Source organism: Stenotrophomonas sp. YJH_SMC_10, from assembly GCF_059371555.1.
In genome coordinates, this window is sequence record NZ_JCAFUS010000009.1 from 55,773 (window position 1) to 167,673 (window position 111,901).

A 111,901-nucleotide genomic window follows, 5' to 3' on the forward strand; every position below is an offset into this window, starting at 1 on the left:
GATCGAGATCGGCAGCATCCTGTCGGTGCCCGGGTAGGACGGCTGGCCCGGCGCCCACCAGTGGCCCTGGCCACGGTTGTCGTGGTGGTAGGCCAGCAGCTTCAGGCGACCCTGCTCGCCCAGGCGCAGGTCGGCATCGATCGAGTACAGGTTGTCGTCACGCAGCGCACGGCTCTGGTAGTACGCATCGTCGATGCTGTTGACGCCGCCGCTGAACTTGCAGCGCGCCTTGTTGTAGGTGCCCGGCGCGCAGTACGCGGCGGCGACGGCGCGATCCCAGTCCGGTGCGTAGATGTTCCAGTCATAGCCCAGTCCGCGGGCCAGCATGTCCTTGGACAGGTAGGCGTAGTTGGCCTGGCTGGCGCGCGAGGTCGCCACGAACGCACCGAAACGGTGGTCGCCGACATTCCACACTGCCTTGGCATTGAACTGGCGGGTGGTCTGGTTCTGGTACGGCGCGGCCCACATGTCCTGGTCCTGGTGCACGCCGGACACGTAGGCCGAGAAGCCGTTGAGGTCGCCGGTGTCCACGCGCAGGTAGCCACGGCGCTGGTTGTTGTCGCCGACGGTGACGCTGGCGCGGCCACCGAACTCGGTGGACGGGTCCATCGAGAAATACTGGATGGTGCCGCCGAGGTTACTGGTCGAGGCCACGCCCAGCGAACCGATGCCCTGCGACAGTTCGGCGCCGGCCAGGTTCTCGGCGATGACCGCGCGGGCGATGCTCAGCCCGTTGTAGTTGCCGTAGCTGTTGTCGCCCAGCGGGATGCCGTCCAGCGTGTAGCCGAGGCGGCTCTTGTCGAAGCCACGCAGGCTGATGGTCTGCGATTCCTCGTTGGCACCGAAGGCATCGTTGGACTGCACCGACACGCCCGGCAGGCGGTCGAGGATCTTCTGGCCACTGGTGCCCGGCGGCAGCACCTGCTTGTCCACGGCAGTGATGCGCTGCACCTGGCGGGTCTCGCCCTGGCCGATCACAGAGACGGTATCCAGCGTCTGCGCGCTCAGCGCGGCATCGGTGCTGGCGCCGGTATCGGCGGTGGTGGCGGCATGGGCGCTGGCAGCGGCGGAGAGCGCGATCGCTACGGCGATCGTCAGGTGTCGGGTCTGCATGGTTGTCCGTTGCATGGGGAGTGATCACCGGCACGCGTGCGCGGTGCAGGGCCACTATGCGAACGGAACATGAAACCTTCTTTACGGAAAACCAACGAACGGTGCAGGGCCCCCGCGCAGGTCCGGCAGCCGGATGAAAAAGGGGCCGGATTCCCTTCGCAAGCGAAGGTTCACCGGCCCCGCGCACTCCGTGGGGGAGGCGGTCCACGCGCTGCCTGGAGGAGGGCTCACCCCATGTACAGGCCACCGTTGACCGGATAGTCGGCGCCGGTCACGTACGAGGCTTCATCCGAGGCCAGCCACGCGCACAGGCCGGCCACTTCTTCGGGGCGACCCAGGCGGCGTACCGGCACCGAGGCTGCCAGCCGGTCCAGTACATCCGGCGGGAAGCTGCTGATCGCCTGGCTGGCGATGTAGCCAGGCGACAGCGTGTTGACGGTGACGCCGCGCGAAGCCACTTCGGCGGCCAGCGCACGGCTGAAGCCATGCATCGCGGCCTTGGCGGTGGCGTAGTTCACCTGGCCGATCTGGCCCTTGTGGGCGCTGACCGAGCCGATGTTGATGATGCGGCCCCAGCCGCGCGTGGCCATGCCGTCGACTACCTGCTTGGTCAGGTTGAACAGCGCATTGAGGTTGGAGGCGATCACCGCGTTCCAGTCCTCCACCGTCATCTGCCGGAACAGCAGGTCGCGGCTGCCGCCGGAGTTGTTGACCAGTACATCGACCTCACCGACTTCGGCGCGGACCTTGGCGAACGCCGCGCTGGTCGAGGCCCAGTCGGTCGCGTTGCCTTCGGAGGCGATGAAGTCGAAGCCCTGTTCGCGCTGCTCGCGCAGCCAGTTGGCCTTGCGCGGCGAGTTCGGCGCGCAGCCGGCAACCACGGTGTGGCCGCTGCGGGCCAGGCTCTGGCAGATGGCAGTGCCGACACTGCCCATTCCACTGGTGACGTAAGCGATTCGAAGCGTCATTGCAGAAGGCTCCTTGGCAAAGGGTCAGGCGGCGAGGGGATACAGGCCGAACAGCAGGCTGCCGATCATCAGCAGCATCGAGATGGCGATGGCCCACTTCAGGGTGAACTTCTGGTGGTCGGCGAATTCGACCTTGGCCAGGCCCACCAGCAGGTAGGTGGACGGCACCAGCGGGCTGAGCAGGTGCACCGGCTGGCCGGCCAGCGAGGCGCGCGCCATTTCCACCGGGGTGATGCCGTAGTTGCCGGCGGCCTCGGACAGGATCGGCAGCACGCCGAAGTAGAACGCGTCGTTGGACATGAAGAAGGTGAACGGCATCGACGCCACCGCGGTGATCACCGCCAGGTACGGGCCCCACGATTCCGGAATCACCGCCAGGAAGCTGTGCGACATCGCTTCGACCATGCCGGTGTTGTTGAGGATGCCGGTGAAGATGCCTGCGGCGAAGATCAGCGACACCACCGACAGCACGTTGCCGGCATGGTTGACCACGCGGCGACGCTGCTCGGCCAGGTTCGGGTAGTTGATCACCAGTGCGATGGCAAAGCCGACCATGAACAGCACCGGCATCGGCAGCACGCCGATGATCAGCGCGGTCATCAGCGCCACGGTCAGCGCCAGGTTGACCCACAGCAGCTTCGGGCGCTTGATGTCTTCGGCGTCTTCCACGGTCGGCAGCGGATTGCTGTCATCGGACACGCTGTTGTCCATCCAGCTGCCGCCCTTGGGCAGGGTCACCACGCCGAGGCGACGACGTTCCTTCAGACCCAGGTACCAGGCCAGCAGCAGTACGCCGGCACAGGCGATCACCATCGACGGGATCAGCGGCACGAACACATCGGCCGGGTCCACGTGCAGCGCGGTGGCCGCGCGTGCGGTCGGGCCGCCCCACGGGGTCAGGTTCATCACGCCGCCGGCGAGGATGGTCACGCAGGTCATGTTCAGTGCGTTCATGCCCAGCCGCTGGTACAGCGGCAGCATCGCCGAGACGGTGATCATGTAGGTGGTCGAACCGTCGCCATCGAGCGAGATCAGCATCGCCAGCACCGCGGTGCCAAGCACGATCTTCATCGGGTCGCCCTTGACGAAGCGCAGGATCACCCGCACCAGGGGATCGAACAGGCCAGCGTCGATCATCACCCCGAAGTAGAGGATGGCGAACATCAGCATCACGCCGGTCGGCGCGATCTTCTTGATGCCCTCCAGCATCATCTCGTCGATGCCGGCACCGAAGCCACCGATCAGCGCGAACAGGATGGGAATGGTGATCAGGGCGACGAGCGGCGACAGGCGCTTGCTCATGATCAAGTACATGAACGTAATGACCATGCCAAAGCCGAGGATGCTCAGCATCATCTGCGGACTCCTTGCGAAAACAGGACGTGGGGAGTGGAAGGGGCCGGGCGCCGCGCGCCCGGAATGTCAGGCCTAGAAGTCGTACTGCAGGCGGCCGGTGACCGCGCGCGTGCGGTCCACCGTGACCCCGGCCAGGCGGTCGCGGTTGCGGCTTTCGATCACGTTGAGCATGAAGCGCAGGTTGTCGCGCAGGTACCAGTTGCCACCCAGCGTCCACGCCTCAGTGCTGCCACGGCGCAGGTCCGGCGCGCCGTCGAGGTGCTGTGCGCCCCACATCTGGTCGTAGCGCAGCGCCACTTCGAAGGCCCCGGCCTTGTGGCGGATGTCCTTCACCCGCGCGAAGCGGCCGGTCTTGCGGTCATAGGCGCGGCTTTCGCCGGTGACGAACCAGCTGAGCATGCCGTAGGCGGCCATCACGTCGCCGCGCTGGGCGCCGTCATCGAAGGTGGCGCCGCTGAACTCGCCCTGCCACGACAGCGGGCCGCGCACCTGCGCGTATTCCAGCGACCACTTGTTGACGTCGGTATCGCGGCCGGCGGAGAAGTCGACCAGGGTCAGGCGGCTCTCGTCGGACAGGTGCCCGGCCGGGCGCGGACGGATGCGCAGGCCGGGCACGCCGTTGGCGCCGGGGTTGTCATACGCCTCGCGGGCCAGCGACAGGCCCAGGTGCAGTACGTCCCCGTCGCTGGGCGAGGGCGACCAGGTGACGCGGCCACCGGCCGCACGGCCCTTCACCTGCCAGGCGTCGATGCTCTCCAGGCTGTAGACGCTGGCTGCCCAGGTGAAGTCGCCGGGGTTGGCCTGCCACGAGGCACCCAGGCGGTACAGCGGTGCCAGCGTGGTGCCGGCGTTGCCGCGCTCCAGGAAGGTGCCGTAGTTGGAACTGGTACGGTCATCCAGCGAGAAGTACTGCTTGAACTGGCCCACGGTCAGCTTGCCAGCCTTGCCGAAGCTGCGGGCCAGGTACACGTCCTTGGCCTCGACGCGGTCGCCGGAGAAGTCGGCTTCCAGCTTGTAGTCGACCACGAAGAACTTGCCCGACACATCGACCCAGGCACGGCGGATCTCGGTGTCGTCCTTGTTCGGGGTACCGCGGTTGTCGTTGTCGAAGCTGGCAAAGTCCAGGTGCAGGCGGCCACCGAGGGTGGCGGTGACCGGACGGTCGTCTTCGGCAGCGAAGGCCGGCGCCGACAGGGCAGCCAGCGCCATCATGGCGACAGGACGCCGCCAGGCAAACGTGAATTCCACAAACCCTCCCAGGTGCGCGCCAGGCGCGCGGCAATCGTGGGCACCGGACGGTGCGCGGCCGCAGTCTGGGTCGGGCAAGCTGTCATCGTCCTGTCAACGGTTTGTGCGGTGCAGCGTAAAACCGGCCGCTGCGCTCACTGGGCCACGCCCGGCAAGCGCGATGCCGGCATGCGGTAGCATTCGTTTCCCCTCCCACACCTGTGCCCATGCGCCTGCTGCTGGTCGAAGACAATCCGGACCTGGCCGATGCGATCATCCGCCGGATGCGCCGCAGTGGGCACGCGGTGGACTGGCAGGCCGACGGACTGGCCGCGGCCAGCGTGCTGCGCTACCAGAACTTCGACCTGGTGGTGCTGGATATCGGCCTGCCCAAGCTCGACGGCCTGCGCGTGCTGGCCGGCATGCGCGAGCGTGGCGACAGCACGCCGGTGCTGATGCTGACCGCGCGTGACGGCATCGAGGATCGCGTGCAGGCGCTGGATGTCGGCGCCGACGACTACCTGGGAAAGCCCTTCGATTTCCGCGAGTTCGAAGCGCGCTGCCGCGTGCTGCTGCGGCGCGCGCGTGGCCAGGCCAGCGAAGTGGTGCAGATCGGCGGCTTCCAGTTCGACAATGCGGCGCACCGGGTCAGCCTCGACGGTGAGCCGATCGAACTGCCCAACCGCGAGTACCGCCTGCTGGAGATCCTGGTGGGGCGCCTCGGCCAGGTGGTGGGCAAGGACGAGATCGGCAACGGCCTGTTCGGCTTCGACGACGAGGCCGGACCGAATGCGATCGAGCTGTATGTGGGGCGGCTGCGCAGGAAGCTGGCAGGCGCGCCGCTGCGCATTACCACCGTGCGCGGCGTGGGGTATCTGCTGGAAGCCAGTGATGGCGTTGCCGATGCAGACGGCTGACACGCGCGCCGCCAACGTTGCGCCGGGGTCGTTGCGGCGTACCCTGCTGCTCTACCTCGGCGCGCTGCTGGCCGTGTTCGCGGTGGCGCTGCTGTTTGCCGCACGCGATTATGGCCAGCGTGCCGCCAACCGATCCTACGATCACCTGCTGGTGTCCTCGGCACTGTCCATCGCCGATTCGGTGGCCCTGGTCGATGGCCACTGGCAGGTCGACCTGCCGTACGCAGCGTTGGACCTGCTGGCAATGGCCCCGGAAGACCGCGTGTTCTATCGGGTCGCCGACAGCCGCGGCACGCTGATCACCGGCTACGGCGACCTGCCGGCGCCGCCGCGCCGGCCCGGTACGCAGCCGCAGCTGTTCGATGCAGCTTACAGCGGTGAAACCGTGCGCTTCGTGGTGGTCGGCCGCAGCTTCGCCGCAGCCTCGGCGCAGGGCGAGGTACAGGTGCAGGTCGGCCAGACCCGGCGCGCGCGTGAAGCCGTCGCGCAGGACATGGTCAACCGCGCGTTGCTGGCGATCGGCGTGCTGTCCGGGCTGCTGCTGGCACTGGTGGCGTTCGGCGTGCATCGCGCATTCCGGCCGCTGGTGCGGGTGGAGCGCGAGCTATCGCGCCGCGAGCCCTCCGACCTGAAGCCGCTGGACGCCCGCGTGCCGCGCGAGATGGACCAGATGGTGGCCGCGTTGAACCGCTTCATGGAACGCCTGTCCAGCAGCAACGAGACACTGCGCGCCTTCATGGCCGAGGCCGCACACCAGATGCGCACGCCGCTGGCCGCGCTGCGCGCGCAGGCGCAGCTGGCGCTGGATGACGATGATCCAGAGGACATGCGGCGCAGCCTGCAGGCGATCGAGCGCAACGCCACGCACATGAGCCGCCTGCTCAACCAGCTGCTCAGCGATGCCAGCGTGATCCATCGTTCGCACCTGCAGCGCTTTGCGGCGGTGGACCTGGCCGAGACAGTGCACCAGGCGTTGCATGAAGCACTGCCGCAGGCTGGCCCGGCACCGCGCGTGCAGTTGGCGATGACCGCCGAGCCGGTGCAGGTGCACGGTGATGCGCTGCTGCTGCGCGAGGCGATCAAGAACCTGGTGGACAACGCACTGAAGTATGGCGGTGACGGCCCGTTGCAGATCGCGTTGACCGTCGAGGGCGGGCAGGCCGTGCTGACCATCGCCGACCATGGCGCTGGCATCGCCGCGGCTGATGCCGAGCGCGTGTTCGAGCGCTTCGCGCGTGGCGAGGGCGCGCCGTCCGGCGGTGCCGGGCTTGGCCTGGCCATCGTCAAGCGCGTGGTCGACAGCCATGGCGGCCGCATCGACCTCAGCAACCGCCCGCAGGGTGGACTGATCGCCACCATCCGCCTGCCCCGGAGCCGCGCATGATCCGCCTGTTCGCCATCGCCGTTGCCCTGCTGCTGGCCCTGCCGGTGCTGGCCGCGCCGGGTGAGGTGCGCCGCTTCCCGGCACAGGCAAGGACCACCGCGCAGCTGCGCATCCACGGTACGACCGATATCGAAGTGTTCGCAGTGGTCATCGCCGACTACCAGCGCCTGCACCCCGGGACCGAGGTGGTGTACGAGGACATCATCACCCAGGACCTGTACGCGCGGTACCTGCACGACCGTACGGGACCGGCCTCGCCGGACCTGCTGATCTCCAGCGGCATGGACCTGCAGACCAAGCTGGTCAACGATGGCCACGCGCTGCCGCACCGCTCGGCGCAGACCGCCGCGTTGCCGGCCTGGGCGCAGTGGCGCAGCGAGGCGTTCGGGATCAGCTATGAGCCGGTGGTGATGGTGTACAACACCCGCGCGCTGCCTGCGGCGCAGGTACCGCACACGCGCCGCCAGCTGCTCGACCGGCTGCGCGCCGAGGGCGCACCGCTGCGCGGCAAGGTCGGCACCTATGACATCGAGCGCAGCAGTGTCGGCTACCTGCTGGCGACACAGGATGCGCAGCGCGGCAGCATTGCCGGTGCGCTGCTGGGCGCACTCGGCGACAACGATGTGGTGCGCGAGGAGCGCACCGGCGTGCTGCTGGACAGGGTGGCCAGCGGCCAGCTGTCGCTGGCCTACAACGTGCTTGGCTCCTACGCACAGGCCCGCATCGACGCAGGCGCGCCCCTGGGCATCATCGAACCCGAGGACTACACGCTGGTGGTGCTGCGCACCGCGGTGATTCCGCGTACCGGCCCGCATCCGGAGGAGGCGCGGCGTTTCCTCGACTACCTGCTGTCGCCGCGTGGCCAGCAGGTGCTGTCGCGGGAAGCGCGCCTGATGCCGATCGTGACCGGTAATGCGCGTGGCGACCATGCGCCTGGGCGCAGCCGCCGCCCGATCCAGCTGGGCCCAGGCCTGCTGGTGTACCTGGATGCGCTCAAGCGCCGCCAGTTCCTCGATGCCTGGCGCAGCAGCGTCGAGCCGGCCGGGCGCTGACGCGGCGACCTGCCCGTACAATGGCGGCATGAGCGAATACACCATCCTGATCGCCGATGACCACCCGCTGCTGCGTTCGGCGGTGGTGCAGTCACTGCGGCAGAGCCTGCCGCTGGCGCAGGTGCGCGAGGTGGCCAGTGCCGATGCGTTGGCCGAGGCGCTCGACGCACAGCCGGACGTGGACCTGGTGCTGCTCGACCTGACCATGCCTGGCGCCCATGGCTTTTCCGCGCTGCTGCACGTGCGTGGCTCGCATCCGGATATCCCGGTGGTGATCCTCTCGTCCAACGACCACCCGCGGGTGATCCGCCGCGCCCAGCAGTTCGGCGCGGCCGGTTTCATCCCGAAGTCGGCCCCGGCCGAAACCATCGGCGAGGCCGTGCAGGCAGTGCTCGACGGCGGCCTGTGGTTCCCGGCGATGGCCGCCGAGCGATCGGAGGCCGACGCGTTGCTGGCCAGCCGCCTGGCCCAGCTGACCCCGCAGCAGTTCCGCGTGCTGCTGTGCCTGGCCGATGGCCTGCTCAACAAGCAGATCGCCTACGAGCTGGGCCTGGCCGAGAACACGGTGAAGGTGCACGTCACTGCCATCCTGAAGAAACTCGAATGCCATAGCCGCACGCAGGCGGCGGTGCTGGTGAAGGCGCTGGAACCGGAAGGCGACGCGCGGGCAGGGATGGACGGCTGACCCAGGTGGGCCGCACGGCCCCGCAGTGGTGTCCGGAACCTTCGGAGTGGTTGAATGAACGGCGCCGGGGCGAAAACGGAATGCGGCGTGTCAGTTGCCGCTGATCGCGCGCAGTGCCGGATCGGTCGAAAAGATGAATCTGTTCTCGTATCCCATCCTGGAATCCTCAGACGCGTCAGCGTAGCTGTAGGTGGGGGCGGCCGCATCCAACGCAAACCTGCGGCTCCAAGTTTCATGACCGGCGAGGCTTCCGCTCCGGACGAGACCGATGCAGATGCTCAGGCCGCATGAAAAACCTTCAAGTACACCTTCCTGAGCCATCGCACGTTCAAGTGCTGACCGATAGTGGCGGGTCAGGTCCTGCACCTCGGAGCTGGATGCCGCCTCCTCTGACAGGCGTTTGATGTCGGGCGCTGAAGGTCTGTCAGCGATGCATCCCGCGCAGCACAGGCAGAAGAGCAGCGCTGTGATCTGATGGCGGCCTCGGAGGAGCGCGATGGATGGGTAAGGGCAGGGCATGCGGAATCCTCGGCCGTAGGCTGTGGCTCTCGCCAGTACGGTCTGTCGATCAGCCGAATGCGGGAATCTTCCGTTCCTCGGTGGCGCTGGTCAGTCAGGAGACTGCCCTTTCTCTGCTCGGAATCTCCCCTTGCCTGCCTATCGACGCGGGGCATTCCGTTCCTTCCCACCCAGAGATGGTGTGCGAAGACGTCTGGGGTTCGGTAGGGAATCTGCGAAGGGCACCGCCTCTCGCGCCGTGGCACGGCGGCGCGCGCGGCGGAGTCGTCCTATCCCCGATGCCGCAACAGCAACTGCGTCATCAGGGCCCGCAACGCGGGCGGTCGCACGGGCTTGTGCAGGAAGCCCCAGCCGTGTTCGGCGGCATGCGCCTTCAGGGCCTCATCACGCTCGGCGGTCACCAGGATCACCGGCGGCCGTGCCTTCCACAGCGTGCACAGCGCTTCATACAGGTCCGGCCCGTGCCATTGCCCCATGCGCACGTCCAGCAGCAGCAACTGCGGCACGTTCAAGGCGCTGGCGATTTCCAGGGCGCCCTGCGGGCCGTCGGCGAGCTCCACCTGGCAACCCCAGCGTTCCAGCAACGCGCGGGTCGCTGCACAGACGTGGGGATCGTCGTCGATGCTCCACACCCGGCATTGGCGCAGCGGGCTGTCGTCGGCGGGTTCGCTCGCCACGACCGGCGCTGCGGTGGTTGCCACCAGATCGTCGGCGCGCCCGAGTGCCACGCTCACGGCGAACACGCTGCCCCTACCCAGGGTCGAGCGCAGGCTGATGCGGTGGCCGAGCAGGCGGCCGATGCGTTCGACGATGGCCAGGCCCAGGCCGGCGCCACGTTCCTGTTCCACGCCATCATTCAGGCGACGGAACTCTTCGAAGATCTCTCCCTGCAGGCTTTCCGGAATGCCGGGCCCTTGGTCGTGCACTTCGATGCGCAGCTGGTCGCCTGCGCGACGGCAGCCGATCAGCACGCGCCCACGTGGCGTGTAGCGCAGCGCGTTGGAGAGGAAGTTCTGCAGGATGCGGCGCAGCAGCGCTTCATCGCTGACCACCACCGCGCGGGTGTCCACCCAGTCCAGTTGCAGGCCGCGGCTCTGAGCAGCGATACCGAACTCGCGTGCCAGGGTTTCCAGCAGCGGTGAAATCGCGAACGCGCGCACGCGGACCTGCAGCGATCCTGATTCCAGGCGCGAGATATCCAGCAGGCTGTTGAGGATCGCATCCTGCGCGGCCAACGCAGCGTCGATATGGTCGGCGGTCTGCTGCTGCGCCGGGTCGCCCAGCTTGCCGCGCAGTACCGAGACGAACATGCGCGCTGCATTGAGCGGCTGCAGCAGGTCGTGCACGGCCGAGGCGACGAATCGCGTCTTGTAGCGGTTGGCCTGCTCGGCCTCGCGGCGAGCTTCGTCCAGGTCGCGGGTGCGCTCGGCGATGCGGTGTTCCAGCGCATCGGCCAGCGAGCGCAGTTCACGCGCGGCGTTCTTGTAGCTGGTGATGTCGGCATAGCTGGTGACGAAGCCGCCGTCGGGCAGCGGGTTGCCACGGATTTCCAGCACCGTGCCGTCGTCTTTTTCGCTCTCGCGCATGTGTGGGCGGCCGCTGCGCAGGTGATTCAGGCGGCGCTCGATGGCTTCGTCCACCGGGCCGGGGCCGAGCAGGCCGCGACGGGCGTTGAAGCGGAACAGTTCCTCGATCGGGCGGCCGACCCGCACCAGCTCCGGCGGGAACCGGAACAGTTCCAGATAGCGCGAGTTCCACGCGACCAGGCGCAGTTCCCGGTCGATCACCACCACGCCCTGCGGCAGGTGTTCGAGGCTGCGGCTGAGGCCGCTGTCGGCCTCGGTGGCCGCCTGCAGCAGGCCGTCCTGCGCGGTGCGCAGTTCCTGTGCATGTTGCTTGAGCAGGGTTTCCAGCTCGCGGCGGCTGCGCAGGCGATGCTTGGCCAGGCGCCGTCGCTGCTGCACGAACAGCGTCAGGAAGCCCAGCGCAAGCCAGGCTGCGCCGCCGGCCAGCGCGGCATCGCGTCCTGCACCGCTGGCCGCCCCTGCATCGTGCAGCAGGTGCAGGTTCCAGCCTTCGACGGGCAGCGGCAGGGTCTGCCACAGCATGGGCTGCGCCAGCGCCGGGTCCAGCAGCCGCACCATGCGTCCGCCGTCGGCCAGCAGGTCTTCGGTGCGCGCGCGCAGCGGTTGCAGTGATCGATCGGCGTACTGGCGGCTGTCGAGCATTTCGCGGCGCTCGATGTCCCCGAGCGGGCGCAGCAGCCGGTAGCGCCAGTTGTCACGGTTGGCGAGGAAGACCACGTCGTGGTCGTCGCTGGCCAGCACCACGTCCGGACTGCTCAACCATTCCTGCTCCAGTGCGGACAGTTCGACCTTGATCACCACCACCCCGAGCCGCTTGCCGCCTTCCTCGATCGCCTGGGACAGGTAGTAGCCGGGCACGCCGGTGGTCATGCCGATGCCGTAGAAGCGTCCACGGCCCTGGGCCAGGGCCTGGCGGTAATAGGGCCGGTAGCTGTAGTTCTCGCCAACGTTGCTGGTCGGCTGGTCCCAGTTGCTGGCGGCCACCGCCACGCCGTCGTGGCCGACCAGGGTCAGTGTGGACGTGCGGGTGACTTCGTTGGCGCGCTGCAGCTTGAGGTTCAGCCGCTGCCGTTCGGCGGGGGAAGGGGGCACGCGCAGCGCCTGCAGCAGGTCCGGATCCAGCGCGAGCACCTGCGGCAGGGTGCCGAAACGGTCGATGCGCTGTTGCAGGCCCTGGCCATACAGCTGCAGCTGGCGCTGCACCTGGGCGCTTTCACTGGCCAGCGCCTGGCGCCACGCATAGTGGCCGGCTGCAATCGCGCACAGCAGGGTGCCACCGACCATCACCAGCAGGGTCAGCAGCAGCATCCGGTGGCGTCTGAGCCAGTACATGGCGGCAGTCTACGCAGGGCCGGCGGGCGTGGCGTGCACGCCCGCCGGGGTCTGACGTGGAAGGGGTCAGAAGTGCATCTGCGCGCGCAGTTCGAAGATCTCCGGCGTGCTGTGCACGCCACGACGGCTGGCGTCGACCTTCACGTAGTTGGCCTGGAACTTGAAGTGGCTGGTCAGGTACCAGTTCGCGCCCAGCGTCAGGTCGTGCTGGCGGCCGCCGAGGATGCTGCCATCGTCCAGGTCGAGACGGCTGTATCGGGCCAGCAGTTCGACCGCGCCGTAGTTGTGCGCCGGCTTGATGTTGGCCACCGCGCCAGCGTTGTACGGGCGCGACTCGCCGGTCAGCACCCAGCTGGCCATCGCGTACTGGCCGCTGCCGGTGTAGTCCGGCTTGCCGTCATGGCGGGTGACCGTGGCGCGCAGCGCTTCGGCCTGCAGCGAGAACGGGCCACGGATCCAGATGCCTTCCAGGCCGGTGCGGCGGATCTGGTCGGCGGTGACCAGCGCGCCGGAGTCGACGTAGCGGATGTCGGTCAGGCCGGCTTCCGGGCGCGCACGCAGGCGCGCGCTGGCCTCATGGTGCACGTCGCGGCCATCGCTGTAGCCACGCGGGTTTTCCTGCGAGTAGGCCAGGCCCAGGTGGATCACATCACCCGGTGCCTTGACCGGCGTCCACACCGCACGCACGGCCTGGGTCGTGCCGGGATTGTCGCCCTGCAGGTCCTTGCCACCATAGGCGCCGGCCTGCAGCAGGTACTGCGGCCGTTCCAGCACCCACTCCACACCGGTACGGCGGCCTTCATAGAAGGCCTGCACCGGCAGCGAGGTCTCCAGGAAGCTGCCGGCACGCGAGGAGGTGTTCGCATCCAGGCCAACCGGGGTCTTCATGTAGCCGAAGCGGAAGCGGCCGACGTCACGGCCGAACAAGGCCTTGCTTTCGAAGCGCACGAACACGTCCAGCCAGGTGTCGGCCTGGAAGTCGTAGTACACCATCGCGTCGTAGACGCCCTTCTTTTTCAGCGTCGCGCCGAATTCCTTGCGGCGCACGGCATCGTCGTCTTCCAGGCCACTGGCCGAGGAGAAGTCGTTGTAGTCGTAGGCGATGTTGGCGGTGGCCGCCAGCTCGGTGCCATCGCCGAAGGTGTACTTGGTCGGCCAGTTGTCGAAGTCGGCAGCGGAGGCGAAGGCGGGAAGGGCGGCCAGCGACAGGGCCAGCAGGGTGGGATTCGGGCGCATGTTGGGTGCGGCTCTCTCGGATTGCAGGTGGACAGGACATCAACGGCCGCGAGGGCCGGAACTTTCGCAAAGACATGCCCAGCGGTTCAGCCCGGGCCACCAGGCTCCCCGGGATCGGGCGGTGCGGCGCCAGTGTAGGCACCCGTGCCACCTGAACCGGGGGGCTAGTACCAATAGGTTATCTGCGCTGGCGTGCCCGGCGCGTACAAAGGCGTCCATTGGTCTCAGCGTTGCGCGTGCCGTGCAGGCGCTGCGATCAGTTTCCACGGTAACGGTTCCCGTGCAGTCCCGGGGCCGTACGTGCCTGAAAACGCCCCTTCCGGAGTCCGCCATGCACATCCCGACCGCAGCCCCGGCGCCTGCAAAGCCGTTGCCGATCTATCGCCAGCTGTACTTCCAGGTGATCGTGGCGATCGTCCTGGGCGCCATCCTCGGCCATTACGAACCGCTGATCGGCGAAAAGATGAAGCCGCTGGGTGATGCCTTCATCAACCTGGTGAAGATGATCATCGCGCCGGTGATCTTCCTCACCATCGTCACCGGCATCGCCAGCATGACCCACCTGCGCACGGTGGGCCGGGTGTTCGCCAAGGCGATGGCGTACTTCCTGTTCTTCTCCACGCTGGCGCTGATCGTCGGCATGATCGTGGCGCACGTGGTGCAGCCCGGCGCCGGCATGAACATCAACCCGGCCGAGCTGGACCAGACCGCGGTGCACAGCTACGTCGAGAAGTCGCACGACCTGACCCTGGTCGGGTTCCTGATGGACATCATCCCGAAGACGCTGCTCAGCGCCTTCGTCGACGGCAACATCCTGCAGGTGCTGTTCGTGGCCGTGCTGTTCGGCATCGCGCTGGCGATGGTGGGCGAGAAGGGCAAGCCGGTGCTCAACTTCCTGGAGGCGCTGGTCGCCCCGGTGTTCAAGCTGGTGCACATCCTGATGAAGGCGGCCCCGATCGGCGCCTTTGGTGCGATCGCCTTCACCATCGGCAAGTACGGCGTCGGTTCGCTGATCAACCTGGCCTGGCTGGTGGGCTCGTTCTACCTCACCGCGTTCCTGTTCGTGGCGGTGATCCTGGGCCTGGTCTGCCGCCTGTGCGGATTCTCGGTGTTCAAGCTGGCCCGTTACCTGAAGGCCGAACTGCTGCTTGTGCTGGGCACCTCCTCCTCGGAGTCGGCGCTGCCGTCGCTGATGGAGAAGATGGAACGCGCCGGCTGCAGCAAGTCGGTGGTGGGCCTGGTGGTGCCGACCGGTTACTCGTTCAACCTGGACGGTACCAACATCTACATGACCCTGGCGGCGCTGTTCATCGCCCAGGCCACCAATACCGAACTGACCCTGGGCCACCAGATCGCCCTGCTGCTGGTCGCCATGCTCAGCTCCAAGGGCGCGGCCGGCGTCACCGGTGCCGGCTTCATCACCCTGGCCGCCACCCTGGCGGTGGTGCCGGAAGTGCCGGTGGCCGGCATGGCGCTGATCCTGGGCGTGGACCGCTTCATGAGCGAATGCCGCTCGCTCACCAACTTCATCGGCAATGCCGTGGCCACCGTGGTGGTCTCGCGCTGGGAAGGCGCGCTGGACCGCAACCGCCTGCAGCTGGCGCTGGATGGCCGCGAAAGCGAGCTGCCGCCGCCGGTCGATGCACTGCCCGAGGCGCTGCCGGCCAAGGGCTGATCCAGGTGTGTGGTACCGCGGGGCCGGCCACGACAGTGGGGCGGCCCCGCGGCGTTTCAGGGCGTCCCATGGCTGTCATGGGCAGCGCCGATGCTGGTCTGGGCTCCGGTCGCATACGGCACGGAATTGTGCGGTCGCAGCATGGTTGCGACAGGATAGCGACAGGTCCAGACGCTCCAACGGGGGTATGATCCCCTGTCCCTTCTGCCCATTCATGTAACCCACATCGATGTCCAACGAAGATTTCAAACAGGCCGCCCTCGATTACCACCGGATGTCCCCGCCGGGAAAGATCAAGGTTTCCGCTACCAAGCCCATGCTGACCCAGCGCGACCTGTCGCTGGCGTATTCGCCGGGCGTGGCGTATGCCTGTGAAGCGATCAAGGCCGACCCGCAGCAGGCCAGCGAGCTGACCGCCCGCGGCAACCTGGTGGCGGTGATCTCCAACGGCACCGCGGTGCTGGGCCTGGGCAACATCGGCGCGCTGGCCGGCAAGCCGGTGATGGAAGGCAAGGGCGTGCTGTTCCAGAAGTTCGCCGGCATCGATGTGTTCGACATCGAAGTGGATGAAACCGACCCGGACAAGCTGGTCGACATCATCGCCTCGCTGGAGCCGACCTTCGGCGGCATCAACCTGGAAGACATCAAGGCGCCGGAGTGCTTCGTGGTCGAGCGCAAGCTGCGCGAGCGCATGAAGATCCCGGTGTTCCATGACGACCAGCACGGCACGGCGATCATCGTCGGCGCGGCGGTGCTCAACGCGATGGCGATCACCGGCAAGAAGATCGAGGAAGTGAAGCTGGCGACCACGGGCATGGGCGCGGCCGGCATTTCCTGCGTGAACATGCTGGTGCAGCTGGGCCTGAAGCCGGAGAACATCCTGGCCTTCGACCGCGAGGGCGTGATCCACACCGGCCGTACCGACCTGGACCCGGAAAAGCAGCGCTATGCGCGCGACACCGACAAGCGCACCCTGGCCGAGATCGTCGACGGCGCGGACATCTTCCTGGGCCTGTCGGCGCCGGGCATCCTGACCGCCGACATGGTCAAGACCATGGCGCCGGACCCGGTGATCTTCGCCCTGGCCAACCCGACCCCGGAAATCATGCCGGAGGTGGCGCGCGCCGCGCGTCCGGACGCGATCATCGGCACTGGCCGTTCGGATTACCCGAACCAGGTCAACAACGTGCTGTGCTTCCCGTACCTGTTCCGTGGCGCGCTGGACGTGGGCGCCACCGCGATCAACGAGGAAATGAAGATCGCCTGCGTGCGTGCGATCGCCGCGCTGGCCCGCCGTGCCGCCACCGACATGGGCTCGGCCTACGGTGGCGAGACGCCGAGCTTCGGCCGTGAATACCTGATCCCGCGCCCGTTCGACCGCCGCCTGCTGGTGGAACTGTCGGCCGCCGTGGCCCAGGCCGCGATGGACTCGGGCGTGGCCTCGCGCCCGATCGACGACATGGGCGCCTACCGCGACAAGCTGGCCCAGTTCGTCTACCGCACCAGCCTGATGATGAAGCCGGTCTACGACCGCGCGCGCAGCGACAAGCAGCGCGTGGTGTACGCCGAAGGCGAAGAGGAAGTGGTGCTGCAGGCGGTGCAGAACGTGGTCGATGACGGCCTGGCGCACCCGATCCTGATCGGCCGCCCGGAAGTGATCGAGTCGCGCATCGAGCGCCTCGGCCTGCGCCTGAAGATCGGCGAGAACGTTGAAGTCACCAACATCAACGATGACCCGCGTTTCAACGAATACTGGCAGTACTACCACGGCCTGACCGGCCGCCGCGGCGTGACCGTGGCCGCGGCGAAGAACCTGATGCGTTCGCGCCCGACCCTGATCGCCGCAGTGATGGTCGCCCGTGGCGAAGCCGATGCGATGCTGACCGGCATCGTCGGCCGCTTCCACAAGAAGCTGGGCTACGTGCGCAGCGTGTTGCCGCTGGAGCCGAAGGTCACCTCGACCTCGGCGATGACCGGCGTGATCAACCAGCAGGGCGTGTTCTTCTTCGTCGATACCCACGTGCAGGAAGACCCCACCGCCGAGCAGCTGTGCGAAGCGACCCTGCAGGCGGCCTACCGCATGAAGCTGTTCGGCATCGAGCCGAAGGTGGCGCTGCTGTCGCACTCCAACTTCGGCAGCCATGATTCGAAGGATGCGCTGAAGATGCGCCAGGTGCGTGAACTGCTGCTCAAGCGCAACCCGCGTCTGAACGTGGATGGCGAAATGCAGGGTGACACCGCGTGGGATGAAGCGCTGCGCCAGAAGCTGCTGCCGGGCTCGACCCTGCAGGGCCGCGCCAACCTGTTCGTGCTGCCGAACCTGGAAGCGGCCAACATCGCCTACAACCTGGTGCGCGTGTTCACCGATGGCGTGGCGATCGGCCCGATCCTGATGGGCGTGAACAAGCCGGTGCACATCCTGACCACCAGCGCGACCTCGCGCCGGATCCTGAACATGACTGCGATTGCCGCAGTCGATGCGCAGATCAGGAAGCAGCTGGAAGCGGAAAAGAAGGCATAAGCCTTCTTTCCGGTTTGATCGCAGAAACGCGCCCTACGGGGCGCGTTTCTGTTTGCACAAAGCGGAAACGGGTAGTGCCGGCCGCTGGCGGGCAACCGCAATGATGTCCAGGCACGCGACGGCAGCCGGCCAGCGGCCGGCTCTACCCCGATCTGTGCCACACGCGCTACGCCGCCCGGTCATTTCCCTGCAACGCCGTTGCGGCCCAATACGCCCACGCGGCCCGGCCGTGGGAAGGGACCGGACCGGCCTTCCCACCCTGGGCCCGACCAACTTCTCATGGGCGAGGGTGTCATGCGCAATCGACTGACGCGGCGGTACTTCCAGCAGCTGTTCGCGCTGTACGCCGGTTTCGTGCAGTCGCGCTGAGGCGTAGACGACGGCGCCGGGCAATGCCCGGCGAACCGGTGGTACGTGGGCGTCAGCGCCGCTTGCCGCGGCGTGCAGGCGCCGGCGGCGGTGCATCCGAACGCGGCTTGGCGTACTGCGCCCACAGCGCCGGCAGCGCCTTGCCGGTGTGCTTCTGCCACAGTGCCGGTGCATAGCGACCGTCGCGCAGGGCCGTGTCCAGTGCCAGCACCAGGCCCGGGTGTTCGGCGTCGGCCCACTTCAGGAACGCGCCGGTGACCCGGTAGCCGCTGTCGAAGTTCTGCCCTTTCTCGACCTTGCCCGGCAGTGCCCATCCGGCAGCGGCGTTGTCCATGCCGTAGCGGTCGCGCGCGTAGTCGGCGATGCCTTCCACCAGCCAGCCCGGCACCCGCGCATCGCCATAGCCCGGGTAGCCCTGCACGATGTGCATGGCTTCATGGGTGACCAGGTCGATGTCGTTGGGATGCTGCGCCAACCAGCCGGGGTTGATGGTGATCGTCGCCGCCTGGTCCTTGTCACCGACGAAGGCGATGCCGGTGTAGGCCGGATCGATCACGATGCGCACCATCGCCGGCGCGGCCGGGTGGAAGTCCGCACGTTCGCGCAGGTAGGCGAAGTAGAACGTATCGATGATCCGCTTGCGCTGCGGCGCGGCCAGGGCACCCCGGGCGTCCTGGTAGTTCAGCGTGACACCGTCGCGGGTCAGCTGCGCGTCGAAGGCCTGGGTCTGGCCGAAGCTGGGGAAGGAAAAGGCAACAAGGGCCAGGGGCAACAGACGGTAGCGCATGGGGTTCATTGTACGGCGCTGGGCGCCAACAGTTCGATCTCCGCCAGCGGCAGCCGGCCGGGTGCGTCCAGGCGCAGCCGGTACGCGTCGTAGCGGCCTGGCCGGGCGATGCGGAACGGACGGGTCTGGCGGGCAGACTCGAAGGCTTCGCCGCTGCGCTGGTCGAGCACGGTCCAGCGGCCGTTGCCGTTGCGCGCTTCCAGCGTCCATTCACCGCCCTGGATGCGGCCGTCACCGCTGGTGAGGGTGTACATCGTCGGCGTGCCGTCGCCCAGGCCGGTCAGCGTGATCGTTGCGCCGCCACCCAGGCCCACGCTGGTGGCCGCATCGTCATCGACCAGCGCCGGCAGCGCGCGGCCATCGGCCAACGCCGCCTTCGCGCCGCTGCCGAGCAGGTCGTGCAGCAGTTGCGGGCGCTGGCCGCGCGCGGTCAACGAGCGCGGCACGTCATCGGCGCCGCTGCCCCAGCGCGACGGTTGCGGGCCCATCTCGAAGTCCAGCGTCGCGCCCTTGGCGATCAGCTCGTGCGGCACCCAGGTCTTCGTCCACGGCCTGCCGTTGATCTTCAGTGACTGCACGTAGACGTTCTCGCGCGAGTTGTTGGCCGCGTTCACGGTCAGCACCGCGCCGCCCTGCAGCTCCACCCGCGCGTGGCGGAAGACCGGCGATCCGATCACGTACTCCGGGGCGCCCATGCGCAGCGGGTACAGGCCCAGCGACGCCAGCACGTACCACGCCGAGGTCTCGCCGTTGTCCTCGTCGCCCGGGTAGCCCTGGCCGATCTCGCTGCCGACGTACAGCCGCGACAGGATCTCGCGCACGTGCTGCTGGGTCTTCCATGGCTGCCCGGCGTACAGGTACATCCACGGAATGTGGTGCGCCGGCTGGTTGCTGTGCGCGTACATGCCCATGCGCACATCGCGCGCTTCGGTCATTTCGTGGATGGTGCCGCCGTAGGACCCGGCGAACGCGGGGTCGGCGGTTTCCGGCGTGGCAAAGAAGGTATCCAGCTTCGCCGCCAGCTTGTCGCGGCCACCGTACAGCGCGGCCAGGCCTTCGCCATCGTGGGCGGCGGTGAAGGCGAAGGTCCAGCCGTTGGATTCGGTGTAGTCATGGCCCCACACGCGCGGGTCGTAGTCCTTGGCGTCCACGCGCCACTGGCCATCGGCGTTGCGGCCCTGGAAGAAGCCGGCGGCCGGATCGAACATCGTCGCGTAGCTGGCGGCGCGATAGCGGAAGTACTCAGCCTCGGTGCGGTAGCGCTCGCGTGCGGCCGGCGTGGCCGCGCGCCTGGCCAGCGCATCGGCCATGTTGGCGATACCGAAGTCATTGAGCGCGCCTTCCATCGTCCACGACATGCCTTCGTGCACGTCCGCGCTGGCGTAGCCACGGAAGGTCGAACGGTCCATGCCCTTGCGGCCGACATGGCGATCGGGCGGGACCACGGTCGCGTTCTTCAGCGCGGCGGCGTAGGCTTCGGCCGGATCGAAGCCACCGATGCCCTTCAGCCAGGCATCGGCGAAGGCCACGTCCGAGCTGGTGCCGACCATCAGGTCGGCGTAGCCCGGCGACGACCAGCGCGCGATCCAGCCGCCGGCGCGGTACTGCTCGATGAAGCCCTGCACCATCTGCCCGGCATCGTCGGGCGTGAACAGGGCATACGCCGGCCAGGTGGTGCGGAAGGTGTCCCAGAAGCCGTTGTTGACGAACACCTTGCCATCGCGCACGCCGGTGAAGCTGCGGTTCGCGCTGCCCTCGGTGTTGTCGTCGCTGGCGCTGGCCTGGTTGGCGTAACGCCAGTCCGGCGCGGCCGCGCTGCCGGCGTTCTCATGCCCGGAATTGGGATACAGGTACAGCCGGTACAGGCTGGAGTACAGCGTGGTCTTCTGGTCGTCGCTGGCATCGCCGATGTCGAAGCGGGCCAGGCGTGCGTCCCACGCATCCTGCGCGCGTCCGGCCACGCTCTCCAGCGTGTCGGTTGAAGCGATTTCCAGCGCCAGGTTGTGCCGCGCCTGCTCCACCGAGATCAGCGAGGTGGCGATGCGCATCGTCACCCGCCGGTCGCTGCCGGCATCGAACTTGATGTAGCCGGTCGGGCGCCCGGTGTCGATGCGACCGCTGCTGCGCCAGGGCCTGTCGAAGCTGGCCACCACGTACATGCGGCTGGCGCCGTTGGACAGGCCGCTGCGCGTATCGGTGTAGCCGCTGAGGGTCTGCGTCGCCGGGTCCAGGCTCAGGCCACCGCGCGCATCGACATTGTCGAACAGCAGGTTGGCATCGCCACCCTCGGGAAACTCGAAACGGAACAGCGCGGCATGATCGGTCGGCGCGATGGCAGCAGCGATGCCATTGTCGAAGCGCACGTCATAGCGATACGGGCGCGCGCTTTCATGGCGGCGGTCGAACGACAGCGCACGCTTGCGGCGGTCGGCGTCCGGCACGCCACGGCTGGCCGAAGGCATCACCTGGAAGGTCTGGCGGTCACCCATCCACGGGCTGGGCTGGTGGCTCAGTGCAAGCGCCTGCAGCTGCGGGCGGTTCTGTGCATCGTTCTGCTCGTTCCAGCGGTACAGCCAGTTCAGCGCGCCGGCGTCGGTCACCGGGGTCCAGAAGTTGAACCCGTGCGGCACCGCCGTGGCCGGGAAATTGTTGCCGCGCGAGAAGGTGCCATTGGCCTGGGTGCCGCGGGTGGTCAGCACCCAGTCGGAGACGCGCTGTGGCTGCTGCCTCGGCACTGCGTCCAGGCGTACGTCGTCGATCCAGCCGGAGACCGGTGCACCTTCGGCACTGGCCACCTCCAGCTCGATCGCCACCACGCGGCGGCCTTTCAGTGCGGGCACCTCGCCCAGCCGCACCGCCTTGCGTGCCCACTGCTGCGGGTACAGCGTCTTCGACTCGCCCTGCGCACGCGCGCCGATCGCCACGCCATGCTGGTCGCGCGCTGCACCGGCCGATACGCGGCTGCCGTCGTCCAGCAGCAGGTCCAGCGAGACATACGTCGAGGCCACGCTGTCGCCGCCGACGATTTCCGGCAGCACCAGCCACGACAGCGTGGTATCGGCCTCGATCGGCAGGTCGGTCCTGAACAGTTCGCGCCGCGCGCTGCCGCCCTCGCTGCTGTAGTGCAGCGCATGCAGGCCGCTGTAGCCGGCGTTGCGCTTGGCGGTGTAGGGCGCGGCCGGGCCATTGCCGATCGTGACCTGCAGTGCGCCGGCGGCCTGCGTCGGGGCCGGTTCGCCCGGTTCGAACGAGGTCTGCAGCCCCTGTGCCAGCACCGGCATCGCAGTGGTCGCACAGGCCAGGGCCAGGGCGAGCGGAAGCAGGGCGCGGCGTGGATCGGACAGGGTCATGCAAGGGTCTCCCGGAAGGGCTGGCGGCGGGTAGCACCCGCATCGGCGGACACCACGGGCAGCATCGCTCCGCCCGCCAGGATGGCAGTGGAAGAGGCGATGCCGGTCCGGTGGGGGCGGGCCATGCGATCGGGTCGGAGTGAGCAGGTCGGTGGTGACCTGGGCCGATCCTGCAACAGCCGCCGCGCGCTGACAAGTGCCATTTAGTTCGATCCAAATGCGGGAAATATCGTCGGGACCGATTCTGGCCGGCGAACCTGCCGCAACCCCCGCGTGAATCGAGCGGGTACAGCGGCCCGGCGCGCGGGGAGCGCTGCGAAGGACCGCCCACCGCGCGCAATGGCCCGTTGCGGCGCAATGTCGGCGCGGCCCAGATGCTAGAATCACAGGCCTCGCAACCCGTTCATCGACATCCGCCATGAGCCATACCGCCACCGCGCCCGCCAACGCCGAGAAGCGCTACACCGTGCACCGCAGCGATCTGCCGCTGAGCTGCCCGACCCCGGAAATGGCGCTGTGGAACTCGCATCCGCGGGTGTACCTGCCGATCGAAGACGAACCCAACGGCGAAGCGCAGTGCCCCTACTGCGGTTCCGTGTTCGTGCTGGCCGACTAAACGGCGGCCCTTTCGATGCGCCGATTGACCGTGGTGCAGTTGCTGCCGGCGCTGCACTCCGGCGGTGTCGAGCGCTCGACCCTGGAAATCGCTGCGGCCCTGGTCGCCGCAGGCCATCGCGCGCTGGTGGTGTCTGCCGGCGGCCGCTTGGTGCAGCCGCTGCTGGACAGCGGTGCCGAGCACCTCACCCTGGACATTGGCCGCAAGTCGCTCCTGACCCTGCGCCATCTGCCGACCCTGCGTCGGCTGTTTGCCGAGGTGGGCGCGGATATCGTGCATGCCCGATCGCGGCTGCCGGCGTGGCTGGGCCTTTATGCGATCCGTGCCCTGCCTGCCGCGCAGCGCCCGCATTGGGTGACCACCGTGCACGGGTTGAATTCGCCCAGCCGCTACAGCGCGGTGATGACCAGCGGCGAACGCGTGATCTGCGTGTCCAATACCGTGCGCGCCTACGTGCAGCGCCACTACCCGACGGTGCCGGAAGACAACCTGCAGGTCATACCGCGGGGTGTGGATGTCGGCCAGTTCCCACGCGTGGCGCGCGCCGACCGCCGCCCGCGGCTGGCCCTGGCGGCCGATTACCCCTGGCTGGCGCAGGTGCACGGCCCGCTGCTGCTGCTGCCGGGGCGCGGCACCCGGCTGAAGGGCCACGCCCACGCGTTGCAGCTGCTGGCCGATGTGCGTGCCGCCGGCGTGCCTGCCCAGCTGTGGATGCTGGGCACCGACGAACCCGGGCGCGAGGCCTACGTGGCCGACCTGCGCCGCCAGGCTGCGGCCCTGGGCGTAACCGAGGCGCTGCACATCAGCACGCCAACCGCACGTATCGCCCAGGCCTACGCCGCCAGCGATCTGGTGCTGCAGCTGTCGGACAAACCGGAAGCGTTTGGCCGCACCGTGGTCGAGGCGCTGTCGGTCGGCCGCCCGGTGCTGGGCTGGAACCACGGCGGCGTCGGCGAACTGCTGCATCAGCTGCAGCCCAGCGGTGCGGTACCGCTCGGCGACGCGCGCGCACTGGGTGAACGTGCGCTGGCCCTGCTGGCGCAGCCGCCGTCCTTGCCGACCCGTATCCCGTTTACCCTGCAGGCCATGCAGCGCGATACGCTCCGCCTCTATGCCGACCTCGCCGGCTGACCCTTCCGTCCTGGTGCGCGACGACCGCGCCGGGCGCTGGGCACCCTGGTGGGTGCTCGCGTACGTGGCGATGTGGCCGTTGCCGGGCATCGCCGAAACCGTGCTCGGACTGGGCGCGCTGTACGCTGCCGCGCGCATGGTCATGCGCCGGCTGCAGCGCCGCCCGCACCTGTTGAGCACGGCAGCCTGGGCGCTGACCTCGATCCTGTTCCTCGGCTACTGGCTGCCGCAGGCGTTCTCGGCCTTCGACGCCATCGATCCTTCCGCTTCGTGGACCAAGGCCGCCGCTGGCCTGCGCTACCTGCCCTTCATGTGGCTGGTGGCGATCGCAGTGGCCACACCGGAGCGGCGGCGGCTGACCTTTGGCGGGCTGGCGCTGATCACCGGCGCGTGGACGCTGGACGCGCTGGTGCAGGCGCTGGCCGGCACCAGCCCCTGGTTCTGGTCGCTGGAACACCTGAAGCTGGCCGTGAGTGGCCACGCGCTGTGCCCGGCTGACGAAGCCGCGCTGGCCGACCGCCTCAGTGGCGCGCTCGGGCCGTGCAACCTGAAGTTCGGCCAGGTGCTGGCCAGCCTGTCACCGTTCCTGCTGCTGCCGATGGCACGGCGGTTTGGCAATGCGGGTTGGCTGCTGGCTGCCGCCGCACTGGGGTGCGTGCTGCTGCTGGCCGGTTCGCGTGCCTCGTGGATCACCTTTGTGCTGGTGCTGGCCTACAGCGGCGTGCGCCAGTTCGGCGGGAAGCGGCTGCTGCTGCTGGCCCTGCTGGCGGCGCTGGGCGCTGCGGCGCTGACCGCGGGCGCGCCGCAGCTGCGCGAACGGGTTGCGCGTACGGCGCAGGCCTGGAACGAAGATGGGCAGGGCGTCGACCAGGCACTCTCGGGGCGTGCCCGCATCTGGAAGGCGGCCGTGTGCATGATCGAGGAACATCCGGTCAACGGCGTCGGTGCGCGTGGCTTCCGCGATGCATATCCGGCGTGCGTCGCCGAGGATGGCCCGGCAGTGTGGGGCCATCAACCGGCATTGCACGCCCACCAGATCGTGCTGGAAATCCTTGCCGAGACCGGCGTGCTGGGCCTGCTGCTGTGGTTGGCGGCGGTGGCGCAGGCCTGGCGGGCCTGGCGGTACGCTCCGGCAGCCGCGCGCGACCGCGCTCGGCCGGCGATGCTGGCGCTGGCGGTGACGGTGTTCCCGCTCAATACGCACCTGGCGTTCTACTCCGCGTTCTGGGGGGGGCTGACCGTGCTGCTGGCTGCGTTGTTTGCCGGCAGCCTGCTGGCGCGGGACGCGGACGACACGCCGACGGTGGTGTGATCGTCTATCCACGCATGGCGTGGCGCGACTGCCCGTACCGAACGGAGCATGCTTGGGTAGATCCACGCCCTGCGTGGATGGTGCTTTCCCGACGCAACTACCGGTCAACCACCACTACCGGCGTTTCCCTGCGTATCGCACGCTGGAGGTATGGCCAGCCCCAGACTTCGCTACGGTCGGTATTCCCGATCCGGCAACGTGTACTCATTGACCACAGCAACCCTCGGCCGCGAACCGTTGTTCGCCGATGCGGCAAACGTGGCGATCCTGATCGACACACTGCGCTTCGTAGAGCGCAAGGGCTTCAGCCACAGCCTGGCCTGGGTGGTCATGCCCGACCATCTGCACTGGCTGATGGAGCTGCACGGAGGAACCCTGGCCGAGTGCATGGCCCTGCTCAAATCACGCAGCAGCCGTCTGTTGAACCGGCGATTGGAGCGACAAGGGCCGCTGTGGCAGCACGGTTACCACGATCACGCCGTACGCAGCGATGAATCCCTTCATGAGAAGGCGATGTACATCCTGGCCAATCCGGTCCGTGCGGGCCTGGCCAGCACGTTGGGTGAGTACCCGCACGCATGGTGCCGTTGGCCGTTGTAGGTGCCGGCACCCGGATGTAGAGCATCCACGCATGGCGTGGATCAAGCTGCACATGAAACCATCCCGCCCCACCGTTATTTGTAGAAATCACTCCGGCCGCCGGGCTGGCGCTTGAAGCGGCGGTGGATCCACAGGTACTGGTCGGGAGCCTCGCGCACCATCGCTTCGATGGCCTGGTTGACCCGGGTGGTATCGGCCTCCACATCCTCGCTGGGGAAGTTCTCCAGCGGTGCGCCGATCTTCAGGAAGTACTTCCCGCCTTCGCGACGGTGGAAGTACGGAATCACCGCACAGCCGGTCATGCGTGCCAGCTGATGGGTGGCGGTGATGGTTGAAGCGGTGTGGCCAAAGAACGGCACGAACACGGTGTCCTTGCCCCGCATGTCCTGGTCTGGCGCGTACCACAGGAAGCCGCCTTTCTTCAGGTGGCGCACGGTCGCGCGGATGTCCTCGTTGGCGAACATCGCCTTGGCATAGCGCAGGCGGCCGAACTTCACCGCCCACTCGTACACCGGGTTCTTGTGCTTGCGGTACATGCCGGAAAGATCGACGTAGTCGCACAGCAGGCGTCCGCACATCTCCAGGGTCATGAAGTGGCCGGACACCAGCAGCACGCCGCGGCCCTCGGCCTGCATCTGCCGCAGGTGTTCCAGGCCTTCGATCCGCACCTGCGGGCGGATGCGGTCGATGCTGCCCCACCAGGCACGAATGCACTCGAACACGCCCACGCCCAGCGCGTCGAAACTGTCGCGCACCAGGCGCTGGCGCCACGCTTCGTCCTTCTCGGGGAAGCACAGCTGCAGGTTGACCTCGGCGGCGCGGCGGCGGCTGCCGAGCAGGCGCCAGGTGATCCAGCCGACGCCCCGGCCCAGCGCGCGCTGCAGCAGCCACGGCAGGCGGGCGATGGCGAAGGCGCCGAACATGGCGGCGAACATCGGCCAGTTGCGCGGATCGCGCAGCGACGGGCGGACGGCGGTGGTGGCATCGGACATTGCGGCATTCTACCAAGGCCGCCGCGTGTCTTTCCCGGGGGGCTCCCGTATCCTTGCCGCATGCGCAAAGACCCTGTCGAGTGGATCCTGCGCGGCCTGTACTCGGTCGTGCTCTACATCCTGCTGCCGATCACCGTGTACCACCTGGTCTGGCGCGGCTTCCGGGTCCGTGAGTACTTCCGGCGCTGGGACGAACGCTATGCCTCCTATCCGCAGCCGACCGGCCAGCCGCGGGTGTGGCTGCACGCGGTCTCGGTGGGCGAGGTCAATGCCGCCGCGCCGCTGGTCAACGCACTGCGCCAGCAGCGCCCGGACATCCGCTGGGTCATCACCACCATCACCCCGACCGGCTCCGAGCGCGTGCGCGCGCTGTGGGGCGACGCGCTGGACCACGTCTACCTGCCATACGACGTGCCGGGCAGCGTCAACCGCTTCCTCGGCCATTTCCAGCCCAGCCTGGCGCTGATCCTGGAAACCGAACTGTGGCCGAACATGCTGTTCGGCTGCCGCGACCGCGGCATTCCGGTCTACATCCTCAATGCCCGCCTGTCCGCCCGCTCGCTGCGTGGCTACCGGCTGCTGGCGGCATTGATCCGCCGTGCGCTGCGCACCGTCACCTGCGTGGCGGCGCAGTCGCAGGACGATGCCGAGCGCTTCGTGCAGCTGGGGGCCGAGCCCCGCCAGGTGCAGGCCCTGGGCAACCTGAAGTTCGACATCGCCACGCCGGACGTGCAGGGCTTCGTCGAACAGTTCCATGCGCGGGTACCGGCCGCACGCCCGGTGTGGATCGCCGCCAGTACCCACGATGGCGAGGAGCAGGCGGTGATCGACCTGCACCGCCGCCTGCGCGCGCAGCATCCGGACCTGCTGCTGCTGTGGGCGCCGCGCCATCCCGAGCGGTTCCCCAAGGTGGAAGCGCTGGCACGCGAACAGGGCTGGCGCGTGGCGACCCGCCGCGTGGACCAGTGGCCGCACGCGGCCACCGACGTGTTCGTCATCGATACGCTCGGCGAGCTGATGCCGTTCTATGCCTGCGCGCAGGTCGCCTTCGTCGGCGGCAGCCTGCAGGCCATCGGTGGCCACAACCTGCTGGAGCCCGCGGCGATGGGAACGGCGGCGGTGACGGGCCCACACCTGCACAACTTCGCGGAAATCTCCCGGCGCATGCGCGAGGCCGGCGCGCTGCTGATCGGCGAGGACGCGCAGGCGGTGGGCGATCTGCTGCAGCACCTGCTCGACGATGCGCAGGCGCGCGAAGACATGGCTCGCGCGGGCTGCACGCTGGTCAGCAATGGCCGGGGCGCGCTGCAGCGCACGCTGGCCCTGGTCGCGCCGCACCTGCCGCCGCCGCGCGGGTGATCCCGGCGCAGCGGCGTCGGCGCCGCTGCAAGCCATTGTCGTGATCAACTTCATCAATTCTGCTTAGCGACGATTTTTCTGTCGCTGCCGGACCGACCCCGCTGATGACAGCGTGCCTGCGATCACAACGCAGCGCGCACGGCACCGATTCCGATTCCGCAGGGCGACGCAGGCTGCCAGCCTGCTGTCGACCGCGCTTGGGCGGATATCAAGGGAACTTGCGATGGACGGCGACAGCGGCAGGGACGGCACCGGTGGGGCCCGGCTGGGAATGGACCATCTGGCGATGGTGGCGCTGACGCTGCTGGTGGGGGGCAGCGTGATCGCGCTGGTGGGCCAGCACACGGCCGCACAGGCGGGCCCGGCCATCGTGCTGAGCCTGGTGCTGGCTGCATTGGGGGCAGGCCTGGTGCTGTGCTGCCTGCAGGAGCTGGTAGTGCGGTGGCCGGCGGCCGAGGGCCTGCACGGCTTGCTGGCCGCCAGCTGGGGCTCCCGCGTGGCGGACGTGCTCGGCCTGGCCTTGCTGCTGGAACTGGTGGCGACCACGGCGGGGGTGACCCAATCGATGGTCCACCACGCGCATGCGGCGCTGGCTGCGGCAGGCCTGCAGGCCAGCGACCCGCTGCCGACGCTGGCGGCGGCAGGCGTGGGCCTGCTGCTGGCTGTGTTGGCGCTGCTGCCGCCCCGGCGCGTGGCCCTGGTGGTGTGCGCCCTGCTGACGGTGAAGATCGGCGTGGGGTTGCTGCTGCTGGCCCTGGCGGCACGCCACGTGCACTACGCGCACTGGATTCCCTGGCTGCCACCGGCAACCGCCCCGTATCGGTTCGGGCTGGGCGGGGTGCTGGCGGCTGCGGTGCCGCTGCTGGGGATATTTGCCAGCGTCGGCCTGGCCCTGGGCTTTCCTGCGCTGCGCCGGCAGGGTGCGGCCTGGCAGCCGGCGTTGCTGGCGCTGGTCTCGTTGCTGGCGATGCTGCTGTTGATCGTGCTCGCGGCACTGCAGGCCGGGCTGGTCGAATTTTCCGCATTGGCCAGCTCCCGGCCACTGTCGGTGGCGTTGCAGGTGCATCCGCAGCTGCAATGGATGCAGCCGTTGCTGCCCCTGGGCGGTGCGGCGGGACTGGCGGCGCTGCTGCTGGTGCTGCTGATGCTGGCCGTGCGGCTGGCGACGTCGTTGTGGCCACGCCTGCCGGCCGCAGCAGGACGTCCGGGCGCGGGCCCGGTCACGGTGGCGATCGGGTTGCTGGTGGTGATGCTGGCGCTGTGGCTGCCCCCGGGCAGCCTGCCGGCGCTGCCGGGCAGCGCAACCCTGCTGGTGATGGCGGCCCTGTGCCTGGCGGTACTGCGGCCACGGACCGGAGCGCGGCAGGATGCAGCCGCGCGCGGGCTGCTGATGCCGTTGCTGGCGCCGCTGGCGGTCGCGCTGTGCCTGCTTGCAGCGCTGGAACGCCTGCGGGCGTGGCCGCTCTGACCGCCGCCGGGACCCTGCCGCGGCTGGGCGCGCACGGAAGCATGTCCACAAAAAAGCCACCCTCGCGGGTGGCTTCTTCGTTGCCGGCCAGGCGAAACCTCAGTGCGTGGTCGTGGCCGGGTTGCCTGCGTCCTGGGTCAGCAGCCGGTTGACGTCCTGCAGTTCGGCCACGTCCAGCGCACCCAGCGACTGGCTCAGCAGCAGGCGGTTCTGCAGGAAGGTGTAGCGGGCCTGCGCATAGTCCAGCTGCGCCGAGAACAGGATGCGCTGGTTCTGGATCACGTCCAGCACGGTACGGGTACCGACTTCCAGGCCAACCTGCGAGGCGTCATAGGCGCTCTGTGCCGAAACTACCGCCAGGCGGCGGGCTTCCACTTCGCTGATGCCCTGCACCAGGGTCTGGTACGCATTGCGGGTGTTGCGGTCCAGGGCGCGCTTCTGCTGCTCGTAGCCGTCCTGGGCGATGTCACGCTGGGCCAGTGCCTGGCGCACGCCGGACTGGGTGGCGCCACCGGCGAAGATCGGCACGCTCAGGGTCAGGCCGATGCTGTTGGTGCGGGCATCCGGCGACAGCGAGCCGGCGCCGGTGCTGTCACCCCACGTTGCACTCTTGCCCCAGCTGCCGCCCAGCGACAGGGTCGGGTAGTGGCCGCCGCGGGCGGCCTGCACGCCGGCTTCGGCGGCACTGACCTTCAGTTCCTGCGCCTTCAGCGCCGGATTCTGGGTGGTGGCCTGCTGCACCAGCTCATCGATGTTGCCGCGGTTGGCCGGCACTTCCGGGCGGAAGTCGGCCGGCAGCCCACGCAGGTTGGTCACCGGCTGGCCGGTCAGTTCGGTCAGGGCCTGGTAGTTATCGGCCAGGGTGTTCTGCGCAACGATGGTGTTGGCACGCGCCTGGTCGTACTGGGCGCGTGCTTCGTGCACGTCGGTGATCGGCGCCAGGCCCACTTCCAGGCGCTTGTCGGCGAAGTCGAACTGCTTCTTCGCGGCCGCTTCGTTGGTCTGTGCGGCGTTCAGCGATTCGATCGCCACCAGCACGTTGAAGTAGGCCGCCGAGGTTCGCACGATCAGGCTGTCGTTGGCCGAATCGAGGGTGAAATCCGCCGCCTTGCTCAGCTCACGCTGCGAGCGCAGGTTGTTGATCTGGGTCCAGTTGAACAGCGTCTGGCTGCCGTCGATCGTGTAGGTGCGGCGCTTGTTGGTGAACGAGCCGGAATTGGCGTCCGCGTTCGGCTCGCTGCGCGTGCGGTTCAGCGTGGCCTGGCCGTTGATCTGCGGCAGCAGGGCGGCACGCGCCTGCACGGCGCCTTCCTTGTCGTACAGCCGGGTCGATTCGGCGGCCGACAGCTGCGGATCGCCATTGCGGGCCATTTCGTAGACCTGCAGCAGGTCGGCGGCATGGGCGGACAACGGCAGCAGGGCAGTGGCCAGCGCAACAGCGAGGGATCGGCGGATCATTGCGGCTTCCTTGGACTCAGAGGTGGAACTGGGGGGCCGGGGCGGCACCACGCAGGTAATCGATATCGGTCTCGAACAGGGACTCGCTGCTGCCGTCGGCCTTGACCAGCAGGGCCTCCATCGCCGGCGAACGGCCGTGGATCACGAACAGCCGACCGCCCGGACGCAGCCACGAAGCGAACTGTGACGGCACCACGTCGACCGCACCAGTGACACAGATCACGTCAAAGCGGCGTTCGGTCTGCCAGGACAGGGCGTCGGCCACTTCCACACGGACATTGGTGCCCAGGCCGGAGGCGTCCAGGCGCGCGCGCGCGGCTGCGGCCAGCTCCGGGTCGATTTCCAGGCTCAGCACGTCGCGCGCCAGCGCGCCGATGCAGGCCGACAGGAAGCCGCTGCCGGTGCCGATTTCCAGCACTTCATCACCCGGCTGCAGGTCCAGCGCCTGCAGGGTACGGCCCTCGATGACCGGCTTCATCATCTTCTGGCCGTTGCCGATCGGCAGTTCGACATCGGCATAGGCCAGTGCCCGGTGCGCGTCGGCGACAAAGGCCTCGCGCGGCAGGCGGGCCAGGACGTCGAGCACCTTGATGTCCAGCACGTCCCAGGGACGGATCTGCTGTTCCACCATCAGTTCGCGGGCGTGGGCGTAATCAATCGTCATGAGGTTCAAATCCAGCGCAGTGGGCCGGCCATTTTACCGGTGCCGGAGGCCGGCGGCGCGCCCAGAGCATCAGCTGCCGGGGGGCCGGGGTCGCAGTGCCGGAAGTCATCGCGACCTCCGGTTCATTCAGGTTTGCCGTTTCAGCCGGTTCCGGCCCCTCGCGGCGCATACGCGCGCAGGAAGAAGTCGACGCTGGCGGTGACGTGGACCAGAGGGTCGCACTCCACCGGTGACAGTGGCATGCCGCACATCATATGCATGTGCACTTCGCCCTTGACCAGGGTCAGGAACTGTTCGCCCGCCAGTGCATAGTCGGCGATCTCCAGTTCGCCACGCTCGGCGCGCGCGCGAAGGAAGTCCGCCAGGGCCTCGCAGGTACGCTCCGGGCCGGCTTTCCAGAACAGCTCGCGCAGGCGCTCGTCGGTCTCCGGCGACATCATCATGCGCTGGATCGAGATCGCCGCGTCGGAGGTGATCAGCTGGAAGAACGCCAGGCCGATGCCGATCAGCTGGTCGCGCAGCGGGCCATCCGCATCGGCCACGAACAGCGCGTCGGGCAGCATTTCAATGCACTTGGACTGCACGGCCTCGGAGAACAGGGTCTCCTTGTCGCCGAAATGGCTGTACACGGTCAGCTTCGAGACACCGGCCTGGGCGGCGATGGTGTCCATGCTCACGCCGGTATAGCCCTGTTCGATGAACAGGGCCTTGGCGGCATCCAGGATCGCTGCGCGCTTGCCGAGGTCCTTGGGACGCCCGGGTCCGGCGGCCTTGGCAGCAGGCTTGGCCGACGGCTTTCGGGAAGTGGGAGAACTCATCGCGCTAATACTAGACCAAGCGGTTCGATATTTATACTATACCGGCCGGTTTATTAAATTGGGCCGGCAGTCGCGGCTCCCCCTTAGTTGCAACCCTGCGTTTTCAGGACGTTGACCGATGAAGATCGTGCGCTGGATGGGCGGTATGGTGTGGGTGGCTGCGCTGGCAGCCTGTTCTGGGCAGGAACAGGCGCCCCAGGCGGCCGTGCCGGTGCTGGTGGTCCATCCCGGGGAGCAGGCCGGGCAGGCGCCGGCGGCGTTCCCCGGAACGGTACGTGCGCGGCAGGAGAGCCCCTTGTCGTTCCGCGTCGGCGGCAACCTGGTCAAGCGCCACGTCGATGCCGGGCAACGGGTGAAGAAGGGCGATGTGCTGGCCGAGCTGGACGTGGCCGACTTCGCGCTGCAGGCCCGTGCCTCGCAGGCACAGCTGGCTGCGGCCGAAGCCGATCTGGTGCGTGCCCGTGATGACCTCAAGCGCTACCAGGTGCTGGCCGACCAGCAACTGGTCAGCCGCTCGCAGCTGGACCAGCAGTCGGCTGCGTTCAAGGCCGCGCAGGGCCAGGCCAACGCCGCCCGCGCCAACCTCGATGTGCTGCGCAACCAGGCCGGCTACGCGCAGCTGCGCGCCCCGGCCGACGGCGTGATCGCCAGCCGCGAGGCCGAAGCCGGGCAAGTGGTGTCGGCGGGCCAGACCATCTTCAACCTGGCCGCCGATGGTGCACGCGAAGTGCTGATCGACCTGCCCGAGGCCACTCTCCGTGACTACGCGGTCGGCCAGCCGGTCGAGGTGGAATTGTGGAACCGCCCGGGCCAGCGCCTGCCGGGCACGATCCGCGAGATCGCGGCCGCCGCCGATCCGCAGGCCCGCACCTATGCGACCCGGGTCAGCCTGGCGGCCGATGCGCTGGCCGATGTCGAACTGGGCCAGAGCGCGCGCGTGTACAGCAGCGCCGGCCGCCACGGCACCCTGCAGCTGCCGCTGGGCGCGCTGCAGCGCGGTGCCAATGGTGCTGCCAGCGTGTGGGTGGTCGATCCGGCCAACAGCACGTTGAAGGCCGCCGCGGTCACCACCGGTGCCTACGGCAGCGAGACGGTGCCGGTGCTGTCCGGCGTGGGGGCCGGTGACTGGGTGGTCGCCGCAGGCGGCCACCTGCTGCGTGCCGGCCAGCCGGTGATCGCCGTGGACCGGCAGAACCGGCCGGTGCTGAAGCCGGCCACGCCGGCCGCTGCCGCCAAGGCCAGGGAGTAAGCCGGTGCGCCGCTTCAATCTTTCCGAGTGGGCGTTGTCCAATCGCCCGCTGGTGCTGTTCGCGATGCTGGCCTTCGCGCTGATCGGCGTGTGGTCGTACAAGCATCTGGGCCAGTCCGAGGACCCGCCATTCACGTTCAAGGCGATGGTGGTGCGCACGCTGTGGCCGGGCGCCACCGCCGAACAGGTCTCGCGTCAGGTGACCGAGCCGATCGAGAAGGCGCTGATGAACACCGGCGAGTACGAGTTCATCCGCTCGTATTCGCGCCCGGGCGAATCGCAGGTCATCTTCATGGCGCGCGACAGCCTGCGTTCCAGGCAGATCCCGGACCTGTGGTACCAGGTGCGCAAGCGCGTGGGTGACATCCGTCCGACGCTACCGCGCGAGATCGTCGGCCCTTTCTTCAACGATGAGTTCGGCGACACCTACGGCAACATCTACGCCTTGACCGGCAAGGGCTTCGACTACGCGGTGATGCGCGACTACGCCGACCGCATCCAGCTGGAACTGCAGCGCGTGCCCGACGTCGGCAAGATCGACCTGGTCGGCCTGCAGGACGAGAAGGTCTGGATCGAGCTGTCCAACACCCGACTGGCGACACTGGGCGTGTCGATGCAGCAGGTGCAGCAGGCACTGGCCGACCAGAACGCGGTCACCGGCACCAGCTTCTTCGAGACCGCCACCGACCGCGTGCAGCTGCGCGTGACCGGCCAGTTCAACGACATCGACGCGATCCGGCAGTTCCCGATCCGTGCTGGCGACCGCACCGTGCACCTGGGTGACATCGCCGAGGTCAAGCGCGGCTTCGCCGATCCGGCGTCGCCGAAGATGCGCTTCATGGGCGAAGAGGCGATCGGCCTTGCGGTGGCGATGAAGGATGGCGGTGACATCCTCAAGCTCGGTGCCAACCTTGATGCCGAGTTCCAACGGCTGCAGAAGACCCTGCCGGCCGGCATGCAGCTGCGCAAGGTCTCCGACCAGCCGCAATCGGTGGAAGAGTCGGTCGGCGAGTTCGTGCAGGTGCTGACCGAGGCGGTGGTGATCGTGCTGCTGGTCAGCTTCTTCTCGCTGGGCCTGCGTACCGGCCTGGTGGTGGGCGTCACCATTCCGCTGGTGCTGGCGATGACCTTCTTCGTCATGCACTACTTCGACATCGGCCTGCACAAGATCTCGCTGGGCGCGCTGGTGCTGGCGCTGGGCCTGCTGGTGGACGATGCGATCATCGCGGTGGAGATGATGGCCACCAAGATGGAGCAGGGCTTCGATCGCCTGCGTGCGGCCAGTTTCGCCTGGGAATCCACGGCGTTCCCGATGTTGACCGGCACCCTGATCACCGCGGCCGGATTCCTGCCGATCGCCACGGCGGCATCGAGCACCGGTGAATACACCCGTTCGCTGTTCCAGGTGGTGACCATCGCGCTGGTGGTGTCGTGGATCGCAGCGGTGCTGTTCATCCCGTACCTGGGCGACAAGATGCTGCCGGACCTGTTCAATCCGCAGCCGCCGAAGCCGGGCAGCCTGTCCGCGCGCTGGCGGGCCAGGCGCCAGCAGTGGGCCGATCGCTATCCGGCGCTTGCCAACCTGATCGCACCGCCGCAGCACGGGCATGACCACGATCCGTACCAGCGTCCGTTCTACCGCAGCTTCCGTCGCTTCCTCGACGCCTGCCTGCGCCGCCGCTGGTGGGTGATCGCCGCAACCATCGCCCTGTTCGTGTTCTCGCTGATGATGTTCCGCTTCGTGCCGCAGCAGTTCTTCCCGGATTCGACCCGGCCGGAGCTGATGGTGGACATCGAGCTGGCCGAGGGCGCATCGCTGCGTTCGACCCAGGCCCAGGCCGAGAAGCTGGAGACGCTGCTGTCCGGCCGCGAGGGCATCGCCAACTACGTGTCCTACGTGGGCACCGGTTCGCCGCGCTTCTACCTGCCGCTGGACCAGCAGCTGCCGGCGACCAACTTCGCCCAGTTCGTGGTGCTGGCCAAGGACATCAAATCGCGCGAAAGCACCCGTGACTGGCTGCTGCACGAAGTGATCCCGAAGTTCCCGGATGTGCAGATGCGCGTGACCCGGCTGGAGAACGGCCCGCCGGTCGGCTACCCGGTGCAGATGCGCATCTCCGGCGAGCACATCGAGAAGGTGCAGGCGATCGCGCGCCAGGTCGAGGCCAAGGTGCGTGAGAACCCGCACGTGATGAACGTGAACCTGGACTGGAGCGAGCCGAGCAAGGTGGTGCGGCTGGTGATCGACCAGGAGCGGGCCCGCGCGCTGGGCGTGAGCAGTGCCCAGGTCAGCCAGTTCCTGGCCAGTTCGCTGGCCGGCCAGTCGGTGAGCGTGTATCGCGAAGGCAACCGCCAGATCGAGATGCTGCTGCGCGGGCCGGCCGATGAGCGCAACCAGCTGGAACTGCTGTCCAGCCTGTCGATGCCGACCGCCAATGGCGGCAGCATCACGCTCTCGCAGGTGGCGACGATGGAGTACGGTTTCGAGGACGGCATCATCTGGCACCGCAACCGGTTGCCGACCGTGACCGTGCGCGCCGACATCAGCGATGGCATGCAGGCGCTGGACGTGGTGCACCAGATCGTGCCCACGCTGGACGGCATCCGCGCCGAGCTGCCCAGCGGCTACCTGCTGGAAACCGGCGGTACCGTGGAGGATTCGGCGCGTGGCCAGAACTCGATCAAGGCCGGCATGCCGCTGTTCCTGGTGGTGGTGGCCACGCTGCTGATGCTGCAGCTGCGCAGCTTCTCGCGAGCAGCGATGGTGCTGGTGACCGCACCGCTGGGCATCATCGGCGCGACCCTGTTCCTGCTGCTGTTCCGCGCGCCCTTCGGCTTCGTGGCGCTGCTGGGCACGATCGCCCTGGCCGGCATGATCATGCGCAACTCGGTGATCCTGATCGACCAGATCCAGCAGGACATCGATGCCGGGCACGACCGCTGGCATTCGATCATCGATGCCACGGTGCGCCGCTTCCGCCCGATCGTGCTGACCGCGCTGGCGGCGGTGCTGGCGATGATTCCGCTGTCGCGCAGTGCGTTCTACGGCTCGATGGCGATCTCGATCATGGGCGGCCTGATCGTCGGCACGGTGCTGACGCTGGTGTTCCTGCCGGCGCTGTATGCGGCATGGTTCCGGGTGAAGCCGGACGAATCCGGGGCGTAATGCCCCGGGTTCTGCGGCCGCCGCCCCGGGTAGGTGCCAACCCTGGTTGGCACATCTCCCAGTAGAGCCACCCCATGGGTGGCTGCGGATTTCCAGGCTCCGTCATCCACGCATGGCGTGGATCTACCGCAGCGGGTCTTTGCCCTGGTGGGTGCAGACCTTGGTTGGCACTGACGCATGCATCCACGCATGGCGTGGATCTACTGCAGCTGCAGGCCGGTCCGTAGCACCGGCAGCAGCCACTCGACGAACACCTGCACGCGTAGTGCGCGGTGTTGCCGGTGCGGTTGCAGCAGGGTCACCGGCAGCGGCTGCGCTACGTGCTGCGGCATGACCTCCACCAGGGCGCCGGATTGCAGCTCGGCCTGCACGTCGTAGCGCGGAATCTGCAGCAGCCCCAACCCCGCCACGCAGCACGCGATCGACGCCTCGGCGCTGTTGACCCGCACCCAGCCGGGCATCGGCAGCGTGCGCAGCTGGGCGCCATCCTGCCATTCCCACGGTTCCACCCGTGCCGTGGTCGGCGACGCATAGTTCACCGCGCGGTGCTGCTGCAGCTCGGCAGGATGCTGCGGAACACCGTGCTCGCGCAGGTAGGCGGGCGCGGCCACGTTGACGAAGTCGAGCTGGCCCAGCGTGCGCGCCACCAGGCTGGAATCGCCCAGCTGGCCGACCCGCAGCACGGCATCGCAGCCGTCTTCGATCAGGTTCACCGCGCGATCGGTCATGCCCAGGTCCACTTCCACCCGCGGATGGCGCGCGAAGAAGTCGGGCAGGGCCGGGGCGATGATGCGGCGGCCGATGCGGCTGGGCACATCGATCTTCAGCAAGCCCATCGGCTGCGCGTCGTCCTGGCGGAACAGCGTTTCGGCGTCCTCAACCTCGGCGATCAGGCGCAGGCAGCGCGCATGGAACACGTCGCCGTCGTGGGTGGTGGACACCCGGCGGGTCGAGCGCTGCAGCAGGCGGGTGCCGAGCCGCTGCTCCAGCTCCGCAATCGCCGCCGAAACGGTGGAGCGGGGCAGGCCGAGCTGGTCGGCGGCGCGGGTGAAGCTGGCGCACTCCACGACCCGGGTGAAGATGCGGAAGCGGTCGATCCGGTCCATTGTTCGCGGGCTCTGGAAAGTTAAGTCAATGCGGCGGGCTTTATCCGCATTTTCTGCACGATATCGTCGTCAGGGCAGGGTTGCCACTCCGGGCCACCCTCCTCCCGAGACTCACGCCATGACCGACCATTCCCTGAAGGGCAAGACCGTGCTGATCGCCGGTGGCGCCAAGAACCTGGGCGGACTGATCGCCCGCGACTTCGCCCGCCAGGGCGCCAAAGCCATCGTCATCCACTACAACAGCGCCGCCAGCCAGGCCGACGCCGAAGCGACCGTTGCCGCCGTGCAGGCTGCCGGCAGCAAAGCGGTGGCGCTGCAGGGCGACCTGACGACGGCGGCAGCGATGGAGCGCCTGTTCGCCGAGGCCGTGGCAGCGGTCGGACGTCCCGACATCGCCATCAATACGGTCGGCAAGGTGCTGAAGAAGCCGCTGCTGGACATCAGCGAAGCGGAGTATGACGAGATGAGCGCGGTCAACGCCAAGGCCGCATTCTTCTTCCTGAAGGAGGCCGGCCGTCATGTCAACGACGGCGGCCGCATCTGCACCTTGGTCACCTCGCTGCTGGGTGCGTTCACGCCGTTCTATTCCAGCTATGCCGGCACCAAGGCGCCGGTCGAGCATTTCACTCGCGCGGCGTCGAAGGAGTTCGGTGAGCGCGGCATCTCGGTGACCGCGATCGGCCCCGGTCCGATGGACACGCCGTTCTTCTATCCGGCCGAGAGTGCCGACGCGCAGGCGTATCACAAGACCGCCGCCGCGCTGTCGGCGTTCACCCGCACCGGGCTGACCGACATCGCGGACATCGTGCCGTGGATCCGCTTCCTGGTCACCGATGGCTGGTGGATGACCGGTCAGACCATCCTGGTCAATGGCGGTTACACGACCAAATAACGCAGCCATGCAGGGCGTGGCCGCGGCATATCTGTAGCGTCGAGCCATGCCCGACTGCTGTTGCATGAGTCGAGCACGGTTTGACGCTACAGGTATTACCGGATGGGTCAGCCCAGCTTCGCCAGCACCGCATCGGTCGCGGCGGCGGTGCTCACCGCCTGGCCCTTGGCCGCCAGATCGGCGGTGAACACGCCGTCGTCCAGCACCGCGTGCACCGCCGCTTCCACCGCTGCGGCTTCGTCTTCCAGCCCCAGCGAATGGCGCAGCAGCATCGCGGCGCTGAAGATCGTCGCGTACGGGTTGGCGATGCCCTTGCCGGCGATATCCGGCGCCGAACCATGGATCGGTTCGTAGATGCCGACCGCACCCGGCTCGCCCAGTGAGGCCGACGGCAGCAGGCCCAGCGAACCGGCCAGCATCGAAGCTTCGTCGGTGAGGATGTCGCCGAACATGTTCTCGGTGACGATCACGTCGTACTCGCGCGGCTTGGCCAGCAGGTGCATGGCCATCGAATCGACCAGCTGGTGCTCCAGCGCCACGTCCGGGAACTCCTCGCGGCCGATGCGCGCGGCCACGTCACGCCACAGGCGCGAGGTTTCCAGCACGTTGGCCTTGTCCACCGAGGTGAGCTTGCCGCGGCGCTGCTGGGCCAGGCGGAAGGCGCTGCGCAGCACGCGCTCGATCTCGGCCACGGTGTAGCGGCACAGGTCGCTGGCGCTGTCGGCGTCGCGGGTCTTGTCGCCGAAGTAGATGCCGCCGGTCAGTTCGCGCACCACCACGAAGTCAACGCCCTGCAGCAGCTCGGCCTTGATCGGCGAGGCGTGCAGCGCGGCGTCGTGGGTACGCACCGGGCGCAGGTTGGCGTACAGGCCCAGCGCCTTGCGGATCGCCAGCAGGCCCTGTTCCGGGCGCACCTTGGCATTGGGGTCGGACCACTTCGGGCCGCCGACCGCACCCAGCAGCACCGCATGGGCGGCCTGGCACGCAGCCAGCGTCGACGCCGGCAGCGGTTCGCCGTGGCGGTCGATGGCGATGCCACCAATGTCGTGCTCGCTGAAGGTGAAGGTGTGGTTGAAGCGCGTGGCAACCGCCTTCAGGACGGCAACGGCCGCAGCGGCCACTTCCGGGCCGATGCCATCGCCGGGCAGGACAACAATTTCAGCGTGCATGCTCACTCTCGTAACGTTCGATTTCAGGGACACGGCCCAACAGATACCCCAACTGGTCGACGCCTTCCAGCAGGCAGGTCTGCGAGAAGCCATCCAGCGGGAAGGAATAGACGCGGCCATCGGGCGTGCGCAGTTCGCGCGCGGCCACGTCGATGGTCAGTTCGTCGTCGGGGCGCTGCATCAGCGCCTGCACGTCGGCTTCGTCCAGCACGATCGGCAGCAGGCCGTTCTTCAGTGAATTGCCGCGGAAGATATCGGCGATCTCGCTGCTGACAATGGCGCGCAGGCCCAGGTCGGTCAGCGCCCAGGGGGCATGCTCACGCGACGAGCCGCAGCCGAAGTTGCGCCCCGCCAGCAGGATGCTGCGGCCGGCGTTGTGCGGCTGGTTGAAGGCGAAGTCGGCCACCGGCGAACCGTCGGCCTGCCAGCGCCAGTCATTGAACGCGTTGCGGCCCAGGCCGGCGCGTTCGGTGGTGGACAGGAACCGCGCCGGGATGATCTGGTCGGTGTCGATGTTGGTCTGGCGCAGCACCACGCTGGCCGAGGTCAAGGTACGGAAACCGGCCATTACGCCACCTCCTGTGCGAACAGTTCGCGGGTATCGGCGACGTGCCCGTTCACCGCGGCCCACGCCGCGCTCATCGGCGAGGCCAGCAGCGTGCGCGAACCGGGGCCCTGGCGGCCTTCGAAATTGCGGTTGCTGGTGCTCACAGCCAGCTGGCCGGGCGCCACCAGGTCGCCGTTCATGGCGATGCACATCGAGCAGCCCGGCTCGCGCCACTCGGCACCGGCGGCGCGTACGATCTCGTCGATGCCTTCGGCTTCAGCTTCGCGCTTGACGATCTCCGAGCCCGGCACCACCAGCATGCGTACCCGCTCGGCGACACGACGGCCACGCAGCACCTGCGCGACTTCGCGCATGTCGCTCAGGCGACCGTTGGTGCAGGAACCGACGAACACCACGTCCACCGGCGTACCGGCCAGCGCCCTGCCGGGCTGGAAGTGCATGTAGTCCAGGCCCTTCTGTGCGGCGGCATCGTTGGCTGCCGGGATCGGCGCATCGACCGCGATGGCGGTACCTGGATGGGTGCCCCAGGTCAGGGTCGGGCGGATGTCGGCCGCGTCGATGTGCACTTCGCTGTCGAAGCGTGCACCCTCATCACTGCGCAGCTGCTGCCAGCGCGACACCGCGGCCTCGAAGTCGGCGCCCTTGGGGCCGCGCGGCGTGTTGGCGACGAAGTCGAAGGTGACCTGGTCCGGCGCCACCATGCCGGCGCGTGCACCGGCCTCGATCGACATGTTGCACAGGGTCATGCGCTGTTCCATGTCCATCGCTTCGATGGTGCTGCCACGGAACTCGATCACATGGCCGGTGCCGCCGTTGACGCCGATCACGCCGATGATGTGCAGCACCACGTCCTTGGCGCCGACCCCCGGCGCCAGCGCACCGTCAACGGTGATTGCCAGGGTCTTGGCCTTGCGCTGCAGCAGGCACTGGGTGGCCAGCACGTGGCCGACTTCGCTGGTGCCGATGCCGAACGCCAGCGAACCGAACGCGCCGTGGGTGGAGGTGTGGCTGTCGCCGCAGACGATGGTCATGCCGGGCTGGGTGAAACCCTGTTCCGGCGCGATCACGTGGACGATGCCGCGGTTGTCAGAAGCCATGTCGAACAGTTCGATGCCGTACTCGGCACAGTTGCGCGCCAGAGTGGCGACCTGTGCTTCGGCGGCGGCGCTGGCGTAGGGCAGCGAGCCGTCGGCGGCGGCAGGCAACGTCGGCGTGGAATGGTCCATCGTGGCCTTGGTGCGATCCGGGCGGCGCGGCGACAGGCCACGCGCGCGCAGCTCGGTAAACGCCTGCGGTGAGGTCACCTCGTGGATCAGGTGCAGGTCGATGTACAGCACGGCGGGCGCGCTGTCGGATTCGGGGACGACCACGTGGGCGTCCCACAGTTTGTCGTACAGGGTGCGGGGTGCGGAGGTCATGCGTATGCCTGGCAGAAGTACGAAGGAGCGGACATCGGGAATGTAGATGAAAGAGGCCGGTCAGCGGCGGCGTGCGAGCACGCGCAGCCGGACGTAGTCGGCCAGCGGCTGGCCGGCGGCATTGCGCGGCAGGTCGGCCAGCAGCGCGCTGGCGGCTTCGCGCACGGCCGCACGGGCCTCGGCCGGCAGATCGTCGAGCAGCGGCGCGGCGAAAACCCGCAGCCAGCCGGCCACGCCGGTCGGCAGCGCGGTCGGGCGCGGCGTGCATTCGATCAGCTGCACGTGGAAGCCATGCTGGCGCAGGCGGTCGGCGTAGGCGTCGGCCGTGGGGAAGTACCACTGGAACGTGCTGGCACCATGGCCATGCGCTGCACGCGCGGCCTGCACTGCGGCGATGATCGTGGCCACGTTGCCATGGCCGCCGAACTCGGCGACGAAACGCCCGCCGGGGCGCAGCGCGCGGCGCACGCCTTCCAGCACGCGGTCCGGCGTGGTCATCCAATGCAGTGCGGCATTGCTGAACACGGCATCGAATTCGCCGTCGAAGGACAGCGCGTGCCCATCCATCACCTGGGCGTCGACACCGCGGGCACGGGCGGCGATGACCAGTTCCGGCGAGGCATCCACGCCGTGGATGCGGGCGCCGCTGAGGGCCAGCTCGGTGCTGAGCACGCCATCGCCACAGCCCAGGTCGAGGATGCGTTCACCGGCGCGCGGGTCGAGCAGGCGCGATACCGCGCCACCCAGCAGCGGCACGAAGCCGGCATCGATCGCATAGTCCTGGGCGTTCCACTGTTGGCCAGCGGCGTTGGCCGGGGTGGGGGTGTCGAAGGCGCTCATGGTGGGTTCCTCAGGCGGTGGCGGAAGCGGGAACGTCGGTGCCGCTGTGGGTGGCGGCCTGGCGCTGGCGCAGCAGGCGGTTGGCCACGTCCAGCCACGCCAGTGCGGAGGCCTCGATGATGTCCTTGCTGGTACCGGTGCCGTCGTACTCCACGCCTTCGTGGCGCACGCTCAGATTGGCTTCACCGCGCGCATCGGCGCCGATGCCGACGCTGTGCACGTGGTAGCTGTCCAGCATCAGCTGCACGCCGGTGGCGGCCGACAGTGCGCCAAACAGCGCATCGACCGGGCCATCGCCCTGCGCGGTCTCAGCCACGCGATTGCCGTCCGGGTCGGACAGTTCGACCAGCGCGTTGGCGCGGCTGCCGACATCGCTGATGGTCATCGAGGCCAGCCGGTAGCCCTGCGCGTTGGAGCCACCCTGCATCAGCGCCTGCAGGTCGGCATCGGTCACCACGCGCTGCTGTTCGCACAGGCCCTTGAACTGCTCGAACACCAGCTTCAGTTCGTCTTCGTCCAGCCAGAAGCCCAGCGCACGCAGGCGCGCTTCGACGGCGGCGCGGCCGCTGTGGCGGCCCAGCACCATCTGCGAGTCCTCCCAGCCGACGTCTTCCGGACGCATGATTTCGTAGGTGCCGCGGTGGCGCAGCATGCCGTGCTGGTGGATGCCCGATTCGTGGGCGAACGCATTGGCGCCGACGATGGCCTTGTTGCGCTGCACCGGCATGCCGACCAGGCGCTGCAGCAGCTGCGAGGTGCCGACGATGCGCGGCGTGTTGATCGAGCTGTCCTGTTCGTAGAAGGCCTGGCGCACCTTCAGCACCATCGCGATTTCTTCCAGCGAACAGTTGCCTGCACGTTCGCCGATGCCATTGATGGTGCACTCGACCTGGCGTGCGCCGCCTTCGATGGCAGCCAGCGAGTTGGCCACGGCCAGGCCGAGGTCGTTGTGGCAGTGCGCGCTGAAGATCACATTGGCGGCGTTCGGCACGTCGGCGACGCCAGCGATGACCTGCTGGAACATCGCGCGGATCTCTTCCGGCGTGGTGAAGCCGACGGTGTCGGGCAGGTTGATGGTGGTGGCGCCGGCGGCAATGGCCACGCGCGAGACTTCGATCAGGTAGTCCAGCTCGGTGCGGGTGGCATCCTCGGCCGAGAATTCGACATCGTCGATGTACGAGCGTGCCAGCGATACATGCTTGCGTACCGACTCCAATACCTGCTCGCGGGTCATCCGCAGCTTGTGCTCGCGGTGCAGCGGGCTGGTCGACAGGAACACGTGCAGGCGCGGGTTGGCCGCCGCTTCCAGTGCACGTGCCGAGGTCTCGATATCGGCCTGCAGGCAGCGCGACAGCACCGCCAGGCTCAGGCTCGGGCGGCGCAGTTCGCGGCCGATCAGGGCCATCGCCTCGCGGTCGGACTGCGAGCTGGCCGGAAAGCCGGTCTCGATGATGTCCACGCCCAGTTCGTCCAGCGCACGCGCCATCACCAGCTTCTGCGGCGGGGTCATGCTGCAGCCGGGGGACTGCTCGCCGTCACGCAGGGTGGTGTCGAAGATGCGGATGCGCGGGGTGGTAATTCGTTCGATGGTGGTCACAGGGAAATCTCCTCGACAGCGGGTGCGACGGCTTGCAGGGGGGAAGGGGAAGAGGCGGGGGAGGCGAGGGCGCTGGCCTTGCCGGGCGAGCGCGGTGTTTCGCTGCGCCGTCGCCGAGGCTTGCGCGGCGGGCGCGGACGGATGTCGGTGAGCAGGCCGGCCAGGACACCGGCATCGATGTTGCCGCCGGATACCACCGCGCACTTGCGGCGGCCGGCCACGCGGCGGCCTGCGGCCAGGGCCAGCGCGCCGGCGCCCTCGGCGATGATGTGTTCTTCCAGTGCCAGCCGGACCAGGGTTTCGCGCAGCTCGGCCTCGCGCACGATCACCACGTCATCCAGCAGTGAGGTGCACAGGCGGCGGGTGAGGAAACCGGGAATCTTGACCCGCACGCCGTCGGCCAGCGAGGCGACGGGGGCGATCTCGCGCACGTCGCCGCGGATCGCGCGTGCCATCGAATCAACGCCTTCCACCTGCGCGCCGACCACGCGCACGCCCTGTGATTTCAGCGCCAGTGCAACGCCGGAAGCCAGCCCGCCGCCACCGATCGGCACGATCACCACGTCCGGCGCGTGCGCGGCCAGCTCGATGCCGACGGTGCCCTGGCCGGCGATCACGTCGGCGTCGTCGAAAGCGGACAGGAAGCGGTAACCGTGGCGTTGCGCCAGTTCGACGGCGAAGGCGTAGGCCTCGTCGTAGCTGGTGCCATGCTGGCGCACGGTGGCGCCCCAATGGGCGACGCCGGCGATCTTGGTGGCCGGTGCGCCATGCGGCATCACGGTGATGGCCGGCACGTCCAGGCGGTAGGCGGCCCATGCCACGCCCTGGGCGTGGTTGCCGGCCGAGGCGCAGATCACCGGCCGGGTGTCACCGCGCTCGCGGCCGGCCAGCAGCGCGTTCAGGGCGCCGCGTACCTTGTAGGAACCGGTGCGCTGCAGGTTCTCCAGCTTCAGCCAGGTGCCGAAGCGCTCGGCATGGTGCAGCGGGGTGGGCGGCAGGAAGCGGCGCAGGCGGGCCTGCGCTGCCAGGACGTCGGCAACGCTTACGTCGCCGACATCGCTTTCCTGGTTGGTGTCAGCGGCCGGCATGGGCCACCAGCGCGGTGCGGAGGACCGCCGCATGCGGGCACGGACGACGAAGAAGACGCCTCCGTACCGGCACCGTGGTCGCTACGGTACGGGTGTTCATGGGGCTGCTCCTTCCACGGCCGTGACCTGCACGGACACGCAGTCGTAGATCTTCTCGATCTGGCGGCACAGCGTTTCCGCCGGGCGCTGGCCATCCACCACCAGCTGCAGGTGCCAGCGGCCATCGTCGGCGGCCACCGGCGCACCGCTGATCGCGCGCGGCGCGAAGCCGCGGCGTTCGGCCATGCCGATCACGCGCAGCAGCGCGCCTTCGGCCGGGTGCAGCACCAGGTCAAGCCGGTAGTGCATTGGGGGTCTCCTGGCGGGCGTGGGCGGGGTTGCTTTCCAGCATCGTGCTGTTGGCGGTGTTCGGCGGCACCAGCGGCCACACGTTGGCGCGCGCATCGATGGCCACGTGCAGCAGCGCCGGGCCCGGCTCGGCCAGCAGCGCGGCCAGGCCGCCCTCGACGTCGTCGCGTGCGTCGATGCGGGTCGCGGCGATGCCGAACACCTGCGCCAGCGCGACGAAGTCGGGGTTGTCGGACAGGTCGATCTCGCTGTAGCGCTCGGCGAAGAACAGCTCCTGCCACTGCCGCACCATGCCCAGCGAACTGTTGTCCAGCAGCACGATCTTCACCGGCAGGCGGCAGCGCGCGATGGTGGCCAGCTCCTGCACGTTCATCATGAAGCTGCCATCGCCGGACACCAGCACCACGGTACGTTCCGGGCACGCAAACTGCGCGCCCATCGCCGCTGGCAGGCCAAAGCCCATGGTGCCCAGCGCGCCACTGGTCAGGTGGTTGCGCGGGTGGTTGAAGCGGCAGTGCTGCGCGACCCACATCTGGTGCTGGCCGACGTCGCAGGCGATCACCGCATCGGCCGGCGCCAGTTCGCTCAGCCGCTTCAGCAGTGCCGGGGCGTAGATGTGCTGGCCCGGTGCGTCGTAGCGCGCGGCGAAGCGATCGCGGTGCTGTGCACAGCGCTTGCGCCATGCATCCTGATTGGCCTTGGGGGAGGGGAAGGCCGCACGCAGGGCACGGATGGCATGGCCGACGTTGCCGGGCACGGCGATATCGGCGCTGCGCAGCTTGGAGATCTCATACGCGTCCGCATCAATGTGGACGACGCGGGCGAACGGTGCGAATTCGGCCAGCTTGCCAGTGGCACGGTCATCGAAGCGTGCGCCCAGCACCAGCAGCAGGTCGCTTTCCTGCACCGCCATGTTGGCCGCGCGGGTACCGTGCATGCCCAGCATGCCCAGCGACTGCGGATGGCTGGCCGGCAGCGCGCCCAGCCCGCGCAGCGTCATCACGGTGGGGATGGCGCTGGCTTCGACGAAGTCGCGCAGGTCCTGCACCGCATCGCCCAGTGCGATGCCGCCACCGGCATAGACCACCGGCTTCTCGGCTGCGGCCAGCGCGGCAATGGCCTCGGCGATGGCGGCCTCGGCCGGTGCCGGCGGCGGTTCGACGCCGCTGGGCACATGCGCCGGCAGATGGCTGGCATCGGCCAGCTGCACGTCCTTGGGCAGGTCGATCAGCACCGGGCCGGGGCGACCCTCACGGGCAATGCGGAACGCATCGGCCACCACGCGCGGCAGGTCATCGACGCTGCGCACCAGCCAGCTGTGCTTGACGATGGGCATCGTCAGGCCGAACACATCCAGTTCCTGGAAGGCGTCGGTGCCCAGCAGCGGCGTGCCGACCTGGCCGGTGATGCAGACCATCGGTACCGAATCCAGCATCGCATCGGCAATGCCGGTCACCAGGTTTGAGGCGCCGGGGCCGGAGGTGGCCACGCAGACGCCGACCTGGCCACTGGCGCGGGCGAAGCCATTCGCCGCCAGTGCGGCACCCTGCTCGTGGCGCACCAGGATGTGCTTCAGCGACGAATCCACCAGCGCGTCGTAGAACGGCATGATGGTGCCGCCGGGATAGCCGAACAGCGTGCGGACGCCTTCGGCTTCCAGCGCCTGGGTCAGCCAGCGCGCGCCGTTGGGCGGCGCGCTGCGGTGTGTGGAAGAGTTCATGGGGGAACCTTGCAAAGCGGGTGGGGGAGGGCCGCGCCGTTACGCGGCCTGTCCTTGCAACCAGACCATCTTGGCGCGCAGTTCCTTGCCCACCTTCTCGATCGGGTGCTCCAGGTCGGCCTGCTTGAACCGGTTGTAGTTCGGCAGGCCCGCTTCGTACTCGGCCACCCAGTTCTTGGTGAAGGTGCCGTCCTGGATGTCCTTCAGCACTTCCTTCATGCGCGCCTTGGTGCTGGCGTCGATCACCCGCGGGCCGCTGACGTAGTCGCCGTACTGCGCGGTTTCAGAGATGAATTCCAGCATGCGCGAGATGCCACCTTCGTAGAACAGGTCGACGATCAGTTTCAGTTCGTGCAGCACTTCGTAGTAGGCGATCTCCGGCTGGTAGCCCGCTTCCACCAGGGTCTCGAAACCGGCCTGCACCAGCGCCGAGGCGCCGCCGCACAGCACCGCCTGCTCGCCGAACAGGTCGGTCTCGGTCTCTTCCTTGAAGGTGGTCTGGATCAGGTTGGCGCGTGCACCGCCGAGGCCGGCCGCATAGGCCAGTGCGTAGTCGGCGGCCTTGCCGCTCTTGTCCTGGTAGACCGCCCAGATGCAGGGCACGCCACGGCCGATCTCGTACTCGCGGCGCACCAGCGCGCCCGGGCCCTTGGGCGCAACCAGCACCACGTCCAGGTCTTCGCGCGGCCTGATCATGTCGAAGTGCACGTTCAGGCCGTGCGCGAACAACAGCACCGCACCCTGTTTCATGTTCGGCGCCAGCACATCGTCGTAGAGCTTCTTCTGCACCATGTCCGGCGTCAGCACGGCGACCAGGTCGGCATCCTTCACCGCATCCGCCGGTGCTTTCACGGTGAAGCCATCGGCCTGTGCCTTGACCTCGGTCGGGCCGCCCGGACGCAGGCCTACCACCACGTCGAAGCCGGATTCGCGCAGGTTCAGTGCGTGGGCGCGGCCCTGGCTGCCGTAGCCGATGACGGCGATCTTGGTCTGGGGCAGGTCGTTGGTGCTCATGGGGGAGGTTCCTTGCGGTGGGAAGAAAAAAGAACGGCCGGTCGTCGAGGTGACGTACCGGCCGGTCAGGGGAAAGCGGTGGAGGAGGCACCATGCGCCGCACAGGCACAGCCGCCGCGAGGTGTCGTGGTGGTGCTGCTCCAGGTGTTGACGTTGGCGGTGTTCATGGTGGTTGCGTCTGAAACCAGGTCCTGAAATGAAAAAACCCGCACCGGGGCGGGTGCGGGTTTTGATGAGTTCCGGTGTATCTGCTGCTTACACGCTGGCTCGTCCCGCACCTGTTGGTTGGGTAATAAGTACGAGCACAAGAATCGAACGCAGCGAGGCGGCGCCGGTGGCGGCGGCTTCGATGTGGATTCGCGGTGGCGTGTTGTGATGCAACATGTGATCGAGAGAAACACAGCCGTTTTGGCGATGTCAACCCTCGCCGCAGAATTTTTCAAGGTTTCGGCTGCATCCGGCGCAATCGCTTGTGGCGCAAGGATGGTTGCCGCTGAAAGTGTTTCGGTGAACCCGAATTCACTCCTTTCAGGGCAGTTTTTGCGCGGAATCCGGCGGCTTTCTGCCTTGGTCTGCATCCACCCCGGGATCAACGTCCATGACCTCTGCCCGATACCGCAGGGAAGTCGCAGCGGCGAAGATCAGGGGATCACCCTTCCATCGGAACCCGACCGTGTCCCGACGCCTTGCCCGATCCCTGCTGGCCGCCGCCGTGCTGGCCGCCGTGCCCGCATTGTCCCTCGCCGCCGACCGCATCACCGGCCACACCTTCGCCACCCGTTCGGAGGTGATCGCCCCGCATGCGATGGCCGCCACCTCGCAGCCGCTGGCCACCCAGATCGCGCTGGACGTGATGAAGGGCGGCGGCTCGGCGGTGGACGCGGCGATTGCCGCCAATGCCGCGCTCGGCCTGATGGAGCCCACTGGCAACGGCATCGGCGGCGACCTGTTCGCCATCGTCTGGGACCCGAAGACACAGAAGCTCTATGGCTACAACGGATCGGGCCGCTCGCCAAAGTCGCTCACCCTGGCCGAGTTCCAGCGCCGTGGCCTGAAGGACATCCCGGCCACCGGCCCGTTGCCGGTGTCGGTGCCCGGTGCCGTCGACGGCTGGTTTGCCCTGCACGGCCGCTTCGGCCGCAAGCCGATGGCCGACAACCTGGCGCCGGCCATCCGTTACGCCCGCGAAGGCCACCCGGTGGCCGAAGTGATCGCCTACTACTGGGACCGCTCGGTGCCGAAGCTGTCGCAGTACCCGGGCTTCAAGGAGCAGTTCACGATCAACGGCCACGCCCCGCGCAAGGGCGAGATGTGGAAGAACCCGAACCTGGCCAGCACGCTGCAGAAGATCGCCGACGGCGGGCGCGACGCCTTCTACAAGGGCGACATCGCCCGCACCATCGGCGATTACTTCAAGGCCAATGGCGGCTACCTGAGCTACCAGGACATGGCCGACCACCAGGGTGAATGGGTCGAGCCGGTCAGCAGCAACTACCGTGGCTACGACGTCTGGGAGCTGCCCCCGAACAGCCAGGGCATCGCTGCGCTGCAGATCCTCAACGTGCTGGAAGGCTACGATTTCTCGAAGATCCCGTTCGGCTCACCCGAGCACGTGCACCTGTTCGTTGAAGCGAAGAAGCTGGCCTTCGCCGACCGTGCGCGCTTCTATGCCGACATGGCGTTCCAGCCGGCGCCGGTGCAGAAGCTGATCTCCAAGGAATACGCCGCGCAGCGCCGCGCGCTGATCTCGATGGACAAGGCGTTGAAGGAAGTACAGCCGGGCACGCCGAAGCAGCTGGAGGAGGGCGACACGATCTACATGACCGTGGCCGACGCCGACGGCATGATGGTGTCACTGATCCAGTCCAACTACCGCGGCATGGGCAGCGGCATGGCGCCGCCGGGGCTGGGCTTCATCCTGCAGGATCGTGGCGAGATGTTCGTGCTGCAGAAGAACCATCCCAACGGCTATGCCCCGGGCAAGCGCCCGTTCCAGACCATCATCCCGGCCTTCATCACCAAGGGCGGCAAGCCGTATGCCAGCTTCGGCGTGATGGGGGGGGCGATGCAGCCGCAGGGACACGCGCAGATCGTGATGAACCTGGTCGACTTCGGCATGAACCTGCAGGAGGCCGGCGACGCACCGCGGATCCAGCATGAAGGTTCGACCGAGCCGACCGGGCAGGCCACGGCGATGACCGACGGTGGTGAAGTGAACCTGGAAACCGGCTTCCCCTATGAAACCGTGCGTGCGCTGATGCGCAAGGGGCATCGCATCGTGTTCGCCGATGGTCCGTATGGCGGGTACCAGGCGATCATGCGCGATCCCGAGACCGGGGTTTACTACGGGGCTTCGGAGAGCCGCAAGGATGGGCAGGCGGCGGGGTATTGAGGTTTCCCGGCCAACGGGCTGAGCCCCCTCTGCGGTGGGTTCAGAAGCGGAATGGCTTGTTGGGCCGGGTGGGTAGGCTGTTCGGGGGACGCCGCAAGTGCGTCCTTGTAGGCTTGGCAGCCGCATCCATGCGGCTGACACCCCCGCCCAGCCCACCCACCCGGCCTCTGACAGTTTTCTGCGGCCGCCACCGCAGGAAGAAAAAAGAAGATCAAAAGCAACAGCAACAGCCGCGTGCTGATGGTTGGGGTCGGATCCGTTTTCCTGCGGAAAACGGATCCGACCCCTTCTTGTTTTCCGATACACATCTTCCACGCAAAGCGTGGAAAACCAACCGTTACCGGGAAACTATCGGGGGTGGGGCGGTGTGGGTGGGCAGGACCGTTGGCGCCATGGATGGCGCCATCGAGCCCCCATGGATGGGTTCACGGCGTGTCCAGCCCACCCACACCGCCCCACCCAACCAGCAGAAACCCGGAGCCGCTTTTGAAGTTGTTGTTGCCGTTGCTTGAGAAAAGCAGTGCAGCCGCAGGCTGCAAAACCCCCTCAATCCCGATCCTGCGCGCGCGCGGCCTCCGCCTGCGTCTCCTCCTGCGCCGCCATCTCGCGTGCGATCCACGCATCGATCATGTGTCGCTGACGCTGCGCCTGGCGTCGCTCACGCGTGTATTCCTGGTCCAGTACCCGGTACAGCGACACCATCACCAGCACCATCAGCAGCGCGAACGGCAACGCCGCGATCGTGATCATGCCCTGCAGCGCATCCAGTCCACCGGCCAGCAGCAGTGCACCGGCAATCAGCGCCACGCCCACTCCCCAGGCCAGTTTGCGCTTGGACGGTGGGTCACCGGCTTCATCGGTGGACATGCTGGCCAGCACCAGTACCGCCGAGTCGGCCGACGTCACGAAGAAGATCATCAACAGCACCAGCGCGATGCACGACAGCAGCAACGGCAGCGGCATGCTGTCGAACATCGTGAACAGCACCGTCTCATAGCCATTGCCCAGTGCCTGCACCAGGTCGGCCTGGCCGAAGATCTGCATCCAGATTGCGGTGCCGCCGAACACCGAGAACCAGAAGAAGCCCAGCAGCGTTGGGGCCAGCACCACGCCGATCACGAACTCGCGCACGCTGCGCCCGCGCGAAATGCGCGCGATGAACGAACCGACGAACGGTGCCCAGGAAATCCACCAGGCCCAGTAGAAGATTGTCCAGTCGGCCACCCAGGTGCTGGATGAGAACGGCGACATGCGCAGGCTCATCGTCACCAGCTGGTTGAGGTAGGAGCCGAGCGTGGTGGTGAACGTGTTGAAGATCGCGCCGGTCGGGCCCAGCACCAGCACCAGCAGCAACAGCACGGCCGCCAGGGCCAGGTTGAAGTTGGACAGCCATTTGACGCCGCGGTCGACGCCGCTGAGCGTGGAGGCCATGTACAGCACGAAGGCCACTGCGATGATCACCAGCTGCAGCGTGGGGCCGGCGTGCAGGCCGAATACGCGCTCCATGCCCGCGGCGATCTGGATGGTGCCGAAACCCAGCGTGGTGGCAACACCGATCGCGGTGGCGACGACAGCGGCGATGTTGACCACGCGGCCGATCCAGCCGCGGTGGTGGCGGCCGATGATCGGCTGCAGCATGTCACTGACCAAGCCCCGACCATTGCGGTTGAACTGGAACCAGGCCATTGCCAGGCCGATCAACGCGTAGATCGCCCAGGGGTGCAGGCCCCAATGGAAGAACGCGTAGCGCATCGATGCACGCGCAGCGTCCATGCTCTCCGGCGCCAGTCCCTCCGGTGGCTTGCTGAAGTGCGAAATGGGCTCGGCGGCGCCCCAGAACACCAGGCCGATGCCCATGCCGGCGGCGAACAGCATCGACATCCAGCTGGCCCGCGAGAACTCCGGCTCGGCGTCTTCGCCGCCGATGCGCAGATTGCCGAAGCGGCCAAAGGCCAGGTACATCAGGAACACCAGGGCCAGGAACACCACCAGCAGGTAGAGCCAGCCGATGCCACGGATGAGTTCGCCGAGGATGCTCTGCACCACGGCGTTGAAGGGGCCGGGGGCGATGCCGGCGAGCAGCACCAGCAGCAGGACCAGTGCGATGGAAACGCGAAACACCATGAAGGAGCTTCTCCGATCAAGGGGATTGAGGGGAGCGAGCAGAGCGAGCAGAGCTTGCAGCGAGGGGCCGGCGGCGTGCAGCACGGACCGGGCAGGGGCCGCAGGGGCGGCGAGGGAAGCATCGGTCGCAGCGAACACGATGGGCGTGCACGTTACTGAACGCGACGTCATGGTTCTGTTAACGAGCAGCGATCAGGGGCAGATCCGCTTCCCGCAGGAAAACGGATCTGACCCCGCAGGCAACGCCGGAGGCGGGCGGTCTATGCTCTAATGCACGCCAAGAAGCGGGGGTACCGCGGCCACAGTTGGTCACGGTTGAGACAGTCCCTTGGAACCTGATCCGGCTCATACCGGCGTAGGGAAGCTTTGCAGTGCCGCCGTGCCCGGACGCCGCCCAAGGACCGTCCGCGCGCGTTCGCAGTGCGCCGCCGCTTCGTCCCTGACCTTCCTGGACGATGCCCGATGAACGCACAGCTCTCCGCCCTGCAGCAACAGGCCCAGCAACTCTCCGAATCCGTGACCCGGCCCATTCCCGGCTCGCGCAAGATCCACGTGCCCGGTTCGCGCCCGGATCTGCAGGTGCCGATGCGCGAGATCGCGTTGACCCGCACCCCGACGCTGTTCGGTGGCGAAGAGAATGCGCCGGTCACGGTCTATGACACGTCCGGCCCGTACACCGATCCGGACGTGCGCATCGACCTGTCTTCGGGCCTGCCGGCGCTGCGCCGGAGCTGGGTGGAGGAACGCGGCGATACCGAACAGCTCGATGGCCTGAGCTCGTCGTTCGGTCGCGATCGCGAGCATGACCCCAGGCTCGATGCCGTGCGCTTCCCCGCGCGCAGCCTGCCGCGCCGTGCCCGCGCAGGCGCCAATGTCACCCAGATGCACTACGCGCGCCGCGGCATCATCACGCCGGAAATGGAATTCGTCGCCATCCGCGAGAACCAGCGGCTGGACGCCATCCGCGATGCGGGCCTGCTGCAGCAGCATCCAGGCGAGGCGTTCGGCGCGTCGATCCAGAAGATCATCACCCCCGAGTTCGTACGTGACGAGATCGCGCGCGGCCGTGCGGTGCTGCCCAACAACATCAATCATCCGGAAAGCGAGCCGATGATCATCGGTCGCAATTTCCTGACCAAGATCAATGCCAACATCGGCAACAGTGCGGTTTCCTCGGGCATTGCCGAGGAAGTGGAGAAGCTGGTGTGGGCGATCCGCTGGGGCGGTGACACGGTGATGGACCTGTCCACCGGCAAGCACATCCACGAGACCCGCGAATGGATCATCCGCAATTCGCCGGTGGCGATCGGTACCGTGCCGATCTACCAGGCGCTGGAAAAGGTCGACGGCCGCGCCGAAGCGCTTACCTGGGAGATTTTCCGCGACACGCTGATCGAGCAGGCGGAACAGGGCGTGGACTACTTCACCATCCATGCCGGCGTGCTGCTGCGCTACGTGCCGCTCACCGCCAAGCGGGTGACCGGCATCGTCAGCCGCGGTGGTTCGATCATGGCCAAGTGGTGCCTGGCACACCACAAGGAGAACTTCCTCTACACGCACTTCGAAGACATCTGCGAGATCATGAAGGCCTACGACGTGACCTTCTCGCTGGGCGACGGCCTGCGCCCGGGCTGCATCGCCGACGCCAACGATGCCGCGCAATTCGGTGAGCTGGAGACGCTGGGCGAGCTGACGAAGATCGCCTGGAAGCACGACGTGCAGACCATGATCGAAGGCCCCGGCCACGTGCCGATGCAGCTGATCAAGGAGAACATGGACAAGCAGCTGCGCGAGTGCGGCGAAGCGCCGTTCTATACGCTGGGGCCGTTGACCACCGATATCGCGCCGGGCTACGACCACATCACCAGCGCGATCGGTGCGGCGATGATTGGTTGGTTCGGCACGGCGATGCTCTGCTACGTGACGCCGAAGGAGCACCTCGGCCTGCCCAATCGCCAGGACGTGCGTGACGGCATCATGGCCTACCGCATCGCCGCGCATGCGGCCGACCTGGCCAAGGGCCATCCGGGCGCGCAGGTGCGCGACAACGCGCTGAGCAAGGCGCGCTTCGAGTTCCGCTGGGAAGACCAGTTCCACCTGGGCCTGGATCCGGAGAAGGCCAAGGAGTTCCATGACGAGACGCTGCCGAAGGATGCTCACAAGCTGGCGCACTTCTGCTCGATGTGCGGCCCGCACTTCTGTTCGATGAAGATCACCCAGGATGTGCGCGACTACGCCGAGGCGGGCATGAAGGAGAAGTCGGAGGAGTTCCGTGCCGCCGGCGCCGAGGTATACCACCAGGGCTGATGCGGAAACGGGGTGCCGGCCAGCGGCCGGCACTACCGCTCATCACGCCGCGCCCGGCTATTCTCCGCCCATCACCCAGGGGAATGCACGCCATGCCCGTTGCGATCACCACCCGTTGGCTGGCCATTGCCCGCCGTCATCCCTCGGCCTGGTTGCTGGGCGCGCAGTTGCTGGCGGTGCTGCTGTACCCCGCGCTGGATGACACCGCCGCCGGCCGCGCGGCACTGGGCATGTTCGGCATGGCGGTTCTCGGCCTGGCGCTGTGGGTGGTCCAGCGCAGCCCGCTGGGTACCTGGCTGGCACTGTTGCTGGCCATTCCGTCGGTGGTGTTTTCGCTGGCCGGTGCGCTGCTCGACCGCACCACGCTGCTGACCACCGCGCAGTTGCTGGAAAGCCTGCTGTACTTCTATACGGCCGGCGCACTGATCGCCTACATGCTCCAGGACCACAAGGTCACCCGTGACGAGCTGTTCGCCGCCGGCGCGACCTTTACGCTGCTGGCGTGGGCGTTCGCCTTCGCATTCGCGGTGTGCCAGCAGTGGTATCCAGGCAGTTTCCACGGCTCCAGTGGTGGTGCGCAGCGCAGTTGGATGGAGCTGCTTTATCTGAGCTTCAGCTTGCTCTCCGGCGTCGGTCTGAGTGACGTCGTGCCACTGCATCCGCAGGCACGTGCACTGGTCATGCTGGAGCAGTTTTCCGGCGTGATGTACGTCGCTTTGGTGGTTTCGCGACTGGTCGGACTGACCATGTTGCGGCGTGTATGAAAATGAACGCCAGATAAAAATTTCGCGCCCAAAAGGGCGCGAATGGTGTCGCGAATTATGTGAATGCGTCGGCGAGAGAGAGCCTGATGTCGACCACGCGATAGGCGAGGTAACCGGCATAGGCTAGTATTCGCGCGCTCGATTGTTTTTGCGGTATGCGCCGATGCTTTGTGCGGAGTCTGGCTTTTCGCTGTTCCCAGGACGGGGCGGTATCGAAGGCAAACGCTGCCCGGGACTGTCTCTACTGTGTAGCAGAAAATGAACAGCAGCGAAATCCAGCCACCTGTATCCGACCGGATACGGATAGGAGAGTGCACCGTCACTCTGTCCTCGCGTGAGGTCGAGGTCGTCGGTGCGCGTCGTGCGCGCCGGCTGACGCCGAAAGCGCTGGGTGTGCTGCGCGTGCTGCTGCGGCAGCCGGGGCGCGTGGTGACCCGCGATGAACTGTTCGCGGAAGTGTGGCCGGACACGCTGCCGACCAACGATGTGCTCACCCAGGCTGTCACCCAGTTGCGCAAGGCGTTCAGCAACGACGACGGCAACGGGCAGGCCTATATCGAAACCATCGCCAAGACCGGCTACCGGCTGCGGGTGCCGGTGCAGGTGCTGGACGATGCCGGGCCTGCGGCCGCAGTCGCGGCTGAGGACGAAGACCTGGCCGTGCAGCCGGAGACTGCTGCTGCGTTGCCCGCGCATGCAGAGGGCGCGCGTCGTCGCTGGCGCCATGTCCGCCGTCGCGTGCTGCTGGCACTGGGCCTGGTGATGCTGGCGTTGCTGCTGGTGCTCACCGCGCTGTTGCTGCGTCGGGCGCCGGCCAGCAGTTCGGCGGTAGAGGCTGCCGTGGAAAACGGCACGCGGGTGATCGGCAGCCCCCAGCGTCCGTATCGGTTGATCACCGCGACCAGCGGCTTTGAAACCTATCCCACGCTGTCACCGGACGGTTCGCTGGTGGCCTATGAAGGGGCCAACGAAGACGGCAACGGTGGTGGCGCGATCAAGGTGCAGACCTCCGGCAACGCGCCGGCGCGCCAGTTGTTGGTTCCCCCGGCCGGTGCGGTCGATCGCTTCCCGAACTGGTCGCCGGATGGTCGTGAGATCGCCTTTGCGCGGTTCTCCGCCGACGGTGGCTGCCAGGTGCTGATCGCCAGCGCCACCGGCGGCGCGCTGCGCCAGGCCACCCGCTGCGATGGCACTGAACTGCTCAGCTTCGACTGGACGCCTGATGGGCGTGGCCTGGTGTTCGGCAGCATGGTCGGGCGCTATGCACACCGTGGCATCCGCGTGCTGGACCTGGCCAGTGGCCAGTGGCGGGCGCTGGCGTACAGCGTCGACGAGGATGACTTCGACTACGCGCCGCGCTATTCGCCCGACGGGCAATGGCTGGTGTTCGTGCGCAATCCGCAGCTCGGTGATCTGTGGCGGGTGCCCGCTGCGGGGGGCACGCCGGAGCAGTTGACCAACGAAGCGGCCGAGCTGCGTGGCTGGGCCTGGCTGGACGACGGCCGCACCATCGTGTTCGGCCGTCGCGTCGACAGCGAAGCCCGGCTCTATTACCTGGATGTGGAGCGGCACACGCTGCGCGATGCCGGCCTGGATGATGCGCAATGGCCGGCCGTGTCACGACGCGGTGGCATGCTGGCCTTCGTTCACCGGCGCGCACAGTTCGGCGTGTTCAAGGTGCCCATGCAGGGCAGCGGCGCGCCCGAGCGCCTGTTTGCCTCCAGCGGCCGCGATGGGCAGCCGATGGCAGCGCCCGATGGGCGCCAGCTGGTCTTTACCTCCGATCGCTCCGGCAGCTTCGCGCTGTGGTGGGCGGACATGCAGCGGCCCGATTCGCTGCGTCCCATCGAAGGCCTGCGGCCCGAAGCGCGGCAGGCACCGGACTGGTCGGCCGACAGCCGTCGGCTGCTGGTGGTCGGCCGCGATGCGCATGGGCGGACCGTGGTCTACGAGATCGCGCCACGCGATGAACGCCTGCAACCGCTGCCGGTGCCGGCCGAACAGCCGCTGCAGGCGCTGTATGGCGCGGCGCCGGAGCAGCTGTTCGTGGTCGAACGCGATGCCGACCAGCGCACCCGGTTGAGCCTGTATGACCGCAGCGCCCAGCCGTGGCGGCGGCTGGCCAGCATCGACGGGGTGTCGCAGGCGCGCTTCGACCGCAACAGCGGCCGGGTGTTGTTCACCCGCCTGGCGGCCGGGGGACTGTGGTCGGTGGACGCAGGATTGTCGCCGGCCAGCGTGCAGCAGATCAGCGATGACCGGCCCAGCCGCTGGCGATACCGGGCCTGGACGGTGGCCGGCAACAACGGCATCGGCTACCTCGGTACCTCGACCACGTGTGGCACCACCTTCGTGCGCATCCAGCCCGGCCACGAAGAGCCGGAACGCTGCCTGGACGCCGAACGGCTCAGTGCCGGCAACGGGCTCAGCGCCAGCGCGGATGGGCGTGACCTGTTCGTGGCGATGGCGGTCAGTGATGGCGCCGACATCGGCGTGATGCGGTTGCCCGAGCGCCCTCCCGCGCTGTTCCCGGCGTTCTCCAAGTTGTTGTTGTTCAAGGGAAATGGACCTTCGTAATTTCTTCGTCGCGATCTCGTGGCGATTTCGTGGCGATCTCGTCTGACTTTCCTGACGCGGTGCCGCCTCATTTGGCAAAACGGAGGCCTGTACTAGGCAAATCCGTGGTGCCCCCATGCGTCAACTCTCGCTGGCCGATCGCGGCCAATCCGTTTCCCTGGACCGGTCGATCGACGACGCCGCGCCGACCTGCCTCGGCGTGGCCCGCCTGGGCAGCCTGCAGACCGCCGGTTCGAGCTTCACCGTCTGGATGCAGGTACGTGGCAGTTCCTGGGTCGAGGCCAAGGAAGGGCGCTTCCGCCTGCGCCAGGGCGAGTGGATCGCGTTCGAGAAGGAATCGCGGCCGCTGGTGCAGGCCGGCCGCAACGGGCTGTGCGTCGGCCTGAACCTGAACGTCGAAGCGCTTCGCGTGTTGACCGAAATGGCCGACTGCGGCCTGTATGCCGGGCGCGGCCGCATGAACCGCAGTGATGCCCGCGTCGCGCTGCGCCTGTGGCGCGACGCGCTGGCCAGCGGCCAGCCGGCCCAGGCCCTGCGCCCGCTGCTGCTGCACCTGGCGGGCCTGCAGCGTGGCCTCGCCGACAACGTGCAGCGCTGTCCGGGCCGCTCGCGCAGCCGCAAGCGCCAGGTGTTCGGCCGCATGCAGCGCGCGCGCCTCTATCTGGAAGGCAACAGCCACCGGGTGGTGCGCATCGGCGAACTGGCCGAGCTGACCAACTTCTCCAGCTGGTATCTCTCCAAGACCTTCCAGAGCCTGTACGAGGAAAGCCCGCAGTCGCTTTCGGCACGGCTGCGCCTCGAACGCGCCGCTGATCTGCTGCGCGACACCGACATGATGGTGGGCGAGGTCGCCGCCGCCAGCGGTTTCGACAACTGCTGCAGCTTCGCGCGTGCGTTCCGTGCCCGCTACGGCCAGTCCGCGTCGCGCTTCAGGGAGAACGGTGGCTTGCTCCCGCCACAATCCGCAAAGTCTCCGGTTGGTTCGCGCAAATACAGCGCTGCAACGCAATCGTAACGTGCTGGGGTGTTTTAACACGCTGCTAACACGTACCTTGGAGAGATAGATGAACGTTCGTAATCCCGCAGTGCGGTTCGGCCTGCTGCCGGCCGGCATTGCGCTGGCGCTGGCGCCGGCCTTTGCTTCCGCCCAGGAAGCAAAGGGCACCACCGACCTGGACCGCATTTCGGTCACCGGCTCGCGCATCCGCGGCGCTTCGGTGGAGACCCAGCAGCCGATCCTGACGATGACCCGCGAATCCCTGGAAAAGCAGGGCTTCTCGAGCGTCGCCGACGTGCTGAACAACCTGACCTCGGCCGGCTCCCCGGCCATTTCGCGTTCGGAGTCGCTGGCTTCGGGCGAGAACGTGGGCGGCTACTACGTCGACATCCGCAATCTGGGCGCCCAGCGCACCCTGGTGCTGATGAACGGCAAGCGCCTGGGCGCAACCACCGCCGGTTACCAGGATCTGAGCCAGATCCCGATGTCGGCCGTTGAGCGCATCGAAATCCTGAAGGACGGCGCCTCGTCGATCTACGGTTCCGACGCCATCGCCGGCGTGGTCAACGTGATCACCCGCAAGAACTTCGACGGCGGCGAAGCCAACGTCTACGTCGGCCAGTACGGCAAGGGCGACGGCGACACCGAAACCTATTCGATGACCCTCGGTGCCCGCGGCGAGCGCGGCAGCCTGACCCTGTCGGCCGAGTACTCGAAGCAGGACCCGGTGTGGGCCAAGGACCGCTGGTACAGCCGTGACGGCTCGCTGGGTCCGAACTCGACCTCGGCCACCTGGAGCCCGATCAGCCAGAACGGCAGCTGGTGCAACCCGACCCAGGTCAACTGCGGCGACTCCAAGCAGGCTGTCTGGAAGACCCTGAACGCCGGCGGCAACCCGAAGAACCCGAATGACTACCACGTCATCACGGCAGACGAATTCGCCAACTCCAACGAGCAGATGACCCTGCTGACCGGTGTGAAGCGCAAGTCGGTCTACATCAACGGTACCTACGACTTCACCGATTCGATCAGCCTGAACACCGACGTGCTCTACAACGAGCGCCAGACGTTCCAGCAGATCGCCGGCTATCCGTTCCAGTCCAACTCCTTCGGCACCCCGCTGGAAGGTTCGAGCGCCTTCAACCCGGTCGGCCAGGACGTCAGCTTCCGTCGTCGCCTGTGGGAAGTGCCGCGTACCACTGACAGCCAGCTGAAGACCCTGCGCTTCGCTCCGACCCTGACCGGCTTCTTCGAGCTGGGCGGCAAGACCTTCGACTGGGATGTCGGCGCGCTGTGGAACCGCAACGAGTCGATCAAGAGCAACCGCGGCGACATGAGCCTGATCGCTGCAGGCCAGGCGCTGGGCCCGTCGTTCATCGACGCCGGCGGCATTGCCCGCTGCGGCACCTCGGCCAAGCCGATCCTGGGCGACTGCCGCCCGTGGAACCCGCTGCTGCCGTACGGTGTTGATGGCCAGGGTTCGCTGGCGAACCAGGAACTGCAGGACTTCCTGTTCCCGACCTTCACCACCCGCGGCGTCACCAAGACCACCAGCTTCACCGCCAACCTGTCGGGCGCCATCGTGACCCTGCCGGCCGGCGACCTGGGCTTCGCCCTGGGTGTCGAGCACCGCAAGGAAGAAGGCAACTACGTGCCGGACGCCTTCGCGCAGTCGGGCCAGTCCACCGGCCTGGGCCAGAAGCCGACCCGCGGCCAGTACGATCTGAACGAGGTCTACCTCGAGCTGAACGTGCCGCTGCTGGCCGACATGGCCTTCGCCAAGGAACTGACCCTGAACGTTGCCAGCCGTTACTCGGACTACAGCAACTTCGGCGGCACCACCAACAGCAAGTTCGGCCTGACCTGGCGTCCGCTGGATGAGCTGCTGGTCCGCGGCACCTACGCCGAGGGCTTCCGCGCTCCGACCATCAGCGACCTGTACGGTGGCCTGAGCTCGAGCTTCGAGTCGTACATCGATCCGTGCGGCGTGAAGGCCCCGGGCAGCGTTGCCGGCAATGCCGCATGCACCGCCGCCGGCGCTCCGGCCAACTACGTGCAGCTGGGCCAGGGCAACCTGCCGTGCTCGACCCTGCCGTGCCAGTCGGGTGACCAGTTCGTCTCGGGTGCCAACCCGAACCTGAAGCCGGAAACCTCCAAGAGCACCACCTTCGGCCTGGTGTGGAGCCCGCGTTGGGTGCAGGGCCTGGACGTCTCGCTGGATTGGTACAAGTACGAAATCAGCGACATGATCATCGCTGACAGCGTCGACCGCATCCTGCGTGACTGCTACGTGCTGGGCAACGCCGAGCGCTGCTCGAGCGTGACCCGTGCGGCTGACGGCCACGTCAGTGCGATCACCTACGGCACCGCCAACCTCGGCAAGATGAAGACCGAAGGTTACGACCTGGGCATCAAGTACCGCCTGCCGGAACTGGCCATCGGTCAGTTCAGCATCGACTGGCAGACCAGCTACACCGCCAAGTACGACGAGCAGGGCCAGAACAGCGCGGGTGACAACATCATGATCGGCCGCGTCGGCGAGCCGGGCCTGTTCCGCGTGCGTTCGAACCTGGGCGTCAACTGGCAGTACGGCGATTTCGGTGTGAACTACACCGCGCGCTACTACTCCGGCATGAAGGAAAGCTGCATCTCGCTGGCTGATGGCTGGTGCGATGCGCCGAACCACATGGCCAACGGCGAGACCGATCCGCTGCGTCACACCGGTTCCAACACCTTCCACGACCTGCAGGTCAGCTGGAAGGCACCGTGGGATGCGACGATCGCCCTGGGCGCGAACAACGTGTTCGACCACAAGGGTCCGCTGCAGTACTCGGCTCCGAACTCGGCGTTCGCCTACTACGGCGGCTTCGACGTGGGTCGCTTCCTGTACATGAAGTACACCCAGCGCTTCTGATCCATCGAAGTGCGGTAGCAACAGAAGGAGGGCGGACCGAACGGTCCGCCCTCTTTTTTTGTAGGGTTTTTCCGGAAACTGTTGGAAGGTGAGCGCAGTCACGGTCCCGTCGTGTCGTAATCAACACAGTCAGGAGGTCCAATACCGGACGCTTGCATGTGGAGAGGGATATGAAGCACACGTTGCTGCGCCAGGCATCAGCGGCTGTACTGATCTATGCGACGCTGGTGGGCGCGGTGTTCGCGCAGGGCCTCGGGGTCTGCGGTGGCGGGCTCTACTGCGAAGAGTTCCGCCAGCAATGCCTGGCCAGTGGCAAGTCACCGGTCATCTGCGAGTCGCAGTACCGTCGTTGCGTGCAGGACGCCTGCGGTACTCGCTGACATGGCAAGGGCGCACCGCGTGGGTGCGCCCCTTGTCACTGGGCCATCGGCAACGCGCTCAGGCGTCGCTGGGTGCCAGCCCCATCAGCGCATTGGCGTGCTCGCGCCACTGCGGCAGCTTGTTGAGCACGCCTGCACGCTGCAGGTAGTCCTCGTCCACCGGGTCGCCATTGACCAGCGCCAGCGCCACATGCACCGCCCCGGTCACCCAGAAGCTGCGGGTGTTGGCACGCTGCGGCTGCAGGTGGAAGGCCACCGCTTCGATGATCGGCATCGGCAGGCCCCACAGGCCCAGCAGGTAGGCACCGGCCTCGGCATGGCCGGGGCGCGCATCGCCGGCCAGCGAAGGTTCGCTGCGTTCGTTGCGTACGCCCGGCAGCAGCAGGCCGATGTCGGCCAGAAGTGCGGCGGTCGCACCCAGTTCGGCACTGGACTCGGGCAGCAGGCGCGCGGCCAGCCGCGAGGCAAGCAGTGCCCGCTGCTGCAGCGAATTGCGCTCGGCAGGCGACAGCGTCGGTGCCGAGAAGACTTCGCTGGCCAGCACCAGGTCACGCAGCGTCGCCAGGCCCAGCCGGGTCACCGCGGTCCGCAGGTCGGCGATGGTGCGGCCCTGGCTGAAGAACGCCGAGTTCGACAGCTGCAGCACCTTGGCTGCGATCGCAGGATCGGCGGCCACCAGCTTGGCCACGTCGGCGCTGTCGGTGTCGTCGTCATGCTCCAGCGCCTGGGTCAGGCTCAGGTACAGGTGTGGCGGCGAAGGCAGTTTCTCGATGCGGCCGATGGCATCGCGCAGGCGCGGGCTGTCCAGCACTTCGCGCAGCTCTTCCAGGCTGGTCAGCGCTTCCAGCAGCACTTCCGGCGCCAGCGGCAGCGGCAGGAAACGATGGGCGACACCGATCAGGCGCGCCGGCGGTGGCCGGTTGCCGTGCTGGGCATCAACCAGCGCGATGCGGATGGTTTCCGGGCGCAAGGTGCGGATCTGGCCCAGCAACGTGGTGGCATTGAGATCGGGCAACTGCGGGCAGACGATCACCGCATCGACGCCCTGCGTGGCCACCGCGTTCATCGCGGCCTGGCCATCGGTGGCGGTCAACGGCTGCCAGTCTTCCCCAAGATCGGCAATGAATTCGGTCAGCTCGGCCGGCAGGCTGGCTGCATCCCCAACAAGCAGAATACGCACGACACATTCCCCTGGCTGTCTCGACGATGGATGTCGATGACGTGTGAAGTGACGCAATTTACCTAATACGGCACCAAGAGTGATGTGCCGTCGTCATGAAACGTGACCCGCATCGCTCCGGCGGACTGCCGCCGGAGCGATCCGGTTCAGGCTCAGGCCTTGCTGTCGAGATGGCGCTGGTGCGCCTCGATCAGGATCTGCTTGGCCTCGGCGGCGCCGCCCCAACCGTCGAGCTTGACCCACTTGCCCTTTTCCAGGTCCTTGTAGTGCTCGAAGAAGTGGCCGATGCGCTCCAGCCAGTGGCTGGACACCTGGGCAATGTCTTCGACGTGGGCGTAGCCGCTGAAGATCTTCGAGACCGGCACGGCCAGGATCTTCTCGTCGCTGCCGGCCTCATCGCTCATCTTCAGCACGCCGACCGGGCGGCAGCGCACGACCGAGCCCGGCACCAGCGGCAGCGGCAGCACCACCAGCACGTCGGCCGGATCGCCGTCGCCACACAGGGTGCTCGGCACGTAGCCGTAGTTGCACGGGTAGCGCATCGGGGTGGACAGGATGCGGTCGACGAAGATCGCGCCGGTTTCCTTGTCCACTTCGTACTTCACCGGCTCCGAGTCCTTCGGAATCTCGATGATGACGTTGATTTCTTCCGGCGGGTTCTTGCCGGGCGAGACGAGTTCCAGACCCATGGTGTGCTCCAGGTGGGGGATGTAGACGGATAGCTGGCCATTTTATGCCTTTGCCGGGCGCTGTGCAGCGGGGAAGGGGCTGACGGCGGTGCGCGGCAGGTGCCCACCTGGCGGGCCGGGGTTGGCTGATGGGGCCTGCCGGTGCGGCAGGGCAGGCTGTACGCACCTTCCCGAGGAGTCTTCATATGAGAATGTCCGCACTGCCGCTCTGCCTGTCCTGCGCGCTGCTTGTTGCGCCCGCGGCCCAGGCCGACCCCTACGTGGATCTGATCGACTATCCGCAGCAGGAAGCCAACTGGGACCGCTTCTTTGCATTGGAGGGCAGGCTGCAGCAGGGTTTCGACAGCATCTGCGGGGACACCTTCTGCGAAGGGGAATACAGCGATATTCACCCCCTGCGACTGCGCTGCTCGGTGGATGCCGCGCGGGGAACGGTCCATGAGTGCCTGTGGGCATTTGCCGCCAGCGATCTGGCGGTGTCCGCGAACGATGGCGCGATCGAGGCCCGGCAACCGACCTGGTTGTGCCGCCTGCCGCTGGTGGCGGGTACCCCGGTGGAGTCCTTCCATGCCGCGCTGGCCGCGCGTGATCCCTTGCATGACCCGCTGCCGGGCAGCTCGCAGAGCGTCTATGACGCGCTGACCGAGTGCATCCATTGATGTAAACGTGACGTATTCGCATTTAAAGAGTAGCATGCGCGGCGCTCCCGTCTGTCGTCCTGGCCTCGCGCATGTCTTCCAATGCTGCTTCCCTCACCGAACTGCTGATCCGCGAGCGACCCGCGCTGTTGCGTCGTGTGCAACGGATACTGGGGGGCGACAACGGCGCCGAAGACGTGATCCAGGCGGTGTGGTTCAAGGCGCGTGGGGTCGATGACAGCCAGGCCATCGACAACCCGCGCGCCTATCTGTATCGGTTGGCCGCCAACCTGGCCACCGACCACGGCCGCGAGTCGACCCGGCGCAACCGCCTGCTGGCCGATCATTACCTGTGGGGGCCGGACGAGGTGATCTCGACCGAAGAACAGGCCATGGCACAGGATGAACTGCAGCGCGTGCTCGACGCGGCCGGCCATCTGCCCGAGCCGACCCGCACCATCTTCCGGCTCAACCGCCTGCAGGGCCAGACCCAGGCGGACATCGCACGCCGCCTCGGGGTATCGGTGACCACCGTGGAAAACCATGTACGCGGCGCGCTGCAACGCCTGGCCTGGGCACGCAGCGGCCGATGATCACGCCGGCTTGGGGTTGGCGCGCGCACAGACGTCTTGATCATTGACCGTGGATGCGGTCCAGTTCCCCCGCGCTTGAATGCGCCTGTCAGCCAGCCGATGCGCCCGCCGAACATGCCGCCTGCCGCCGATGACAATGCCCTGGCCGAACAGGCCCGGGGCTGGATCGCGTGGCTGGCCTCGGGCGACATCAGCGATGTGCGCATGCAGGCGTTTGAACGCTGGCTGCAGCAGCCGGGACACCGCCGGGTCTTCGAATACGAGCGTGCGCTGTGGCGCAGTGTCGGGCCGCGCGCACCGGCCGCGGGCCCGGGCCGTCGGCGCCCGCGACGATTGCGCTGGGCCATGGCTGCGGCGGCGATGCTGGCGATGCTGGTGGCCTGGCCCGAGGCCTGGCTGCGCCTGCAGTCCGATCATCGCAGCACGTATCAGGTACGGAGCGTGCTGCTGCCCGACGGCAGCCATGCGGTGCTGGATGCCGACAGTGCGATTGCGGTGCACTTTGATGCGAACGCCCGCGAGGTCGAGCTGCTGCGCGGGCGCGCCTGGTTCGAGGTCGGCCCGGATCCGCAGCGGCGTTTCCGCGTGCGCGCCGGCAATGGCCTGGTCGAGGACATCTCCACCGCGTTCACCGTCGCGCGTGGCGACCACGGGGTGGAAACCCAGGTCGGGCAGGGCAGGGTGCGCGTGGCCAGCCCGGTCGACGGCGGCTGGACCTACCTGCAGCAGGGGCAACGTGCGGTCTACGCTGAGCACGGCGGCGTCATGCGGCTGGCCGACGTGACCACCGACAGCGTCGGCGCCTGGCGCCGGGGCGAGCTGCTGCTGGAACAGGCCAACGTGGCCGATGCCGTGCAGTGGGTGGGGCGCTATCGCACGGGCCCGACCTTCGTGCGCGGTGATCTGTCACGACTGCCTGCAGTCAGTGCCGCATTGCGCATCGATCGTCCGGAACAGGCGCTGGATGCGCTGGCCGCGACGGCTGGATTGCAGGTCACACGCCTGCCACTGGGCGTCGCCATCGTGCAGTAGATCCACGCCCTGCGTGGATGATCGTCCCAGTGTGCCGGTCAACGGTCGGCACCTGCCGCGGCCGCACATCGCTCTTGGGGCTGTCGCGCGCCCAGCCGTCTTACCCCGCGAACGTACACGCCGCCGCCACGTACGTCGCCGTGTCCGCCCGTGCTGCGGATGACGCCGCGTTCGCGGCACCGATTACCTGACAGGTTTCCCATGTACAACTTCCACCGCTCGGGCCGCGTGCTGCGCCCGTCCCGCCTATGCATCGCGCTGCTCGCCGCCGGCCTGGCCACTGCTGCGCCGGCCGCCTTGGCCCAGAGTGCCGGCAGTGACCACGCTGTCGTGCAGCGCTTCGACATTCCCGCGCAACCACTGGATGAGGCGCTGCGCAGCTACATGCGCCAGTCCGGCGTGCAGGTGGTCTACCCCGCTGCGCTGGCACGTGGCGTAACCTCCCGCGCGGTCAGTGGCAGCCTTTCGGCGCACCAGGCGTTGCAACAGCTGCTGCAGGGCAGCGGCCTGGCGGTGCGCCGGGTCGGCGCAGAGGCCGTCACCCTGCAAGCGACGACGCTGGCGCAGGCGGACAGTGAAGTGATCGTCACCGACACACTGAGCGTGGCCGGCGACCGGGTCGACAGCGGCGCGAGCAGTGATGAAGCACGCCTGCTCGACAGCTACCGCAGCGTGGGCTCCACCACCACGCTCAGCCGCGCGCATCTGGAGCGTTTCCGTGGTACCTCCAATGGCGACATCATCAAGGGCGTGGCCGGTGTCACCGCCGGTGATCCGCGCGTGGGCAACGGCTTCGACGTCAACATCCGCGGCATCCAGGGCCAGGGCCGTGTGCCGGTGATCATCGATGGCGGTCAGTCCAGCATGGACACCTACCGCGGCTATGCGGGCCAGTCGCAGCGCACCTACCTCGACCCGGACCTGATCTCCAGCCTGACCATCAGCAAGGGCCCGAGCCTGCAGGCCAACGCCTCCGGTGGCATCGGCGGCGTGGTCGAGATGGAGACGTTGAAGATCGGCGACGTGCTGCGCGAGGGCCGCGACGTCGGCGTGCGCGTGCGCGGTGGCCTGGCCAATGGCAGCGCCAACAACCTGCCGTCCTACAGTGCGGCGCCACGCACCGATCGCAGCGCCACCGGCAGCCAGTTCTTCAACGTGGCCGCCGCCGGTCATTGGGACCGCTTCGATCTGGTCGCTGCCTACGCTTACCGCGACAACGGCAACTACTTCTCGGGCCGGCATGGCTACGACGATTTCCCGCAGACCCGCCGCACCCTGGCGCCGTTGAATCCGCCGCGTACCGAGGTGTTCAACACCTCCTCGCGCTCGAAGTCGGCGCTGCTCAAGGGCACCTGGCGCATCGACGACGCGCAGACGCTGGAGGCCGGTTACCGCCGTTATGAAGGCACCGCCGGCGAGATCATGGCCTCGCAGATCATCCGGGTGGATCGTGACCGCATTCCGCAGTGGGATCCGGGCCACGTCGACATGGACAGCTACAGCCTGCGCTACCGCTTCAACCCGGACAGTGAGCGGGTCGACCTCCGCATCAATGCCGCCTACACCGATACCGACAGCGTGATGTACAACAGCCTGACCGGCATCACGCCGTGGTACTTCGATCGCCGCACCGAGTGGTACGACGCGCCCAGCTTCAGTGGCGATCCCGGCTACAAGGATGCCTACCGGAACCCGCTGCGGCAGAAGCGCTTCAACCTGGATGCCAGCAACACCTCGACGTTCGACACCCACGCCGGTGCGTTCACGCTGGACTACGGCCTGTCCTACAGCGACGAAGACATCGCGCCGGGCAGCTCGGGCCCGATCAAGCACGACGACCTGGTCAACAACCGCTTCCTGCGCAACGCCGAGCGCAAGGAATACAGCGCCGTGGCCTCGCTGAAGTGGCAGCCCGATGAACATTGGGAACTGCTGGCCGGCGGCCGCTGGAACCGCGTGGAGGTGCACGACCGCAACCGCTTGGCCACGCCCGAGGCCTACGCGGTGCAGGGCCAGTACCGCTACACCGAGCTGCTCAACGGCAACCCGGCACTGCCGTCGTGGCGCGCCAAGCGCATCGCGCTGCTGAACTGGTATCCGGATGCCAGCGGCAACTTCACCCAGGCCTCGCTGCTGGCCTCGCCGTACAAGAAGGGCACGGTGGCCGACATCGCCGGCTGGAACTTCTACGACGCCGGCAAGGCGCAGGACCTGGAGGTGCCGGTCAGCTGGAGCTGGTCGCAGCCGATCCGCCGCCGCGACTCCGCGTTCTCGCCCACCGCCAGCGTGGCCTACCGCTTCAGCGAAGACACCCTGGTCTACGTGAAGTACGCCGAAGGCACCAAGCTGCCGAGCCTGTTCGAGACCACGCTGGGCCTGTTCACCGCCGCCAAACCGGTGGGTGAGCTCAAGCCGGAGCGTGCGCGCAGCTGGGAAATCGGCGCCAGCACCCTCCGCTACGACCTGTTCACTGCCGGCGACCGCCTGGCGCTGAAGCTGGCGTATTTCGATACCCGCATCGACGACCTGATCACCCGCGATTACCGCACGCTGTCGGCCGGCCTGATCCGCAACGTGGACCAGTTCAAGGTCTCGGGCATGGAGTTCCAGTCCAGCTATGACAGCGGGAAGGTGTTTGCCGACCTGTCCGCGCATTATTACTTCAAGGCCAAGACCTGCGCGCCAGACATCGCCGCCGAGCGCCGGGCCTATGGCGCACAGCGCAGGAACGATGAGCTGGCCCACACGCCCGACTGCGTGGACGGCGGCTTCGAGGGGTCGTACACCAACACCCAGAACCCGCCGCGCTACATGGTCAACCTGACCCTGGGCTCGCGCCTGTTCGACGAGCGCCTGACCTTCGGCACCCGCGTGGTCCACAACGCCGGCCCGATCAGCGCGCTGGACAAGGACTGGAACGTGGGCCTGTCGGCGATCCAGCAGCTGTACCGGCCAACCACGCTGGTGGATCTGTTCGCCAGCTGGCGCTTCAACGACCAGCTGTCGGTCGACGCCGGCGTGGACAACCTGACCGACCGCTACTACCTGGATCCGCTGGCGTTGGGCGTGATGCCGGCCCCGGGCCGCACTGCGCGGCTGGCGCTGACCTGGAAGTACTGACCGATCGTGGACGAGCGATGGGGTCGGATCCCTTTCCTGCGGAAAGGGCTCTGACCCCAACAGCGCGGGATACCCCGCTTACAGCCCCGTCGCCGCCTTCACGGCGTCCTCGTGCAGCGACTCGTTCAGCTCGTCCACCACGGTGGTCCATGCCGCATCAGCCTGCAGCGACTCGGACAGGAACTGGCGCTGGGCGTCGGTCCAGTAGGGCGCCTCGACCACGTCCACGTCGGTGGCCAGCTGGTGCTCGCGGATGAAGCGGGCGATGCCCTCGGCGCTGGCGTCCAGGCCCAGTTGGAGGAACAGGTTGGTCATGCGCGGTTCGGTGGTGATCATCAGCGGTGTCCTGCAGCAAGAAGGGATGGTCCATTATCGGTATCCACCGCCTTGGGGAAAGCCCCGTGGCAAACGTCTACAGCACGACGACTCCCTGGCATTCCCCATGAACGCATACCTCGCTCCCGAAGACGGCCGCAGCCTACGGCTCAAGGCCGCCACCCGCGACAGTCACGCTGCCCTGGACAAGCGCATCATGGCCGGCGACATCTTCGCCGACCGCAGCAACTTCGCCCGTTTCCTGCGCGTGCAGTACCGCTTCCACCGCAGCATTGATGCGCTGTACGCCAACCCTGCGCTGGACGCGCTGCTGCCCGGCCTGGGCGAGCGCCGCCGCCTGGCCCAGGTTGCCCGCGATCTGCAGGACCTGGAGCAGGCGCTCCCGGGCGCAGACATCGCCGCACTGCCCTCGGATCTGGCGCTGCCGGCAGCCCTCGGCTGGCTGTACGTGGCCGAAGGCTCCAACCTGGGCGGCACCGTGCTGTACAAGATGGCTGCCAGGCTCGGGCTGGATCGTGATTTCGGCGCCCGCCACCTGGCCGCGCATCCGGATGGCGCCGCGCGCCACTGGCGCGAGTTCACCGCTGCGCTGGACGCGGTTGCGCTGAGCGCCGAGCAGGAACAGCAGGTGATCGACGCCGCCGATGCCGCGTTCCGCAGCGTGCACGGCCATGTCGAAGCGGAATTCGACTGATGTGCCACGTCTGCGCACGGAGACCGCGCTGATGCGCTGGCTCTGGTTCGCGCTGGGCTGGGTGATGGTCGGCCTCGGGGTGATCGGCGCGTTGCTGCCGGTGATGCCCACCACCATCTTCCTGATCCTGGCCGTAGGTTGCTTCGCGCGCAGCTCGCCGAAGTTCGAGCAGCGCCTGCTCGCACATCCGCGCTATGGCCCGTCGCTGCGGCTGTGGCGCGAGCAGGGCGCGGTGTCGCGCAAGGGCAAGGCGTTCGCCAGTGCAGGGATGGCGCTGGGCTTTGTGCTGTTCTGCTGGGGCGCGCAGCCGTCATGGCGCCTGCTGCTGGGCGTGGGCCTGTTCTTTGCGGCCAGCGCTGGCTACGTGCTCAGCCGGCCAGCACCGCGTCTGGAGTCCCCTCCGGTCGTGGAAGTGGACGATGCCACGGACCCGCGCGCGGCCCGGCACCGCGCCGCGCCCCCGGGCGATGAGGGAACCCGGAACGATGCTGCCTGCTGACCTGGCCCCCGACGTAGTGGTGAAGTCGGTGATGATCGCGCTGGCCCTGGCCTCGCTGGCGACCTGGGCCGTGCTGCTGGCCAAGGGCTGCGAACTGGCCCGCGCCGAGCCTGCCCGGCGAGCGCGCCGCATCTTCATGGTGGCCGCACCGCTGGCCCGTGCCGGTTTCGTTCTTCCTGCGTGGCCGCTGACCGCCGTCGGGGTCGGATCCCTTTCCGCAGGAAAGGGCTCTGACCCCGTCAAGCCTGCCATCCACGCATCGCGTGGACCTACAACAACGGCACCAGCAGCAGCGCCACGATGTTGATGATCTTGATCAGCGGATTGATCGCCGGCCCGGCGGTGTCCTTGTACGGGTCACCGACGGTATCGCCGGTCACCGCAGCCTTGTGCGCTTCGCTGCCCTTGCCGCCGAAGTGGCCGTCCTCGATGTACTTCTTGGCGTTGTCCCAGGCGCCGCCGCCGGTGGTCATCGAAATGGCCACGAACAGGCCGGTCACGATCGTGCCGATCAGCAGGCCGCCCAGCGCGCGGGGCCCCAGCAGCAGGCCGACCACCACCGGCACCGCCACCGGCAGCAATGACGGCACGATCATTTCGCGGATCGCCGACCGGGTCAGCATGTCCACCGCCTTGTCGTACTGCGGCTTGCCGGTGCCCTGCATGATGCCGGGGATCTCGCGGAACTGGCGGCGCACTTCTTCCACCACTGCGCCCGCCGCGCGGCCGACCGCTTCCATCGCCATCGCACCGAACAGGTACGGAATCAGGCCGCCGATCAGCAGGCCGATGATCACCGTGTGGTCGCTGAGGTCGAAGCGGAATTCCTGTCCGGGATGCGCGGCCTGCAGGTTGTGCGTGTAGTCGGCGAACAGCACGAGCGCGGCCAGTGCCGCCGAGCCGATCGCATAGCCCTTGGTCACCGCCTTGGTGGTGTTGCCCACCGCATCCAGCGGATCGGTGATGTCGCGGATCTCGGAAGGCAGCTCGGCCATTTCAGCGATGCCGCCGGCGTTGTCGGTGATCGGACCGTAGGCGTCGAGGGCGACGATCATGCCGGCCATCGACAGCATCGCGGTGGCGGCGATGGCGATGCCGTACAGGCCCCCCAGCGCGAACGCGCCCCAGATTGCCGCACACACCGCCACCACCGGCAGCGCGGTGGACTTCATCGAGATGCCGAGGCCGGCGATGATGTTGGTGCCGTGGCCGGTGGTCGAGGCCTGTGCCACGTGCTGCACCGGCTTGTACTGGGTGCCGGTGTAGTACTCGGTGATCCACACGATCAGGCCGGTCAGGAGCAGCCCGATCAGCGCGCAGCCGTACAGCGCCATCGGCCCATGTACGTTGTCCGACATCAGGCCGGTGGTGATCGGGTAGAAGGCGATCGCGGCCAGCACGCCGGAGACGATCACGCCCTTGTACAGCGCGCCCATGATCGAGCCGCCCGGCTTCACCTTGACGAACAGCGCGCCAATGATCGACGCGATGATCGACACGCCGCCCAGCACCAGTGGGTAGAGCACCGCATTGGCGCCTGCCTCGGCCAGCATCAGGCTGCCCAGCAGCATCGTTGCGATGACGGTGACCGCATAGGTTTCGAACAGGTCGGCGGCCATGCCGGCGCAGTCGCCGACGTTGTCACCGACGTTGTCGGCGATCACCGCCGGGTTGCGCGGGTCGTCCTCGGGAATGCCGGCTTCAACCTTGCCGACCAGATCGGCGCCGACGTCGGCGCCCTTGGTGAAGATGCCACCCCCCAGCCGCGCGAAGATCGAGATCAGCGAGGAACCGAAGGCCAGGCCGACCAGCGCATGCAGCGCCTGCTCCATCGGCAGGCCCAGGCGCAGCAGCAACGCGTAGTAGCCGGCCACGCCCAGCAGGCCCAGCCCGACCACCAGCATGCCGGTGATCGCGCCACCGCGGAAGGCGACGTCCATCGCCGCGCTGATGCCATGGCGTGCAGCTTCGGCAGTGCGCACGTTGGCGCGTACCGACACGTTCATGCCGATGTAGCCGGCCGCGCCGGACAGCACTGCGCCCACCGCAAAACCAATCGCGGTGTACCAGCTGAGGAAGATGCCGACCAGCACGAACAGCACCACGCCGGCGATGCCGATGGTCAGGTACTGGCGGTTGAGGTAGGCGCGCGCGCCCTCCTGGATCGCGGTGGCGATCGCGATCATGCGCTCATTGCCGGTGGGTTGGCGCAGGATCCAGCGCGCCGAGACGATTCCGAACAGGATCGCGAGAATGGCGCAGCCCAGCGCCAATGACAGCCCGTGACGTTCCAGCATTAGACCCCTCCGCAGAATGGATGTAGGCATCCAGTGGCGATGAACGGCACCACGAGGGGGACGACGGGCTGCAGCCTGGAACCAACCCGTACCGACCTTGGCGGTCGTCCGACGTATGGCGGTGTTCAGCATTCCCTGGTGCCCGCAGTATGCGTGCCGCCACTTGTAGAGTCGAGCCATGCTCGACTGGCGCTCTACGAGCGCGCGGGCCCTGCCGCCGGGCCATGGGCACGATCCGAGAGCCATCCGGCCTTTGCGCCCCGTTAAGCCAGTCTCTGCAAGCCTGCGCACAGTCCCGTAGGAGATCCCACATGCGCCTGTCCCTGTTGATGCTTGCCGCCCTGGTCCCGGCCGTGCCGGCATTCGCTGCGGAAACCCCGGAACTGCAGCGTGCCGTTGGCGCGCCCCAGGCGGTGGGTGCGGTGCATACGTTGCGCCAGATCCCCGAGGCCTGCGCGCGGCTGGAAGGTGCGTTCACCGGCGACGCCGCCGCGCCGTACCGCTTCTCCGCCGTGCGTACCAGCGAACAGTGCCAGCCACGCGCGCGCTTCGTCGATTACATCAAGGCGCAGCCAAGTGCGGACAAGGGCTGGAAACTCAACGATGTGATCCGCGTGCCGAACGCGGCGTGCCCGGCCCAGCAGGCCGTGGTGCGGGTGTGGCGCCTTCCGTCGAGCAACAAGGTCGAGCTGGACGGCCAGGGCCAGTCGCGCATCTACCTGGAGGAGGCGAAGAAGCAGGCCGCGGCCGGGCAGATTCCGCAGGTGACGATGTTCGCCGCGCAGTTGCAGATGGAAGGCAAGGCCTGCAATTGAGGCCGTCCAGCAGCGCGAATCCACGCAGGGCGTGGATCTACTGGATGGGAGACCTGGGTAGTGCCGGCCGCTGGCCGGCATCCCGCCATCTTCACTCCGCCAGCGTCGCCCCACGCGCCACCAGCAGCTCGCGCAACGCCCTGCGATGGCAGTGCGCTTCGTCTTCGCAGTAGCAGCCCACGCTGAGGTCGCTGTGCCGCGACATCGCGGCCAGCAGGTCCAGCGCGTGGGCCGCATCCGGGGCCTTCATCTCAGTCGTGTAGCGGCGGAAGAAGGCCGTCCAGTCGGCCACCGACTTGGCCTCGTGCGCCTGCTTCACCAGCGCCGCGCTGGGTGACAGGGTCGGGAACCAGACGTCGTACCAGTCCTGTCGTGCGAACTCGCTGCGTGGCACGCCCCGCGGCGGCCGCCTGACGGTGCCGATGCGCAGCCCCTCGCCGGGGTGGCGCGGCGTACCCAGTCGAACAACACGCAGTGCCATGGCATCTCTCCAAAAAGGGGACGGAGGGGATTAAGTCGTATCCGGCCCGTTGCTGACGCCGAGGGGCACGGAGGGGCCTATGCGACTTAATCCCCTCCGTCCCCTTTTTAGTGATCAGCCCTCGAAGGCCGGCAGCTTCTGCTTCACCGCCACATTCTTCAGGGTGACGTACTTGGGCAGGCCATCGGTGCCATACGGCAGCGGTGCTTCGCCCTTGATCAGCGGTGACAGGTAGGCGCGCGCCTTGGCCGTGATGCCGAAGCCATCGCGGCGGATGAAACCGGCCGGCATCTTCTTCTCGTGGTTGGCGATCTTCGACAACGGCGCGGCTTCGATCTTCCAGCGATACGGTGCATCGCTGCTGCGCACGATCACCGGCATCACGCCGTTCTGGCCCTTCAGTGCCAGCTGCACCGCGGCCTTGCCCACCGCCTGCGCCTGCTCCCAGTCGGTCCTGCTGGCCAGGTGGCGGGCCGAGCGCTGCAGGTAGTCGGGCAGTGCCCAGTGCACCTTCAGGCCCAGCTGATCCTTGACCCGGCCAGCCAGGTGCGCGGCCACGCCGCCCAGCTGCGCATGCCCAAACGAGTCCTTGCCACCGCCGGCATCGGCAACGAAGCGGCCATCGGCGGTGGCAATGCCCTCCGAGGCCACCACCACGCAATAGCCGACGCGCTCGACCACCGCCTTGACCCTGGCCAGGAACGCGGCCTCGTCGTAGGCGCGTTCGGGCAGCAGGATGATGTGCGGTGCTTCGTCATCACCGTTGCCGGCCAGGCCGGCGGCGGCGGCCAGCCAGCCGGCATGTCGGCCCATCGCCTCGTAGATGAAGACACGGGTCGAGGTCTCGGCCATCGCCGCGACGTCCAGCGCCGCTTCGCGCACCGAGACGGCGGTGTACTTGGCGGCGGAGCCGAAGCCAGGGCAGGTGTCGGTCACCGCCAGATCGTTGTCGATGGTCTTGGGCACGCCGATGCAGGTCAGGTCGTAGCCGGAGGCCTTGGCCAGCTGCGAGACCTTCAGCGCGGTATCGGCCGAGTCGTTGCCACCGTTGTAGAGGAACCAGCGCACGTCATGCGCGCGCAGCACCTCCAGCAGGCGGTCATAGCGGGCGCGGTCGGCGTCCAGCGACTTCAGCTTGACCCGGCACGAACCGAAGGCCCCGCCCGGGGTATGGGCGAGCGCACGGATCGCGGCGGCGCTCTCCTTGCTGGTGTCGATCAGCTCCTCGCGCAGCGCGCCGAGGATGCCGTTGCGGGCGGCCAGGACCTTGATGCCCTTGGCCCGGGCCTGCTCGATCACCGCCGCTGCCGTGGCATTGATGACGGCGGTGACACCGCCGGACTGGGCATAAAGGAGGGTACCGTTGCGCATGCTTCTACCTGTTGGGGGGAAGGGACATTGCAGGGACATTACCCGGATGCGGTAAAGTGGCGCTATTGCGGTGCAGCGATACCGGACCGTCCGGGACGCGAACCTTCTTTGTTTTCAACACGTTGGAGTCAGGTCAATGCGATTGGTTCTGTTGGGACCGCCCGGTTCGGGCAAGGGGACACAGGCGACGCGCCTGAAGGAAAAGCTGGGGATCGCCCACATTTCGACCGGTGACATGCTGCGCGCGGAAATCGCCGCCGGCACCGAGCTGGGCAAGCAGGCCAAGACGGTGATGGATGCCGGTAACCTGGTGTCGGACGACATCCTGCTGGGCATGCTGGAGTCGCGCCTGACCCAGGCCGATGTCGCCAAGGGCTTCATCCTCGATGGTTATCCGCGCAACGTGGCCCAGGCCAATGCGATGGACGGCCTGCTGGCCAAGATCGGCCAGCCGCTGGACGCGGTGGTGCAGCTGGATGTGCCCACCGAGCTGCTGGTGGACCGCATTGCCGGTCGTGCCAAGGAGCAGGGCCGCGCCGATGACAACCCGGAAGCAGTGCGCCAGCGCCTGCAGGTCTACAACGACCAGACCGCCCCGGTGGTCGACTTCTACGCCGGCCGTGGCACCCTGGCCCGCGTCGATGGCGTCGGCGAGCTGGACGAGATCGAAGCCCGCATCCTGGCGGCGATCAAGGCCTGATCCGGCAGGGCCGCGTGCTGCTGGCCCTGCGGGCGCAAAAAACACAGGCCTGGTCCGCGAGGATCAGGCCTGTGTCGTTTGATAGGCGCCAGCGAAGGGCTTGCTCAGGGCCCCGCAGCATGAGCTCCCTTGGGGATGGCCTCTTGGGGAGTAGGACCGGTTCGGGTACTGCGGCTGGCAGTTCGAATTGTGTCCGGGTTCACAGAACATCGCTATCGGGAATTCCCTGACAGCTGATTGGAGTTTTCTCACATCCCGTGTAGGGGTTGTCTTACTCGATAGCGGACATTGGCCCTATACAGCCGTCATCGGTCACAATCCTCGGTCATGAGCAGCGTACATATCCTTGCAATCGCCGGCACCTTCATGGGCGGCGTGGCCGCCCTGGCGCGTGAACTCGGGCATGCCGTCAGCGGCAGCGACCAGGCCATCTATCCGCCGATGTCGACCCAGCTCGAACAGTTGGGCATCACCCTGGACCAGGGCTACCGCGCCGACAGCGTGCCGGCCGGCACCGACGAGGTGGTGATCGGCAATGCGCTGTCGCGCGGCAATGCGGCCGTCGAAGCCGTGCTCGATGCCAGCCTGCGCTACATCTCCGGCGCGCAGTGGCTGTCCGAGCAGGTGTTGCCGGGCCGCGACACCCTGGCCGTGGCCGGCACCCATGGCAAGACCACCACCACCACCATCCTCACCTGGCTGCTGGAAAGCGCCGGGCGCTCGCCGGGCTTCCTGATCGGGGGCGTCGCCGAGGATTTCGGCGTCTCCGCGCGGCTGGGCCAGGGACGCGAGTTCGTGGTCGAAGCCGATGAGTACGACACGGCCTTCTTCGACAAGCGCAGCAAGTTCGTGCACTACCGGCCGCTGGTGGCCATCCTCAACAATCTTGAATACGACCACGCCGACATCTTCCCGGACGTGGCGGCGATCCAGCGCCAGTTCCACCACCTGGTGCGTACCGTACCCGCACGTGGGCGGCTGATCGTCAATGGCGAGGATCAGCACCTGGCCGAAGTGCTCGCGATGGGCTGCTGGACCCCGGTCGAGCGGTTTGGTTTCGATCCGTCGCTGGAGTGGCATGCCGAGCTGCTGGCCGCCGATGGCAGCGCGTTCCGCGTGCACCATCGTGGGCAGGCGCTGGGCGACGTGCAGTGGTCGCTGCTGGGCCGCCACAACGTGCTCAACGGATTGGCTGCGCTGGCCGCCGCGCATGCAGTGGGCGTGGCGCCGGCCGAGGTGATCCCGGCGCTGGCGCGCTTCCGCAGCGTCAAGCGCCGCATGGAAGTGATCGGCAGCCATGACGGCATCACCGTCTACGACGATTTCGCCCATCACCCGACCGCAATCGCCACCACCCTGGAAGGTCTGCGTGCCAAGGTGGGCGATGCGCGCATCGTGGTCGCGATGGAACCGCGCAGCAACTCGATGCGGCTGGGCGCGCACGCGCAGGCACTGGCCCCATCGCTGGCGCTGGCCGATGAAGTGGTGTTCCTGCATCGTCCGGAACTGGCCTGGGATGCAGCGGCGGTGATTGCCGCAGTGCGTGGCGAAGCGCACGCGGTGCCTGATACCGACGCATTGCTGGCACAGCTGCAGGCCAGCGCGCGCAGTGGCGACCACGTGGTGTTCATGTCCAACGGTGGCTTCGACGGCGCGCCGCGCCGCTTCCTCGCCGCGCTGCAGGCCCGATGAGCGGCGATGGCTCGCTGCCGCTGTTCCCGCTGCACACCACGCTGGTGCCGGGTGCAGCGGTGGGCCTGCGTGTGTTCGAGCGCCGCTATCTGGACCTGGTCCGCGACAGCGGCCGCAGCGGTGAGGGATTTGGTGTCTGCCTGATCCTCGACGGCCAGGAAGTGGGCGTTCCGGCGACGCCGGCCGCCTTTGGCGTGCAGGTGCGCATCGAAGACTTCGATGTCGGCGCCGACGGCGTGCTGCAGCTGCGCCTGCGCGGCACCCGTCGCTTCCATGTCGAGCGTACCCGCGTGCGCGACAACGGCCTGGTGGTGGCCGACGTGCGTTGGTGCGACGAGGACCCCGACGACGAACTGCGGCCGCAGCACGCGCTGCTGGCCACGGTGCTGGGGCACATCATCGAACAGGCTGGCGAGGCCTATGCGCCGTCCAACCCGGCGTTGCTGGACCAGGCGAGCTGGGTCGGCTGGCGGTTGGCCGAGCTGTTGCCGCTGAGCGAGCAGCAGCGCCTGCAGCTGCTGCAGATGGACGACCCGCACCAGCGATTGCAGCAGTTGCTGGGCTGGATGCCGTAGCAGCCATCCACGCATGGCGCGGATCTACTGTAGCGCCGAGCCCATGCTCGGCGTGTTGGATCGTGCGAAGCGCAGCCGGGCATGGGCCCGGCGCTACAGCGGGTGATCGCGCACCGGCCCCGTCAGGGCGTGGGGGTCTTCAACCGCAGCACCGGCAACCCGGTTTCGCTGTGCACATCCTCGCGCTGCGGCAGCTCCTGCACGGCCTCCTTCACCGCATTCAAGGCCGGGTCGACGCCGCGCAGCGGGTGCCACATGCCGATCCATTCGAAGTGGCGCTCGTAGCGCAGGGTCTGCGCACTGCCCAGCCATAGCGGCGTATTGCCCGGTTGCAACTGCGCAGGGGCCGGCCACAGGCGCAGTACGTAGCGCTCATCGCGGTGTGTACCCGGGCGCACCATCAGCAGCGCCTCCACGCGCGTGTCCAGCGTGGCGGGCAGCACCGGCAGCGCATCGGCGCCGGTGTTCTTGTCCAGCATCAGCAGCGCTTCCTGCCAGCCGGCCTGTTCCTGCCGCTTCCAGCCGCGTGCTTCCAGCTGCGCCTGCAGCGGGGCCAACGGGCCGGCCACCTGCACGTCCAGCGGCCAGCGCTGGTCGTCGTCGAACTCGTTGCGGCGCGCCGGCAGTGTCGCCCAGTCGTGCTGCCACCAGGCCTGCATGTCCATCGCCTGCGCGGCCGGCAGGGTCGGCTCGAAGCGTTCCAGCTTCACCGGGATGTTGCGCGGCGCGTACCACATCGCCGCCACGGCGAAGACACCGTAGAACAGCCACGCCACCGGCTTCACCCAGAACGAGCGGTTGAAGCGGCGGCGGTAGGCGATGCCCAGCACCAGCAGCCAGAACGTGCCGAACAGCATGCCGCCGATCACATCGCTCAGCCAATGCGCGCCCAGGTACAGGCGCGAGAAGCCGATGAGGCTGACCACGATGCCCGACACCAGGTACGGCCAGACGCGGGTGCGGCCGGGCATCTCGCGGGCGATCAGCACTGCGAAGAAGCCGAAGGTGATGGTGGCCATCGTCACCGACACCGACGGGAAGCCGAAGCCGCTGCTGGCGTCGACCGGGCGCACCACATCGACGGTGGCACCGAGCAGCATGGTCAATGCGAGGCCGAAGGCAAGCGCGGCCAGCCAGTGCGCGGCCGCCATCCAGCGCCGGCGCCAGATCAGGTAGCCCATCGCCGCCGCAGTGGCCGGCAGCAGTACCTGCCAGGCGCCCAGCGAGGCCAGCGCGGCCATCGGGTAATCGGCCAGCGGGTTGCGCAGGGCCAGCATGGCCTGGTGCACCAGCAGGTCGATCGCCAGCGGTTCCCCGTGCGCGACCACCACGGTCAGCAGCGCGAACCAGCCCCAGCCCAGCACCAGCAGCATCAGTGCCAGCATCGCCAGCGGCACCGACTCGCGCCGCTTCGGGTCCAGCACACCGACGGTGTAGCGGCCCAGCGTCGGGTGCCGGTTGGACCAGTCCAGCAGCCGCGCCAGCCAGTTGTCCATGCGCGCGGCCGACCAGCGGTAGCCGTACAGCACGATGGCCCAGACCAGGCCTAGGATCACCGCCAGCAGGCCGACCACCACCACCAGTCGCCCGGCCACTGCGGCTACCGCGTCGTAGGCCTCGCCGAGCACCCAGCCCGGCGCCAGGAACAACACCGCCCACGAAATGCTGGCGATGCCACTGGCCTGCACGTAGCGGCTGGCCGGCATTTTCATCATGCCCGCGATGGCCGGCACGAACGGCCGGATCGCGCCCACGTAGCGTGCCACCAGGATGCTCTTGAAGGCATTGCGGCGGAACAGGTTTTCGCCGCGGTCGAGCAGCTGCGGGTAACGGCTGAAGGGCCACACGCCACGCAGGCGGTCACCCCAGCGGCGCCCGATCCAGTAACTGATGCCATCACCGGCGAATGCGCCCAGTGCGGCGGCGGCCACCGCGTACGGCCCGGAGATCTGGCCCAGGCCGATGAACACGCCCACCGCGAACAGCAGCGGCAGGGCCGGTACGATGGCACCGAGAATGATCACCGCGTCGCAGAAGGCGATGAGGAAGATAACGGCACCCGCCAGCACGGGGTGAGCGGCAATCCACACGAGCGTGGCGTCGATCCATGAAGAGTCCATTGCCCGATTATAGGGGCGTGAAGGTGACTGGTTCCCAGCCGCTTGGTGACCGTTTGCAACCATCGCCATCGCCTAGAATGGGGTCATGCCGCATACGCCAGACACTCCACCGCATGCTTTGAAGGCCGACAGCTTCGGTCGCATCCTCCTTGTGGAAGGGCCGGCCGGTCCCTTCGTGCGCCGTGATCTGGGCGCCACACCACTGTGGTTGCGGCTGCCGGCCTGGTGGCTGGCCCGCCGCGAAGCACGCGCGCTGCGCCATATCCACGGCATGGCCGATGTGCCACAGCTGCTGGCGTGGGATGGCCGTCATCTCGACCGCAGCTTCATGGCCGGCGACGCCATGTACCAGCGTCCGCCCCGCGGCGACCTGGCCTGGTTCCGCGCCGCGCGTCGCCTGCTGCAGCAGCTGCATCGCAATGGCGTGGCCCACAACGATCTGGCCAAGGAAGCCAACTGGCTGGTGACCGAGGACGGCCGTCCGGCATTGATCGACTTCCAGCTGGCAGTGATCGGCAACCCGCGCTCGCGCTGGATGCGCCTGCTGGCCCGCGAGGACCTGCGGCACCTGCTCAAGCACAAGCGCATGTACTGCCGCGAGTCGCTCACTCCGGTGGAGAAGCGCGTGCTCAAGCGCACCTCGTGGGTGCGCGAACTGTGGTTCGCCACCGGCAAGCCGGTCTACCGCTTCGTCACCCGCCGCATCCTGCATTGGGAAGACAACGAGGGGCAGGGGCCGAAGCCGTGAGCTCTGCGCAGGTGGTGACCGGCCCGCCGAGCGCGGGCAGTGTCCTGCGCCCACAGCTGGCCGGCGCCGACTTCGTGCATGCCTGCCAGGCAACGACCCATCGTGATGGACGCTCGGCCTTGCAGGCCTATCGCGATATGGCCGCGACCATTCCCGGCTGGTTCGACGGATTGATGGCGCTACGCAACCACGGCATGCGCCTGCTCGGCATGAAGCACCTGGGCTCATTGCGCGCGGTGCAGGATGTTGAGGATCCCCAACCCGGGCAGCGGCTGGGCATCTTCACCCTGCAGTCGCTCAGTGACGATGCCATCGTGCTGGAAGACGACGACCGCCATCTGCGTGTGCAGCTGGCCCTGCAGTGGCACGGCGACGTGCTGGAAGTGGCGACCGTGGTGCATACGCACAACGCGTTCGGGCGCGTGTACATGCTGCCGGTTGCCCCGGTGCATCGGCTGATCGTGCCGCATCTGCTGAGGAAGCAGGTGCAGGCGTACCGGTAGATCCACGCCATGCGTGGATGCATTGAGCAATTCAATGGTCGCGTGCAAGTGAGTTTGCCATCACCGATGTCAGCCTGCCAGGCAATAACGCGGAGCTGTGAGCGGCGGGGTCGGAGGGGCGTTGATCGGTGCCATTGGTCGAGGGACAGTTACAGTGGGAGGAGCTGTCGCGATTCAAGCGGTGATCAACGCCTTCAAGGCAGCGGGCAGTGTTCTTGCTCAGAATGCCTATGAAGGAAAGCCCACGTCCGGTGCGGAGCTTGCGTCAGCGACGGCGGGTAGTGTCGGTGGCGGTCTAGTTGCGAGCGGAATTGGTGTAGCTGCTGGTGATTTTGCGGGAGCTGCGGCCAAAGGGAATCTACAAAGGATGGTCGCCTCCTCTGCACCCGGGGTGCCAAATATGGCCCATGCGACCGCGTCAACTGCAGCAGCTATTCCGAAGCAGAGCTTGGGGCAGGCCACCATGTCACAGACCGCCCAGGCATCAGCTCAGATGGCGACTGGGGCAGCACAAAAGGAACTGGAGAAAAAGAAGTGAAGACATCAACACGTTCTTTGTTGGTTTATGAGATAGGAGGGGGGCTGTTCTTTGCGCTGATCTACGTCATCCTTGACTACAGAGGAATTGGCAACGCGGCCCGAATTGCTCTTTACCCATTTCTTGTGTTTCAAGCCTTTCTACTGTTGTCATATTTTGTAGATGCCTGGAAGGGTAGATGGCGTCGCTGAGTTAGAATGCTGGCAAAATAACGGAAATGAGCAACCCAATGCGTACCGTTTCCAGCGTCGAACGAGCGTTGATTGAAGCTGTGGCAGTTCGTCTGCCTGCGGCCTCTGCTTCGCAGCTTCAAGTCGACCTGGCTTCCGCAACCGCCGTGGAAATGGGTCTTGGTGGAGCTCGGGTGGGATTCGTCATTTCCGGATATGAGCGTCCGCCGTACCAAGGCCAGCACGCGTATCCCGTCGAGCTGCAGATGCACGACGCAGATGGTGCTGAACTCACGCCGATTCTTCATGCGGACGCAAGTGGCCGCCTGCTGGAGCTGGAGATCATCCGTTGGGATGGTGCCGAGCTGATATCTCCGCAGATCGAGAGCCTGGTCTGCTATGCATGAGGTGGCGAAGAAGAATTCTGGTGACGACAAGGGCAATGTGCGGAATGCCTGCCTTGAAGAGCCACTGGACGTCGCGGAAGCGCTTGCGATGTACCAGCGCTTGAAGCTTGAACGAAGCGATGCGGCGTTCGTCGCCGACTTCATGGTGTTCTGTTGGCAGGCCGTTGATCCCGGGCGCGTCGCCGCATTGGACTTACCTGGGGACGTTGTGGATGCGTGCGCTGATCAGCTATCCCTGTTGATGCGGATGGTTGACCAGCAGGATCAGCAGTGCGGGGCACCAGCTTTCTGGAAGCGCTACATCGAGTGGGCGGACTACGCCATCGATTTCCCGCTCGATGAACGCAAGCGGTTCATTTGTGAGGCACCTGGCTACCTGGAGCCGGCATTTTCTGTATTCGTGGCCACTGGCGGCGCGGAGATGAGGTCTGAGGCGATGGAGCTCCTGGCCGAGTACTCCGGGTCTGGCAAAGCGCGGGCTGCCTATGTCAGATCGGTGATCGAGAGTCGGCTCAGCTCTGAAGGGTCATATGGTCATCAACCCGTCGGTGGCTGATGGGTGCCAAATGGGTCTGCCCATCACAAGGGAAAGTGGTCGATGTGCAACGGTCTGAATAGTGCAGGCGGTGTCGACCTGCTGTGTTCCCCGTTTCATAGAAAGCTCGCGACATCCAGACCAGGGACAATCCGCAAGAGCATCATTGAGGTGACGTATGTGGTATTGTGCGCATGCCATTTTTTACTATGAATGCGAAGGGCAGGACTCGTTTCTTGTCCATGAGAACGTCTATCTCCTCAGTGCGGATAGCGAAGAGCAAGCTCTCGACAATGCGAAAGCGCTTGCCTCTGAGTATGAGGATCTGAGCGGCCGCCTGATGGGTGAAGACGGTAGACCGTCCCTCTATCGATTCGCAGGAATCCGCAAGCTGATATCAGTAGAGACTGATGAGGACACTGCCGAGGGACGCCTGCACTCCGGTGTGGAGGTCACGTACTCCGTCATGGCGGTGGATACGTTGGATCAGGTGAGACGTCTTGCCCGTGGTGATGGCGTGGAAGTGCTATACCAGGAGTAGAAACCTAGAGCCGAGCATGGCTCGGCTCTACAGACGCCGGTGACCTTACGGCGTCGCCGGCACCACCTGCTGGCCGATGAAGTTGCGCTTGGCGTCGAAGTCGTAGGCGATCTGCAACTGGCCCACATCCGGGCAGGCGTGGCAGTCGCGCAGCGGCGTGCGGTACAGCAGGCGGATGCCGCCGTTCTCCAGCGGCGTGGCCCCGGCCGACTGCGCCGGCGCGAACGGCGTGGCCTGCGGGTGGTCCTTCAGCAGGGCCTGCACGGTGGGATCGGCACGCAGGGGGTCGTCCAGCTGCACGGCATCCACATCGATGCGCTTGCCGGTGGCGTCGACCAGGCGGGTGCCCTCGTTGGTGTTGGCGCGGAACGGATACTCGACCGTGGCAATGCCCAGGCCTTCGTTCTCGTGCCAGGCCGTCACGTAGGCCAGCTCGCCACCGGTGGACAGCTGTTCGGCGGCGGTGATCGCATCGGCGCTGGCGCCGCCGGCGCGCATCGCATCGCGCAGACACTCGCGGGTGGCCGCATTCTCGCCCTGGCGGCAGGCATTGAGGTCGCCATCCCACACCACTGCCTCGCTCCAGCGCAGCTTGCCGTCGGCGGCGGCCTTCTCTGCGCTGGGGGTGTCACCGGCAGGCGGCTCCTTGCCGGGTTCCGGCGAACGGCCCTGGCAGGCAGTCAGCAGGGCAAGCCCCAGGGCAGGCAGCAACAGGCGGGAACGGCGCATGGCGTGGACCTCGTGCGTTGACTGGAGGCCCGAGTATCGTCAAGGCCGGGTGAACTCCACGTCGGCGCGGCATACTAGCGGCTCATTGCATACGCTGGAGTGTGGAACGTGGGCAGTCTGCAGGGCAAAACGCTTTTCATCACCGGTGCCTCGCGCGGCATCGGCCTGGCCATCGCACTGCGCGCTGCGCGCGACGGCGCCAATGTGGCCATTGCGGCCAAGTCAGCGGTGCCGAATCCGAAGTTGCCAGGCACCATCCATACCGCAGCCGAAGCCGTTACGGCGGCCGGCGGCCAGGGGCTGGCGCTGAAGTGCGATATCCGCGAGGAAGAGCAGGTACAGGCGGCGGTTGCCGCCACGGTCGACACCTTCGGTGGCATCGACATCCTGGTCAACAATGCCAGCGCGATCTGGCTGCGTGGCACGCTGGATACGCCGATGAAACGCTTCGACCTGATGCAGCAGGTCAATTCGCGCGGCAGTTTCCTGTGCGCGCAGGCCTGCCTGCCGTACCTGCTGCAGGCGCCGAATCCGCACATCCTGACCCTGGCGCCGCCGCCGAGCCTCCAACCGAAGTGGTGGGGCGCGCACACCGGCTACACGCTGGCGAAGATGGGCATGAGCTTCGTCACGCTCGGCCTGGCCGCGGAATTCGGCCCGCAGGGTGTGGCGGTGAACGCGCTGTGGCCGCGCACGGTGATCGCCACCGATGCGATCAACATGATTCCGGGCGTCGATGCGGCCGGCTGCCGCACGCCGCAGATCATGGCCGATGCTGCGCACGCGGTGCTGGTGCGCGAGGCGGCGGGTTTCCACGGCCAGTTCCTGATCGACGATGACGTGCTGGCGCAGGCGGGTATCACCGATCTGTCCGGCTATGCGGTGGATCCATCGCGTCCGTTGTTGCCGGATCTGTTCCTGGAGTGATCGCGCGTCGCCGGCAGAGGCCGAGGGCTGCGACCTTCGGCCTGCTGCGCTAGAATGCGCGGCTGTAATCGTTTTCAACAAGGACGTGAACCCATGTCACGCACTCTTTCCGTCGCGGCGCTGGCCGCTTCGCTGTCGATTGTCCTGGCTGCCTGCGGCAGCAGGGCGCCTGCAACCACTGGCGACGCCGGCCCTTCCAGCACGCCCGACGCCAGCGCGGCGTCGTCCGACGCACAGCAGCAATTGACCGCCAAGCTCAACGCCTACATCGGCTGCTTCAACACGCTTGATTCGAAGACCCACGGCAGCATCGAGTCCTATACGCGCTGGATCAAGGACGTCGAGGCCGGCCCGACCGGGCGCGAGACCCAGGTGTACGGTCCGTTCGAGATCAGCGACTACGACATGAAGCAGTGCGATGGCCCTGTGACCGAGGCGATGGCTGCCAAGCCGGCGCTGGCCGAGCTCGATGCCGCTGCTGGCCATTACCAGCAGGCGCTGAAGGCATTGGTGCCGATCAGCAAGGAGGCGCACGACTACTACGATCGCCAGGACTACGAAGATGACCGGTTCGCCAAGGGCAAGCAGCTGCATGCGCCCTTGATGGCCGCCTTCAAGGAGTTCGTCGCTGCCAGCGCAACGTTCAACGCCGAGCTGGAGCGCCAGAACGACGCCGCCCAGCGCGAGCAGCTCAAGGCGCTGGAACAGGCCGAGGGGCGCACGCGCGAGTACTACCGTCTGGCGATGATGCTGGAAGCCAAGGCCATCATGGATCTGATGAGCGAGGACGATTTCGACCAGGCCAAGGCGCGCGAGCGCCTGGATGCGTTCAACCGCATTTCCGACGAAGCGCATGCGAAGGTGGCTGATCAGGAGCCGGGCAAGCTGGACTGGAACAGCTTCGAGCGTGAGGCCGAGAACTTCCGGCGCGAAGGCAAGGAGCGGCTGAAGCGCGTCAGCGAGAACACGCCCTATACCGATTTCGAACGGCGCATGCTCGATTCGCCCTCGATGGCGCCGAGCGGCTCTGCCAGCAAGCTGATGCAGGAATACAACTCGCTGGTTTTCCAGAGCAACCGCCAGTAGGCGGGAAGCTCAACGCGTTATTTTTGTCGCGATCGAGCAGGTCGATCGCGACATGACACGCCCCGCAGCCCCGAATGCCAGCACCTTCCCGAGGTGCTGGAGCGCGCGCTCGCGCCATGCAGGACGATGGCTGCAGTTTTCACTGGTGCAAGGAACTGATTTGAACGCATCCACACGCCTGATTCCCGTTCTCCTGCTCGGCGCGCTGGCCGGCTGCAACAGCCCGGCGGGGCTGGCGGTCGCCGACCCCGGGCTGGAGAAGGTGAACGCCTACATCGAGTGCTACAACGGCGTCGAACAGCCCATCCACGAAGGCTTCCAGGCTTACACCGGCTGGATGAAGGACCCCAAGGCGGGGCCGACCGGCAAGGAAGCGCAGCCGCGCTCACCGGGCAAGCTGTTGTCGCACCGCGTCGAGTACTGCGGCCAGCCGCTGACCGATGCGCTGGCAAAGACCCCTGCCACGCCGCTGGATGCACCCGCGCGACAGTACCAGCAGGCATTCCAGGCACTGAACACCCTGATCGAGCGTGCCGATGGGTACTTCACCCGCGAGGACTATCGTCGCGATGGTGGCGAAGGGATGCGCAGCCAGCATGCCCCGCTGATGCAGGCCTATGCTGATTTCTTCAAGGCCAGCGAAGCGATGGATGCGGCGCTGGAAAAGAACGAGAACGATCGCCGCGCCGCCCAGCTGAAGCAGATCGAGGAAAGCGAAGGCCGCTCGCTGGCCTATTACCACCTGCGCCTTGTCGGCGATGGCAAGCAGCTGGCGATGGCGTTCCAGAGCGACGCGCCGGATGTTGCGGCGTTGCGCGGCCAGCTGGCCGACTATCAGGCGCTGGTGACGGAAATCCAGAACAGTGGTGTCGGCAAGGACGACCCGATGTGGGGCCATGTGCAGCGTTCGGCCGACAAGCTGGTGCGTACCGCCGGGCGCGGTGTGGAGCGTCTGGAGCAGGGCAAGCCGATCACCGCCGATGCGTTGGCCGCCGAGCGCAAGGCGTCGGGCAGCTGGCTCACCACCGATCCTGAAGGCGCACAGTCGACGATCCTGGACGCCTACAACGACCTGGTGACCACCAGCAACCGCATGCGCTGAGGGCGATCCACTCAGGGCGTGGCCCCGTCCACGGTGGCACCGGGCCATGCCCGGCGCGCACCCTGCGGGGTTGGCAGTGCCGGCCGCTGGCCGGCATGTGCCTCAATGGCTGAATGCGTCCGGCAGTTCACCGCCACACTTGCGGCAGTGGCGCGCATCCGGTTCATGCCCCTCCAGCCCGCAGTGCGGGCAGCCGCGCGCATCCCGGCGCGCCGCCAGTTCGGCTTCGCGCATGGTGCTGGCCAGTTCGGCGGTGTAGATGCCGGTCGGCACGGCGATGATGCTGTAGCCGATCAGGATCAGCACCGAGGTGACGAAGCGGCCAAGCACGGTCTGCGGCACGATGTCGCCGAAGCCGACCGTGGCCATGGTCACCACTGCCCAGTACATGCTGGCCGGGATGTTGGTGAAGCCGTGTTCGGGGCCCTCGATCACGTACATCAGCGCCCCGGCGATGATGGTGATGGTGATCACCGTGAACAGGAACACCAGCACCTTGCGCCGGCTGCGCCACAGCGACGTCATCAGGACGCCGCTTTCCTCGATGTAGCGGGTCAGCTTGAGGATGCGGAACACGCGCAGGATGCGCAGCGCACGCACCACCAGCAGGCTCTGCGCGCCGGGGATGAACATCGACAGGTAGGCGGGCAGGATCGACAGCAGGTCGATGATGCCCCAGATGCTCACCGCGTAACGCAGCGGGCGCTTGACCACCGCCAGGCGCAGCAGGTACTCGGCGGTGAAGATGATCGTGAAGCCCCATTCCAGGATGTACAGGCCGGTGGACCATTCGGCATGCAGGTGCTGCACGCTGTCGATCATCACCACCAGGATGCTGGCAACGATCGCCACCACCAGGATCAGGTCGAAATTGCGCGAGGGCCGCGAGTCATGGCGGTAGATGATGTCGAACCACCGACGGCGCCAGCCGGTCTCGGTGGCGGGGTTGAGCTGGGGGGCGGAAAACGGTCGCATGGGCGCATTGTGCCGCAGGGGTTCCGGCGCGAGAATGGGCATTCCTGAACCCTGCCGACTGCCATGACCGCCGCGACCGATCCGCTGATTTCCCTTTCACACTACTACCTGCCGGTCTACAAGCCCCGCCAGGTGGTGCTGGAGCGAGGGCAGGGCGCCCGCGTGTGGGACAGCCAGGGGCGTGAGTTCATCGACCTGGCCGCCGGTATCGCCGTGTGCGGCCTGGGCCACAACGATCCGGACCTGGTGGCCGCGCTGGTCGAGCAGGCCGGCAAGCTCTGGCACACCAGCAACGTGTTCTACAGTGCGCCGCCGCTGCACCTGGCCGAGGAGCTGGTGAAGGCCAGCCGCTTCGCCGAGCGCGTGTTCCTGTGCAATTCCGGCGCCGAAGCCAACGAAGTGGCGATCAAGATGGTCCGCAAGTGGGCCTCCAGCCAGGGCCGGCCGGCCGACAAGCGGGTGATCATCACCTTCCGTGGCAGCTTCCACGGCCGCACCCTGGGCGCGGTGACCGCCACGGCCCAGCCGAAGTACCAGGAGGGCTACGAGCCGCTGCCCGGTGGCTTCCGCTACATCGATTTCAACGATGAAGTGCAGCTGGAAACCGCGATGGCCGCCGGCGACGTGGCAGCGGTGATGCTGGAGCCGATCCAGGGCGAGGGCGGCGTGATGCCGGCCAAGTCCGGCTTCCTCAAGCGCGTGCGCGAACTGTGCGACCAGCACAACGCACTCCTGGTGCTGGACGAGATCCAGGCCGGCATGGGCCGCACCGGCACGCTGTTCGCGCACTGGCAGGACGATGTAGTGCCGGACATGGTCACCCTGGCCAAGGCACTCGGCGGCGGCTTCCCGATCGGCGCGATGCTGGCCGGCCCGAAGGTGGCCGAGACCATGCAGTTCGGCGCGCACGGCACCACCTTCGGCGGCAATCCGCTGGCCGCTGCGGTGGCCCGCGTGGCACTGCGCAAGCTGGCCTCGGCGGAGATCGCCGCCAACGTCAGCCGCCAGTCCAAGGCGCTGCGCGATGGCTTCGCCCGCATCAACGACGAGTTCGGTGTGTTCAGCGACGTGCGTGGCCGCGGCCTGATGCTGGGCGCGGTGCTGGGCAAGGACTTCGCCGGCCAGGCCGGTGCGATCCTCGACCATGCCGCCGAGCACGGCCTGCTGACCCTGCAGGCCGGCCCGGACGTGCTGCGCTTCGTGCCGTCGCTGAACATCACCGACGAAGAAGTGGCCGAAGGCCTGAAGCGCCTGCGCGCGGCAATTGCCGCGTTCATCACCGCGCGCTGAAGCCAGGGTGCCGGGGTCGGACCCCTCTCCTGCGGAGAGGACTCTGACCCCGATCAGCTCACCGCGTAACGCTTCAATACCTTGCCCAATCCCCGGCCATCGCGCACGGTCTCCGCGTGCAGGCCGGCAGCGCGCGCGCCACGCACGTTGGCGAACAGGTCATCGACGAACAGCGTGCGCGAAGGCGCCACGCCCAGCGCGTCCAGCGTGCGCAGGAACACCGCCGGTGCGGGCTTGCGCAGGCCGAAATCCGCGCTGCAGAACACGCGGCCCTGCAGCGCAGGGAACAGTTCCGGCAGCAGGGTGGGCAGCGCCTGTACCATCAGCGCGCCGTTGTTGGTGAGTACGGCCATCGGCAGCTGCAGGCCCTGCAGCCGCTGCAGCACGGCCGCCTGAGGATGGCTGGCGGCCTGGCGTGCCGCGATCCATGTCGCGACATCGACGGTCCTGCCCAGGCGCTCCCCCAGCCGCGCCAGATAGGCCGGGCCCTCCAGCGTGCCGTCGTCATGCGCCGCCTCCAGTCCGCTGTCATACAGCGCGGCCTGCACGGCCTGGGTCGGAACCCGCAGTGCGTTCGCCAGCTGCAGCACGCGTTGTGCGCGCTGGTACTGCACCAGCACGCCATCCACATCCAGCAGCAACAGGTCGATCCGCATCGGCCGAGCATGCCATCGCGGTGGATGCGCGGAAACCCTGGAGTGGACGTGCGACAGACGGTCGCAGCCGGGGGCGCAGGCGGGTGCCTAGAATGGCGCTTGAATCCGCAGGAGAGGCAACGATGAAGGCTTGGCTGGTGGCAATGGGACTGGGCGCGGTGATGCTGGCGCCGTCGGCGATGGCGCGGGTGTGTGCGGTGAGCATTGACAGCACCGACCAGATGAGCTTCAGCAGCCGCGAGATCAAGGTCGCCGCTGATTGCACCGCCGTGGACCTGACCCTGCGCCATACCGGCAAACTGGCCGCTACCGCGATGGGCCACAACTGGGTGCTGACCCGCACGGCCGATTACCAGCCGGTGGCGATGGCGGGCATGCGCATGACCCTGGCCGACAGCTACCTGCCGAAGGCCGACAAGCGCGTGCTGGCGCATACCAAAGTGATCGGTGGAGGCGAGACCACCCGTGTGCGTTTCTCCACCCAGGGCCTGCAGAAGGGCGCTGACTACACCTTCTTCTGCTCGTTCCCCGGCCACTTCGCGATGATGAAGGGCACCTTCGTCTTCGGCTAGAAAAAAGGGGACGGAGGGGATTAAGTCGTTTGTGCACAAACGACTTAATCCCCTCCGTCCCCTTTTTGTGATCAGCCCTTGGCGGCCCGGAACGCTACGCGTGCGGCGGCGAGGGTGGCCTCGATCACCGCGTCATCGTGGGCGCTGGACAGGAAGCCGGCCTCGTACGCCGACGGTGCCAGGAACACGCCCTGGTCGAGCATCGCGTGGAAGAAGCGGTTGAACGCCGGGATGTCACAGGCGGTGGCCTGCGCATAGGTCTCGACCTTCTCGCTGGTGAAGAACAGCCCGAACATCGCGCCCACGCGGGTGGTGGTCACCGCCACGCCGGCTTCGGCGGCGGCTGCTTCCAGGCCGGCACACAGGCGTGCGGTGCGCTCGGCCAGGTCGGCGTGGAAGCCCGGCTGCTGGATCAGCTCCAGCATCGCCAGCCCGGCAGCCATCGCCACCGGATTGCCGCTGAGCGTGCCGGCCTGGTAGATCGGGCCGGCCGGGGCGATCTGCTGCATCAATTCGCGGCGACCGCCGTAGGCACCCACCGGCATGCCGCCGCCGATGATCTTGCCGAAGGTGGTCAGGTCCGGGGTGATGCCGTAGTGCGCCTGTGCGCCGCCTAGGGCGACGCGGAAACCGGTCATCACTTCGTCGAAGATCAGCAGCGCGCCATGCTGCGTGCACAGTGCGCGCAGGTGCTGCAGGTAGCCCTCGCGTGGCGGGATGCAGTTGGCATTGCCGACCACCGGTTCGATGATCAGCCCGGCAATGTCGTCGCCCTGCTGCGCGAACAGCGCGGTGGCCGCTTCGAAGTCGTTGTAGGGCAGGGTCAGGGTCAGTTCGCTCAGCCCGGCCGGGACGCCCGGCGAGGTTGGCACGCCCAGGGTCAGCATGCCGCTGCCAGCCTTCACCAGGAACGAGTCGCCGTGACCGTGGTAGCAGCCTTCGAACTTGACGATGCGGTTGCGGCCGGTGGCGCCACGCGCCAGGCGGATCGCCGACAGCGTGGCCTCGGTGCCGGAGTTGACCATGCGCACCATCTCGCACGATGGCACCAGGCGGGTGATGGTCTCGGCCATGGTGACTTCGGCCGCGCACGGCGCACCGAAGGACAGGCCATTGTCGATCGCCTTCTTCACCGCCTGGCGCACGGCCGGGTGGTTGTGGCCGACGATCATCGGGCCCCAGGAACCGACATAGTCGATGTAGCGGTTGCCGTCGACGTCGTACAGGTAGGCACCGTCGGCGCGCTCAACGAAGAACGGCTCGCCGCCGACCGACTTGAACGCGCGCACCGGCGAATTGACGCCGCCCGGCAACAGCTGCTGGGCGCGGGAGAACAGGGCGTGGGACTGGTCGTGGTTCATGGGGGAATATCCTGGGCGTTACGCGAACTGGACGAGGAAGGCGCGCTGGGTCGCGACCGGGTCTTCGGCGGCGAACACGCTGCTGACCACGGCGACCAGATCGGCACCGGCGTCGATGATGGGACCGACATTGTCCGGCGTCAGCCCGCCGATCGCCACCCGCGGCACGCCCAGTGCGGCGCTTTGCCGCAGCAGGTCGGTATGCGCGCGGCTGGTGGTGATCTTGGTGGTGGTCGGGAAAAACGCGCCGAAGGCCACGTAGCTGGCGCCGGCGGCCACGGCCCTCTCGGCATTGGCCAGCTGGTCATAGCAGGAGGCGCCGATGATGGCCTCGGGGCCGAGCAGGGCGCGCGCGCTGGGGATGTCGCCGTCGGTGCCGCCCAGATGCACCCCCGCCGCGCCAACGGCCTTGGCCAGCGCCGGGTCGTCGTTGACGATCAGCGGCACGCCGTATTCCGCGCACAGCGCCTGCAGGGCGATGGCCTGCTCCCGCTGCAGCGCGCCACTGGCGGTCTTGTTGCGGTACTGCAGCCAGGTAGCGCCCGCGGCCAGCAGCGGCGCGGTACGGGCCAGCAGGCGCGCGGTATCGGGATCGTCCGGGGTGATCAGGTAGACGCCGCGAGGCGCCGGGGAAGCAGAAGACATCGATGGCTACCGGTGAGTGGACCGCGATGGGACAATGGCGGCCCGTGAATCCAGCCCCGATTATCCGATGAGCGATGCCACCCCCACCACCTTGCGCACCTGGATGTGCGTGGTCTGCGGCTTCCTGTACAGCGAAGCGGAGGGCCTGCCGGAGGAGGGCATCGCGCCGGGGACGCGCTGGGAGGACATTCCAGAGACCTGGACCTGCCCGGACTGCGGGGTCACCAAGGCCGATTTCGAGATGGTCGAGGTCGATTGACCTAGCCTTGGGTGTGGGCCGTTGGTCCACACGCCGGCACCCTCAATGCAGCCGCGGCATCGGTCCGCCCAGGTCGATCAGCTTCTCCCGCAGCCACTGCGCGTCGCTGGCTTCCGGGTTGCGCTTCAGGTACTGCCCCAGATCGTGGCGGGCGCCGGCCAGGTACTCCAGCTGCAGGTAGGCCAGGCCACGGTCACGCAGCGCGTCGTCCTGCTCCGGGGCCAGCTTCAGCAGGCGGTCGGCACTGCGTGCCGCGCGGTCCCATTCGCCCGCCTCGGCGTATACACCATGCAGGTTGCGCAGCATGCGCATCAGGATTGCGCGCGCCGGCGCCGGGTCGAGGATCTGCGCCAGCACCTGGTCGTCGGGCATCTGCCCGCCAAGATGTGACTTGGCCCGTTCCCGCAGTTCGTCCACGTCCAGCGGACGGCCGCCGTTGAACGGGTCCATCACCAGCACGCCGTCGTCCACCGGCAGGCGCACCAGGAAGTGGCCGGGGAAAGACACGCCATCGAGCGGAATGCCCAGCCGGCGCGCGACTTCCATCTGCACCAGCGCCAGCGAGATCGGGTTGCCCAGGCGGCGCTCGAACACCTGGTTGAGGTAGCTGTTGCGCGGATCGTAGTACTTGTCGTGGTCGCCGCTGTAGCCCAGCTCGTCGAACAGGTGGCGATTGATCGCCGCCATCTTCAGCGGGCTGTTGTCGATGCTCTCCACTTCCGAGCGCAGGTGCTCGACATGGCTCTGGATCAGCGCGTCGTAGGTCGACGGCTGCAGATCGGGGTATTCATCGCGCGCGATCAACAGCGCGGTCGGCAACAGTGGCAGTGCCTCGTCTTCGAGGTCGGCCAGTGCATCCCAGTCGGGGAGTGTGATCCGGTCCTGCATGGCCACAGACTGGCGTCATTCGCGTGCGGTTTCAAGCGGTGCCGCGTGAAAGATGCAGGGGTCGGATCCCTTCCGCGTGCGAAAGGGATCTGGCCCCGATCGGGACCCCAGCCGGGTTGCCGGCCAGCGGCCGGCACTACCGTGGGTGCCGGCCGTATCGTTTACTTTTCGATGCCCGGGCCGAATTTCAGCTCCGTGCCGTCCTTGAGCTGCAGCTTCTCGGCCTGGCCGGCGTTGAGCTCCAGCACATAACGCGCCGGGCCGCCGCTGGGGTAGGGCGGGCACATATCGCCGGCCGAGCACGGCGGCACGTCGCGCTGCTGGCTGACCAGCCTGCGCTGGTTGTCGAAGTACAGGATGTCCAGCGCGATCTTGGTGTTCTTCATCCAGTACGCCTGCATCTCCTCGCGGTCGTGGATGAACAGCATGCCGTGGTCGGCCGCCATCTGGTCGCGGAACATCAATCCGCGGGCGCGGGTCTCATCGTTGGTGGCCAGCTCCACCTGGTAGCGGGCGCCCTCCAGTTCGACCCAATGGCGGGCCGCGTCGGTGGCACAACCGGCCAGGGCCAGCAGCGGAAGCATCAGCAGCGAACGCAACAGCGACATCATCAGGATCCTTCTGAAGGGTCAGAGCACGACCGGCGGTTCGCCGCCGACGATCACCACATCGGCGCGACGCCGCGCGAACAGGCCCACACAGACCACGCCCGGCAGCTGGTTGAGCTCGCGCTCCAGCTTTTCCGGATCGGTGATCTGCAGGTTGTGGATGTCCAGGATCTGGTTGCCGTTGTCGGTGACCACGCCTTCGCGCCAGGTCGGCTGGCCGCCGGTCATGTCGCGGATCTGGCGGGCGACCAGGCTGCGCGCCATCGGGATGACTTCCACCGGCAGCGGGAACCTGCCCAGCACCGGCACCTGCTTGCTCGGGTCGACGATGCAGATGAAGCGCTCGCTGGCCTCGGCGATGATCTTCTCGCGGGTCAGTGCGGCGCCGCCGCCCTTGATCAGGCACTTGTTCGGATCGCACTCATCGGCGCCGTCCACGTACAGCGACAGGTTGCCGCTGTGGTTCAGCTCGATCACCTCGATGCCGTGCTGCTTCAGGCGCGCGGTGCTCTGCTCGGAGCTGGACACGGCGCCCTTGATGCGGTGCTGGATGCGGGCCAGGGCATCGATGAAATAGGCCACGGTGGAACCGGTCCCGACACCGACGATCATGCCGTCTTCGACGTATTCGATGGCTTTCTCGGCGGCCAGGCGCTTGGCTTCGGACATGGGAGAACTCTCAGGCAGGGAATCAGGATTTCTTTTCCAGCGACAGCAGCAGCTTCCACTGCGCGGCGGTCACCGGGAACACCGACAGGCGGTTGCCCTTGGCAACCAGCGGGAAGCCTTCGCCCAGTTCCTCGGCGTGCAGCTTGATCTCGTCCAGCGCGATCACCTGCTTCAGCTTGCGGTCGAAGGCCACGTCCACCAGCATCCAGCGCGGGTTCTCGCGCGTGCTCTTGGGGTCGTAGTAGTCGGATGTTGGATCAAACTGGGTGTCGTCCGGATAGGCCGTGCTGGCCACCGTGGCCAGGCCGACGATGCCGGGCACCTTGGTATTGGAGTGGTAGAACAGGATGCCGTCGCCGACCTGCATGCCATCGCGCATGAAGTTGCGCGCCTGGTAGTTGCGCACCCCGTTCCAGGGTTCGACCTTGACCTTGGCCAGGTCATCGATGGAGAAGGCGTCCGGTTCGGACTTCATCAGCCAGTAGCGCTTGCGGGCGGTCATGCGTTCACGGGGGCAGCGGAGGGGAACAGGGTGCCGTCTTCGGTGCAGATCGCATCCACCGGCACGTCCCACGACGCCACCGGCAAGGACTCGACCTGCTGCACTGCGAACGCAGCACCGACCAGCCAGGGCGGCGCCGGCCGGTCATGGCGGAAGGCGAAGCTGCGATCATACCAGCCGCCCCCCATGCCCAGCCGCCGGCAGTGGGCGTCGAACCCCACCAGCGGGGCCACCACCAGCGCCATCTGCGCCGGTTCCAGCGTATCGTCCAGCGCTACGTCCGGTTCGGGAATGCCGTAGCGGTTGCTGGTCAGCGCCTGCCCCGGCCGCCACGGCGCGAAGCGCAGCACGTCGCCGGCCAGCACCGGCAGGCAGTAGGTGAGGCCTTCGGGCAGTTGCAGCTGCCAGCGGTGCAGGGCGATTTCGCCATCCAGCGCCCAGTAGCCGGCCACGGCGCCTTCGCGCGGGGCGAACGGCAGGGCCAGCAGGGCATCGGCCAGCGATTCGGCGGCAGCGATGCGCTCACCGGCGGAGAGGTCGCGGCGGCGTTGCCGCAGGTCGTGGCGCAGGGCCTGGCGCGGGTCGGTCATGGCAGCGTGCGGCAAGGATCAGCCGTCATTGTGCCGGAAAGAACAAGGGCGACGCCCGAAGACGCCGCCCTTGCTGGAATATTGCATTCTCCGCAATGTCGATGCATGCGAAACGACCTTGAACCCGGGGGCTCAAGTGGGAACGCTGGAGAACCATCGGGCTTCCCGCTACAAGGCGGACCTGCACTCCCGGCGCTGTCGCGCTCCCGGTGTCGTTCTTAAGGGACAAGGCGAATGTTTGCACATGCCGTCGAGTACCGCAGAGAACGCGTGGCCATTATAGCCAGCACGCAGGATCTGGATAGGCCGTTCGTCGGCAACAGTCCGTGCCAATTCAGATATGCGAAAAGGGGACGGGGGGGATTAAGACGTTTCCGGCACGGATGGGGCGAATGCGCCTTAATCCCCTCCGTCCCCTTTTTCTAGGGGGGGCCGTCGATCGCGCGGTCCAGGCGCCGGTTCAGGTCGGCCAGGGTCTGTTGCAGGGCCACCGCCTGGCGGGCGTTCTCGTCGCGCAGCAGCTGCAGTTCGTGAGCCAGGTTGAGCGCGGCCAGCACGGCGACGCGGTCGACGGCGGCCATGCGGTTGCTGCCGCGGATCTCGCGCATGCGCGCGTCCAGCAGGCGCGCGGCTGCCATCAGGCTGTCGCGTTCATCGCCGCCGACCCCCACGGTGTATTCACGATCGAGGATGCGGACACTGACCGGTTCGGCGCTCATGTGTGCTGCTCCAGGGATTTGAGCCGGCTGATCATCGCTTCCACCCGCGAGCGCGCCTGTTCGTTCTTGGCCAGCAGCGTCGAACGCTCCGCCACCAGCTGCTCCTGCTGGTGGCGCAGGCTGCGGTTCTCCTCGGCCAGGCGCTGGTTGCGTTCAAGCAACGCTTCCACGCGGGCGGCGAAGTCCTGCAGCTGGGCAAGGGGATCGGCGGGTTCCATGCAGGCACGATAGGCAAGCCGGGCAAGGGCGGTCAAGCGCTGTCGCAGCAAGGCCGGAGGGCTACCGGGAGGATGCCGCCGGGTTGCTACACTACGGGGTCTCACGGGCGCGCGCGTGCGCGCCCCGGGTTTCCTCTCCGAACGAGCCGCACGATGACCGAACTTCCCTCCGTCGACGACGTTACCCGCGCCAGCCAGGAACTGGGCCTGGGCGCTACCGCTGCCGAGCTGCACGGTGCGCTGTGCGGCTGGCTGGCCGCCGGCGGTGCCCCCGGCAACGACTGGCCGGCACGCGTGCTGGCCGACGACAACCTGCCGCCCGTCGCTGCCGACAGCGTGCTGGGGCAGCTGCTGCAGGCCACCATCAAGCAGCTGGAAGACCGCGACTTCGCCTTCGAGCTGTTGCTGGCGGACACCGATGAGGTCTCCGCGCAGGCCGATGCCATGTTCAGCTGGACCCGCTCCTTCCTGGGCGGCTTCGGCCTGGGCAGCGGCGGCCGTCGCCCGGCCTTGTCCGAAGAGGGGGAAGAAGCGCTGACTGACATGGCCAGCCTGGCGCGCGCCTCCAGCGAGGATTTCGAGGCCGGCGGCGATGATGACGACGAAGCCCTGTCGGAGATCGAGGAGTTCATCCGCGTGGCGGTGCTGCTGCTGCACGGTGACGTGGTGCTGGCTTCGCGCCATCGTCAGCGCCTGAACTGATGGACATCAAGCAGCGCACCGGCATTGCGGCCGGCGAGTACAAGCGTCGCCGCCGCCAGCTGATGGACATGGCCGGCGAGGACGCGATCCTGGTGTTGCCGGCTGCGGCAGAAAAGGTGCGCAGCCTCGATACCCATTATCCGTTCCGGCAGGATTCGGATTTCCAGTACCTGAGCGGCTTCCCGGAACCGGAAGCAGTGCTGGTGCTGATCCCGGGCCGCCGCCACGGCGAGGCCATCCTGTTCTGCCGCGAACGTGATGCCGAGCGCGAAGCCTGGGATGGCAGCCGCGCCGGCCAGGAAGGCGCGGTGGCGCAGTACGGCATGGACGATGCCTACCCGATCGACGATCTGGACGACATCCTGCCGGGCCTGCTGGAGGGGCGCTCGCGCGTCTACTACCACTTCGGCCGCGACGCCGACTTCGACCTGAAGCTGATCGGCTGGGTCAACCGCGTGCGCTCGCAGGTACGCCATGGCGCGCAGCCGCCGCACGAGTTCCTGGAACTGGGCCACCTGCTGCACGAGCAGCGCCTGTTCAAGTCCGGTGCGGAAGTGGCGCTGATGCACCACGCCGCGCAGATCAGCGTTCGCGCCCACCTGGCGGCGATGAAGGCTGCCAGGCCGGGCATCCACGAGTACGAACTGCAGGCCGAGCTGGAACGCGTGTTCCGCGCCAGCGATGCGGTGCCGGCGTATTGCAGCATCGTCGGTGCGGGCCGCAACGGTTGCATCCTGCATTACCGGGACAACAGCGCGCGTTCGCGCGACGGCGAGCTGGTGCTGATCGACGCCGGTGCCGAGTACCGTGGCTACGCCAGCGACATCACCCGGACCTTCCCGGTGAACGGCCGCTTCAGCGCCGAGCAGCGCGCGCTGCACGACCTGGTCGGCGAGGCGCAGGCGGCGGCGCTGGCCCAGGCCAGGCCGGGCGTGCCGTACGAGGCCGGTCACCTGGCCGCGGTGCAGACCCTGACCGAGGGCCTGCTGCGGCTGGGCCTGCTGAAGGGGACGCTGGAAAAGAACCTGTCCGAAGGCCTATACCAGCGCTTCTACCGGCACAAGACCGGGCACTGGATCGGGCTGGACGTGCACGACGTGGGCGATTACCGCCTGGCCGGTGACTCGCGCCTGCTGGAGCCGGGCATGGCGTTCACCATCGAGCCGGGGTTATACATCGGCGTGGACGATACGACGGTGGAGCCGCGCTGGCGCGGCATCGGCATCCGCACCGAAGACGATGTGCTGATCACCGATGACGGTCATCGCGTGCTGACCGAAGGCCTGGCGCGCAGCGCCGACGAGATTGAAGCGGTGATGGCGGGGTAAGGGGTTGTTCTGCAGGGCTTGCAGCCCTGCACCCGCAGAGGCAACAGCAACTGCAACAGCAACAGCGCGCATTCCGTGGGATGGCGGGGCACTGTGGGTTTGCGGGGACGCCGTGAACCCGTCCATGGGGGCTTGGTCGCGGCATCCATGCCGCTCACACCCCGCAAACCCACAGTGCCCCGCCTTCGACAGGTTCACGCGGCTGTTGGTGGGTGCCGACCGTTGATCGGCACATCTGTCAGATATCGAATGAATCATCCACGCATGGTGTGGATCTACTGGCAACTGCGGTGTTGGCACGCGTGGCTGTGGGTAGGTGTGGACCTTGGTCGACACAGAGCGAGCGCAGCAAGCGACCCGCTTTTGCTTTTCTTTTTTCTTTTCCGTGGTTGGACGCGCGCAGGAAACTGTCAAAGGTGGGGCGGGTGGGCCATGCAGGGACGTACTTGCAGCGTCCCCTGCATGGCCCACCCGCCCCGCCAAGCGCGGCTTTTGCTCCAAGCGCCCAACCACGAGGGGCTCAGTCGTTCGCCGCCGCAAACGCCGGCCGCGTCAGGTTGTCCGCTTCGCCCTCGGTGCACAGCACTTCGTCTTCGATGCGGATGCCACCATACGGACGGAAGAAGTCCACCCGGTCCCAGTTGATCGCATCACCATGACCGGCGTCCTTCACTTCGTTCAACAGCATGTCGATGAAGTACAGGCCCGGTTCGATGGTCACCACCATGCCCGGTTCCAGCACTCGGGTCAGGCGCAGGTACGGATGGCCCGCCGGACGCTCGATGCGGCCACCTTCGTCGCTGGCAGCGAAGCCGGCCACGTCGTGCACCTGCAGGCCGATCAGGTGGCCGATGCCGTGTGGGAAGAATGCGGCGCTGACGCCGGTCTCCAGCGCGGTCTGCGGCGACACCTTGATCACGCCGAAGTCCTTCAGCACCGCCATCAGCGAAAGATGCGCGTCCACGTGCAGCTGCTTGTAGTCGAAGCCCGGCCGCACCGCCGCGCACATCTGCTGCTGGGCAGCGTCGATGGCGGCGATCATCGCAGCAAACTCCTCGTGGCCCCGCGCTGCGTAGGTACGGGTGATGTCGCTGGCGTAGCCGTGCGCGCTGGCACCGGCATCGATCAGGAAGCTGCGCAGCGGCTGCGGTGCCTTGCGGCCCAGCTCGGTGTAATGCAGCACGGCGGCGTGCTCGTTCAACGCTACGATGTTGCCGTAGGGCAGCTCGTTGGCGTCCTGGCCAACCGCCTGGCAGTACGCCATGTGGATGCTGAACTCATCGGCGCCGTTGCGGAACGCGGCTTCGGCCGCGCGATGGCCGCGCACGCCCAGCACCTGCGCCTGGCGCATCAACGCGATCTCATAGGGCGTCTTGCGGCCGCGGTGCCATTCCAGGTAGTTCACCACCGGTGCCGGGTTGTTCGGCACGTAGCTGCCCAGCGCGCTCTGCGGCTCGCCGAGGATCGCGCAGCGCGACGGGTCGGCCGGCAGCAGGGCCAGCGCCTCTTCCGGCGTGCGGATGATGTGGATGTCGAAGTGCTCCACCCACCAGCCACTCGGTGCGTCCGGCACCACGTGCCAGTAATCGAAGGGCTGGTGGAAGATCACCGCCGGGCGCTTGCCGGGGGTGAACACGATCCAGCTGTTGGGCACGCGGGTCAGCGGCAGCCAGGCCTTGAACTGCGGATTGACCGCATACGGGTAATCACGATCGTCGAAGACCTGGTAGTGCAGGGTGCCGCTGGGCACCACCAGATGGTCGAAGCCGCCGCGCGCCAGCGCCTGCTCGGCACGTCGGCACAGCACGGCCAGGTGGTCGGGATACAGGGCGCCGGGGTCTTGCTGGATCATTGCGGTGGCTCGACACGGAAAACGGCCCTAGATTCTGCCGCATACCGCGAAAAACCGCTGTGCTGGAACCGGCACTCAGGCCGTCGAAACCGGTCCCTCGTCGCTGTCTTCGCCGATCCACTGGCGCAGCAGCTGCCGATGTTCGCGGGACAGGGTGAGGAAGCGGAAGCCTGTCCAGCTCTGGCCGGGCACATGCGCCGGCTCGCTCCACAGCAGGTGCACGCCGACGTCAATGGCCTCGTGGCGGCCGTCACCGATCGGCAGCGGGAAGCGGAACTGGTACAGCGCGTCCTCGCGCAGCGGGGTGCTGGCCAGCATCAACATGCCGGTCTCGGAGACATTGCCGAGCCGGCCCACCACGCATTCGCGCATCTGGTCGGTGACTGGCACCAGGTCGGAGACCTGGCGACGCGGCGCGCGGCGGGTGTCCTGCGGCGGTTGCACGTTCAAACGGACGCCTCCTTGTAACGGCCGCCAGCCAGCGCACGCAGTGCGCCGAGGCTGGCCTGCCATGCGCGATCGACCAGCCGGCCCTTGTCTTCGGTGACCAGCTGCGCGCGTCCGGCGCTGATCTGCCGGGCCAGCGTATCGAGGTCGGTATCGGCGATCTTCTGCCCGCGCGGATTGACGAACAGGGCGTGGCCGGTCAGCAGGCTGTACCAGGACAGGCGTTGGCGGCGCAGGGTGCCGTCACCGTTGTCGATGTCGAACCAGCTGCCAAAGGGCAGGGCCACCAGCTGCTGGTAGGCCGCCTCTTCGGCGCTGCTGCGCGGCGTGCGCGGGGCGTCGGCGCTGCCGCTGGCAGCATGTTCGCCCAGTCGTGCACGTGCCTTCAGGCGCGCACTGAGTTCGGTGCGCGAGGTGCTTTCATCCTCGCCTCCTGGCGTGGCCAGGCGGCGCGCAACGGCGGCGGCTTCCTCGGCGTGATAGCCGACCTGCACGAGCGCCGATTCCACCTCGCTGGCCAGCACTGCATCGGTGCCACCGTTGGCATCGACGGCCTGCGCGGTCACCGCGGCGATGCGCTCGGTCTGCAGCAGGCGTTCCTGCCACTGCGGCGAATCGTCGCCATGGCGCAGGCGGGTGAGGGTCAGTGCATCGGCCCACGCCTGGCGCAGCAGGGTCTGCACGAAGCGCGGCGGCGCACGCAGGTCACAGCACTGGTCGATCTGCGCATTGGCCTGGCGACGCGCCAGTTCCAGCCGTTCCTTGCCGCGTGCGGCCTCGACGTGGCGGCGCTCGGCCAGCTCGGCGCGATGGGCCGCCGCGCGCTGGTGCTGCTGCACGTCCTCATTGGCGCTGGCGAAGGCTTCGGGCGAGCGCGCGTCCTGGCCAAGCAGGCCCTGCACGCTCTGTGCCATGCGCTGCAGCAGCTGGGGGTCCACATCATCGTCGCCCAGCCAGTGGGCGCCGACTTCGGCGATCTGGTTGAGCAGTTCGCGTGCGGGATGCTCGTCGCGCACGAAGAAGCCGGGATCGGCCATCGCCGCACGCGCCAGCGGCACCTGCAGGCGCGCCAGCAGGGCCGCCGGCACCGGATCGGGGCGCTGCTGCTGCTGTACCTGCTGCATCAGCAGGCGCAGCAGCTCGAGATTGTCGCGGTCGTGGCTGCCCAGTTGGGCCTGTGCGCCGTGCTCGCTGCGCAACTGGGCGACCACCGCAGCTTCCAGGTCGGCGACCCCGGTGGCCGCGCTGGACTGGGCCTGCAGGCGCGCGAGGACCGCATCGACGGCGGCGCTGGGCACCGCAGCGTGATCGGCAGCGGGCGCCGAGGCATGGCGGGCCTGCTGCAGCAGTTCATGCAGCACGCTGCCGGTGGCCGTGGTCACGCCAGCGGTGGCTGCGCCCGGCGTACCCGCATCGTTGAAGGCATCCTGCACCAGGTTCGACCATGAACCGGCGGGCGCGGAGCCGTTCCAACCGGTCAGTGGCGCGGCGGCGCGCTTGGCAGGCTGAGTTGCGCGGCCGCCACCCACCGACTGGGTAATGATCCGACGGGTGCTTGCTGAGCGCGCCAGGTATGGGGTGTAGACCAGCCCCGGCAGCACGCCGTGCTGGGCCAGCAGCGCATTGGCGCGGTCCAGCACATCGCCCAGGCGCTCCAGCACCTGCCGCTCGAAGCTGCGGTACAACGCAAGCTGCACCTCCACGCCCAGGGCATCCTGTTCGGCGATCCGGCGCACCATCGCGCACAGGGCCTGCGGTGCCAGTGGCAGGGTGTCGGCCTCGAAGGCGGGCGCCGCTGCAAGCACGCCCAGGCGTTGGCCCAGCAGGTTCAGCGAATTGGTCGAGCGCAGGGTTTCGCGCCGGACCATCTCGGTCAGCAGCAGGTCGCGGTCCACCTCGTGCTCATCGACCAGCGACAGCCCGAGCATGCCTGGCAGGGGCGGCGGGGTGGCGTGCGCTGCCGAAGCGGTGGACGGCTCGCGCAGGCCCGCCAGTGCCTCGGCGACGGCATCAAGCATGCGGTCGGCGAAATGGCCGGCGAAGGCGTGCAGCTGGCCGCGCTGCGCCATCAGGTCCGCCTGCTGCATGGGATTGCGTGCACGGTCGGCGTCGTGCAGCAGCGTCTGCTCCAACGCTTCGACGGTCAGGATCAGCGGCGCGGCCAACGTTTGCCGGCACAGGCCGATCAATGCGCCCAACAGCTCGCGCACCCGCGGTGGCAGGTCGCTGGCGGCCAGGCGGGCCTTGTCGGCAGGGGTGATGGAAAAGACAGCTGACATCGGCGAGCGGTACCCGGATTCCCGCGGATCGATCTAGTGAATCTACCGTGTCGGCCGCAGTCAGCGCTACTTTAGGGTGAATGCGCGTGCGGGTCGCGGCCATGCCCGGCGCATGAACGGTAGTGCCGGCCGCTGGCCGGCAGAACCGTCTTTACCGGGTTGCCTGCCAGCGGCCGGCACTACCCGGTATGGCGCAGGGCTTATTCCTCCAGGAACAGGCTCACCACGTCGTTGGTGAACCGGCGGCCCAGCTCGGTCGGCTGCACGTGGCCCTCCGCCACGTCCAGCCAGCCGCGCTGGACGGCCTCGGCCAGCGGTGCGTCCAGCACGCTGCGTGGCAGCCCGGTGCGCGACTCGAAATCGCGCAGGCCGAAACCTTCGTGCAGGCGCAGCAGGTTGAGCATGTACTCGAACGGCAGGCGCGCGGGCGCGATCACATCGTCGCCACCGAACGAGGCCGGCGTGCCGGCGCCGTCCAGGTAGGCCTGCGGGTGCTTCAGTTTCCAGCGGCGCAGCACGTGTTCTTCGGCGCCCGAGCTGATCTTGCCGTGCGCGCCGGCACCGATGCCCAGGTAATCGCCGAAGCGCCAGTAGTTCAGGTTGTGCGCGCTCTGCCGGCCAGGGCGCGCGTACGCGCTGACCTCGTACTGGCCGAAGCCGGCCTGCGCCAGCAGCGCCTGGCAGTGTTCCTGCATGTCCCAGGCGTGGTCTTCATCGGGAATGCCCTGCGGCGGCCGCGCGAAGAACACCGTGTTCGGTTCCAGGGTCAGCTGGTAGTGCGAGATATGCGCCGGCTGCAGCGCGAACGCACGCTCCAGATCAGCCTCGGCACCAGCCAGGGTCTGTTCCGGCAGCGCGTACATCAGGTCGATGTTGAAATTGTCGTAGCCCGCGTCCTGCGCCATCTTCACCGCGCGCTCGGCTTCGCCACTGTCGTGGATGCGGCCCAGGCGCTTGAGCATCGCGTCGTCGAAACTCTGGATGCCGAAGCTGAGGCGGTTCACGCCGGCCGCGCGGTAGCGGTCGAAGCGGCCATGCTCGGCGGTGCCCGGGTTGGTCTCCAGGGTGATCTCGGCATTGGGTGCGAAGCGCAGGCGCGCGCTGGCCTGCTGCAGGAAGCGGTCGATGGCGTCGGGCGGGAACAGGCTGGGCGTGCCGCCACCGAAGAACACGCTGTGCACCACCCGGCCCCAGACCAGCGGCAGGTCCTGGTCGAGGTCGCGCAGCAGTGCATCGATGTAGGCCTCGAACGGCAGGTCGCCCTTGGCCTGGTGCGAATTGAAGTCGCAGTACGGGCACTTGCGCACGCACCACGGCAGGTGCACGTACAGCGACAGCGGTGGTGGCACCAGTCGCGGTGCGCTGTCGTGGTCAGCGGAACAGGCTTCGCCGGGCAGGTGGGTGCAGTGGTCGTGGGCGTGCGGCATGGGGTTCATCGGTAGTGCCGGCCGTTGGCCGGCTTCCCTGGTTCGATCAGGTCGGGCGTCAGTACAGCGTCGCCAGCTGCTGCTTGAGCTGCTGCAGGGCAATGGCACGGTGGCTGATGGCGTTCTTCAGGGCCGGCTCCATTTCCGCGGCGGTCAGGCCGTGGGTGGTGTCCAGGAACACCGGGTTGTAGCCGAAACCATTGGTGCCACGCGGCTCGCGGATGATCTGCCCTTCCCAGCGGCCTTCGCAGATCAGCGGCTGCGGGTCGGTGGCGTGGCGCAGCAGCACGATCACCGCGTAGAAGCGGGCGCTGCGCTGGCCGTCGGGCACTGCGGCCATCGCGTCCAGCAGCTTGGCGTTGTTGGCCGCGGCGTTGGTCGGGTGGCCGGCATAGCGCGCGCTGTACAGTCCCGGCGCACCGCCCAGGGCATCGACGATCAGGCCCGAATCATCGGCCAGCGCCGGCAGGCCGGTCGCTTCGCAGGCGGCGCGTGCCTTCAGCAGCGCGTTCTCGACGAAGGTCAGGCCGGTCTCCTCGACGTCGCCCAGGCCCAGCTCGGCGGCCGAGGTGATCTGCAGCGGCAGGTCGGCGAGGATCTCCTGCATCTCCACCAGCTTGCCGGCATTGTGGCTGGCCAGTACCAGTTTGTTCATTGACGGGGCTCCAACAGGTCCCAGGTGTTGCCATACAGGTCGCGGAATACCGCGACCGTTGCATAGGGTTCTTCGCGCGGTGCTTCCAGGAACTCGACGCCGGCGGCCAGCATCGCTGCGTGGTCGCGGTGGAAGTCGTCGGTGTGGAGGAAGAAGGCAACGCGGCCACCGGTCTGGTTGCCGATGCGGCTGCGCTGTTCCTCGTCGCTGGCGCGGGCCAGCAGCAGGGCGGCGGCGCTGCCGTCGGTCGGGCCGACCACCACCCAGCGCTTGTGCCCCTGGTCGATGTCTTCGAGCAATGCGAAGCCGAGCTTGCCGGTGTACCACGCAATGGCTTCGTCATAGTCGGCCACCACCAGGGTGGTCAGGGCAAGGCGCCGGTTCATGCCGACAGCGCCGCCTGCTGCGCGGCCAGCAGCTCGGCTACGCCCTTCTCGGCCAGGCCCAGCAGCGCGTCCAGTTCATCGCGACGGAAGGCATGGCCTTCGGCGGTGCCCTGCAGCTCGATGAAGCCGCCGCCGTCGTTCATCACCACGTTCATGTCGGTGTCGCAGTCGCTGTCTTCGGCGTAGTCCAGGTCCAGCACCGGGGTGCCGCGGTACACGCCCACCGACACCGCCGCCACTGCGCCCAGGACCGGGTTGCGCTTGATGTCGCCGCGCTTGATCAGCACGTTCACTGCATCGACCAGGGCCACGTAGGCGCCGGTGATGGCGGCGGTGCGGGTGCCACCGTCGGCTTGCAGCACGTCGCAGTCGAGGGTGATGGTGCGCTCGCCCAGCGCGTTGCGGTCCACGCAGGCGCGCAGGCTGCGGCCGATCAGGCGCTGGATCTCCAGCGTGCGGCCACCCTGCTTGCCACGCGCTGCTTCGCGGTCGCTGCGGGTGTGGGTGGCGCGCGGCAGCATGCCGTACTCGGCCGTCACCCAGCCTTCGCCCTTGCCGCGCAGGAAGCCCGGCACGCGGTTCTCGACGCTGGCGGTGCACAGCACGCGGGTTTCACCGAAGCACACCAGCACCGAACCTTCGGCGTGGCGGGTGAAGCCGCGTTGGATGACGACCGGGCGGAGCTGGTCGGGCTGGCGGCCGCTGGGGCGGGAATCGGACATGGTGCGGGTTCCGTAATGGCAAGGGAGTACGCCGCCACGCCCGCGGCCTTCACGGGGCGGGCGAGGGGGCTCTGGTGAGGGCGCTAGGGTACCATTCCCCCTTTGCACGCACCGGACACATTCCATGATTCGAAGCATGACCGCCTATGCCGGCGGCGAGCGGGTCACCCCGTGGGGCACGCTGGGCTGCGAGCTGCGCTCGGTCAACCACCGTTTCCTGGAGGTCGGCACCCGCCTGCCCGAGGAACTGCGGGCGCTCGAACCGCAGCTGCGCGAGCGCATCGCCGCGCGCCTGAGCCGCGGCAAGCTGGATCTGGTGATGCGCCTGCGCGCGCCGGAAGCGGCCGCCAACCTGCAGGTGGACGAGGCCCTGCTGGGCCAGCTGGGCCGCCTGGCCCACCGCTTGACCTCCGATTTCCCCAACCTGCAGGTCAGCTTCACCGACCTGCTGCAGCTGCCGGGCGTGACCCGCGGCGAGGCCACCGATGCGGCCGCCCTGCAGGTCGAGGCGCTGGCCCTGCTGGACCAGGTGCTGGACGGCTTCGTCGAGGCCCGCGAGCGCGAAGGTGGCAAGCTGGCCGCGGCCATCAGCGAGCGCGTGGACGGTATTGAACGCATCGCCGCCGACGTCCGCACGCTGATTCCGGCCATTCGCGACGGCCAGCGCGCCAAGCTGGCCGCACGCCTGGCCGATCTGCCGCACCCGGTCGACCCGGGCCGCGCCGAGCAGGAACTGGTGCTGTGGCTGCAGAAGCTGGATGTGGATGAAGAGCTGGACCGGCTCGGCAGCCATATCGTCGAGATCCGCCGCGTGCTCAAGCAGCGCGAGCCGGTCGGCCGCCGCCTGGACTTCCTGCTGCAGGAGTTCAACCGCGAAGCCAACACGCTGGGCTCGAAGTCGGTGGACAGCCGTACGTCCAATGCGGCGGTGGAGCTGAAGGTGCTGATCGACCAGATCCGCGAGCAGGTGCAGAACATCGAGTGAGGTTGCATCCGGCAACAGCGCAGGGGCGCCTTCGGGCGCCCTTGTCGTTTCAACGCATCAGCGCACGCTGACGCCCGGCGCGCCTTCGGCCAGCCGCCCCACCACGGCCGCCTGGCCGAACCCGGCGTCGTGGAAACAGGCCAGCACCGCATCCACCGCATCCGGGGCACAGGACACCAACAGGCCGCCACTGGTCTGCGGGTCGGTCAGCAGTGGCTGCCAGTGGGCGGCCAAGCCTTCGGCGAAGCGCACCTCGGTGCCATACGAGGCCCAGTTGCGATTGGAGGCACCGGTCACGCAGCCACGCTGCAGCAGGTCCAGCGCCTGTGGCAGCAGCGGCACCTGGTTACTGTCCACTTCGGCAGCGACGCCGCTGGCGCGGCACACTTCCAGCAGATGGCCGAGCAGGCCGAAGCCGGTGACGTCGGTCATGGCATGCACGCCGTCCAGCGCGGCCAGCGGCACGCCCACGGTGTTCAGGCGGGTGGTCGACGCGATCATCTGCCGGTAGCCGTCGGCATCCAGCACTTCTTTCTTCAGTGCTGACGAATACACGCCCACGCCCAACGGCTTGCCCAGCACCAGCACATCGCCGGCGCGGGCATCGGCATTGCGCTTGAGCCGCTGCGGATCGAGCACGCCGATCGCGGCGAGGCCATAGATCGGTTCCACCGAATCGATGCTGTGGCCGCCGGCCACCACGATGCCGGCGTCGGCGCAGGCACGCTCGCCGCCCTGCAGGATGGCGCGGATGGTGTCCTGTGGCAGCGTGTTGATCGGCATGCCGACGATGGCCAGCGCGAACAAGGGTCGTGCGCCCATCGCGTACAGGTCCGACAACGCGTTGGTGGCGGCGATGCGGCCGAAGTCGAACGGGTCGTCGACGATCGGCATGAAGAAATCAGTGGTGGCGACAATCGCCTGGCGGTCATCGAGGCGATACACCGCCGCGTCGTCGCTGGTCTCGCGGCCGACCAGCAGTTCAGCCGGTGCGGGAAGTGCCGGAACGCCGCGCAGAAGCTCGGTCAGCACGCCCGGCGCGATCTTGCAGCCGCAACCGCCACCGTGGGCCAGCGAGGTCAGTCGTTGCGGGGCATCGGCCGTGGAAGGGGCGGGGGACTGCGCGTGCGTGGCCATGCCGACATCTCCTGCGGAAACACGAATGGCGGAAGACAGCAGGAGTCGAACCTACCAGGGAGCGATCGACGCCCCCTACTGGGTTTGAAGCCCAGCCGCATGCCCGGATGCGCATGCCTTCCGAAGTACTGCGGTGCCGGTGCGCTCAGTCGTGGGCCGCGTTCCACTGCAGGTCGCCGCGCGGCCGATGCTGGTCACCGACGCGTCGAGTGTAGCCAACGCGATTGAAGAACTCCAAGATCTGGATGCTGCGTTTGCGCCCCAGGCCGATGGCATCGCGGAAGGCGGCCGCATCCACCGTACCGCTGGCCTGCGACAGCCGTGCGACGATCGCGGCCAGCTCGGCGATGCGGGCCGGCGCATAGAACAGGTCCGGTACCACCTGGAACAGTTCGCCGCGCGCGGCGGCACGCCGCAGGATGGCGCGGACCTCGTCCTCGGGCAGGCCGAAGTCGGTGGCCAGGGTACGCACCCACGGCGGATCGAAACCACCGGCGTGCAGGTGCGGGAGCACGCGTTCCAGCAGCAGGCGTTCACGCTCCGGCGGCGCATGGTCGTGACCGGGCAGGCGCCACCACGCGCCCACGCGCTGCAGCGTGCCGTCGGCCAGCAGGTCCTGCAGCAGCGCATTCCAGAGCCCCGTCGCAAGCGCGGGCAGGGTGCTGCGTTGCAGGCGCCCGCTGTCGACACCGGGTTCGTCCGGGCGTCGCTCGTGCCAGCTGCGCAGTGAGGCAATTACCTGCTCGCGCAGCACTTGCCAGTGCGAGGCGAGGATGACCACCGTGT

At 67.6% G+C, this 111,901-nt stretch carries 101 protein-coding genes, 1 tRNA gene, 1 other RNA gene and 1 riboswitch (2 of these 104 only partly in view); of the genes, 48 read left to right on the forward strand and 55 right to left on the reverse strand.

Going from position 1 to position 111,901, the window contains the following annotated elements; translation table 11 throughout:
- The 4 genes from AC5P9C_RS12825 to AC5P9C_RS12840 form a co-directional block, all read right to left on the reverse strand.
- Positions 1–1,113 carry the beginning of a TonB-dependent receptor gene (locus AC5P9C_RS12825; RefSeq protein ID WP_343541832.1) on the reverse strand. 1,185 nt of this gene lie to the left of the window's left edge, so 1,113 of the gene's 2,298 nt are visible here — the first part of the coding sequence; it begins with the start codon at positions 1,111–1,113; its stop codon lies off the left edge, out of view.
- Between the two features lie 227 nt (positions 1,114–1,340).
- Entirely contained in the window at positions 1,341–2,081 is a 741-nt protein-coding gene (phbB, locus tag AC5P9C_RS12830; RefSeq protein WP_005419193.1) for an acetoacetyl-CoA reductase, read from the reverse strand.
- A gap of 24 nt (positions 2,082–2,105) precedes the next feature.
- Positions 2,106–3,434 (reverse strand): CitMHS family transporter, encoded by a 1,329-nt coding sequence (locus AC5P9C_RS12835; protein ID WP_005419191.1) that lies wholly within the window; start codon positions 3,432–3,434, stop codon positions 2,106–2,108.
- Between the two features lie 75 nt (positions 3,435–3,509).
- Complete coding sequence (locus tag AC5P9C_RS12840) at positions 3,510–4,649, reverse strand: OprO/OprP family phosphate-selective porin (protein ID WP_049469991.1); 1,140 nt, start codon at positions 4,647–4,649, stop codon at positions 3,510–3,512.
- Positions 4,650–4,891: 242 nt separating this feature from the next.
- Between AC5P9C_RS12840 and AC5P9C_RS12845 the strand changes: the two genes are divergently transcribed.
- From AC5P9C_RS12845 to AC5P9C_RS12860, 4 genes are read left to right on the forward strand one after another with little or no spacing between them, the layout of a single operon-like run.
- On the forward strand, positions 4,892–5,581 hold the full coding sequence (locus tag AC5P9C_RS12845; RefSeq protein ID WP_049469990.1) for a response regulator transcription factor: 690 nt from the start codon (positions 4,892–4,894) through the stop codon (positions 5,579–5,581).
- Positions 5,556–6,965 (forward strand): sensor histidine kinase, encoded by a 1,410-nt coding sequence (locus AC5P9C_RS12850; RefSeq protein WP_049469987.1) that lies wholly within the window; start codon positions 5,556–5,558, stop codon positions 6,963–6,965. Before AC5P9C_RS12845 ends, AC5P9C_RS12850 begins: the two co-directional genes overlap by 26 nt.
- A complete protein-coding gene (locus AC5P9C_RS12855; protein ID WP_049469986.1) occupies positions 6,962–8,017 on the forward strand; it encodes an ABC transporter substrate-binding protein in 1,056 nt (351 codons plus the stop codon). The genes AC5P9C_RS12850 and AC5P9C_RS12855 overlap by 4 nt, the downstream gene beginning before the upstream one ends.
- A gap of 28 nt (positions 8,018–8,045) precedes the next feature.
- Positions 8,046–8,702, forward strand: coding sequence for a response regulator (locus AC5P9C_RS12860; protein WP_049469997.1), 657 nt, complete (start codon positions 8,046–8,048; stop codon positions 8,700–8,702).
- 90 nt (positions 8,703–8,792) lie between these two features.
- Here the strand turns inward: AC5P9C_RS12860 and AC5P9C_RS12865 are convergent, their stop codons facing one another.
- From AC5P9C_RS12865 to AC5P9C_RS12875, 3 genes are all read right to left on the reverse strand, one after another.
- Positions 8,793–9,221, reverse strand: a complete 429-nt coding sequence (locus AC5P9C_RS12865; RefSeq protein ID WP_401738426.1) for a hypothetical protein — start codon at positions 9,219–9,221, stop codon at positions 8,793–8,795.
- 269 nt (positions 9,222–9,490) lie between these two features.
- Positions 9,491–12,139 (reverse strand): hybrid sensor histidine kinase/response regulator, encoded by a 2,649-nt coding sequence (locus tag AC5P9C_RS12870; protein WP_343541146.1) that lies wholly within the window; start codon positions 12,137–12,139, stop codon positions 9,491–9,493.
- 66 nt (positions 12,140–12,205) lie between these two features.
- Positions 12,206–13,375, reverse strand: a complete 1,170-nt coding sequence (locus tag AC5P9C_RS12875; protein WP_049469977.1) for an OprO/OprP family phosphate-selective porin — start codon at positions 13,373–13,375, stop codon at positions 12,206–12,208.
- Positions 13,376–13,706: 331 nt separating this feature from the next.
- On the opposite strand from AC5P9C_RS12875, the gene AC5P9C_RS12880 reads away from it, so the two are divergent.
- Positions 13,707–15,050, forward strand: coding sequence for a dicarboxylate/amino acid:cation symporter (locus tag AC5P9C_RS12880; RefSeq protein ID WP_006468434.1), 1,344 nt, complete (start codon positions 13,707–13,709; stop codon positions 15,048–15,050).
- A 229-nt stretch (positions 15,051–15,279) separates the two neighbouring features.
- Entirely contained in the window at positions 15,280–17,571 is a 2,292-nt protein-coding gene (locus AC5P9C_RS12885; protein ID WP_053461346.1) for an NADP-dependent malic enzyme, read from the forward strand.
- Positions 17,572–17,992: 421 nt separating this feature from the next.
- On the opposite strand, the gene AC5P9C_RS12890 is transcribed toward AC5P9C_RS12885, so the two are convergent.
- Together AC5P9C_RS12890 and AC5P9C_RS12895 are read right to left on the reverse strand one after the other, a co-directional pair.
- Complete coding sequence (locus AC5P9C_RS12890) at positions 17,993–18,736, reverse strand: basic secretory protein-like protein (protein WP_057494590.1); 744 nt, start codon at positions 18,734–18,736, stop codon at positions 17,993–17,995.
- Entirely contained in the window at positions 18,733–22,077 is a 3,345-nt protein-coding gene (locus AC5P9C_RS12895) for a GH92 family glycosyl hydrolase (protein WP_343541145.1), read from the reverse strand. The genes AC5P9C_RS12890 and AC5P9C_RS12895 overlap by 4 nt, the downstream gene beginning before the upstream one ends.
- 418 nt (positions 22,078–22,495) lie before the next feature.
- Here AC5P9C_RS12895 and AC5P9C_RS12900 point away from each other — a divergent pair, with 418 nt between their 5' ends.
- From AC5P9C_RS12900 to AC5P9C_RS12915, 4 genes are all read left to right on the forward strand, one after another.
- Complete coding sequence (locus AC5P9C_RS12900; protein WP_005410967.1) at positions 22,496–22,693, forward strand: zinc-finger domain-containing protein; 198 nt, start codon at positions 22,496–22,498, stop codon at positions 22,691–22,693.
- A gap of 15 nt (positions 22,694–22,708) precedes the next feature.
- Positions 22,709–23,824, forward strand: a complete 1,116-nt coding sequence (locus AC5P9C_RS12905; protein WP_343541143.1) for a glycosyltransferase — start codon at positions 22,709–22,711, stop codon at positions 23,822–23,824.
- A complete protein-coding gene (locus tag AC5P9C_RS12910) occupies positions 23,805–25,136 on the forward strand; it encodes an O-antigen ligase family protein (protein WP_057494586.1) in 1,332 nt (443 codons plus the stop codon). The genes AC5P9C_RS12905 and AC5P9C_RS12910 overlap by 20 nt, the downstream gene beginning before the upstream one ends.
- Before the next feature lie 150 nt (positions 25,137–25,286).
- Positions 25,287–25,736, forward strand: a complete 450-nt coding sequence (locus tag AC5P9C_RS12915) for an REP-associated tyrosine transposase (protein WP_049469964.1) — start codon at positions 25,287–25,289, stop codon at positions 25,734–25,736.
- Positions 25,737–25,810: 74 nt separating this feature from the next.
- Here AC5P9C_RS12915 and AC5P9C_RS12920 read toward each other — a convergent pair whose 3' ends face one another.
- The gene (locus tag AC5P9C_RS12920) at positions 25,811–26,728 is read right to left on the reverse strand and encodes an LpxL/LpxP family Kdo(2)-lipid IV(A) lauroyl/palmitoleoyl acyltransferase (RefSeq protein ID WP_049469961.1); all 918 of its coding nucleotides are present in this window, start codon (positions 26,726–26,728) and stop codon (positions 25,811–25,813) included.
- 60 nt (positions 26,729–26,788) lie between these two features.
- On the opposite strand from AC5P9C_RS12920, the gene waaA reads away from it, so the two are divergent.
- A complete protein-coding gene (gene waaA / locus AC5P9C_RS12925; protein ID WP_049469960.1) occupies positions 26,789–28,087 on the forward strand; it encodes a lipid IV(A) 3-deoxy-D-manno-octulosonic acid transferase in 1,299 nt (432 codons plus the stop codon).
- A 223-nt stretch (positions 28,088–28,310) separates the two neighbouring features.
- Positions 28,311–29,555 carry an amino acid transporter gene (locus AC5P9C_RS12930; protein WP_164687755.1) on the forward strand — a complete coding sequence of 415 codons (1,245 nt, stop codon included), beginning with the start codon at positions 28,311–28,313 and terminating at the stop codon, positions 29,553–29,555.
- Positions 29,556–29,654: 99 nt separating this feature from the next.
- Here AC5P9C_RS12930 and AC5P9C_RS12935 read toward each other — a convergent pair whose 3' ends face one another.
- The 3 genes from AC5P9C_RS12935 to AC5P9C_RS12945 form a co-directional block, all read right to left on the reverse strand.
- The gene (locus AC5P9C_RS12935) at positions 29,655–31,013 is read right to left on the reverse strand and encodes a TolC family outer membrane protein (protein WP_049469956.1); all 1,359 of its coding nucleotides are present in this window, start codon (positions 31,011–31,013) and stop codon (positions 29,655–29,657) included.
- A gap of 16 nt (positions 31,014–31,029) precedes the next feature.
- Positions 31,030–31,677: a protein-L-isoaspartate O-methyltransferase family protein gene (locus AC5P9C_RS12940; RefSeq protein WP_049469955.1), complete on the reverse strand. Its 648-nt coding sequence runs from the start codon at positions 31,675–31,677 to the stop codon at positions 31,030–31,032.
- Between the two features lie 140 nt (positions 31,678–31,817).
- Positions 31,818–32,495: a TetR/AcrR family transcriptional regulator gene (locus AC5P9C_RS12945; protein ID WP_049469953.1), complete on the reverse strand. Its 678-nt coding sequence runs from the start codon at positions 32,493–32,495 to the stop codon at positions 31,818–31,820.
- Between the two features lie 118 nt (positions 32,496–32,613).
- On the opposite strand from AC5P9C_RS12945, the gene AC5P9C_RS12950 reads away from it, so the two are divergent.
- Positions 32,614–33,744, forward strand: a complete 1,131-nt coding sequence (locus AC5P9C_RS12950) for an efflux RND transporter periplasmic adaptor subunit (RefSeq protein WP_049469951.1) — start codon at positions 32,614–32,616, stop codon at positions 33,742–33,744.
- 4 nt (positions 33,745–33,748) lie between these two features.
- Positions 33,749–36,910 carry an efflux RND transporter permease subunit gene (locus AC5P9C_RS12955; RefSeq protein ID WP_414615182.1) on the forward strand — a complete coding sequence of 1,054 codons (3,162 nt, stop codon included), beginning with the start codon at positions 33,749–33,751 and terminating at the stop codon, positions 36,908–36,910.
- A gap of 200 nt (positions 36,911–37,110) precedes the next feature.
- Here AC5P9C_RS12955 and AC5P9C_RS12960 read toward each other — a convergent pair whose 3' ends face one another.
- Complete coding sequence (locus AC5P9C_RS12960; RefSeq protein ID WP_197639660.1) at positions 37,111–38,016, reverse strand: LysR substrate-binding domain-containing protein; 906 nt, start codon at positions 38,014–38,016, stop codon at positions 37,111–37,113.
- 118 nt (positions 38,017–38,134) lie between these two features.
- On the opposite strand from AC5P9C_RS12960, the gene AC5P9C_RS12965 reads away from it, so the two are divergent.
- The gene (locus AC5P9C_RS12965) at positions 38,135–38,908 is read left to right on the forward strand and encodes an SDR family oxidoreductase (RefSeq protein ID WP_049469943.1); all 774 of its coding nucleotides are present in this window, start codon (positions 38,135–38,137) and stop codon (positions 38,906–38,908) included.
- 107 nt (positions 38,909–39,015) lie between these two features.
- On the opposite strand, the gene leuB is transcribed toward AC5P9C_RS12965, so the two are convergent.
- The 10 genes from leuB to AC5P9C_RS13015 all read right to left on the reverse strand — a co-directional run bounded on the left by leuB (position 39,016) and on the right by AC5P9C_RS13015 (position 49,248).
- Positions 39,016–40,077: a 3-isopropylmalate dehydrogenase gene (leuB, locus tag AC5P9C_RS12970; protein ID WP_074726430.1), complete on the reverse strand. Its 1,062-nt coding sequence runs from the start codon at positions 40,075–40,077 to the stop codon at positions 39,016–39,018.
- Positions 40,067–40,645, reverse strand: coding sequence for a 3-isopropylmalate dehydratase small subunit (gene leuD, locus AC5P9C_RS12975; RefSeq protein ID WP_005410953.1), 579 nt, complete (start codon positions 40,643–40,645; stop codon positions 40,067–40,069). The genes leuB and leuD overlap by 11 nt, the downstream gene beginning before the upstream one ends.
- Entirely contained in the window at positions 40,645–42,063 is a 1,419-nt protein-coding gene (gene leuC / locus AC5P9C_RS12980) for a 3-isopropylmalate dehydratase large subunit (RefSeq protein WP_049469937.1), read from the reverse strand. The genes leuD and leuC overlap by 1 nt, the downstream gene beginning before the upstream one ends.
- A 60-nt stretch (positions 42,064–42,123) precedes the next feature.
- A complete protein-coding gene (locus AC5P9C_RS12985; protein ID WP_049469934.1) occupies positions 42,124–42,903 on the reverse strand; it encodes a class I SAM-dependent methyltransferase in 780 nt (259 codons plus the stop codon).
- Positions 42,904–42,913: 10 nt separating this feature from the next.
- The gene (locus AC5P9C_RS12990) at positions 42,914–44,500 is read right to left on the reverse strand and encodes a 2-isopropylmalate synthase (protein ID WP_343541176.1); all 1,587 of its coding nucleotides are present in this window, start codon (positions 44,498–44,500) and stop codon (positions 42,914–42,916) included.
- A complete protein-coding gene (locus AC5P9C_RS12995; protein ID WP_053505753.1) occupies positions 44,497–45,588 on the reverse strand; it encodes a threonine dehydratase in 1,092 nt (363 codons plus the stop codon). The genes AC5P9C_RS12990 and AC5P9C_RS12995 overlap by 4 nt, the downstream gene beginning before the upstream one ends.
- Positions 45,589–45,684: 96 nt before the next feature.
- Entirely contained in the window at positions 45,685–45,936 is a 252-nt protein-coding gene (locus tag AC5P9C_RS13000; RefSeq protein ID WP_049469921.1) for an ACT domain-containing protein, read from the reverse strand.
- On the reverse strand, positions 45,920–47,656 hold the full coding sequence (gene ilvG / locus AC5P9C_RS13005; RefSeq protein ID WP_343541174.1) for an acetolactate synthase 2 catalytic subunit: 1,737 nt from the start codon (positions 47,654–47,656) through the stop codon (positions 45,920–45,922). Before ilvG ends, AC5P9C_RS13000 begins: the two co-directional genes overlap by 17 nt.
- Positions 47,657–47,695: 39 nt before the next feature.
- The gene (gene ilvC, locus AC5P9C_RS13010; protein ID WP_343541172.1) at positions 47,696–48,670 is read right to left on the reverse strand and encodes a ketol-acid reductoisomerase; all 975 of its coding nucleotides are present in this window, start codon (positions 48,668–48,670) and stop codon (positions 47,696–47,698) included.
- 65 nt (positions 48,671–48,735) lie between these two features.
- Complete coding sequence (locus AC5P9C_RS13015) at positions 48,736–49,248, reverse strand: hypothetical protein (RefSeq protein WP_313288669.1); 513 nt, start codon at positions 49,246–49,248, stop codon at positions 48,736–48,738.
- A gap of 95 nt (positions 49,249–49,343) precedes the next feature.
- Between AC5P9C_RS13015 and ggt the strand changes: the two genes are divergently transcribed.
- Positions 49,344–51,062 (forward strand): gamma-glutamyltransferase, encoded by a 1,719-nt coding sequence (gene ggt / locus AC5P9C_RS13020; RefSeq protein WP_049469915.1) that lies wholly within the window; start codon positions 49,344–49,346, stop codon positions 51,060–51,062.
- Positions 51,063–51,608: 546 nt separating this feature from the next.
- On the opposite strand, the gene AC5P9C_RS13025 is transcribed toward ggt, so the two are convergent.
- Positions 51,609–53,186, reverse strand: coding sequence for a BCCT family transporter (locus tag AC5P9C_RS13025; protein WP_049466615.1), 1,578 nt, complete (start codon positions 53,184–53,186; stop codon positions 51,609–51,611).
- A gap of 276 nt (positions 53,187–53,462) precedes the next feature.
- A riboswitch (TPP riboswitch) is annotated at positions 53,463–53,566 on the forward strand.
- A gap of 82 nt (positions 53,567–53,648) precedes the next feature.
- On the opposite strand from AC5P9C_RS13025, the gene thiC reads away from it, so the two are divergent.
- The 6 genes from thiC to AC5P9C_RS13055 all read left to right on the forward strand — a co-directional run bounded on the left by thiC (position 53,649) and on the right by AC5P9C_RS13055 (position 63,125).
- Positions 53,649–55,493 carry a phosphomethylpyrimidine synthase ThiC gene (gene thiC, locus AC5P9C_RS13030; protein WP_049466619.1) on the forward strand — a complete coding sequence of 615 codons (1,845 nt, stop codon included), beginning with the start codon at positions 53,649–53,651 and terminating at the stop codon, positions 55,491–55,493.
- 92 nt (positions 55,494–55,585) lie between these two features.
- Positions 55,586–56,257: an ion channel gene (locus AC5P9C_RS13035; protein ID WP_064239142.1), complete on the forward strand. Its 672-nt coding sequence runs from the start codon at positions 55,586–55,588 to the stop codon at positions 56,255–56,257.
- A 258-nt stretch (positions 56,258–56,515) separates the two neighbouring features.
- The gene (locus tag AC5P9C_RS13040) at positions 56,516–58,834 is read left to right on the forward strand and encodes a winged helix-turn-helix domain-containing protein (protein ID WP_074726435.1); all 2,319 of its coding nucleotides are present in this window, start codon (positions 56,516–56,518) and stop codon (positions 58,832–58,834) included.
- Positions 58,835–58,949: 115 nt separating this feature from the next.
- The gene (locus AC5P9C_RS13045; RefSeq protein ID WP_049466623.1) at positions 58,950–59,849 is read left to right on the forward strand and encodes a helix-turn-helix transcriptional regulator; all 900 of its coding nucleotides are present in this window, start codon (positions 58,950–58,952) and stop codon (positions 59,847–59,849) included.
- A 49-nt stretch (positions 59,850–59,898) separates the two neighbouring features.
- Positions 59,899–62,745 carry a TonB-dependent receptor gene (locus AC5P9C_RS13050; RefSeq protein WP_049466624.1) on the forward strand — a complete coding sequence of 949 codons (2,847 nt, stop codon included), beginning with the start codon at positions 59,899–59,901 and terminating at the stop codon, positions 62,743–62,745.
- Positions 62,746–62,915: 170 nt separating this feature from the next.
- Positions 62,916–63,125 (forward strand): hypothetical protein, encoded by a 210-nt coding sequence (locus AC5P9C_RS13055; RefSeq protein ID WP_049466627.1) that lies wholly within the window; start codon positions 62,916–62,918, stop codon positions 63,123–63,125.
- Between the two features lie 58 nt (positions 63,126–63,183).
- Here the strand turns inward: AC5P9C_RS13055 and AC5P9C_RS13060 are convergent, their stop codons facing one another.
- Entirely contained in the window at positions 63,184–64,305 is a 1,122-nt protein-coding gene (locus tag AC5P9C_RS13060; protein WP_057495195.1) for an HDOD domain-containing protein, read from the reverse strand.
- A gap of 152 nt (positions 64,306–64,457) precedes the next feature.
- A complete protein-coding gene (gene ppa / locus AC5P9C_RS13065; protein ID WP_005410935.1) occupies positions 64,458–64,994 on the reverse strand; it encodes an inorganic diphosphatase in 537 nt (178 codons plus the stop codon).
- A 185-nt stretch (positions 64,995–65,179) separates the two neighbouring features.
- Here ppa and AC5P9C_RS13070 point away from each other — a divergent pair, with 185 nt between their 5' ends.
- The 4 genes from AC5P9C_RS13070 to AC5P9C_RS13085 all read left to right on the forward strand — a co-directional run bounded on the left by AC5P9C_RS13070 (position 65,180) and on the right by AC5P9C_RS13085 (position 70,377).
- Positions 65,180–65,653, forward strand: coding sequence for a hypothetical protein (locus AC5P9C_RS13070; RefSeq protein ID WP_182068465.1), 474 nt, complete (start codon positions 65,180–65,182; stop codon positions 65,651–65,653).
- A gap of 71 nt (positions 65,654–65,724) precedes the next feature.
- Positions 65,725–66,225, forward strand: a complete 501-nt coding sequence (locus tag AC5P9C_RS13075; RefSeq protein WP_343543868.1) for an RNA polymerase sigma factor — start codon at positions 65,725–65,727, stop codon at positions 66,223–66,225.
- A gap of 99 nt (positions 66,226–66,324) precedes the next feature.
- Positions 66,325–67,257, forward strand: coding sequence for a FecR domain-containing protein (locus tag AC5P9C_RS13080; RefSeq protein ID WP_206632174.1), 933 nt, complete (start codon positions 66,325–66,327; stop codon positions 67,255–67,257).
- A gap of 201 nt (positions 67,258–67,458) precedes the next feature.
- Complete coding sequence (locus AC5P9C_RS13085; RefSeq protein ID WP_414615239.1) at positions 67,459–70,377, forward strand: TonB-dependent receptor; 2,919 nt, start codon at positions 67,459–67,461, stop codon at positions 70,375–70,377.
- Between the two features lie 78 nt (positions 70,378–70,455).
- On the opposite strand, the gene AC5P9C_RS13090 is transcribed toward AC5P9C_RS13085, so the two are convergent.
- Positions 70,456–70,713 carry a DUF2789 domain-containing protein gene (locus AC5P9C_RS13090; protein ID WP_049466637.1) on the reverse strand — a complete coding sequence of 86 codons (258 nt, stop codon included), beginning with the start codon at positions 70,711–70,713 and terminating at the stop codon, positions 70,456–70,458.
- 106 nt (positions 70,714–70,819) lie between these two features.
- Between AC5P9C_RS13090 and AC5P9C_RS13095 the strand changes: the two genes are divergently transcribed.
- The 3 genes from AC5P9C_RS13095 to AC5P9C_RS13105 are packed head-to-tail and all read left to right on the forward strand — an operon-like array spanning position 70,820 to position 72,213.
- The gene (locus AC5P9C_RS13095; protein WP_343542243.1) at positions 70,820–71,407 is read left to right on the forward strand and encodes a biliverdin-producing heme oxygenase; all 588 of its coding nucleotides are present in this window, start codon (positions 70,820–70,822) and stop codon (positions 71,405–71,407) included.
- 31 nt (positions 71,408–71,438) lie between these two features.
- Complete coding sequence (locus AC5P9C_RS13100) at positions 71,439–71,906, forward strand: YbaN family protein (protein ID WP_057495212.1); 468 nt, start codon at positions 71,439–71,441, stop codon at positions 71,904–71,906.
- Positions 71,893–72,213 (forward strand): hypothetical protein, encoded by a 321-nt coding sequence (locus tag AC5P9C_RS13105; RefSeq protein ID WP_244153013.1) that lies wholly within the window; start codon positions 71,893–71,895, stop codon positions 72,211–72,213. The genes AC5P9C_RS13100 and AC5P9C_RS13105 overlap by 14 nt, the downstream gene beginning before the upstream one ends.
- On the opposite strand, the gene AC5P9C_RS13110 is transcribed toward AC5P9C_RS13105, so the two are convergent.
- Positions 72,176–74,203, reverse strand: a complete 2,028-nt coding sequence (locus AC5P9C_RS13110) for a sodium-translocating pyrophosphatase (RefSeq protein ID WP_088475968.1) — start codon at positions 74,201–74,203, stop codon at positions 72,176–72,178. The two genes, AC5P9C_RS13105 and AC5P9C_RS13110, sit on opposite strands and share 38 nt — an antisense overlap.
- 311 nt (positions 74,204–74,514) lie before the next feature.
- Between AC5P9C_RS13110 and AC5P9C_RS13115 the strand changes: the two genes are divergently transcribed.
- A complete protein-coding gene (locus AC5P9C_RS13115; RefSeq protein WP_150827004.1) occupies positions 74,515–75,018 on the forward strand; it encodes a hypothetical protein in 504 nt (167 codons plus the stop codon).
- 91 nt (positions 75,019–75,109) lie between these two features.
- Here AC5P9C_RS13115 and AC5P9C_RS13120 read toward each other — a convergent pair whose 3' ends face one another.
- The gene (locus AC5P9C_RS13120; protein ID WP_074726438.1) at positions 75,110–75,499 is read right to left on the reverse strand and encodes a DUF488 domain-containing protein; all 390 of its coding nucleotides are present in this window, start codon (positions 75,497–75,499) and stop codon (positions 75,110–75,112) included.
- Positions 75,500–75,613: 114 nt separating this feature from the next.
- Positions 75,614–76,870 carry a 6-phosphofructokinase gene (locus AC5P9C_RS13125; RefSeq protein WP_057495204.1) on the reverse strand — a complete coding sequence of 419 codons (1,257 nt, stop codon included), beginning with the start codon at positions 76,868–76,870 and terminating at the stop codon, positions 75,614–75,616.
- Between the two features lie 136 nt (positions 76,871–77,006).
- Between AC5P9C_RS13125 and AC5P9C_RS13130 the strand changes: the two genes are divergently transcribed.
- The 3 genes from AC5P9C_RS13130 (at position 77,007) to AC5P9C_RS13140 (ending at position 79,837) form a co-directional block, all read left to right on the forward strand.
- Positions 77,007–77,570, forward strand: coding sequence for an adenylate kinase (locus AC5P9C_RS13130; protein ID WP_005419045.1), 564 nt, complete (start codon positions 77,007–77,009; stop codon positions 77,568–77,570).
- A gap of 327 nt (positions 77,571–77,897) precedes the next feature.
- Entirely contained in the window at positions 77,898–79,262 is a 1,365-nt protein-coding gene (gene mpl / locus AC5P9C_RS13135; protein WP_414615238.1) for a UDP-N-acetylmuramate:L-alanyl-gamma-D-glutamyl-meso-diaminopimelate ligase, read from the forward strand.
- Positions 79,259–79,837, forward strand: a complete 579-nt coding sequence (locus AC5P9C_RS13140) for an LON peptidase substrate-binding domain-containing protein (RefSeq protein WP_270954715.1) — start codon at positions 79,259–79,261, stop codon at positions 79,835–79,837. Before mpl ends, AC5P9C_RS13140 begins: the two co-directional genes overlap by 4 nt.
- A gap of 122 nt (positions 79,838–79,959) precedes the next feature.
- Here AC5P9C_RS13140 and AC5P9C_RS13145 read toward each other — a convergent pair whose 3' ends face one another.
- Entirely contained in the window at positions 79,960–81,957 is a 1,998-nt protein-coding gene (locus AC5P9C_RS13145; RefSeq protein WP_343543372.1) for a bifunctional DedA family/phosphatase PAP2 family protein, read from the reverse strand.
- A gap of 85 nt (positions 81,958–82,042) precedes the next feature.
- Between AC5P9C_RS13145 and AC5P9C_RS13150 the strand changes: the two genes are divergently transcribed.
- The 6 genes from AC5P9C_RS13150 (at position 82,043) to AC5P9C_RS13175 (ending at position 85,399) form a co-directional block, all read left to right on the forward strand.
- The gene (locus tag AC5P9C_RS13150; protein ID WP_057495206.1) at positions 82,043–82,705 is read left to right on the forward strand and encodes a serine/threonine-protein kinase; all 663 of its coding nucleotides are present in this window, start codon (positions 82,043–82,045) and stop codon (positions 82,703–82,705) included.
- Complete coding sequence (locus AC5P9C_RS13155) at positions 82,702–83,208, forward strand: DUF2867 domain-containing protein (protein WP_343542149.1); 507 nt, start codon at positions 82,702–82,704, stop codon at positions 83,206–83,208. The genes AC5P9C_RS13150 and AC5P9C_RS13155 overlap by 4 nt, the downstream gene beginning before the upstream one ends.
- Positions 83,209–83,389: 181 nt before the next feature.
- Entirely contained in the window at positions 83,390–83,746 is a 357-nt protein-coding gene (locus AC5P9C_RS13160; RefSeq protein ID WP_343542147.1) for a hypothetical protein, read from the forward strand.
- A gap of 229 nt (positions 83,747–83,975) precedes the next feature.
- Entirely contained in the window at positions 83,976–84,323 is a 348-nt protein-coding gene (locus AC5P9C_RS13165; protein ID WP_075676327.1) for a DUF6984 family protein, read from the forward strand.
- A 1-nt stretch (position 84,324) separates the two neighbouring features.
- On the forward strand, positions 84,325–84,879 hold the full coding sequence (locus tag AC5P9C_RS13170) for a hypothetical protein (RefSeq protein ID WP_075676328.1): 555 nt from the start codon (positions 84,325–84,327) through the stop codon (positions 84,877–84,879).
- Between the two features lie 157 nt (positions 84,880–85,036).
- Positions 85,037–85,399, forward strand: a complete 363-nt coding sequence (locus AC5P9C_RS13175; RefSeq protein ID WP_164687739.1) for a DUF4288 domain-containing protein — start codon at positions 85,037–85,039, stop codon at positions 85,397–85,399.
- 45 nt (positions 85,400–85,444) lie between these two features.
- Here the strand turns inward: AC5P9C_RS13175 and AC5P9C_RS13180 are convergent, their stop codons facing one another.
- Complete coding sequence (locus tag AC5P9C_RS13180; RefSeq protein WP_182068462.1) at positions 85,445–86,128, reverse strand: hypothetical protein; 684 nt, start codon at positions 86,126–86,128, stop codon at positions 85,445–85,447.
- Positions 86,129–86,236: 108 nt separating this feature from the next.
- Between AC5P9C_RS13180 and AC5P9C_RS13185 the strand changes: the two genes are divergently transcribed.
- The 3 genes from AC5P9C_RS13185 (at position 86,237) to AC5P9C_RS13195 (ending at position 89,243) form a co-directional block, all read left to right on the forward strand.
- Complete coding sequence (locus AC5P9C_RS13185) at positions 86,237–87,055, forward strand: SDR family oxidoreductase (protein WP_343542142.1); 819 nt, start codon at positions 86,237–86,239, stop codon at positions 87,053–87,055.
- Between the two features lie 93 nt (positions 87,056–87,148).
- Positions 87,149–88,141: a YiiG family protein gene (locus AC5P9C_RS13190; RefSeq protein WP_049466665.1), complete on the forward strand. Its 993-nt coding sequence runs from the start codon at positions 87,149–87,151 to the stop codon at positions 88,139–88,141.
- Between the two features lie 160 nt (positions 88,142–88,301).
- A complete protein-coding gene (locus tag AC5P9C_RS13195; protein WP_074726446.1) occupies positions 88,302–89,243 on the forward strand; it encodes a YiiG family protein in 942 nt (313 codons plus the stop codon).
- A 102-nt stretch (positions 89,244–89,345) separates the two neighbouring features.
- On the opposite strand, the gene AC5P9C_RS13200 is transcribed toward AC5P9C_RS13195, so the two are convergent.
- Positions 89,346–90,218: an ion transporter gene (locus AC5P9C_RS13200; protein ID WP_049413719.1), complete on the reverse strand. Its 873-nt coding sequence runs from the start codon at positions 90,216–90,218 to the stop codon at positions 89,346–89,348.
- A 63-nt stretch (positions 90,219–90,281) separates the two neighbouring features.
- Here AC5P9C_RS13200 and AC5P9C_RS13205 point away from each other — a divergent pair, with 63 nt between their 5' ends.
- On the forward strand, positions 90,282–91,508 hold the full coding sequence (locus AC5P9C_RS13205; protein ID WP_164687734.1) for an acetylornithine transaminase: 1,227 nt from the start codon (positions 90,282–90,284) through the stop codon (positions 91,506–91,508).
- A 53-nt stretch (positions 91,509–91,561) separates the two neighbouring features.
- Here AC5P9C_RS13205 and AC5P9C_RS13210 read toward each other — a convergent pair whose 3' ends face one another.
- On the reverse strand, positions 91,562–92,164 hold the full coding sequence (locus tag AC5P9C_RS13210) for an HAD-IA family hydrolase (RefSeq protein WP_057495211.1): 603 nt from the start codon (positions 92,162–92,164) through the stop codon (positions 91,562–91,564).
- Between the two features lie 122 nt (positions 92,165–92,286).
- Here AC5P9C_RS13210 and azu point away from each other — a divergent pair, with 122 nt between their 5' ends.
- On the forward strand, positions 92,287–92,736 hold the full coding sequence (gene azu / locus AC5P9C_RS13215) for an azurin (protein ID WP_053461306.1): 450 nt from the start codon (positions 92,287–92,289) through the stop codon (positions 92,734–92,736).
- A 71-nt stretch (positions 92,737–92,807) separates the two neighbouring features.
- On the opposite strand, the gene hemL is transcribed toward azu, so the two are convergent.
- On the reverse strand, positions 92,808–94,097 hold the full coding sequence (hemL, locus tag AC5P9C_RS13220; RefSeq protein ID WP_049466933.1) for a glutamate-1-semialdehyde 2,1-aminomutase: 1,290 nt from the start codon (positions 94,095–94,097) through the stop codon (positions 92,808–92,810).
- A gap of 18 nt (positions 94,098–94,115) precedes the next feature.
- Positions 94,116–94,742 (reverse strand): thiamine phosphate synthase, encoded by a 627-nt coding sequence (gene thiE, locus AC5P9C_RS13225; RefSeq protein ID WP_164687732.1) that lies wholly within the window; start codon positions 94,740–94,742, stop codon positions 94,116–94,118.
- 34 nt (positions 94,743–94,776) lie between these two features.
- Between thiE and AC5P9C_RS13230 the strand changes: the two genes are divergently transcribed.
- Positions 94,777–95,001, forward strand: coding sequence for a rubredoxin (locus AC5P9C_RS13230; protein ID WP_014038358.1), 225 nt, complete (start codon positions 94,777–94,779; stop codon positions 94,999–95,001).
- Positions 95,002–95,043: 42 nt separating this feature from the next.
- Here AC5P9C_RS13230 and AC5P9C_RS13235 read toward each other — a convergent pair whose 3' ends face one another.
- From AC5P9C_RS13235 to AC5P9C_RS13270, 8 genes are all read right to left on the reverse strand, one after another.
- Positions 95,044–95,889 carry a SirB1 family protein gene (locus AC5P9C_RS13235; RefSeq protein WP_049466926.1) on the reverse strand — a complete coding sequence of 282 codons (846 nt, stop codon included), beginning with the start codon at positions 95,887–95,889 and terminating at the stop codon, positions 95,044–95,046.
- A gap of 161 nt (positions 95,890–96,050) precedes the next feature.
- Entirely contained in the window at positions 96,051–96,497 is a 447-nt protein-coding gene (locus AC5P9C_RS13240) for a DUF192 domain-containing protein (RefSeq protein WP_053462577.1), read from the reverse strand.
- Between the two features lie 21 nt (positions 96,498–96,518).
- On the reverse strand, positions 96,519–97,166 hold the full coding sequence (rpiA, locus tag AC5P9C_RS13245) for a ribose-5-phosphate isomerase RpiA (protein WP_014648291.1): 648 nt from the start codon (positions 97,164–97,166) through the stop codon (positions 96,519–96,521).
- Positions 97,167–97,188: 22 nt separating this feature from the next.
- Complete coding sequence (locus AC5P9C_RS13250) at positions 97,189–97,668, reverse strand: EVE domain-containing protein (RefSeq protein WP_064239126.1); 480 nt, start codon at positions 97,666–97,668, stop codon at positions 97,189–97,191.
- On the reverse strand, positions 97,665–98,258 hold the full coding sequence (locus tag AC5P9C_RS13255) for a 5-formyltetrahydrofolate cyclo-ligase (RefSeq protein ID WP_074726450.1): 594 nt from the start codon (positions 98,256–98,258) through the stop codon (positions 97,665–97,667). The genes AC5P9C_RS13250 and AC5P9C_RS13255 overlap by 4 nt, the downstream gene beginning before the upstream one ends.
- A gap of 83 nt (positions 98,259–98,341) precedes the next feature.
- A non-coding RNA gene (gene ssrS, locus AC5P9C_RS13260) (6S RNA) lies at positions 98,342–98,527 on the reverse strand.
- A gap of 153 nt (positions 98,528–98,680) precedes the next feature.
- On the reverse strand, positions 98,681–98,977 hold the full coding sequence (locus AC5P9C_RS13265) for a cell division protein ZapA (RefSeq protein ID WP_057493325.1): 297 nt from the start codon (positions 98,975–98,977) through the stop codon (positions 98,681–98,683).
- Positions 98,974–99,195, reverse strand: a complete 222-nt coding sequence (locus tag AC5P9C_RS13270; protein WP_005410898.1) for a TIGR02449 family protein — start codon at positions 99,193–99,195, stop codon at positions 98,974–98,976. The genes AC5P9C_RS13265 and AC5P9C_RS13270 overlap by 4 nt, the downstream gene beginning before the upstream one ends.
- A 153-nt stretch (positions 99,196–99,348) precedes the next feature.
- Between AC5P9C_RS13270 and AC5P9C_RS13275 the strand changes: the two genes are divergently transcribed.
- Both AC5P9C_RS13275 and AC5P9C_RS13280 read left to right on the forward strand, forming a co-directional pair.
- Positions 99,349–99,897, forward strand: a complete 549-nt coding sequence (locus AC5P9C_RS13275; protein WP_019661998.1) for a UPF0149 family protein — start codon at positions 99,349–99,351, stop codon at positions 99,895–99,897.
- A gap of 5 nt (positions 99,898–99,902) precedes the next feature.
- Positions 99,903–101,225, forward strand: coding sequence for an aminopeptidase P N-terminal domain-containing protein (locus AC5P9C_RS13280; RefSeq protein WP_103282597.1), 1,323 nt, complete (start codon positions 99,903–99,905; stop codon positions 101,223–101,225).
- Positions 101,226–101,745: 520 nt separating this feature from the next.
- Here the strand turns inward: AC5P9C_RS13280 and pepQ are convergent.
- The 7 genes from pepQ to rph form a co-directional block, all read right to left on the reverse strand.
- On the reverse strand, positions 101,746–103,077 hold the full coding sequence (gene pepQ, locus AC5P9C_RS13285; RefSeq protein WP_164687731.1) for a Xaa-Pro dipeptidase: 1,332 nt from the start codon (positions 103,075–103,077) through the stop codon (positions 101,746–101,748).
- A 75-nt stretch (positions 103,078–103,152) separates the two neighbouring features.
- Complete coding sequence (locus AC5P9C_RS13290; protein WP_049464255.1) at positions 103,153–103,527, reverse strand: PilZ domain-containing protein; 375 nt, start codon at positions 103,525–103,527, stop codon at positions 103,153–103,155.
- Complete coding sequence (locus AC5P9C_RS13295; RefSeq protein ID WP_164687730.1) at positions 103,524–105,803, reverse strand: DUF1631 family protein; 2,280 nt, start codon at positions 105,801–105,803, stop codon at positions 103,524–103,526. The genes AC5P9C_RS13290 and AC5P9C_RS13295 overlap by 4 nt, the downstream gene beginning before the upstream one ends.
- Before the next feature lie 200 nt (positions 105,804–106,003).
- On the reverse strand, positions 106,004–107,230 hold the full coding sequence (gene hemW / locus AC5P9C_RS13300) for a radical SAM family heme chaperone HemW (protein WP_343542236.1): 1,227 nt from the start codon (positions 107,228–107,230) through the stop codon (positions 106,004–106,006).
- A 58-nt stretch (positions 107,231–107,288) separates the two neighbouring features.
- Complete coding sequence (rdgB, locus tag AC5P9C_RS13305; RefSeq protein WP_343542234.1) at positions 107,289–107,885, reverse strand: RdgB/HAM1 family non-canonical purine NTP pyrophosphatase; 597 nt, start codon at positions 107,883–107,885, stop codon at positions 107,289–107,291.
- Positions 107,882–108,271 carry a VOC family protein gene (locus AC5P9C_RS13310; protein WP_057493331.1) on the reverse strand — a complete coding sequence of 130 codons (390 nt, stop codon included), beginning with the start codon at positions 108,269–108,271 and terminating at the stop codon, positions 107,882–107,884. The genes rdgB and AC5P9C_RS13310 overlap by 4 nt, the downstream gene beginning before the upstream one ends.
- On the reverse strand, positions 108,268–108,993 hold the full coding sequence (gene rph, locus AC5P9C_RS13315) for a ribonuclease PH (protein WP_049464263.1): 726 nt from the start codon (positions 108,991–108,993) through the stop codon (positions 108,268–108,270). Before rph ends, AC5P9C_RS13310 begins: the two co-directional genes overlap by 4 nt.
- Positions 108,994–109,117: 124 nt before the next feature.
- On the opposite strand from rph, the gene AC5P9C_RS13320 reads away from it, so the two are divergent.
- On the forward strand, positions 109,118–109,978 hold the full coding sequence (locus AC5P9C_RS13320) for a YicC/YloC family endoribonuclease (protein WP_049464265.1): 861 nt from the start codon (positions 109,118–109,120) through the stop codon (positions 109,976–109,978).
- A gap of 57 nt (positions 109,979–110,035) precedes the next feature.
- On the opposite strand, the gene selD is transcribed toward AC5P9C_RS13320, so the two are convergent.
- From selD to selB, 3 genes are all read right to left on the reverse strand, one after another.
- Positions 110,036–111,115 carry a selenide, water dikinase SelD gene (gene selD / locus AC5P9C_RS13325; protein WP_343542230.1) on the reverse strand — a complete coding sequence of 360 codons (1,080 nt, stop codon included), beginning with the start codon at positions 111,113–111,115 and terminating at the stop codon, positions 110,036–110,038.
- A gap of 26 nt (positions 111,116–111,141) precedes the next feature.
- A tRNA-Sec gene (locus tag AC5P9C_RS13330) sits at positions 111,142–111,237 on the reverse strand.
- Positions 111,238–111,260: 23 nt separating this feature from the next.
- A protein-coding gene (gene selB / locus AC5P9C_RS13335; protein ID WP_343542228.1) for a selenocysteine-specific translation elongation factor crosses the window boundary here: on the reverse strand, positions 111,261–111,901 show its final stretch. 1,288 nt of this gene lie beyond the right edge of the window; 641 of the gene's 1,929 nt are visible here — the last part of the coding sequence; its start codon lies beyond the right edge, outside the window — the gene reads right to left on this strand; it ends in the stop codon at positions 111,261–111,263.

Excerpts from the sequence above, each read along its gene's own strand:
- AC5P9C_RS13255 (WP_074726450.1), bottom strand. The coding sequence starts at position 98,258 with ATGACCGACCCGCGCCAGGCCCTGCGCCACGACCTGCGGCAACGCCGC.
- AC5P9C_RS12840 (WP_049469991.1), bottom strand. The coding sequence starts at position 4,649 with ATGATGGCGCTGGCTGCCCTGTCGGCGCCGGCCTTCGCTGCCGAAGAC.
- AC5P9C_RS13055 (WP_049466627.1), top strand. The coding sequence starts at position 62,916 with ATGAAGCACACGTTGCTGCGCCAGGCATCAGCGGCTGTACTGATCTAT.
- AC5P9C_RS12985 (WP_049469934.1), bottom strand. The coding sequence starts at position 42,903 with ATGAGCGCCTTCGACACCCCCACCCCGGCCAACGCCGCTGGCCAACAG.
- pepQ (WP_164687731.1), bottom strand. The coding sequence starts at position 103,077 with ATGATCCAGCAAGACCCCGGCGCCCTGTATCCCGACCACCTGGCCGTG.
- AC5P9C_RS12920 (WP_049469961.1), bottom strand. The coding sequence starts at position 26,728 with ATGTCCGATGCCACCACCGCCGTCCGCCCGTCGCTGCGCGATCCGCGC.
- AC5P9C_RS12950 (WP_049469951.1), top strand. The coding sequence starts at position 32,614 with ATGAAGATCGTGCGCTGGATGGGCGGTATGGTGTGGGTGGCTGCGCTG.
- AC5P9C_RS12965 (WP_049469943.1), top strand. The coding sequence starts at position 38,135 with ATGACCGACCATTCCCTGAAGGGCAAGACCGTGCTGATCGCCGGTGGC.
- AC5P9C_RS13080 (WP_206632174.1), top strand. The coding sequence starts at position 66,325 with ATGCGCCCGCCGAACATGCCGCCTGCCGCCGATGACAATGCCCTGGCC.
- AC5P9C_RS13190 (WP_049466665.1), top strand. The coding sequence starts at position 87,149 with ATGTCACGCACTCTTTCCGTCGCGGCGCTGGCCGCTTCGCTGTCGATT.
- AC5P9C_RS12995 (WP_053505753.1), bottom strand. The coding sequence starts at position 45,588 with ATGCCGGCCGCTGACACCAACCAGGAAAGCGATGTCGGCGACGTAAGC.
- AC5P9C_RS12945 (WP_049469953.1), bottom strand. The coding sequence starts at position 32,495 with ATGAGTTCTCCCACTTCCCGAAAGCCGTCGGCCAAGCCTGCTGCCAAG.
- AC5P9C_RS12915 (WP_049469964.1), top strand. The coding sequence starts at position 25,287 with ATGGCCAGCCCCAGACTTCGCTACGGTCGGTATTCCCGATCCGGCAAC.
- AC5P9C_RS13125 (WP_057495204.1), bottom strand. The coding sequence starts at position 76,870 with ATGCGCAACGGTACCCTCCTTTATGCCCAGTCCGGCGGTGTCACCGCC.
- rpiA (WP_014648291.1), bottom strand. The coding sequence starts at position 97,166 with ATGTCCGAAGCCAAGCGCCTGGCCGCCGAGAAAGCCATCGAATACGTC.
- AC5P9C_RS12905 (WP_343541143.1), top strand. The coding sequence starts at position 22,709 with ATGCGCCGATTGACCGTGGTGCAGTTGCTGCCGGCGCTGCACTCCGGC.
- AC5P9C_RS12855 (WP_049469986.1), top strand. The coding sequence starts at position 6,962 with ATGATCCGCCTGTTCGCCATCGCCGTTGCCCTGCTGCTGGCCCTGCCG.
- AC5P9C_RS13210 (WP_057495211.1), bottom strand. The coding sequence starts at position 92,164 with ATGCGGATCGACCTGTTGCTGCTGGATGTGGATGGCGTGCTGGTGCAG.
- AC5P9C_RS13090 (WP_049466637.1), bottom strand. The coding sequence starts at position 70,713 with ATGATCACCACCGAACCGCGCATGACCAACCTGTTCCTCCAACTGGGC.
- AC5P9C_RS13250 (WP_064239126.1), bottom strand. The coding sequence starts at position 97,668 with ATGACCGCCCGCAAGCGCTACTGGCTGATGAAGTCCGAACCGGACGCC.
- AC5P9C_RS12845 (WP_049469990.1), top strand. The coding sequence starts at position 4,892 with ATGCGCCTGCTGCTGGTCGAAGACAATCCGGACCTGGCCGATGCGATC.
- leuD (WP_005410953.1), bottom strand. The coding sequence starts at position 40,645 with ATGGCCGGTTTCCGTACCTTGACCTCGGCCAGCGTGGTGCTGCGCCAG.
- AC5P9C_RS13230 (WP_014038358.1), top strand. The coding sequence starts at position 94,777 with ATGGCGGCCCGTGAATCCAGCCCCGATTATCCGATGAGCGATGCCACC.
- AC5P9C_RS13075 (WP_343543868.1), top strand. The coding sequence starts at position 65,725 with ATGTCTTCCAATGCTGCTTCCCTCACCGAACTGCTGATCCGCGAGCGA.
- AC5P9C_RS13310 (WP_057493331.1), bottom strand. The coding sequence starts at position 108,271 with ATGAACCGGCGCCTTGCCCTGACCACCCTGGTGGTGGCCGACTATGAC.
- phbB (WP_005419193.1), bottom strand. The coding sequence starts at position 2,081 with ATGACGCTTCGAATCGCTTACGTCACCAGTGGAATGGGCAGTGTCGGC.
- selD (WP_343542230.1), bottom strand. The coding sequence starts at position 111,115 with ATGGCCACGCACGCGCAGTCCCCCGCCCCTTCCACGGCCGATGCCCCG.
- AC5P9C_RS13050 (WP_049466624.1), top strand. The coding sequence starts at position 59,899 with ATGAACGTTCGTAATCCCGCAGTGCGGTTCGGCCTGCTGCCGGCCGGC.
- AC5P9C_RS13100 (WP_057495212.1), top strand. The coding sequence starts at position 71,439 with ATGCGCTGGCTCTGGTTCGCGCTGGGCTGGGTGATGGTCGGCCTCGGG.
- leuB (WP_074726430.1), bottom strand. The coding sequence starts at position 40,077 with ATGCACGCTGAAATTGTTGTCCTGCCCGGCGATGGCATCGGCCCGGAA.
- AC5P9C_RS13150 (WP_057495206.1), top strand. The coding sequence starts at position 82,043 with ATGCCGCATACGCCAGACACTCCACCGCATGCTTTGAAGGCCGACAGC.
- AC5P9C_RS13180 (WP_182068462.1), bottom strand. The coding sequence starts at position 86,128 with ATGCGCCGTTCCCGCCTGTTGCTGCCTGCCCTGGGGCTTGCCCTGCTG.
- hemL (WP_049466933.1), bottom strand. The coding sequence starts at position 94,097 with ATGAACCACGACCAGTCCCACGCCCTGTTCTCCCGCGCCCAGCAGCTG.
- AC5P9C_RS13140 (WP_270954715.1), top strand. The coding sequence starts at position 79,259 with ATGAGCGGCGATGGCTCGCTGCCGCTGTTCCCGCTGCACACCACGCTG.
- ilvG (WP_343541174.1), bottom strand. The coding sequence starts at position 47,656 with ATGAACTCTTCCACACACCGCAGCGCGCCGCCCAACGGCGCGCGCTGG.
- AC5P9C_RS13015 (WP_313288669.1), bottom strand. The coding sequence starts at position 49,248 with ATGCAGACCAAGGCAGAAAGCCGCCGGATTCCGCGCAAAAACTGCCCT.
- AC5P9C_RS13320 (WP_049464265.1), top strand. The coding sequence starts at position 109,118 with ATGATTCGAAGCATGACCGCCTATGCCGGCGGCGAGCGGGTCACCCCG.
- AC5P9C_RS13295 (WP_164687730.1), bottom strand. The coding sequence starts at position 105,803 with ATGTCAGCTGTCTTTTCCATCACCCCTGCCGACAAGGCCCGCCTGGCC.
- AC5P9C_RS13105 (WP_244153013.1), top strand. The coding sequence starts at position 71,893 with ATGCTGCCTGCTGACCTGGCCCCCGACGTAGTGGTGAAGTCGGTGATG.
- waaA (WP_049469960.1), top strand. The coding sequence starts at position 26,789 with ATGCGCAAAGACCCTGTCGAGTGGATCCTGCGCGGCCTGTACTCGGTC.
- AC5P9C_RS13275 (WP_019661998.1), top strand. The coding sequence starts at position 99,349 with ATGACCGAACTTCCCTCCGTCGACGACGTTACCCGCGCCAGCCAGGAA.
- AC5P9C_RS13130 (WP_005419045.1), top strand. The coding sequence starts at position 77,007 with ATGCGATTGGTTCTGTTGGGACCGCCCGGTTCGGGCAAGGGGACACAG.
- AC5P9C_RS13025 (WP_049466615.1), bottom strand. The coding sequence starts at position 53,186 with ATGGTGTTTCGCGTTTCCATCGCACTGGTCCTGCTGCTGGTGCTGCTC.
- AC5P9C_RS13095 (WP_343542243.1), top strand. The coding sequence starts at position 70,820 with ATGAACGCATACCTCGCTCCCGAAGACGGCCGCAGCCTACGGCTCAAG.
- AC5P9C_RS12860 (WP_049469997.1), top strand. The coding sequence starts at position 8,046 with ATGAGCGAATACACCATCCTGATCGCCGATGACCACCCGCTGCTGCGT.
- AC5P9C_RS12865 (WP_401738426.1), bottom strand. The coding sequence starts at position 9,221 with ATGCCCTGCCCTTACCCATCCATCGCGCTCCTCCGAGGCCGCCATCAG.
- AC5P9C_RS12940 (WP_049469955.1), bottom strand. The coding sequence starts at position 31,677 with ATGACGATTGATTACGCCCACGCCCGCGAACTGATGGTGGAACAGCAG.
- AC5P9C_RS12890 (WP_057494590.1), bottom strand. The coding sequence starts at position 18,736 with ATGAACCCCATGCGCTACCGTCTGTTGCCCCTGGCCCTTGTTGCCTTT.
- AC5P9C_RS13110 (WP_088475968.1), bottom strand. The coding sequence starts at position 74,203 with ATGCTGGAACGTCACGGGCTGTCATTGGCGCTGGGCTGCGCCATTCTC.
- AC5P9C_RS13205 (WP_164687734.1), top strand. The coding sequence starts at position 90,282 with ATGACCGCCGCGACCGATCCGCTGATTTCCCTTTCACACTACTACCTG.
- AC5P9C_RS12910 (WP_057494586.1), top strand. The coding sequence starts at position 23,805 with ATGCCGACCTCGCCGGCTGACCCTTCCGTCCTGGTGCGCGACGACCGC.
- AC5P9C_RS12835 (WP_005419191.1), bottom strand. The coding sequence starts at position 3,434 with ATGCTGAGCATCCTCGGCTTTGGCATGGTCATTACGTTCATGTACTTG.
- AC5P9C_RS13145 (WP_343543372.1), bottom strand. The coding sequence starts at position 81,957 with ATGGACTCTTCATGGATCGACGCCACGCTCGTGTGGATTGCCGCTCAC.
- leuC (WP_049469937.1), bottom strand. The coding sequence starts at position 42,063 with ATGACCTCCGCACCCCGCACCCTGTACGACAAACTGTGGGACGCCCAC.
- AC5P9C_RS12875 (WP_049469977.1), bottom strand. The coding sequence starts at position 13,375 with ATGCGCCCGAATCCCACCCTGCTGGCCCTGTCGCTGGCCGCCCTTCCC.
- hemW (WP_343542236.1), bottom strand. The coding sequence starts at position 107,230 with ATGCCGCACGCCCACGACCACTGCACCCACCTGCCCGGCGAAGCCTGT.
- AC5P9C_RS12850 (WP_049469987.1), top strand. The coding sequence starts at position 5,556 with ATGGCGTTGCCGATGCAGACGGCTGACACGCGCGCCGCCAACGTTGCG.
- AC5P9C_RS13115 (WP_150827004.1), top strand. The coding sequence starts at position 74,515 with ATGCGCCTGTCCCTGTTGATGCTTGCCGCCCTGGTCCCGGCCGTGCCG.
- thiE (WP_164687732.1), bottom strand. The coding sequence starts at position 94,742 with ATGTCTTCTGCTTCCCCGGCGCCTCGCGGCGTCTACCTGATCACCCCG.
- AC5P9C_RS12870 (WP_343541146.1), bottom strand. The coding sequence starts at position 12,139 with ATGTACTGGCTCAGACGCCACCGGATGCTGCTGCTGACCCTGCTGGTG.
- AC5P9C_RS13240 (WP_053462577.1), bottom strand. The coding sequence starts at position 96,497 with ATGTCGCTGTTGCGTTCGCTGCTGATGCTTCCGCTGCTGGCCCTGGCC.
- rdgB (WP_343542234.1), bottom strand. The coding sequence starts at position 107,885 with ATGAACAAACTGGTACTGGCCAGCCACAATGCCGGCAAGCTGGTGGAG.
- AC5P9C_RS13235 (WP_049466926.1), bottom strand. The coding sequence starts at position 95,889 with ATGCAGGACCGGATCACACTCCCCGACTGGGATGCACTGGCCGACCTC.
- AC5P9C_RS13045 (WP_049466623.1), top strand. The coding sequence starts at position 58,950 with ATGCGTCAACTCTCGCTGGCCGATCGCGGCCAATCCGTTTCCCTGGAC.
- ppa (WP_005410935.1), bottom strand. The coding sequence starts at position 64,994 with ATGGGTCTGGAACTCGTCTCGCCCGGCAAGAACCCGCCGGAAGAAATC.
- mpl (WP_414615238.1), top strand. The coding sequence starts at position 77,898 with ATGAGCAGCGTACATATCCTTGCAATCGCCGGCACCTTCATGGGCGGC.
- AC5P9C_RS13165 (WP_075676327.1), top strand. The coding sequence starts at position 83,976 with ATGCGTACCGTTTCCAGCGTCGAACGAGCGTTGATTGAAGCTGTGGCA.
- AC5P9C_RS12930 (WP_164687755.1), top strand. The coding sequence starts at position 28,311 with ATGGACGGCGACAGCGGCAGGGACGGCACCGGTGGGGCCCGGCTGGGA.
- AC5P9C_RS12960 (WP_197639660.1), bottom strand. The coding sequence starts at position 38,016 with ATGGACCGGATCGACCGCTTCCGCATCTTCACCCGGGTCGTGGAGTGC.
- AC5P9C_RS13175 (WP_164687739.1), top strand. The coding sequence starts at position 85,037 with ATGTGGTATTGTGCGCATGCCATTTTTTACTATGAATGCGAAGGGCAG.
- azu (WP_053461306.1), top strand. The coding sequence starts at position 92,287 with ATGAAGGCTTGGCTGGTGGCAATGGGACTGGGCGCGGTGATGCTGGCG.
- AC5P9C_RS13040 (WP_074726435.1), top strand. The coding sequence starts at position 56,516 with ATGAACAGCAGCGAAATCCAGCCACCTGTATCCGACCGGATACGGATA.
- thiC (WP_049466619.1), top strand. The coding sequence starts at position 53,649 with ATGAACGCACAGCTCTCCGCCCTGCAGCAACAGGCCCAGCAACTCTCC.
- AC5P9C_RS13070 (WP_182068465.1), top strand. The coding sequence starts at position 65,180 with ATGAGAATGTCCGCACTGCCGCTCTGCCTGTCCTGCGCGCTGCTTGTT.
- AC5P9C_RS13270 (WP_005410898.1), bottom strand. The coding sequence starts at position 99,195 with ATGGAACCCGCCGATCCCCTTGCCCAGCTGCAGGACTTCGCCGCCCGC.
- AC5P9C_RS12900 (WP_005410967.1), top strand. The coding sequence starts at position 22,496 with ATGAGCCATACCGCCACCGCGCCCGCCAACGCCGAGAAGCGCTACACC.
- AC5P9C_RS12895 (WP_343541145.1), bottom strand. The coding sequence starts at position 22,077 with ATGACCCTGTCCGATCCACGCCGCGCCCTGCTTCCGCTCGCCCTGGCC.
- AC5P9C_RS12880 (WP_006468434.1), top strand. The coding sequence starts at position 13,707 with ATGCACATCCCGACCGCAGCCCCGGCGCCTGCAAAGCCGTTGCCGATC.
- AC5P9C_RS12885 (WP_053461346.1), top strand. The coding sequence starts at position 15,280 with ATGTCCAACGAAGATTTCAAACAGGCCGCCCTCGATTACCACCGGATG.
- AC5P9C_RS13085 (WP_414615239.1), top strand. The coding sequence starts at position 67,459 with ATGTACAACTTCCACCGCTCGGGCCGCGTGCTGCGCCCGTCCCGCCTA.
- AC5P9C_RS13265 (WP_057493325.1), bottom strand. The coding sequence starts at position 98,977 with ATGAGCGCCGAACCGGTCAGTGTCCGCATCCTCGATCGTGAATACACC.
- AC5P9C_RS13200 (WP_049413719.1), bottom strand. The coding sequence starts at position 90,218 with ATGCGACCGTTTTCCGCCCCCCAGCTCAACCCCGCCACCGAGACCGGC.
- AC5P9C_RS13035 (WP_064239142.1), top strand. The coding sequence starts at position 55,586 with ATGCCCGTTGCGATCACCACCCGTTGGCTGGCCATTGCCCGCCGTCAT.
- AC5P9C_RS12935 (WP_049469956.1), bottom strand. The coding sequence starts at position 31,013 with ATGATCCGCCGATCCCTCGCTGTTGCGCTGGCCACTGCCCTGCTGCCG.
- ilvC (WP_343541172.1), bottom strand. The coding sequence starts at position 48,670 with ATGAGCACCAACGACCTGCCCCAGACCAAGATCGCCGTCATCGGCTAC.
- AC5P9C_RS13000 (WP_049469921.1), bottom strand. The coding sequence starts at position 45,936 with ATGCACTACCGGCTTGACCTGGTGCTGCACCCGGCCGAAGGCGCGCTG.
- rph (WP_049464263.1), bottom strand. The coding sequence starts at position 108,993 with ATGTCCGATTCCCGCCCCAGCGGCCGCCAGCCCGACCAGCTCCGCCCG.
- AC5P9C_RS13120 (WP_074726438.1), bottom strand. The coding sequence starts at position 75,499 with ATGGCACTGCGTGTTGTTCGACTGGGTACGCCGCGCCACCCCGGCGAG.